General features: G+C 67.0%; 106 protein-coding genes and 2 pseudogenes (1 of these 108 only partly in view). 65 read left to right on the top strand and 43 right to left on the bottom strand.

Annotation, left to right across the window (positions count from 1 at the left end; all coding sequences use genetic code 11):
• Positions 1 to 387: 387 nt before the first annotated feature.
• The 8 genes and pseudogenes from NFL01S_RS15635 to NFL01S_RS15600 form a co-directional block, all read right to left on the bottom strand.
• Positions 388 to 1143 (bottom strand): metallophosphoesterase family protein, encoded by a 756-nt coding sequence (locus tag NFL01S_RS15635; RefSeq protein ID WP_062975768.1) that lies wholly within the window; start codon positions 1141 to 1143, stop codon positions 388 to 390.
• Between the two features lie 47 nt (positions 1144 to 1190).
• Complete coding sequence (locus tag NFL01S_RS37630) at positions 1191 to 1469, bottom strand: BON domain-containing protein (RefSeq protein WP_062975766.1); 279 nt, start codon at positions 1467 to 1469, stop codon at positions 1191 to 1193.
• Complete coding sequence (locus NFL01S_RS15625; protein ID WP_062975763.1) at positions 1470 to 2054, bottom strand: nucleotidyltransferase family protein; 585 nt, start codon at positions 2052 to 2054, stop codon at positions 1470 to 1472.
• A 130-nt stretch (positions 2055 to 2184) separates the two neighbouring features.
• Positions 2185 to 2400, bottom strand: a pseudogene (locus NFL01S_RS15620) (DUF6480 family protein); the annotation flags it as partial.
• A 181-nt stretch (positions 2401 to 2581) separates the two neighbouring features.
• Positions 2582 to 3043, bottom strand: coding sequence for a CDGSH iron-sulfur domain-containing protein (locus tag NFL01S_RS37625; protein WP_371851827.1), 462 nt, complete (start codon positions 3041 to 3043; stop codon positions 2582 to 2584).
• A complete protein-coding gene (locus tag NFL01S_RS15610) occupies positions 3024 to 3674 on the bottom strand; it encodes a HemK2/MTQ2 family protein methyltransferase (RefSeq protein ID WP_174555689.1) in 651 nt (216 codons plus the stop codon). The genes NFL01S_RS37625 and NFL01S_RS15610 overlap by 20 nt, the downstream gene beginning before the upstream one ends.
• Before the next feature lie 5 nt (positions 3675 to 3679).
• Positions 3680 to 4690: an iron-containing redox enzyme family protein gene (locus NFL01S_RS15605; RefSeq protein WP_062975967.1), complete on the bottom strand. Its 1011-nt coding sequence runs from the start codon at positions 4688 to 4690 to the stop codon at positions 3680 to 3682.
• A 50-nt stretch (positions 4691 to 4740) separates the two neighbouring features.
• Positions 4741 to 5349 (bottom strand): flavodoxin family protein, encoded by a 609-nt coding sequence (locus NFL01S_RS15600; protein WP_062975759.1) that lies wholly within the window; start codon positions 5347 to 5349, stop codon positions 4741 to 4743.
• A 292-nt stretch (positions 5350 to 5641) separates the two neighbouring features.
• Between NFL01S_RS15600 and NFL01S_RS15595 the strand changes: the two genes are divergently transcribed.
• The 3 genes from NFL01S_RS15595 (at position 5642) to NFL01S_RS15585 (ending at position 7823) form a co-directional block, all read left to right on the top strand.
• Entirely contained in the window at positions 5642 to 6049 is a 408-nt protein-coding gene (locus tag NFL01S_RS15595; protein ID WP_063915964.1) for an STAS domain-containing protein, read from the top strand.
• Positions 6050 to 6562: 513 nt separating this feature from the next.
• Positions 6563 to 7018, top strand: a complete 456-nt coding sequence (locus NFL01S_RS15590) for an ATP-binding protein (protein WP_245670710.1) — start codon at positions 6563 to 6565, stop codon at positions 7016 to 7018.
• Positions 7008 to 7823, top strand: a complete 816-nt coding sequence (locus NFL01S_RS15585) for a SigB/SigF/SigG family RNA polymerase sigma factor (RefSeq protein WP_062975756.1) — start codon at positions 7008 to 7010, stop codon at positions 7821 to 7823. Before NFL01S_RS15590 ends, NFL01S_RS15585 begins: the two co-directional genes overlap by 11 nt.
• Positions 7824 to 7881: 58 nt before the next feature.
• Here NFL01S_RS15585 and NFL01S_RS15580 read toward each other — a convergent pair whose 3' ends face one another.
• On the bottom strand, positions 7882 to 8412 hold the full coding sequence (locus NFL01S_RS15580) for a mycothiol transferase (RefSeq protein ID WP_062975754.1): 531 nt from the start codon (positions 8410 to 8412) through the stop codon (positions 7882 to 7884).
• A gap of 125 nt (positions 8413 to 8537) precedes the next feature.
• Positions 8538 to 9152 (bottom strand): TetR/AcrR family transcriptional regulator, encoded by a 615-nt coding sequence (locus tag NFL01S_RS15575; protein WP_210744793.1) that lies wholly within the window; start codon positions 9150 to 9152, stop codon positions 8538 to 8540.
• A 147-nt stretch (positions 9153 to 9299) separates the two neighbouring features.
• On the opposite strand from NFL01S_RS15575, the gene NFL01S_RS15570 reads away from it, so the two are divergent.
• Together NFL01S_RS15570 and NFL01S_RS15565 are read left to right on the top strand one after the other, a co-directional pair.
• Complete coding sequence (locus NFL01S_RS15570) at positions 9300 to 11525, top strand: MMPL family transporter (RefSeq protein ID WP_084492703.1); 2226 nt, start codon at positions 9300 to 9302, stop codon at positions 11523 to 11525.
• A 112-nt stretch (positions 11526 to 11637) separates the two neighbouring features.
• Complete coding sequence (locus NFL01S_RS15565) at positions 11638 to 12117, top strand: nuclear transport factor 2 family protein (RefSeq protein WP_062975961.1); 480 nt, start codon at positions 11638 to 11640, stop codon at positions 12115 to 12117.
• 3 nt (positions 12118 to 12120) lie between these two features.
• On the opposite strand, the gene NFL01S_RS15560 is transcribed toward NFL01S_RS15565, so the two are convergent.
• Positions 12121 to 13161 (bottom strand): NAD(P)-dependent alcohol dehydrogenase, encoded by a 1041-nt coding sequence (locus NFL01S_RS15560; protein WP_062975752.1) that lies wholly within the window; start codon positions 13159 to 13161, stop codon positions 12121 to 12123.
• A gap of 172 nt (positions 13162 to 13333) precedes the next feature.
• Here NFL01S_RS15560 and NFL01S_RS15555 point away from each other — a divergent pair, with 172 nt between their 5' ends.
• The 6 genes from NFL01S_RS15555 (at position 13334) to NFL01S_RS15530 (ending at position 18833) form a co-directional block, all read left to right on the top strand.
• Entirely contained in the window at positions 13334 to 14665 is a 1332-nt protein-coding gene (locus tag NFL01S_RS15555) for a flavin-containing monooxygenase (protein ID WP_062975750.1), read from the top strand.
• Positions 14665 to 15324 (top strand): TetR/AcrR family transcriptional regulator, encoded by a 660-nt coding sequence (locus NFL01S_RS15550; RefSeq protein WP_062975748.1) that lies wholly within the window; start codon positions 14665 to 14667, stop codon positions 15322 to 15324. The genes NFL01S_RS15555 and NFL01S_RS15550 overlap by 1 nt, the downstream gene beginning before the upstream one ends.
• Positions 15302 to 16297, top strand: a complete 996-nt coding sequence (locus NFL01S_RS15545) for an alpha/beta hydrolase (protein WP_062975746.1) — start codon at positions 15302 to 15304, stop codon at positions 16295 to 16297. Before NFL01S_RS15550 ends, NFL01S_RS15545 begins: the two co-directional genes overlap by 23 nt.
• A 346-nt stretch (positions 16298 to 16643) precedes the next feature.
• Positions 16644 to 16868: a hypothetical protein gene (locus tag NFL01S_RS15540; RefSeq protein WP_033246829.1), complete on the top strand. Its 225-nt coding sequence runs from the start codon at positions 16644 to 16646 to the stop codon at positions 16866 to 16868.
• Positions 16865 to 18163, top strand: a complete 1299-nt coding sequence (locus NFL01S_RS15535) for a hypothetical protein (protein ID WP_062975744.1) — start codon at positions 16865 to 16867, stop codon at positions 18161 to 18163. The genes NFL01S_RS15540 and NFL01S_RS15535 overlap by 4 nt, the downstream gene beginning before the upstream one ends.
• Before the next feature lie 169 nt (positions 18164 to 18332).
• Positions 18333 to 18833, top strand: a complete 501-nt coding sequence (locus NFL01S_RS15530; protein ID WP_062975959.1) for a L,D-transpeptidase — start codon at positions 18333 to 18335, stop codon at positions 18831 to 18833.
• A gap of 238 nt (positions 18834 to 19071) precedes the next feature.
• Here the strand turns inward: NFL01S_RS15530 and NFL01S_RS15525 are convergent, their stop codons facing one another.
• Together NFL01S_RS15525 and NFL01S_RS15520 are read right to left on the bottom strand one after the other, a co-directional pair.
• Entirely contained in the window at positions 19072 to 19323 is a 252-nt protein-coding gene (locus tag NFL01S_RS15525) for a hypothetical protein (protein ID WP_062975741.1), read from the bottom strand.
• 10 nt (positions 19324 to 19333) lie between these two features.
• Positions 19334 to 21064 (bottom strand): sodium:solute symporter family protein, encoded by a 1731-nt coding sequence (locus tag NFL01S_RS15520; RefSeq protein ID WP_062975739.1) that lies wholly within the window; start codon positions 21062 to 21064, stop codon positions 19334 to 19336.
• 245 nt (positions 21065 to 21309) lie between these two features.
• On the opposite strand from NFL01S_RS15520, the gene NFL01S_RS35460 reads away from it, so the two are divergent.
• Entirely contained in the window at positions 21310 to 23886 is a 2577-nt protein-coding gene (locus tag NFL01S_RS35460) for a hypothetical protein (protein ID WP_157116551.1), read from the top strand.
• Between the two features lie 200 nt (positions 23887 to 24086).
• Here the strand turns inward: NFL01S_RS35460 and NFL01S_RS15510 are convergent, their stop codons facing one another.
• Positions 24087 to 24968: an alpha/beta fold hydrolase gene (locus tag NFL01S_RS15510; protein ID WP_062975735.1), complete on the bottom strand. Its 882-nt coding sequence runs from the start codon at positions 24966 to 24968 to the stop codon at positions 24087 to 24089.
• Between the two features lie 741 nt (positions 24969 to 25709).
• Here NFL01S_RS15510 and NFL01S_RS15505 point away from each other — a divergent pair.
• Positions 25710 to 26465, top strand: a complete 756-nt coding sequence (locus tag NFL01S_RS15505) for an SDR family oxidoreductase (RefSeq protein ID WP_062975733.1) — start codon at positions 25710 to 25712, stop codon at positions 26463 to 26465.
• Positions 26466 to 26763: 298 nt separating this feature from the next.
• Here NFL01S_RS15505 and NFL01S_RS15500 read toward each other — a convergent pair whose 3' ends face one another.
• The 7 genes from NFL01S_RS15500 to NFL01S_RS15465 form a co-directional block, all read right to left on the bottom strand.
• The gene (locus tag NFL01S_RS15500) at positions 26764 to 27222 is read right to left on the bottom strand and encodes a MarR family winged helix-turn-helix transcriptional regulator (protein WP_062975731.1); all 459 of its coding nucleotides are present in this window, start codon (positions 27220 to 27222) and stop codon (positions 26764 to 26766) included.
• Positions 27223 to 27236: 14 nt separating this feature from the next.
• Positions 27237 to 27872, bottom strand: coding sequence for a type 1 glutamine amidotransferase family protein (locus tag NFL01S_RS15495; protein WP_062975729.1), 636 nt, complete (start codon positions 27870 to 27872; stop codon positions 27237 to 27239).
• A 40-nt stretch (positions 27873 to 27912) separates the two neighbouring features.
• Positions 27913 to 30447, bottom strand: a complete 2535-nt coding sequence (locus tag NFL01S_RS15490) for a CaiB/BaiF CoA-transferase family protein (protein ID WP_245670708.1) — start codon at positions 30445 to 30447, stop codon at positions 27913 to 27915.
• A gap of 459 nt (positions 30448 to 30906) precedes the next feature.
• Positions 30907 to 31932: an enoyl-CoA hydratase/isomerase family protein gene (locus tag NFL01S_RS15480; RefSeq protein WP_084492723.1), complete on the bottom strand. Its 1026-nt coding sequence runs from the start codon at positions 31930 to 31932 to the stop codon at positions 30907 to 30909.
• Positions 31933 to 31976: 44 nt separating this feature from the next.
• Positions 31977 to 33101 carry a M24 family metallopeptidase gene (locus tag NFL01S_RS15475; RefSeq protein WP_062975725.1) on the bottom strand — a complete coding sequence of 375 codons (1125 nt, stop codon included), beginning with the start codon at positions 33099 to 33101 and terminating at the stop codon, positions 31977 to 31979.
• On the bottom strand, positions 33091 to 34326 hold the full coding sequence (locus tag NFL01S_RS15470) for a M24 family metallopeptidase (RefSeq protein ID WP_062975723.1): 1236 nt from the start codon (positions 34324 to 34326) through the stop codon (positions 33091 to 33093). The genes NFL01S_RS15475 and NFL01S_RS15470 overlap by 11 nt, the downstream gene beginning before the upstream one ends.
• A gap of 30 nt (positions 34327 to 34356) precedes the next feature.
• Positions 34357 to 35526 carry an amidohydrolase family protein gene (locus NFL01S_RS15465; RefSeq protein WP_062975953.1) on the bottom strand — a complete coding sequence of 390 codons (1170 nt, stop codon included), beginning with the start codon at positions 35524 to 35526 and terminating at the stop codon, positions 34357 to 34359.
• Between the two features lie 432 nt (positions 35527 to 35958).
• On the opposite strand from NFL01S_RS15465, the gene NFL01S_RS15460 reads away from it, so the two are divergent.
• The 12 genes from NFL01S_RS15460 (at position 35959) to NFL01S_RS36510 (ending at position 47312) form a co-directional block, all read left to right on the top strand.
• The gene (locus NFL01S_RS15460; protein WP_062975721.1) at positions 35959 to 36561 is read left to right on the top strand and encodes a TetR/AcrR family transcriptional regulator; all 603 of its coding nucleotides are present in this window, start codon (positions 35959 to 35961) and stop codon (positions 36559 to 36561) included.
• Entirely contained in the window at positions 36561 to 37067 is a 507-nt protein-coding gene (locus NFL01S_RS15455; protein ID WP_062975951.1) for a hypothetical protein, read from the top strand. The genes NFL01S_RS15460 and NFL01S_RS15455 overlap by 1 nt, the downstream gene beginning before the upstream one ends.
• Before the next feature lie 765 nt (positions 37068 to 37832).
• The gene (locus NFL01S_RS15450) at positions 37833 to 38627 is read left to right on the top strand and encodes an MlaE family ABC transporter permease (protein WP_062975719.1); all 795 of its coding nucleotides are present in this window, start codon (positions 37833 to 37835) and stop codon (positions 38625 to 38627) included.
• 12 nt (positions 38628 to 38639) lie between these two features.
• Positions 38640 to 39497 (top strand): MlaE family ABC transporter permease, encoded by an 858-nt coding sequence (locus tag NFL01S_RS15445; RefSeq protein WP_062975717.1) that lies wholly within the window; start codon positions 38640 to 38642, stop codon positions 39495 to 39497.
• Positions 39498 to 39508: 11 nt separating this feature from the next.
• The gene (locus tag NFL01S_RS15440; protein WP_245670707.1) at positions 39509 to 40771 is read left to right on the top strand and encodes an MCE family protein; all 1263 of its coding nucleotides are present in this window, start codon (positions 39509 to 39511) and stop codon (positions 40769 to 40771) included.
• Positions 40768 to 41784, top strand: a complete 1017-nt coding sequence (locus NFL01S_RS15435; RefSeq protein ID WP_062975715.1) for an MCE family protein — start codon at positions 40768 to 40770, stop codon at positions 41782 to 41784. Before NFL01S_RS15440 ends, NFL01S_RS15435 begins: the two co-directional genes overlap by 4 nt.
• A gap of 1 nt (position 41785) precedes the next feature.
• Complete coding sequence (locus NFL01S_RS15430; protein WP_062975712.1) at positions 41786 to 42820, top strand: MCE family protein; 1035 nt, start codon at positions 41786 to 41788, stop codon at positions 42818 to 42820.
• Entirely contained in the window at positions 42817 to 44073 is a 1257-nt protein-coding gene (locus tag NFL01S_RS15425; RefSeq protein WP_062975710.1) for an MCE family protein, read from the top strand. The genes NFL01S_RS15430 and NFL01S_RS15425 overlap by 4 nt, the downstream gene beginning before the upstream one ends.
• Positions 44074 to 44077: 4 nt before the next feature.
• Positions 44078 to 45340 carry an MCE family protein gene (locus NFL01S_RS15420; protein WP_062975708.1) on the top strand — a complete coding sequence of 421 codons (1263 nt, stop codon included), beginning with the start codon at positions 44078 to 44080 and terminating at the stop codon, positions 45338 to 45340.
• Between the two features lie 2 nt (positions 45341 to 45342).
• Positions 45343 to 46791, top strand: coding sequence for an MCE family protein (locus NFL01S_RS15415; RefSeq protein WP_062975947.1), 1449 nt, complete (start codon positions 45343 to 45345; stop codon positions 46789 to 46791).
• A gap of 66 nt (positions 46792 to 46857) precedes the next feature.
• A complete protein-coding gene (locus tag NFL01S_RS36515) occupies positions 46858 to 47091 on the top strand; it encodes a hypothetical protein (RefSeq protein ID WP_210744792.1) in 234 nt (77 codons plus the stop codon).
• Positions 47092 to 47129: 38 nt separating this feature from the next.
• The gene (locus NFL01S_RS36510) at positions 47130 to 47312 is read left to right on the top strand and encodes a hypothetical protein (protein WP_210744791.1); all 183 of its coding nucleotides are present in this window, start codon (positions 47130 to 47132) and stop codon (positions 47310 to 47312) included.
• A gap of 57 nt (positions 47313 to 47369) precedes the next feature.
• On the opposite strand, the gene NFL01S_RS15405 is transcribed toward NFL01S_RS36510, so the two are convergent.
• A complete protein-coding gene (locus NFL01S_RS15405; RefSeq protein ID WP_062975706.1) occupies positions 47370 to 48545 on the bottom strand; it encodes an acyl-CoA dehydrogenase family protein in 1176 nt (391 codons plus the stop codon).
• A 180-nt stretch (positions 48546 to 48725) separates the two neighbouring features.
• Here NFL01S_RS15405 and NFL01S_RS15400 point away from each other — a divergent pair, with 180 nt between their 5' ends.
• The 6 genes from NFL01S_RS15400 to NFL01S_RS15375 all read left to right on the top strand — a co-directional run bounded on the left by NFL01S_RS15400 (position 48726) and on the right by NFL01S_RS15375 (position 53287).
• On the top strand, positions 48726 to 49385 hold the full coding sequence (locus NFL01S_RS15400) for a TetR/AcrR family transcriptional regulator (RefSeq protein ID WP_062975704.1): 660 nt from the start codon (positions 48726 to 48728) through the stop codon (positions 49383 to 49385).
• Between the two features lie 135 nt (positions 49386 to 49520).
• Positions 49521 to 51023, top strand: coding sequence for a class I adenylate-forming enzyme family protein (locus NFL01S_RS15395; protein ID WP_062975945.1), 1503 nt, complete (start codon positions 49521 to 49523; stop codon positions 51021 to 51023).
• Between the two features lie 26 nt (positions 51024 to 51049).
• Complete coding sequence (locus tag NFL01S_RS15390) at positions 51050 to 51352, top strand: hypothetical protein (RefSeq protein ID WP_062975702.1); 303 nt, start codon at positions 51050 to 51052, stop codon at positions 51350 to 51352.
• Between the two features lie 20 nt (positions 51353 to 51372).
• Positions 51373 to 52569: an Rv1363c family protein gene (locus NFL01S_RS35455; protein WP_062975700.1), complete on the top strand. Its 1197-nt coding sequence runs from the start codon at positions 51373 to 51375 to the stop codon at positions 52567 to 52569.
• Positions 52566 to 53075, top strand: a complete 510-nt coding sequence (locus NFL01S_RS15380; protein ID WP_062975698.1) for a hypothetical protein — start codon at positions 52566 to 52568, stop codon at positions 53073 to 53075. Before NFL01S_RS35455 ends, NFL01S_RS15380 begins: the two co-directional genes overlap by 4 nt.
• The gene (locus tag NFL01S_RS15375; RefSeq protein ID WP_062975696.1) at positions 53045 to 53287 is read left to right on the top strand and encodes a hypothetical protein; all 243 of its coding nucleotides are present in this window, start codon (positions 53045 to 53047) and stop codon (positions 53285 to 53287) included. The genes NFL01S_RS15380 and NFL01S_RS15375 overlap by 31 nt, the downstream gene beginning before the upstream one ends.
• Here NFL01S_RS15375 and NFL01S_RS15370 read toward each other — a convergent pair.
• From NFL01S_RS15370 to NFL01S_RS15360, 3 genes are all read right to left on the bottom strand, one after another.
• Positions 53247 to 53876, bottom strand: a complete 630-nt coding sequence (locus tag NFL01S_RS15370) for a DUF4291 domain-containing protein (RefSeq protein WP_062975943.1) — start codon at positions 53874 to 53876, stop codon at positions 53247 to 53249. The genes NFL01S_RS15375 and NFL01S_RS15370 overlap by 41 nt on opposite strands.
• Positions 53877 to 54054: 178 nt before the next feature.
• Entirely contained in the window at positions 54055 to 54306 is a 252-nt protein-coding gene (locus NFL01S_RS15365) for a ferredoxin (protein ID WP_062975695.1), read from the bottom strand.
• Positions 54303 to 55631: an NADH-ubiquinone oxidoreductase-F iron-sulfur binding region domain-containing protein gene (locus tag NFL01S_RS15360; protein WP_062975693.1), complete on the bottom strand. Its 1329-nt coding sequence runs from the start codon at positions 55629 to 55631 to the stop codon at positions 54303 to 54305. The genes NFL01S_RS15365 and NFL01S_RS15360 overlap by 4 nt, the downstream gene beginning before the upstream one ends.
• A gap of 572 nt (positions 55632 to 56203) precedes the next feature.
• Here NFL01S_RS15360 and NFL01S_RS15355 point away from each other — a divergent pair.
• Complete coding sequence (locus tag NFL01S_RS15355; protein WP_062975691.1) at positions 56204 to 56677, top strand: hypothetical protein; 474 nt, start codon at positions 56204 to 56206, stop codon at positions 56675 to 56677.
• 17 nt (positions 56678 to 56694) lie between these two features.
• Here the strand turns inward: NFL01S_RS15355 and NFL01S_RS15350 are convergent, their stop codons facing one another.
• The 6 genes from NFL01S_RS15350 to NFL01S_RS15325 form a co-directional block, all read right to left on the bottom strand.
• A complete protein-coding gene (locus NFL01S_RS15350; protein WP_062975689.1) occupies positions 56695 to 57564 on the bottom strand; it encodes an alpha/beta fold hydrolase in 870 nt (289 codons plus the stop codon).
• Positions 57565 to 57653: 89 nt separating this feature from the next.
• Positions 57654 to 57986: a Rieske (2Fe-2S) protein gene (locus NFL01S_RS15345; protein WP_245670705.1), complete on the bottom strand. Its 333-nt coding sequence runs from the start codon at positions 57984 to 57986 to the stop codon at positions 57654 to 57656.
• Positions 57987 to 58330: 344 nt separating this feature from the next.
• Positions 58331 to 59476, bottom strand: coding sequence for an amidohydrolase family protein (locus NFL01S_RS15340; RefSeq protein WP_062975687.1), 1146 nt, complete (start codon positions 59474 to 59476; stop codon positions 58331 to 58333).
• Between the two features lie 64 nt (positions 59477 to 59540).
• On the bottom strand, positions 59541 to 60632 hold the full coding sequence (locus tag NFL01S_RS15335) for an amidohydrolase family protein (RefSeq protein ID WP_062975685.1): 1092 nt from the start codon (positions 60630 to 60632) through the stop codon (positions 59541 to 59543).
• A 64-nt stretch (positions 60633 to 60696) separates the two neighbouring features.
• Positions 60697 to 62061 carry a cytochrome P450 gene (locus NFL01S_RS15330; protein WP_062975683.1) on the bottom strand — a complete coding sequence of 455 codons (1365 nt, stop codon included), beginning with the start codon at positions 62059 to 62061 and terminating at the stop codon, positions 60697 to 60699.
• Positions 62062 to 62230: 169 nt separating this feature from the next.
• Positions 62231 to 63091, bottom strand: coding sequence for a mycofactocin-coupled SDR family oxidoreductase (locus NFL01S_RS15325; RefSeq protein WP_062975681.1), 861 nt, complete (start codon positions 63089 to 63091; stop codon positions 62231 to 62233).
• A 496-nt stretch (positions 63092 to 63587) separates the two neighbouring features.
• On the opposite strand from NFL01S_RS15325, the gene NFL01S_RS15320 reads away from it, so the two are divergent.
• From NFL01S_RS15320 to NFL01S_RS15245, 16 genes are all read left to right on the top strand, one after another.
• Entirely contained in the window at positions 63588 to 65186 is a 1599-nt protein-coding gene (locus NFL01S_RS15320) for an AMP-binding protein (protein ID WP_062975679.1), read from the top strand.
• Positions 65187 to 65300: 114 nt separating this feature from the next.
• Positions 65301 to 66950, top strand: a complete 1650-nt coding sequence (locus NFL01S_RS15315) for an FAD-dependent oxidoreductase (RefSeq protein WP_371851826.1) — start codon at positions 65301 to 65303, stop codon at positions 66948 to 66950.
• Between the two features lie 79 nt (positions 66951 to 67029).
• Positions 67030 to 67908, top strand: a complete 879-nt coding sequence (locus tag NFL01S_RS15310; RefSeq protein WP_062975677.1) for an alpha/beta fold hydrolase — start codon at positions 67030 to 67032, stop codon at positions 67906 to 67908.
• Positions 67895 to 69565, top strand: a complete 1671-nt coding sequence (locus NFL01S_RS15305) for a bifunctional 3-(3-hydroxy-phenyl)propionate/3-hydroxycinnamic acid hydroxylase (protein ID WP_062975937.1) — start codon at positions 67895 to 67897, stop codon at positions 69563 to 69565. The genes NFL01S_RS15310 and NFL01S_RS15305 overlap by 14 nt, the downstream gene beginning before the upstream one ends.
• Entirely contained in the window at positions 69522 to 70469 is a 948-nt protein-coding gene (locus NFL01S_RS15300; RefSeq protein WP_062975675.1) for a 3-carboxyethylcatechol 2,3-dioxygenase, read from the top strand. The genes NFL01S_RS15305 and NFL01S_RS15300 overlap by 44 nt, the downstream gene beginning before the upstream one ends.
• A gap of 147 nt (positions 70470 to 70616) precedes the next feature.
• Complete coding sequence (locus NFL01S_RS15295) at positions 70617 to 72380, top strand: FAD-binding protein (RefSeq protein WP_245670714.1); 1764 nt, start codon at positions 70617 to 70619, stop codon at positions 72378 to 72380.
• A complete protein-coding gene (locus NFL01S_RS15290) occupies positions 72377 to 73678 on the top strand; it encodes an LLM class flavin-dependent oxidoreductase (RefSeq protein WP_062975673.1) in 1302 nt (433 codons plus the stop codon). The genes NFL01S_RS15295 and NFL01S_RS15290 overlap by 4 nt, the downstream gene beginning before the upstream one ends.
• Positions 73679 to 73714: 36 nt before the next feature.
• Positions 73715 to 74590: a coniferyl-alcohol dehydrogenase gene (locus NFL01S_RS15285; RefSeq protein WP_063915949.1), complete on the top strand. Its 876-nt coding sequence runs from the start codon at positions 73715 to 73717 to the stop codon at positions 74588 to 74590.
• A gap of 21 nt (positions 74591 to 74611) precedes the next feature.
• A complete protein-coding gene (locus NFL01S_RS15280) occupies positions 74612 to 75601 on the top strand; it encodes a cyclase family protein (protein ID WP_062975671.1) in 990 nt (329 codons plus the stop codon).
• Between the two features lie 79 nt (positions 75602 to 75680).
• On the top strand, positions 75681 to 76274 hold the full coding sequence (locus tag NFL01S_RS15275) for an NADPH-dependent FMN reductase (protein ID WP_245670703.1): 594 nt from the start codon (positions 75681 to 75683) through the stop codon (positions 76272 to 76274).
• 65 nt (positions 76275 to 76339) lie between these two features.
• Complete coding sequence (locus NFL01S_RS15270) at positions 76340 to 77203, top strand: alpha/beta fold hydrolase (protein ID WP_062975669.1); 864 nt, start codon at positions 76340 to 76342, stop codon at positions 77201 to 77203.
• Positions 77204 to 77254: 51 nt separating this feature from the next.
• Positions 77255 to 78094 (top strand): SDR family NAD(P)-dependent oxidoreductase, encoded by an 840-nt coding sequence (locus NFL01S_RS15265; protein ID WP_062975667.1) that lies wholly within the window; start codon positions 77255 to 77257, stop codon positions 78092 to 78094.
• A gap of 41 nt (positions 78095 to 78135) precedes the next feature.
• Entirely contained in the window at positions 78136 to 78333 is a 198-nt protein-coding gene (locus NFL01S_RS15260; RefSeq protein WP_033246788.1) for a ferredoxin, read from the top strand.
• A 2-nt stretch (positions 78334 to 78335) separates the two neighbouring features.
• On the top strand, positions 78336 to 79583 hold the full coding sequence (locus tag NFL01S_RS15255; protein ID WP_062975665.1) for a cytochrome P450: 1248 nt from the start codon (positions 78336 to 78338) through the stop codon (positions 79581 to 79583).
• 33 nt (positions 79584 to 79616) lie between these two features.
• On the top strand, positions 79617 to 80816 hold the full coding sequence (locus tag NFL01S_RS15250; protein WP_062975663.1) for a cytochrome P450: 1200 nt from the start codon (positions 79617 to 79619) through the stop codon (positions 80814 to 80816).
• Between the two features lie 191 nt (positions 80817 to 81007).
• The gene (locus NFL01S_RS15245; RefSeq protein WP_062975661.1) at positions 81008 to 81211 is read left to right on the top strand and encodes a zinc-ribbon domain-containing protein; all 204 of its coding nucleotides are present in this window, start codon (positions 81008 to 81010) and stop codon (positions 81209 to 81211) included.
• An 83-nt stretch (positions 81212 to 81294) separates the two neighbouring features.
• Here NFL01S_RS15245 and NFL01S_RS15240 read toward each other — a convergent pair whose 3' ends face one another.
• Entirely contained in the window at positions 81295 to 81873 is a 579-nt protein-coding gene (locus tag NFL01S_RS15240; RefSeq protein ID WP_062975933.1) for a TetR/AcrR family transcriptional regulator, read from the bottom strand.
• Between the two features lie 89 nt (positions 81874 to 81962).
• Here NFL01S_RS15240 and NFL01S_RS15235 point away from each other — a divergent pair, with 89 nt between their 5' ends.
• Positions 81963 to 82796, top strand: coding sequence for a class I SAM-dependent methyltransferase (locus NFL01S_RS15235; protein WP_062975659.1), 834 nt, complete (start codon positions 81963 to 81965; stop codon positions 82794 to 82796).
• Positions 82797 to 82822: 26 nt separating this feature from the next.
• Here the strand turns inward: NFL01S_RS15235 and NFL01S_RS37620 are convergent, their stop codons facing one another.
• From NFL01S_RS37620 to NFL01S_RS15225, 3 genes are all read right to left on the bottom strand, one after another.
• Complete coding sequence (locus NFL01S_RS37620) at positions 82823 to 82954, bottom strand: PhzF family phenazine biosynthesis protein (RefSeq protein ID WP_371851830.1); 132 nt, start codon at positions 82952 to 82954, stop codon at positions 82823 to 82825.
• A gap of 138 nt (positions 82955 to 83092) precedes the next feature.
• Positions 83093 to 84565 (bottom strand): MFS transporter, encoded by a 1473-nt coding sequence (locus NFL01S_RS15230; RefSeq protein ID WP_084492695.1) that lies wholly within the window; start codon positions 84563 to 84565, stop codon positions 83093 to 83095.
• Between the two features lie 44 nt (positions 84566 to 84609).
• A complete protein-coding gene (locus NFL01S_RS15225; protein WP_210744790.1) occupies positions 84610 to 86010 on the bottom strand; it encodes an amidohydrolase family protein in 1401 nt (466 codons plus the stop codon).
• Between NFL01S_RS15225 and NFL01S_RS37615 the strand changes: the two are divergent.
• Both NFL01S_RS37615 and NFL01S_RS15220 read left to right on the top strand, forming a co-directional pair.
• Positions 86009 to 86344 (top strand): annotated as a pseudogene (locus NFL01S_RS37615) (GntR family transcriptional regulator); the annotation flags it as partial. The gene NFL01S_RS15225 and the pseudogene NFL01S_RS37615 overlap by 2 nt on opposite strands.
• Before the next feature lie 66 nt (positions 86345 to 86410).
• Positions 86411 to 87061, top strand: a complete 651-nt coding sequence (locus NFL01S_RS15220; protein WP_245670702.1) for a TetR/AcrR family transcriptional regulator C-terminal domain-containing protein — start codon at positions 86411 to 86413, stop codon at positions 87059 to 87061.
• Positions 87062 to 87148: 87 nt separating this feature from the next.
• Here the strand turns inward: NFL01S_RS15220 and NFL01S_RS15215 are convergent, their stop codons facing one another.
• On the bottom strand, positions 87149 to 87979 hold the full coding sequence (locus tag NFL01S_RS15215) for an SDR family oxidoreductase (protein WP_062975652.1): 831 nt from the start codon (positions 87977 to 87979) through the stop codon (positions 87149 to 87151).
• 75 nt (positions 87980 to 88054) lie between these two features.
• Here NFL01S_RS15215 and NFL01S_RS15210 point away from each other — a divergent pair, with 75 nt between their 5' ends.
• The 8 genes from NFL01S_RS15210 (at position 88055) to NFL01S_RS15175 (ending at position 97465) form a co-directional block, all read left to right on the top strand.
• Positions 88055 to 89632, top strand: coding sequence for a methylmalonyl-CoA mutase family protein (locus tag NFL01S_RS15210; RefSeq protein WP_062975650.1), 1578 nt, complete (start codon positions 88055 to 88057; stop codon positions 89630 to 89632).
• Entirely contained in the window at positions 89632 to 90033 is a 402-nt protein-coding gene (locus NFL01S_RS15205; protein ID WP_062975648.1) for a cobalamin B12-binding domain-containing protein, read from the top strand. The genes NFL01S_RS15210 and NFL01S_RS15205 overlap by 1 nt, the downstream gene beginning before the upstream one ends.
• A gap of 90 nt (positions 90034 to 90123) precedes the next feature.
• On the top strand, positions 90124 to 91080 hold the full coding sequence (locus NFL01S_RS15200; protein ID WP_062975646.1) for a TIGR03564 family F420-dependent LLM class oxidoreductase: 957 nt from the start codon (positions 90124 to 90126) through the stop codon (positions 91078 to 91080).
• Between the two features lie 133 nt (positions 91081 to 91213).
• Complete coding sequence (locus NFL01S_RS15195) at positions 91214 to 92260, top strand: CaiB/BaiF CoA transferase family protein (RefSeq protein WP_062975644.1); 1047 nt, start codon at positions 91214 to 91216, stop codon at positions 92258 to 92260.
• Positions 92261 to 92501: 241 nt separating this feature from the next.
• Entirely contained in the window at positions 92502 to 94358 is a 1857-nt protein-coding gene (locus NFL01S_RS15190) for an SCO2524 family protein (protein ID WP_062975642.1), read from the top strand.
• 4 nt (positions 94359 to 94362) lie between these two features.
• Positions 94363 to 95310 carry an SCO2523 family variant P-loop protein gene (locus NFL01S_RS15185; RefSeq protein WP_062975640.1) on the top strand — a complete coding sequence of 316 codons (948 nt, stop codon included), beginning with the start codon at positions 94363 to 94365 and terminating at the stop codon, positions 95308 to 95310.
• A 65-nt stretch (positions 95311 to 95375) separates the two neighbouring features.
• A complete protein-coding gene (locus tag NFL01S_RS15180; RefSeq protein ID WP_063915962.1) occupies positions 95376 to 96371 on the top strand; it encodes an SCO2522 family protein in 996 nt (331 codons plus the stop codon).
• A 176-nt stretch (positions 96372 to 96547) separates the two neighbouring features.
• On the top strand, positions 96548 to 97465 hold the full coding sequence (locus tag NFL01S_RS15175; protein WP_157116549.1) for an SCO2521 family protein: 918 nt from the start codon (positions 96548 to 96550) through the stop codon (positions 97463 to 97465).
• A gap of 2 nt (positions 97466 to 97467) precedes the next feature.
• Here NFL01S_RS15175 and NFL01S_RS15170 read toward each other — a convergent pair whose 3' ends face one another.
• The 3 genes from NFL01S_RS15170 to NFL01S_RS15160 form a co-directional block, all read right to left on the bottom strand.
• The gene (locus tag NFL01S_RS15170) at positions 97468 to 98322 is read right to left on the bottom strand and encodes a hypothetical protein (RefSeq protein ID WP_062975636.1); all 855 of its coding nucleotides are present in this window, start codon (positions 98320 to 98322) and stop codon (positions 97468 to 97470) included.
• A 27-nt stretch (positions 98323 to 98349) separates the two neighbouring features.
• Complete coding sequence (locus NFL01S_RS15165; RefSeq protein WP_084492692.1) at positions 98350 to 98931, bottom strand: GNAT family N-acetyltransferase; 582 nt, start codon at positions 98929 to 98931, stop codon at positions 98350 to 98352.
• A gap of 271 nt (positions 98932 to 99202) precedes the next feature.
• Positions 99203 to 99919: a TetR/AcrR family transcriptional regulator gene (locus tag NFL01S_RS15160; RefSeq protein WP_062975632.1), complete on the bottom strand. Its 717-nt coding sequence runs from the start codon at positions 99917 to 99919 to the stop codon at positions 99203 to 99205.
• Between the two features lie 91 nt (positions 99920 to 100010).
• On the opposite strand from NFL01S_RS15160, the gene NFL01S_RS15155 reads away from it, so the two are divergent.
• Positions 100011 to 101516, top strand: coding sequence for an MFS transporter (locus NFL01S_RS15155; RefSeq protein ID WP_062975630.1), 1506 nt, complete (start codon positions 100011 to 100013; stop codon positions 101514 to 101516).
• A 272-nt stretch (positions 101517 to 101788) separates the two neighbouring features.
• On the opposite strand, the gene NFL01S_RS15150 is transcribed toward NFL01S_RS15155, so the two are convergent.
• Entirely contained in the window at positions 101789 to 103111 is a 1323-nt protein-coding gene (locus NFL01S_RS15150) for an MFS transporter (RefSeq protein WP_063915947.1), read from the bottom strand.
• 61 nt (positions 103112 to 103172) lie between these two features.
• Entirely contained in the window at positions 103173 to 104423 is a 1251-nt protein-coding gene (locus NFL01S_RS15145) for an FAD-dependent oxidoreductase (RefSeq protein WP_062975628.1), read from the bottom strand.
• 139 nt (positions 104424 to 104562) lie between these two features.
• Here NFL01S_RS15145 and NFL01S_RS15140 point away from each other — a divergent pair, with 139 nt between their 5' ends.
• Positions 104563 to 105468 (top strand): LysR family transcriptional regulator, encoded by a 906-nt coding sequence (locus tag NFL01S_RS15140; protein WP_062975626.1) that lies wholly within the window; start codon positions 104563 to 104565, stop codon positions 105466 to 105468.
• Positions 105469 to 105741: 273 nt separating this feature from the next.
• Here the strand turns inward: NFL01S_RS15140 and NFL01S_RS15135 are convergent, their stop codons facing one another.
• The gene (locus NFL01S_RS15135; RefSeq protein WP_062975624.1) at positions 105742 to 106476 is read right to left on the bottom strand and encodes a FadR/GntR family transcriptional regulator; all 735 of its coding nucleotides are present in this window, start codon (positions 106474 to 106476) and stop codon (positions 105742 to 105744) included.
• 317 nt (positions 106477 to 106793) lie between these two features.
• On the opposite strand from NFL01S_RS15135, the gene NFL01S_RS15130 reads away from it, so the two are divergent.
• The 4 genes from NFL01S_RS15130 to NFL01S_RS35450 all read left to right on the top strand — a co-directional run bounded on the left by NFL01S_RS15130 (position 106794) and on the right by NFL01S_RS35450 (position 112828).
• The gene (locus NFL01S_RS15130; protein ID WP_062975622.1) at positions 106794 to 108875 is read left to right on the top strand and encodes a hydantoinase/oxoprolinase family protein; all 2082 of its coding nucleotides are present in this window, start codon (positions 106794 to 106796) and stop codon (positions 108873 to 108875) included.
• Positions 108872 to 110689: a hydantoinase B/oxoprolinase family protein gene (locus NFL01S_RS15125; protein ID WP_062975620.1), complete on the top strand. Its 1818-nt coding sequence runs from the start codon at positions 108872 to 108874 to the stop codon at positions 110687 to 110689. Before NFL01S_RS15130 ends, NFL01S_RS15125 begins: the two co-directional genes overlap by 4 nt.
• Positions 110686 to 111972 carry an amidase gene (locus NFL01S_RS15120; protein ID WP_210744820.1) on the top strand — a complete coding sequence of 429 codons (1287 nt, stop codon included), beginning with the start codon at positions 110686 to 110688 and terminating at the stop codon, positions 111970 to 111972. The genes NFL01S_RS15125 and NFL01S_RS15120 overlap by 4 nt, the downstream gene beginning before the upstream one ends.
• Before the next feature lie 376 nt (positions 111973 to 112348).
• Positions 112349 to 112828, top strand: coding sequence for a nuclear transport factor 2 family protein (locus tag NFL01S_RS35450; protein ID WP_157116547.1), 480 nt, complete (start codon positions 112349 to 112351; stop codon positions 112826 to 112828).
• A 14-nt stretch (positions 112829 to 112842) separates the two neighbouring features.
• Here the strand turns inward: NFL01S_RS35450 and NFL01S_RS15100 are convergent, their stop codons facing one another.
• Positions 112843 to 113105: the 3' end of a type II toxin-antitoxin system HipA family toxin gene (locus NFL01S_RS15100; protein WP_062975612.1), read on the bottom strand. Its footprint extends 931 nt past the window's final position; the window shows 263 of its 1194 coding nt (coding positions 932-1194); its start codon lies beyond the right edge, outside the window; its stop codon occupies positions 112843 to 112845.

Below are 113105 nucleotides of genomic sequence, written 5' to 3'. Positions count from 1 at the left end.
CTGGACCCGAGTGGACTACGGCGACCTCACAGAGGTCGCCGTAGTCGCGCGGGGTGGTTTCCGAGGGCACCCGCCGCCTGCCGGTCGTGGGTCGTGAGTGGGCTCCGGTCCGCGTCCTCGCCCCGAGGCATCTACCGGTCGCGGCGCGGCGCGCGCCCGGGCGTGATTCGCGAGCTCTGGACATCAGCTGGCCGATCACGCCGCATCTGAGCCGATTCGGTGGAATCGCCCGGTGGTTCCTCGGGTCTTCTCGCCGCGCGCCGGTGTCCTAGCCCGAACGTGGCCCTTTCGCGGGTCCTGGCCGACGGCGCGCCGCTGTGTCCCTTCCTGCAGATCGGACGAGAGTGGATGCGACCGCCGCCTGCTCGGGCAACCGGGCGGACGCCGTCAACCGGATACGGCCGTCCGGTCGCGGGCTGCCGTGCTCTCCGCGCCGGACTGTAGTTCGTAGACGGCGAATGCTTTACCGATCACCGGCTGGGCGACATTGCGCACCCGGATACCACCCGGCGTGCTGCCACGCTCGGTTCCGGCGTGGGCGTGGCCGTGTACGGCCAGATCGGCGCCGTGGGTGTCGATGGGTTCCCCCAGGAGGTACGAGCCCAGGAACGGGTAGATCTCGCGCGGCTCCCCGTGCAGGGTGTCGCTGACGGGGGAGTAGTGCGTGAGCACCACCGTGATATCGGTATCGAGTTCGGCCAGCGCGGTATCCAGTGCCGTCGCCAGCTCGATGGTGTGGCCCGCGAATTCGCGCATCAGTCGTTCCCCGAACACACTCGCGCATTTGCCGGCGAAACCGCCACCGAAGCCTTTGGTGCCGGCGATACCGAGGCTTGTGCCGTCGATATCGAGTGTGGTGGCGGCGCCCTCGAGCACAGTGATTCCGCAGGACTCCAGGAGGCCGGTCATTTCGGCCGCGGCATCGCTGTGATGATCGTGGTTGCCCAGCACAGCCACGACCGGGATCCCGACGTCGGCGAATTCACGCGCCACGACTTCCCCCTCGGCCGGTGTCCCGTGCTTGGTCAGATCGCCGGCCAGCAGCAGCACATCGGCCAGCGCCGGTAGTTCGCGCAGTGCGGGCCGCAACAGTCCGCGTGAATCGGTTCCCAGATGGACGTCTCCGACGGCGGCGATCCGCATCGGCCCTCTCCCTTCTGTCCGGCGCCGGGCGCCTGGCTCGCTCGACATCAAGTGCCGAGTTCTTCGCTGCCGCCCGGCCGGGCTGCCGCGGTGACGTGCACATCGTTGTGAATCGGCAGGTCCGGAGCGATATCGTGCACCACGTTCTCGAGCATCAGCCGCCGCTGTGCGGTACTCACCTCGCCGTCGAGGACGACGACATCGCCGCGGATCCGGACCTGAACCCCCTGTTCGGCCGTGCGCGGATCCTCGGCCAGCGCCCGATGGAGCTCGGCGGCCAGATACTCCGGTGGCCGTTGGCGGGAGGAGTGCGGATTACCGGACATCTACTGCGCCTTTCCGGAAGTGTGCGGGGGTGCGGTCGTATCGGCGATACCGAGATCGTCGATCAATCCGAGGAATGCTTTCGCGTACGGCGAATGCTCGGTCTGGGCGCGCACCGCGGGCCAGTTCACCTGTTCACGCAGATCGCGCGAGATCCGCAGCAGCGGGCTGAGGTCGAGCCGGTGTGCGTCGAAGACGAGCAGCTTGTCGACCAGAAGATCGGTGGCGTCGACCACGGGCGCCACGGCGGGGCCCACCCGCATGACCTCGGCCCGGCCCAGGAGTGCCTCGTCGACTTCCCGGTTGTTGGGCCGGTGGATGATATCGATCAGGGTGTCTCCGTCGTAGGCTTTCGTCAGCCAATCCTCGGCCGCATCCGCCAGCCGCAGCCCGGCGCGTGCCAGTTCGCTGCGCGCCCGGGCGGTGTCCTCGGGTTTGACGAACAGATCGACATCGTGGTCGGAGGGCGGTCCGCCCCGCGCATATACGGCGCAACCACCCGCCACGGCGAACGGTATGCCCTCTTGTTTCAGGGCATTCACGGCCCGGGTCAAAGCGTGCAGCAACTGCTCCTCCGTCGGCACCATATCGGGCGGCTACCCGGGCAGCGCTGTGCTAATCAGCCGGCAATCGGCCGGTCACCGGCTGATTGCGCGGGCCCTGCCGCCGACGGCACCGGCCCACCGGCCCACCGGCCCGGCGGCAGCCCAGCGACGCGATCAGCACGAGTGCCACCACCGCGAACACCGCAACGAGAGCGATCACAGCGATCACCGCGGCGACCCCGGTCGGCGGGAAACGGTGGCTGGTCCGCGGTTCGGGCGCCGAAAGCCCCGAAGTCTGTGCGGTATCCGGCGGGGTGGAACCCGCGGGTACCCCGCCACCGGGTTCCAGGTCGGGAGTCGCGGCCGGATCTGGGTCCATCGAACTCATGAGCGCATCCCCACTTTCGGTTGTCGCCGGGCACGCCGGCGGGGTCGGGTCGCCGCCCGCCCGGTCCGCGGACAACCACCGGTGTGAGGGCCGGGTGAGGCGGCGGCGAGGATCGTTCGTCGCACCACGCGGGGCGCGTACCCGTTACCTCGCCGCCCAATCGGGTGACGGCGGGAAAGCATCAGCGGTCGCAGCGGCGATGCCGGCGGTGGCTCGTATCGCACAGTGGATACGCTCGCGACCGTTTGCACAGGCAGATCGCAACGAGAAAACGGTCCGCGCGGATCACCGCGCCGTCTGCGGTCACCAGTTCCACCGGGCCGTCGACCAGTGCGGGCCCGTCCTCGGTGAAAACGATCCGGGTCGGTTCGGCTGCTGTCGTGGGCGCCGTGCCGGCGTCGGTCTCCGCTCGTGCGGGATTCGCCTCGGGCCGGGCAGCCGTGCCTCGCGACCGTGGGCTGTCGGCTCTCGCAGGCGTATCGGCAGGCGCGCCGGCGTCGGTAGCCGTCGTGACCGGACCGATCCGGCACTCGGCCGGACGGGAAGAAAGCGCCCGGGCGTCGGCCGCCGCCGGGGGAGCGGGGCGGGCGTGGACCGCCGGCCCTGTGGGGCCGGCCGGTTTCTCATCGTGTTCGGTCGGCACGGATCACCACCAATTCCTCGTGCTGCTGCCCGGGCCGGATCAGGCCGTGGTCGCGGAGCCAGCCGCTGCGGCGAGCCAATACCGGGCCGAACGGGATCACCGTCCGCGCGACCACGGTTGCTTTCAGGCCGCCGCTGCGGAGCTGGCGCAGGCTGGTCGCAGTCCCTGAGAGAGCCGAATGGACCATCAACGCGGTGCCACCCGCGGTCAGTAGGCGCGGCATCATCGCGCACAGTGGGTCGAGCAGCGACCGACCGTGCCGACCGGCATCCCAGGCGCGAGCCGACCGGCCGGCAGGCCGCGGTTCCTCGCTGGGCACATACGGCGGGTTGGCGACGATGACATCGAATGTCCGGTCCGCGACCACCTCGGTGACATCCCCGCACAACAGCTCCAAGCGCACCCCGTGCAGTCGGCTGTTCAGCCAGGCCGAGGTCACCGCGGCGCGCGACAGGTCCACCGCGGTCACCGCCGCCGCTCCTGTCCGGGCGGCGTGGATCGCCAGCGCACCGGTCCCGGTGCAGGCGTCGAGAACCCTGGCGCCGGCCGGGAGCGCCGCTTCGGTCATCGCTTGGGCCAGCAGCCAGGTATCGGGTTGCGGCCGGTACACCCCTGGCGCACGAACCAGCATCGGGCTCACCCGGCCTCGGGGCGCAGCGAACTGTCCCCTACCCGCCAGCAGCCCAGCATGGCCTCGGTGCAGCGGGTTTCGAGCAGTTCGGTGGCCTGGATACCGAAGACCACCGATTCGGCGAGCTCGGGTTCGCGGGCGAGTAGATCGGCGAGTACATCGCGCCGGACGACCTGTTCGTGCACGGCGTCCGCGGTGACGTGTTCTGCGTAGAACCGCACGCAGTCCGCGTGCGCCGAGAACCGCTGCAGTGCCTCGACCATGACCCGGGAGGCCGGGGAGGAGCTGATCTCCACGGCCGCGAAATGGCCCACCAGGGCACCACGCAAGGACCGGTGCAGCCCGAACAGTGACATCATGTCGACCAGCGTCAGCATAGGAGCCGGTACGACGTCGAGATAGTGCAGATAACTGTCGGCCAGGCCGGCGCCGCGCAGGAGGTCGGCGTAGAGGCGGGCATGGATGCGGTCGCCGTGTCCGCCGCCGAATTCGTCGAACTCGACCGCCACCAGTGCGGCCTTGGCGCGGCCACGTAGCCGCGGGATCACCCAGGCGACCGGATCGGCTTCCTTGTGGTGGTAGATCGAGCGCTGGACGAAATACTCCCGCGCCTGTTCCCACGTACCCTCGTCGCGCAGCCAGGCCGGTGTGCCACCGGCTGCGGGCGCGGTGAGCAGCCGCTCCAATTCGGCAGCCACATCGTGGCCGCCGGGGACTTCGGCGCGTAGCGCGTCGGAGAACCGGCGTTCCAGGTCCCGTCGCAACCCCAGCAGGCCACTGTCCCACTCCCACTCCGGGTCGACCTCGCGGAATCCCTGATAGTGCAGTTCGTAGCAGGTGTGCAGGGCCAGTTGGAGATCGTCGCCGAAGGGATCGATGGCCGTCGGAGCCTGGGGTACGGGACTGCCGGGCTCGGCCGGCAGCAACGCCACCAGGTCGGCGGACAGCGGCCCTCGCGGCACGGGCAGGGGGATTCCCCGGGCGAGGCTCCCTGGGGCGGCGAGTGTTTCGACCATGGATTCACCTTTCGTGGCGACGATGTCGCCGTCCGTGCGCACCGCGGTGGTCAACCGGCGGGATACTGCGTGGTCTGCAACAGCCGGGCCAGATGGGCGGCGTTGCGCGCCGCCGTGGAATTCGTCGACGCGACGGCGTCGGGTGTGCGCTCGAGGTCCAGGTAATCCACTCCGCTCATCGCCTCACCGTTCCAGTAGGTCGCGCCCTGGGCGGGGACGGTGAAACCGATATCGTTGAGCCCCTGGAAGACGTCGGCGACGATCTTGTGTGCACCGTCTTCATTGCCCACAACGGCCGCGACCGCGACCTTGCCGAACATCGCGGGGCGCCCCGCCTCGTCGGTTTCGGAGAGTTCCGCGTCGAGCCGCTCCAATGCCCGCTGTGCCACCGAGGACATGTGCCCCAGCCAGGTGGGGGTGCAGAACAGCAGGATATCGGCGGCCGCGACCCGGGCGCGGATATCCGGCCACTGGTCGCCGTCGCCCTCGTCGGCACTCACCCCCGGCCGGATATCGTGGTCGACCACCCGGATCACCTCGCCGCTCACCTCGTGTGCGGTGAGTTCGTCGAGCAGTTGCCGGGCGATCCGGTCGCTACTGGATTCGGCCGGTGATTTCTTCAGTGTGCACACCAGCGCGACTGCGCTCAGAGAAGCCATCGTGGTATGAACCTCCGCTCCTGCCGTACTGCCAGAGCCGGGGCCGGCTCCCGTTGCCCCCGCAATAGCCGCCCCGGCGCGAGGTAAACGTCTCCCGTCACGACCGTGACCGCGCCCGGTGTACAGAGTCAACGACTCGTGCCAGAATGAGATCGCGGTTGAAACACACAGCCGAACCCGGTGCGGCATATGTCGGCAGTCGGGCTCCCTGGATGGGCGCTCCGCTCGTCCGGTCGCTGGTCCCGACCGGGTATGCCAACCGGAAATCCCCAACGCAATGGACGGGATTCGTATGTTGGTAACCACCGCCCTGCACCAGATCGAGCATCACCGGGGAAACGATCCGCGCACCGCAGCCGCCGGCCGCATGTGGTCGCGCCGCAGTACCGAATATCCCGACTGCCTGATCGCCCGGGTCGAGGGTGAACTCGACGCGGTCGGACTCGACGACTTCCGTGTGCTGCTGGGGCGCTGTCGGCACGACGGCTGCCGGGTGGTCGTGCTGGATCTGCGGGCCACGACGTTTCTGTGTATCCGTGCCGCATCGGCGCTGTCCGGCGCGAAGAGCGACGCCTGGCGCCACGGAGTCGAATTACGGCTGGTCAGCGGTCGTCACGATATCGAGCGGGCGCTCCAGATCACGGGCGCGCGCCACCAGTTCCGCTATTTCCCGACACTGCATGCGGCGCTGACAGGCTGACACCGGGATACCGACCACCGCCGGAGGGGCCGGCGGTGGTCGGTACATGTGGTGAGGTGCCCGCCCGGGAGCAGTGGGGGCAACACGAGCGGATCCGTAGGCGTGACCGCAGGGCCCGATCGGCGCTCGGAGGGATTCCCGCAGCGCGTGGGTGCCGTTCGTTGCTGGTTCGCCGGGCCACGGTGGGGGATGACAGGGAGGGGGTCGCGCCGATGACTACCTGCCCGCTGGCGCCGGATGCCGGGACCGAGCCGTATTCCCGCGCGCAGTTACTACTGCCCGAAGCGCGCACGTCATACCGGTGCTACGCACCCGATCGACCAGAGAGCGCCGATGCGCACGAGCGCATGGATCGGGGATCCGAGGCGGGCTCGCGGTTTCGGCACCCTGATGCGGGGTACCAGCGCATGTGACAATCAGGCCGAGACAGACAGCCGAGGCGTCGCCGCAGGGTCAATGCCACTGTGGCCCCGGCAGGCGCCGCCGGCCCTCGGGTGGGGCCGCAGGAACGAGGTGGTGGTGCGCATGGTGGACAGCGTCTCCGACTCTGTGGAAACGACTTCACGGGATACGACGACCGTCGGCGTGCGGGTACCGGCGGAGCACGAGCAGTTGGTGATGCTGCGCGCGCTGGCCGAGACGGTGGCGCTGATAGCCGATTTCGGTCTGGACGAAGTCACCGATATCCGGTTGGCCCTCGACGAGGTGGCCACGTCGTTGATTGCGGGCGCCGTTGCCGAGTCGACACTGAGCTGCGACTTCGATTATGACGAGCACCGGATGACTGTGCGCGTAACCTCGACTGCGACGACCGAATCGCTCCTCGATCAGGAAGGGTTCGGCTGGCATATAGTGCGGACCCTCACGCGTGGGGTCGGCGTCGTGCAGCATCCCTACGATGTGGCGAGGGGTGGATACCCGACCGATGTCGAATTCAGCTGGTACCGAGGGGGCGCCGATGGCGCATGAGGCACCGCGCATCGATCCGGGGCCCTCACGCCGCCATCGTGGCACCGACAGCTACGACGATATCGAGCCGTTGTTCGGCGAAATGGCCGCCGCGCCCGAGAATTCGGCGCAGCGGGCGGCGCTGCGCGCGGAAATACTCGACCGGTGTCTTCCGCTGGCCGAACATATCGCCCGGAAGTTCTCCGGTCGCGGCGAGGCCTATGACGATCTGCTGCAGGTGGCCCGGCTGGGCCTGCTGAACGCCGTCGAGCGGTTCGATGTCGCCCGGGGTTCGTCGTTCTTGTCGTTCGCCGTCCCGACGATCATGGGCGAGGTGCGCCGTCATTTCCGCGACAACACCTGGTCGGTGCGAGTGCCCCGGCGGGTCAAGGAGATCCAGCTGAGCCTGGGCCCCACGATCGAGATCCTGTCTCAGCGGCTGGGCCGGGTGCCGCGGGCCCGGGAGATCGCCGACGAACTCGAGATCGATCTGGTGGAGGTGACCCAGGCGTTGATCGCGGGTAATGCCTACCAGACCTCCTCGCTGGACGCACCTGCCGGGGAGGACGGCGAATCCGCCGCGCCGGCGTTGGTCGATTCCTTGGGGTGCGACGAAGCGTCGTATGGCTGGCTGGAGGATTATCTGGCGGTCGAACCGTTGCTGGGCGAGCTTTCCGATCGGGAACGCCAGGTGCTGCGGATGCGTTTCTTCGAATCCAAAACGCAGTCCCAGATCGCCGAGCGGCTCGGTGTCTCGCAGATGCATATCTCCCGGATACTGTCGCGGACCCTGGGGTGGTTGCGGGAGGAAGCCCTACGCGATTGACCCGCCGCCGATGTGCCGGCGGCGGGTCCATCGCGTACCGATGGTGGGTGCGGCGGTCTCAGTGCCGTACTTCCGCGGAATTCGTGGTGCGGGCATGTACACCGCGCAGGTAGGCGGCCTGCCCCGCGTGCTGCAGGTCGTCGGCGATCACGCTGATCAGCCGCACGCCCATGGTCACCGGCGGGTTCCAGGTTTCGTCCACGATTTCGTCGAGGCCGGTGTCGGCGAGGGTGCCGACGAATCGGAGGGTGTGGGCGTGGACGGCGTCGTAGTAGCCGGTGAGCAGCTCCGCCGGGGCCTGGATCCTGGAGACATCGGCGGGGGTGTCCCCGTATCCAGTGGCCGCGCGGTCGATGGGTAGGTCGAAACGTTCGAACCAGCCGCGCCCGGTCCAGAACGATTCGCCGCCGGTCAGTTCTGCCAGGTGTTCGTCCTGGACCCGGGTGAGATGCCAGATCAGCCAGGCGATCGAATTGGCTTCCGGATCGGGGCGGTAGTTCAGGGCCTCGTCGTCGAGCCCGTCGACCGCCTCGTGCACGACCTCGCGGATCCGTTCGAAGGCATCAGTGAGCATATCGGCGCTGTTCATGGGTTCTCCGTCGCTCGGTACGGGAGCGGCGCTCCGCTGCGACGGGCCGCTCCCACGGTCGGCTCTGCTTTCGTTTCCGAAAGCAATACCACCGCCCGCCGCGGGCAAACCGGGGCGACGCCGTATCAGTCGGATTCCAGTTCGGCGAGATAGCCGCGCAGGGCGCGTTTGGTCTCGGCGACCAGGGCGACCCGGTCCTGCCCGCTCGCGGCCACGATGGCTCCCGTCATCGCCCGTACGATCTGTACCGCGACGAGCCCGCTGCGGGCTCGGTCGGCGGCGGAGAGCTGCGGTGCCCGGATTGCGATCACGGAATCCACCCGGCCGAGCAGCGCCTCTTGTAACGGCCGGGTGCCCTCGGCGAGCCCGGCGGGCATATCGGTGTCGGCGAACAGCGCCTTCGCGCCGGGATGGGCCACGTTGAAGGCCACGAGGGGGTCGATCACGGCGTCGACCAGTTCGTCCAGGCCGATATCGGCGAGGTCGCTTCGTTCGAACGCCGACGCGTGCGCGGCGCGGAAGGACTCCACCAGACGTACCGACAGGGCCTCGGCGATCGCCTCCTTGTTCGGGAAGAACTGGTACAGCGAGCCGGGGGAGATGCCCGCGCGCGCCGCGATGGCATTGGTGGACACCGCTCGGTAACCCAGTTCGCCGAAGAGTTCCAACGCGGCGTCGAGGATCTGCGCCATACGCTGTTTGCCCCGTTCCTGGCGGCGAACGGATCGGGTGTCGGCCACGGTTCCTCCATCGGCTGCGAACAAAGTCCACGGATGTTCCAGCATTGCGTCCCGGGAAGACCGTTGACAAATGCGAGTCACCGCTCGTATTCTGAATTTACGAGCGGTCGCTCGTAAATTCATGCTAGCGGAGATCGCGGAGTTCTCATGTCCCCATTGAGTTGGTTGGGCGCGCTGCTCGCTGCTCGACCCAGGCCGGTGCTGGTGGCCGGAATCCTGCTCACCCTCCTTTCGGGGGTGATCGGGGCCGGTGCGATGGGGGAGATGATCCTCAACCGCTGGGAGGCACCGGGTACCGAATCGGTGCGCGCCCACGAGGTACTGCAGCGCGACTTCCACACCGGCAACGCAAATTTCATCCTGCTCGTCACCGCGGCCGGCGGGTCGGTCGATTCGGCCGAGGTCGCGGCCGCCGGCGCCGCCCTGACCACGGAACTCCGTGCCGACCGGGCCGTTACCGACGCCTGGTCGTACTGGTCGGCGCACGGTGATCCCACGCTGCGCAGCGCCGACAGCCGGCACGCGGTGGTGCTCGCTCATGTCTCCGGCGACGCGACGACGGCGCGGGCGCAGATCATCGACCGGCTGCTGCCCGAGTTCACCCGTGCCGATGCCACGGTGCAGGTTCGAGTCGCGGGCGCGGAGGCGGTATCCGGCCAGATCAGCGCCCAGGCCACGCAGGATTTCCTGCGCGCCGAGCTGATCATCATCCCGCTGATGCTGCTGTTGTTACTCATGCTGTACCGGCGGCTGCGGTTGGCGCTGTACACGCTGACGGTCGGTCTGTTCGCAGTCTTCGCCACGCTGGCGGCGCTGCGGGTGGTCGCCTCCTTCACCGAGGTATCGACGTTCGCCGCCAACATCACCCTGGTGATGGGGATCGGCCTGGGAGTCGACTACAGTCTTTTCGTCATCTCCCGGTTCCAAGAGGAACTGCGGTCCGGCGCGGCGGTACCGCTCGCGGTCCGCACCGCCGTGGCGACCGCGGGCCGGACGGTGATCTTCAGCGGTATCACCGTGGCCGCGGCGCTGTCGGTGCTGCTGGTCTTCCCCTATTCGTTCCTGCGCTCTTTCGCCTACGCCGGGGTGCTCGTCGTGGCGACGGCGGTGGCCGGGGCGCTGGTCCTGCTCCCCGCGGCGCTGGCCGTCACCGGCCATGCGGCGCTGCCGCGCCGCGCCGGGCCGGTGACCCATACCGAACAGGGTTTCTGGTACCGGTTCGGTGATGTGGTGATGCGGAATCCGGTGCGTTCCGCGACCGCCGCGATCCTGTTGCTGGCCGTACTCGCCGCGCCGGCCGCCGGGTTGCGGATCGGCCTCCCCGACGACCGCGTCCTGCCACCGAGCGCCTCCACCCGGCAGACCTACGACGACCTGCGGGCCACCTTCGACGTCGAGGCCAACGATGCCGTGCATTTCGTGGCGCCCGGCGGACGGGCGGTACCGCCGGAGGCCGTCGGACGGTACGCGGCGGCGCTGTCCCGGGTGGGCGGCGTGGCTCGGGTGAACTCGACCGCGGGGGTGTTCGTCGGCGGTGTGCTCGCCGGACCGGCGCCGGATCCCGGCCGGCTGGTCAGCGATACCGGTACCCGGCTGGAGGTCATCCCGACCCGGCGGATACTGGCCGGCACCGAGGTTCCCGCCTTCGTCGGTGAACTGCGGGCGGTCCCGCGGCCCTTCGACGAGGTCTTGGTGGGCGGCTATCCGGCCGAGCTCACCGATTTCCGGGCCGTGCTCACCGAGCGGATTCCGGCGGTCGCCGCACTGATCGCGGTGGTGACCTTTGCGGTGCTGCTGGCCATGTCGGGCAGTGTGGTGCTCGCCGCGAAGGCGATCGTGCTGAACCTGCTCAGCCTGGCGGTGATGTTCGGTGTCCTGGTCTTCGTTTTCCAGAACGGTGCTTTCGCCGGGGTATTGGGATTCACGCCGATCGGCACGCTCGACCCGGCCTTCCCGATTCTGCTGTTCTGTGTCGCCTACGGATTGTCCATGGATTACGAGGTCTTTCTGCTGTCCCGGATCATCGAGCGCTACCGGGCCACCGGGGACAATCGCCGGGCGGTATTGGAAGGGTTGCAGCGCGGGGCGCCGCTCGTCACCGCGGCCGCGCTGGTGCTGGCTGTCTCCTTCTCGCTCTACGCCACCGGTCAGGTGATGTATCTGCAGATGCTCGGCGTGGGGATCGCGATCGCAATCGTGGTGGATGCGACCGTCCTCCGGGCGGTACTGGTGCCCGCATTCATGCGTCTGGCGGGGGCGGCGAACTGGTGGACCCCACGCGGTTTGCGGCGCTGGGCGGTCCTGCCGAACGGGCGGGAAACCCCGGCCGGCGGCCCGGGAAGTGCCGATGATCGCCCATCGGTGGCGGGCTGAGAGGGGATCCGATTCCGAGCATACGGGTGGCGCCGAATGCCCGGTCGGCGCCATCGCCGAAAAAGTGGAACGTGTTCTTGTTGTGGGCGATCGTTCGTGCCAAGGTGACCTCATGGATCTGCAGGCACTCGAACAAATCCGCACCCTCAAGTATCGGTACTTCCGGACTCTGGACCTGAAACAGTGGGACGATTTCGCCGCCACCCTGGACCCGGAGATCAAGGCCCGCTACGGCACGCATGTGATGGGCTCCGAACTCGTCTTCGACACCCGCGAGGCGGTGGTCGAGTTCATGCGCAAGAACACCGGGCCGAGCATCGTGACCACCCATGTCGCCAACCATCCGGAGATCGTCGTCGACGGTGATACCGCGACCGGGAGCTGGCTGTTCGAGGATACGGTGATCGCCACCGAGTTCAATGTCCTGATTCGGGGCTCCGGCTACTACACCGACCGATATCGCAAAGGCGAGGACGGTATCTGGCGGATCGCCGCGACGTCCTATGTCCGGATCTACGAATCGTCGCAATCGCTGGCCGACACACCCAGCCACACTCTGATCAGCAATATGTGGGCATCGGCCGAAAAGTAGGTCTCACGGTACGAGGACCGCGCGTCCGCGGATACGCCCCTGTTCCAGCAGTGCGTAGGCGTGGGCGCCGTCCTCCAGCGGGAACTGCTGTGTGCGGACCTCGATACTGCCTGCCCGGGCGAGTGCGACGCTGTCGATGAGATCGCGTTTGGTGCCGCCGTAGGATTTGCGGACGGTCGCGCCCCACGGCAGTCCGGGCCCGCCCGCGGGACCGGCGGTGATGCCGGGATCCCCGTCGCCCAGGCCGATCATCCGGTATGCGCCGTTCGGGGCGACGCTGCGCACCGAGAGCTGTGCGGTGGCGTCCACTCCGACGAAATCGAATACCGCCTCGGCGCCGCGTCCGCCGGTCAATTCCATGATCCGGTCGGCGGTATCGTCGCCGGCCGCGAGCACCTCATGCGCCCCACATTCGCCGGCCAGATCTCGTTTGCCGGGGTCGGTGTCCACTGCGACGATCCGGGTCGCGGTGAGGGCGCGCAGGATCTGGATGCCGACATGGCCCAGGCCGCCGGCTCCGATCACGACCGCGGTCGACCCGGGATACAGCTGATCGCGGGCGCCGCGGATGGCATGATAGCTGGTGAGGGCGGCATCGGCCAGCGGCGCGGCGGCCACGAAATCCATATCGCCGATGGGCACGAACGAACCTGCGGGGACGGCCACGTATTCGGCCATACCGCCGTCGGGGCCCAGACCGGGGCAGGGCGGCATGGCGACCCGGCCGGCCGTGCGGCATACGTTCTCGTTTCCGCTCGCGCATTCCGGACAGTTCCCGCACGACCAGCACAGATACACGATCCCGCGTTCCCCGGGCGTCCGCCCCTCGACCCGGTCGCCCAGCGCGGCGATCGTGCCCGCTATTTCGTGGCCGAGGATCAGGGGTTCGTCGCGGACCTTGAACGGCAGGTGCAGAACGTGCAGGTCGGAATGGCAGATTCCCGAGGCGCCGACCCGTATCAGCAGTTCACCCGGGCCGGGTTCGGGTGTCGGCACATCGCGTATCTCGAGTCGGCCGGGTTCGGTGAGTTGCAGTGCGCGCATGGGGTTTCCTTCGACTCCGGCCGTTATGACGTGACTCACAAAGTAAGCCCGGCAACCGTGGCTGACAAGGGTCGATTTTTCTTGACACGCGTCAAATGTGACCCTACGGTTCGGGTGACCGGCGTCACTGTCGGCTGGTCTCCGTCAGGGAGCGAAAAACGCAGGAGGGCCTATGCCGAACCCCACCGTCGCGGTCATCGGCGCCGGAATCAGCGGTTTGACCACCGGAAAGATGCTCGGCGATTACGGGATCGCCTATACCTGCTTCGAATCCTCGGACCGGATCGGCGGTAACTGGGCCTTCGGGAATCCGAACGGGCATTCCAGCGCGTACCGGTCGCTGCATATCGATACCTCGAAGTATCAGCTGTCGTTCCGGGACTATCCGATGCCGGATTCCTATCCCGATTTCCCGCACCACAGCCTGATCAAGGAGTACCTCGAGGGTTACGCGGCGGCCTTCGATCTGAAGCGGTCCATCGAATTCGGTAACGGTGTCCGGCACGCCCGCCCCGTCGGCGAGGGCTGGGAAATCACGACCGAGCGCGGCGAGAACCGGAAGTTCGACCTGCTGGTGGTCGCCAACGGCCATCACTGGGATCCCCGGTTCCCCGGCTTCCCGGGCGAATTCACCGGGCAGGCCATCCACTCCCACGCCTATATCGATCCGCGAACCCCGCTGGACCTCTACGGTAAGCGCATCCTGATCGTCGGCATCGGTAACAGCGCCGCCGATATCGCCGTCGAACTGTCCTCCCGGGCGATGGACAACGATGTCTGGCTGTCCACCCGGTCGAGCGCGTGGGTGGTACCGAAGTATTTCGCCGGTACCCCGGCGGACCGCTATTTCCGCACCGTTCCCTATGTTCCGCTGTCCTGGCAGCGCAAACTCGTGCAGACGTTCACGCCATATATATCGGGTGACCCCGTGAAATACGGACTGCCCGCACCGAACCACAAGTTCTTCGAGGCCCACCCCACCCAATCCGTGGAGTTGCCGCTGCGGCTGGGCTCCGGCGATGTGGTGGCCAAACCCGATGTGCGCCGGCTCGACGGTGACACCGTGCATTTCGCCGACGGGACGCACAAGGATTTCGACGTCATCATCTACTGCACCGGCTACAACATCACCTTCCCGTTCTTCGAGCCCGAATTCATCAGCGCACCGGACAACCGGATCGACCTGTACAAACGCATACTCAAACCCGGCGTGGACCGTCTCGCGTTCGTCGGTTTCGCGCAGCCGTTCCCCACCCTGTTCCCGTTCGTGGAATGCCAGGCCCGGCTGGTGGCCGCCTACGCGGCCGGGCACTACCGGCCGCCGCCGGAGGAGACGATGGTGCGGGTCATCGAGGAGGACCGGCAGCGCTTCACCGGGCATATCGTGGACCGCCCCCGGCATACCCAGCAGCTGGACTACTTCGTCTACGAACGTGATCTGCGGACCGCCGAGATGCCCGCCGGCCTGCGCCGGGCCCGCGCGCACGCCGGGCCGGCCCGCTGATGGTCCGCTCGCGTACCGACCGGCGCGGCCCCCCGCGCGGTGAACAACGCCGGGAGGCACTGCTGGTGGCGCTGGACGAACTGTTGCGCGATAACGGGGGTCGGCTCGAGGCCGTCGATATCGCCGAGATCTCCCGGCGTGCCGGGCTGACCCGCTCGGCCTTCTATTTCTATTTCGAGAACAAGGCCGCCGCCGTGGGTGCCGCCCTGGAAGATATCTACCAGGAAGTATTCGCGGTCAACGATATCCTCGTCGGCCCCGGGGAACCGGCGGATCGTATCGAACGCACGATCCGCGGGCTGGTGGATTTCTGGGACCGCCACCGGCATCTCTACAGCGCCGTCCTCGACGCACGCAGCGCCTCCGCGGCGGTACGTGAGCTCTGGGAATCCGAGCGTCAGGCCTTCATTCCCTCGATCGCAGCCATGATCGACGACGAACGCCGGGCGGGTCGTGCCCCCTCCGGTGGAGATGCGGCCACGCTCGCCGATGTTCTGCTCCTGCTCAACGAGCGCCTGCTCGAGCGCCTCACCCTGGGGGCCGAGCTCGACCGGGAACGCTATATCGAATCGGTGGTCACGGTCTGGCTGCGCTCGATCTACGCACCCGCCGAACCCACCACCTCGAGGAATCGTCATGACTGTGCACCACACCTCTGAGCCCGCTGCCGCGACCGGCCCCGCCGAACTGACCTTCCGCTCGGGCGCCGATATATGCCACGCTTGGCACTTCGCCGCCGGTTCGGCCGAACTCGCGGGCCCGGCCGGGCGACCGGTCGCGGTGATGGCGCACGGTTTCGGCGGGACGAAGGATTCCGGCCTCGAACCGTTCGCCCGCGCGTACGCCGCCGCCGGGATCGACGTCCTCGCCTTCGACTTCCGGTACTTCGGGGCCAGCGGCGGCGACCCCCGGCAGCGGGTCCGGATGGCCGATCAGCTCGCCGACTATCGGTCGGCGGTTGCCGCGGCCGCCGAACTCCCGGGGGTCGATGCGAGCCGGATCGTGCTGTGGGGTGTTTCGCTGTCCGGTGGCCATGTCTTCGCCGCGGCCGCGGCCGCCCGGGCCACTCCGGAGAAATCGGCCACCGCGCGGGCGGCGCTCGCCGCGGTCGTCTCGCTCACCCCGCTGGTCGACGGCCGCGCCGCGGCCGCGCTGGCCATCCGATCCGGCGGCGTCGCGGCAACACTGCGGGGTGCCGGCGCTGCCGTGCGCCGGCAGCTGGACGCGGTGACCGGCGGACCGGGCCTCATCCCACTTGTCGGCCGGCCCGGGGAGCCCGCGGCGCTGGCGCTGGAGGGCTGGTACGAGTCCTACCGCGCCCTGGCCGGACCCACCTGGCGTAACGAGATCGACGCGAGTGTGCTGCCGCAGCTCGCCGGCTACCGACCGGCCCGGGCAGCCGCCGGTTTGCAGCTACCGGTTCTGGTTCAAATCGCCGATTTCGACCGCGGCGCGCCCCCGTACGCCGCCGCGAAGGCCGCCTTCGCCGCCCGGGCAGAGGTCCGGCACTATCCCTGCGACCATTTCGGGGTCTGGCCGGGCAACCCGTTCTTCGAGCCCGCCGTCGATCATCAGCTGATGTTCCTGCGTCGGCACCTGGCGTCCGGCGTTCCGGATCCCGCTTCGACATAGGGGGCCGAGAGGTGTCCCGTCCGCTCCGCCCGCAGCCAGGGTGTTGCGCCGCGGGCAGATCGGCGGCCGGGCCGCAACTGATGTGCGACAGCTGCGGCGGTGGGGAGCGCGTACACACCTCCCACCGGGAACGGACACAGACGGCGGCGGCCCCAGGACTGCAACGGAACCTGCGGTAGCGTCACGCGTACCCGACGTGATGTGAGACACGACAAATTGCAGGCAGATAACGCCAGATGTGAATGGCCTTACGGTCATGAGGATTCGGCATATCGTCGTGCGGGTAATACACGGGACCGGCGGTGGATTCGCGGCTGCCGGCCCGCGAGTGAGATACAGGAGCAGAATGAGTGCCAAAACCGAACTCGTCCGCGAACTGAACGGACCTACCGCAGCCTCGGAAATGCTCTCCGACCAGGAGATCGAGGATCTGCTCGGACTGTTCCGCAGCGCCCAGCAACAGGAGAAGGAACTGCTCATCGAGGCGGTCAACGGTATGATCCGCTTCTTCCCGCCGCCGTTCAAAACGATCACGCGCCGGATCATGTTCGGGGATCTACTCGAGAAATGAGCGATCTGGTCACCCGCGCGCAGATGATCCTGCTGGCGCGCACACTCCATGTTCCCGTCGAACGCATCGCCTATCTCGAACGGCTCGGCGCCGAACACCTGCACGAACTCGAACAGCGGATTTCCGGGCGGATCTTCGAATACCACGGCGAAATGTTCAAACGGATCGGCCGCCTGATCCCGATCATCCCGCTGCAGGTATCGCTGCCCCTGGTTCAGCGCATCGTGCCACCCATGATGACCGGCCGCGCCGCGGGTGCCGTCGGTGTCGAGTACCCCGATGCCGCGGCCGATACGCTCACGATGCTCAAAACCGAGTACGCGGCGGACTGCACACCGTATGTGGATCCCAAGGCGCTCGGCGAACTGGGCGACATCATGGCGGCCGAGCCGTTGGTCGCGATCGTGAACGAGGTCCTGCGCCGTAAGGACCACATCACCGCCGGGCCGTTCCTCGAATACGCCTCCCCGAAGATGGTCGAAGCCGTCGAACGCGGAACCCTCGACGACGAGGGCATCATCTTCTCCGCCGCCTACGCCTACTCCGCGCCCGCCGTCAGCAACATACTGCGCCAGTTGCTGGATGGCGGATCGCAGCGTATTCCCCGGATGATGGAGAACGTCCTGGCAGGCTCGCCGGAACTGCAGGAGGCCGCGGTCTCGGTGATGTCGCGCGCCGAAGCGGATGTGGTCTACCGGATCGGGGATATCCTGTTGTCCCTGGCCACTCCGGAGGCTCTGGGCAAGCTCGCGGCGCACACCATCCAGCGGGGCGCGGCGCCCGAACTGATGACCTTCGTGTCCAAATTCAGTCAGCCCGGGCTGCAGCGGATGGCGATGAACCCGATTTTCGCCAATACTGCCGCGCTCATCGCCATCGTCGAATCGCTGATCGTCGCGTTCAGACCCGGCCCGTGGAAAGGGCTGCTGTTGCTGGCCGAACGAAGCCACCCCGATGTGCAACGGTATGTCGCCGGGCTGGTTGCCCGGATGCCGGTGGAACAGATCTCCGAACTGCCCTCGGTGGCCAACGCCGACGATCTGTGGCCCACACTGTTACGTTTGCTGGCCGTTGCCGAGGAGCCCGCGCAGCGGCGGATCGGTGTGGTGTGGGCCCAGTTGCCGGCTGAGCGGCGTGCCGGCTTGCACCGGCGGATAGCGGAGCTCGAGTTGGAAGGCCGACTGGCCGGGATCGTCGAAGAGGTCCCCAACGTCTCGGTGGAGGAGGTGTTCTACCAGCGCCGGCGGCGCATCCGGCGACGTGGTGCGCCCTCCGACAGTTGGAGTGTGGTCTGACCGGTGGGCCGTATCCGCCATGGATTTGCGCCCGGATCGGCGCGTCTACGGCGAATGCGGCCCATGAATCATCGAACTTCAGTACCGTCGAATAGTTCTCTTGATCTTAGCTCTGGATTTGCTGGCCCCGCCGAATCGGCGGCGGATCGAGAAAAGAGGTCGGTACGAGATGAGCAATCGCTATTTCCCCCAGCGGATACGCCGGATGGCCGCACTCACCGGGGTCGCGGCGGCGGTACTGGTGCCGGCGGCACCCGCCGTCGCCGAGCCGCTGTGGCCCAACGGGCCCAACGTCCCCGGGGTGCCGGCGATCATCCCGGTCGAGGCTCCGTGCTCACCCGCGGCGCGCGCCTGTCTGCGGCTGTCGACGAACGAGGTCTGGCTGATGGACAACGGCAAGGTGGTCTACGGGCCGACGCCGATGTCGCACGGGATGGACGGTTACGAGACCCCGCCCGGTGTTTTCGACGTGGACTTCAAACGCCCCTACCACTGGAGCACCATGCATCACGCCCCGATGCACTACGCGGTGTTCTTCAACGGCGATATCGCCTTCCACATCGGGCCGACGGAAGCCGAGTCGCACGGCTGTATCCGATTGACCGAGCCGGGCGCGGTCGCCGTCTACCACTATCTGAACCCGGGCGATGTGGTCGAAGTAGTCCCCTGATGCCGGCGCCGGCGCCGGCCGGGACGGCAAGTCTGCGACCCGGTCACCGATGTGCTTGCACGATTTCGTACGCTTGGCCGATGTGGATCATCGTGGCTGTATCAGTCGTCAGTTGCCTGCTCATCGCCGTCGGCTTCGCGCTCGGCCTGCCGGACTGACACCGATTCGGCCGGCCCGGAACGCTACCGGTTCGCCTCGGGCGGACCGGTAGCTGTCGTTGCGGCGTCGAATACCGTGGTCAGTCCCGGCCGGTCGGCTCTTCGCTCCCGGCGTCGGGTGCGGGTCGGTCGACGGCCACCGGGCGCAGCCGGGCCCAGGCCAAGAAGGCCAGGGCCACGACGAGCATGCCCAGGCCCGCCCACAGGTTCACATTGATACCGCCGGTTTTGGCTTCTTCGGCGGCGGTATCGTGGACCAGACCGGTAATCACCAGGACGATGCCGTAGAGGCCGAGCAGGCCGCCGACGATGGTGCGGATATCGAAGAGCACGGTCGTAGTCCTATCCGGTCGCGATATTGAGGATGATCACGAGCACCAGCGCGATACCCGCCAGCAGCACCGGCCGCTGATACCAGGGCAGCGTGGCGGCCTCCGGGTCGGTGCGCATTTCGCGCGGTGTCTGCGAGTACACCAGCCCGACGAGTTCGGCGGCGGGTTTCGGCGCGGTCACCATGGTGACGGCCACGCTGACCACGATATCCACCACGAAGGCGGCACCCGCCGCGACGAAGCTGACGCCCTGGCCCGACAACGAGAACACGCCCGTCTCGTTCAGGACGAAGATCGTGACCGCTATCGCGGTACCGGCCACCAGACCCGTCCAGCCGGCGGCCGGGGTCATCCGTTTCCAGAACATACCGAGGATGAAGGTCGCGAACAGCGGCGCGTTGAAGAAGCTGAACAGGGTCTGCAGGTAGTCCATGATGTTGCTGAACCCGCCCGCGATGAACGCGGTGAAGATCGCCGCGACGGTGGCGCCCACGGTTGCCAGCCGGCCGACCGTCAGATAGTACTTATCGGACCGGTCCTTGACGACGTACTGCTGCCACAGGTCGATACTGAACACCGTGTTGAAGGCAGATACATTGGCTGCCATCCCGGCCATGAACGCCGCCAGCAGCCCGGCCAGCCCCACACCCAGCAGGCCGTTGGGTAGCACTTCCTTCATCAAGTACAGCAGCGCCTGGTTGTAGGTGACGTCGCTGTCGATATCCGGGTTCGCGGTGACGGCCTGTTTGTACTCGGCCATCTGCGGTACCAGCACGGCGCTGATCATGCCGGGAATGATCACGATCAGCGGGATCAGGATCTTCGGGTAGGCGCCGATGATCGGGGTACGGCGGGCGGCGGCGATGGAATGTGTTGCCAGCGCGCGCTGCACCTCGACGAAGTTGGTGGTCCAGTAGCCGAAGGAGAGCACGAAGCCCAGGCCGAAGACGATGCCGAGGATGGACAGGAAATCGTTGGCGAAACCGGACAGGGCGTTACCGGGCCAGGAATCCAGCTGTTCGGGACCGCCGGGGGACGTGGCCACCTTGTCCTGCAACCCGGACCAGCCGCCCACCCGGTGCAGGCCGATCAGGGTGAGCGGCAGCAGCGCGGCCACGATGACGAAGAACTGCAGTACCTCGTTGTAGATCGCCGCCGACAGTCCCCCGAGGGTGATGTAGGACAGCACGATCACCGCCGCCGCGATCACGGCGACCCACAGCGGCCACCCCAGCAGCACATTGAGGATGGTGCCGAGCAGGTACAAGTTGACCCCGGCGATGAGCACCTGGGCGATCGCGAAACTGAGCGCGTTCACCAGATGCGCGCCGGTGCCGAAGCGACGGCGCATGAACTCCGGAACACTGCGCACCTTCGAGCCGTAGTAGAACGGCATCATCACCACGCCCAGGAAGAGCATGGCCGGCACCGCGCCGATCCAGAAGTAGTGGAAGGCAGGGAAACCGTATTCGGCGCCGTTGGCCGACATCCCCATGATTTCGACGGCACCCAGATTGGCCGAGATGAATGCCAGGCCCGTCACCCAGGCGGGCAGCGACCGCCCGGACAGGAAGAAGTCCATACTCGACGAGACGCGTTTTCGGGCCAGTAGGCCGATACCGAGGACGAAAACGAAATAGAGCGCGACTATCGCGTAGTCGATGGCTTGGGCGTCGAGTCGCAGCACCTCACCTTCCGCGAAAGTGGAGACGACTTCCTGGGAAACTTCGAACTGCGGCATACGACGTTCTCCTCGAAGCGGCCACGGGCAACCGCGTGCGGTTCACCGCATCGGCACCACCGATGGCCGGCCGCACTACCAGATCGGCTCTGGTGCATAAAACGTACCGCGCGTGCCGGTGGCCCGGGCTGTGTTGATCAAAGCCGGGCGTGTCCGTCGGGGGACGTACTCCGCCGGCCCGCTTCGGCCTCCGCTGATATGCACGAATGCGTACGCGTGCGTGCGGGCGCAGCCACTCGTGTGCCGTGCCGCGGATTGCTACCATTGACGACGGCGCAGCCAAACATGTTGTGCGCCAGGGGATTAGACCGTCCCCTGGCGCCGGTGTGGTGTGCGTGGGTTTCGTGGTCACCGAAGTAGGGGTTGCCGTGATTGTACGCGTGCAGAGTGCCGAATTGTCCAGCGTGCAGCGCTTCGTGCTCCGGCTGATCGGTGACTGGGGCGCGGGTTCCGAGCGTATCGGCGGTATCGCCCTGCTCGGTTGTCCGTTGCCGCGGCCACGTCGCCGCTCGACTACAACGGCGGACCTCCTGATCTGGACGCCGTACGGGTGCACTCTGGTGCTACTGGCGGATTTCGGATCGGTCCAGCACGGCGCACTCGACACACCATCGGCCGGTCGATGGTGTGTCGGTGAGCGCGCCGCGGATCTGCGCACAGGATCCGGGGCCGTCAATCCGCTGCAACGGGCCCGGCGGCAGCGAGCCGAACTGGCAGCGATATTCGGCCGGGCCGGTGTGCCCGATCGGATCGATGTGCTCGTGGTCCTCATCCCGAAAACCGGATCGCGCATCAGCTGGACCAGGCCGCCGCAGGAGCCGGGCGAAGAAACGATCATGGTCCGGATCGGGCAGTCGACGGGATTCACCGAGTATTTTCAGCGCCCGCCCGACCGGCCGGAGTGCGTGCGTGCCACCGATATCGCCCAAGCGTTTTCGGCGCTCGGAGTGCCGCTGTCCGTGCCGGATCCAGAGGAGATGGCGGCCGAAGGATTCGTGATCACGGCGGCCGGCACCCTGATCGGTACGCCCACGCCCACGCCGACGGATTCGGCAGGCCGGCTGCGGAAAACAGGACTTGCGCTGTTCGGAGGAACACGCCGTCGAGCGGCCCAGCCGCATACCGCGTTTCCTGGGCCGGTCGGCGGCGGAGCCTATGAGCAGGCGGAACGCGCCGACGCCGTGCTGAACCCCGTTGCCTCCGGGCTCCCTGAAGAACGTGCAGTTCACGGCACCGCCGTGAGTTATCCGGCCGATCGGGAACCGGCATCCGGTGGTACAGATGCGCTGCCGGACGCATCTGACGACCGTGTCCATATGGCTCCTGCTCCGCGGCACGACCATTCGGATGCCTCCATGAGCCGGTTCGGTGCGCGCGGGGCGACCGAGTTCGACGGGTCGGATACGGACGCGGATGTCGTGGGGAGCAATTCGGCGGGGCGGTCGGCGGCTCCCGGCCGGCCGGGAGCGCAGGAGAATACGGAGATTCCCGGCGAGTCCGGTTCGGGGCGTCCGAGTGCACCGGTGTCCGAGGTGTTCTCACCGCAGGACTGTTCGGCGAAAGACCCGGCGGATGGGGTTGTGGCGGGCCGCCGGACGGGAAAGGCAGTGCGGCAATCGGATGCGCGGCGCGGTGCGGCGGCGAGGGCATCGCGGTCACTGCCGGAGGCGAAGCCCTTGTCGTATTCTCCTTTGCGGTCGGCGGAGCGGGTTTCGGATCGGACGTCCCGATCCGCGGCAGCCGATACCCGGTCCGGGCGGACGACAAGCGCGGTGTGGATGCGCGGCCTGCGCGGCAGGCTACTCCGGACCGCCGTAGGAGGAGCGGAAGATGCTCCGCGCCCGAGCGTTTCCAGCACGTCGCTGAATGGGGAAGCTTCGGCGGAAAAACTTCGAACCGGCGGGGAAGAACGTCCTGTGGGCGTGACGATCGGCGGTCCGGCGCAACAGCCGGCGCCCGGAACTCCCGGACACGGAGCGCGCGGATTCACCCAGGTCGCGGTAGGTGTCCGGCGTCGGCTCACCGGTATTCGGCAGGCTCCGGTCAGTAGGCGAGAGCGCCGAACGGTGGCGTGTTCGGCAGGCAGTCCGTGGCTGCCGGGCCATCCGCAACCGGGTCACGGCCTGCGGGCATCGGGGCGGCCGGGGTCGGGACAGCCCGTGCCGGGGGCCGTAGCCGGGAACACGGGGGAGAACGCCGGCGGTGGCCGCGGTGCGCGGTACGCCGCGGCGGTCGGGGCGGCAGCGGCGGTTTTGGCAGTGGTGGCAGGCACCGTGTTCGCGGCGTCCGGGTTCGCCCGGTTCGAGGTGGCGGAATACGGGGCGGTGTGCCATGGCGGGGGCGGTACGACGGTCGCCGCGCCGTATACGGCCAGCGGATCGAGTCCTGTGCATCTGGCCGGCGGGCTTTCCGAGATCACTGCGTTCGGCCCATCCGCGGTGTGGCATCCCGTCGACGCACGGTCGGTGCAGCTGGTGGCCTGTGTATCGGAGGGCAGGCTCGGAGACCTGGTACGGACCTGCCAGTACTCGCCCGCGCCCGGCCATCCGGTCGGGCGGACGCTGAACCTGTTCGCGATGGCATACCGGCTCGATGTGTACGAGGCCAGGACCGGGAACCGGCTGGCGGCGCTCGACCTCACCGGTGAACAGTTCGCATCCGATCCGGCTTCGACGGAACCGGACCGATGCCGGGCGGCCGCCGGAGCGCCGGAGGAGGGGCTTCCAGGGCGACGGCACAGCCGATTGTCGCATCAGCAGATCCAGCGTGCACTCGCCCCGTTCGTGACTCCGGCGGCTCCCCATATCCAGGCGGCTCGCTGACCGGTCGATGGCCGGACATCGAGCAACCCGGCAGCGGATGCCGTCCCGGCAGGCTACCGGCCATGGTTGCATACAGTCGAACTGTCCGGGGCGTTGCCTCGAGGTATGGGCGAACGGGTCGCGGGGTTGTCGACGAGCAGTACCGGCGGCCGGTGCCGCCATCGACACCGACTCCGGCCGCCGACCGGTGGGCGCTCGGTTCAGGAGGTTCCGGGGCGATCCAGAATCTCGCGCAGGACGGCGGCGAATGCCTCGGGCTCGCCGGTCATCCCGAATTCGCCCCCGGTGAAACCCGCGTGCCCACCCGGGAAGACGACGGCCTCGCGGTCTAGGGCAGCGGCGAAGGCGATAGCGGCGCGGGCACACAGTTCGCCGGCCGAGGCGCGGCCCGTACCGAGCACAATGCGGGTGGGTGCTGCGGCGAGTGCTGCGGGATCGTGTTCGTGGCCGCAGCAGGACAGCAGATGCGGGCCCACCATCGGGTCGTCGCGGGAGCCGTCGTCGGCGACGGGGAGACCGAACTGGGCGGGATCGGGGGCGGGCCGGTCGGTGTAGTCGGCGGGGAGCGCGCCGCGGTGCGAGATGAGGGTGATGAATTTCGCCATGGCGGGGCCGAGCCCGGCCCGTTGATAGGTGGCGGTGATATCGGTGGCGACGGCGAGTATCCGGTCGCGGTCGGGCAGGAACTGGACCGTCGGCGGTTCGTGGGCGACCAGTGTGCGCACCAGTTCGCCGTGCCGGGCCACCAGGGTGAGCGCGTTGACCGCGCCGCCGCTACTGCCGAGGATGTCCACCGGTCCGGTCGCCAGCGCTTCGATGATGCGCCGGATATCGTCCGCGTGTTCCTCGGGGGTACCGGAGGTGGTGCCGTCGTCGCGGATGCTGCGGCCGATACCGCGCGGGTCGTAGGTCACGACGGGCCGGTCGGTGAAGTATTCCGCCAGGGTGCCGAAACCGGTCGCGTCCATGGGAGAGCCCACCATCAGTAGCGGCGTGAGTTCACGTCCGTGCAGGTCACCGCGGATATCGTAGGTGAGGGTCGCGCCGGAGGCGGCCAGCGTGCGGGTTTCCATATCGGTCATAGCAGTCCTTCGGAGGGGCGGGGGCTTATATGAAGACGGTGCGAACCCGGAGAATTGAGCGCTGGGTTTCGCGTCGCCGGCGACCGCATGCCGTTCCGTGCCGGGGCGGCCGTCCGGCTTCCGGCCGGGGCCGTCCGCCCACACCGGCCGGGGCGTCACCGCCGACCGCGTCGGCACCAGCAGCCGGAGCGTCACCGGCGCCTGCCGGGCGGGCCGGTGGGTGCCGGGCGGCAACTACCGCGCACGACCGATCGGTATTGCCGGTCGGCACGGTCGGCTCCGGCCGGTGCACGGCCGTCGAAGCCACGCCGGGCCCCGAGGCGGTGCGCACTCCGGCCGCGTAGACAGGGTGTCCTGCCGCCCCCGAGTGCTACTCGGCGTCAGCCGCGAGGCGATCGTCGACGGAGCGCCGCAGCCGGGCGGGCCGTGTTCCCCGGCCGCACAGCTGATTCCCGGGCGCGAGGCGGCCACGCAGCGCACGGCGACCGGCCGCTCGATACTTGTCCGCTTTCACCGGCCGCTCGGCCGGACGGGGCATGCGAGTCCCGCCGCCGCACAGGCCGTCACGTACCTGGCCGCAATCGCCGACGGCCGGGCTTGCCGGGGCATGATGCCTACCGCTGTGTCCACGCCGATATGCGCGGTTCCGGGCGAGCCGGGCGACCGTAGCGAACTACGCTCGGACCTGCCGACCACCGCCGCGCCGTCACCGGTACGGCCGACCTCAGGAGATGCACCACCATGGCTACAGGTTCGATTCTCATCACCGGCGCCAGTTCCGGTCTGGGCGCCGAGATGGCGCGCCAGTTCGCCGCGCTCGGCTACGACCTGGCCCTGTGTGCCCGCCGGACCGACCGGCTCGACGAACTCGCCGCCGAGATCGCGGGTGTTCATCCAGCGGTCCGGGTCCGGACGGCGGCCCTGGACGTCACCGATTTCGATGCCGTGCCGCGGGTCTTCGACGAGTTCGCTGCCGAGTTCGGCCGCCTGGACCGGGTGATCGTCAATGCCGGCCTCGGAAAAGGCGTGCCCTTCGGGAAGGGCGGTGACCGGCCCAACCGGCAGACCGCGATCACCAACTTCCTCGGCGCCATGGCACAGATGGAAGCCGCCATGAAGATTTTCCGGGCGCAGAGCGGCGGTCATCTCGTGGTGATCTCCTCGATTTCCGCGCTACGCGGGATGCCCAAGACGATGACCAGTTACGCGGCGAGTAAAGCCGGAGTGGCGGCGATGGCCGAAGGTATTGCCGCGGAAGGTGTTCCGGGGGTGGACGTCTCCATCATCTTCCCGGGCTATATCGCTTCGGAGATGAACGAGAAGGCAGCCCATCCGCCGAAACTCCTGGTCGATACCCGGACCGGTGTGCGTTCCATGGTGTCGGCGATCGAAAAGCGCCGGTTCAAGGCCTACACCCCGGCGTGGCCATGGGTTCCGTTCGGTTACGCGATGAAGGTGCTGCCCCTGCCGATCGTGCGCCGGATTGCCGGTATCTGAACGAGGACCGGCCGCCGGCGGCAGGCCGTGCGCCCTGACCGGGCTGTGCCGTTCGGTCCGCGGCCCTACAGCATCGAACCGCTGAAGGGCCCAGGATGGCCGGCACCCGGCCGTGCAGCGGGCGAATAGTTCGCGAATGCGCGGTGCGGTGTCGCGCGGTGCGCAGACACCGGGCTGCACTCCGCTACCGCAAGTTCGCCGTCGTCGACTCGGTATATCGATACCGTGGCGGCCCTGGGCGTCTGGGTCGCCACCGACGCAGCCACCGGGTCCGGGGGCCCGGTGCCGCCGGAGCGGGCTAATCCGATTCGCCGGCGCCTTCGATACCGTCGACGGCGGCCGACAGTTCGGCGAGGGCCTGGACGATCTCGGTCAGCCGTTCCGCACCCACCTGTTTCGCGAGGCGAGCGGCGAACTCGCTGTGACGCGGGCCGAGACGGTCTATAGCCGCCTGTCCCTCAGCGGTAACGGCCACGAGTTTCGCGCGCCGATGTGCCGGATTGGGCCGGTATTCGGCGAGGCCGCGGGTCACGAGCAGGTCCGCGATGCGCTGTACGCTCTGGCGGGTCACGCCCATGGTGCGAGCGATACCGGCCACCGGTAGCGGTTCGTGCAGGACGGCGCCGAGAACCTGCCACCAGGCGGCGGTGAGTCCGGCGGGCTCGGCCAGCTTCTCGGCGAGGGCGAGGAACTGACCGTTGAGCCGGAACGAGGTGATGGCGGCGGTGCTGAACAACTGCTGTGCGGAGTTCTCCATCGCGGGCGCCGGCGTCAGCTCGCGGCCTGCCGGGCCTCGTATTCCGCCAGAACCGCGTAGCCGGCCGGATCGCCCTGGCCGAACAGCCGGTACCAGCCGTCGAGTACGGCGGGTTCGTAGATGTCCAGGGCGGCGAGTACTTCGCGGGCGAATTCGAACGGTGCGGTCGAGTTGGCGGTGATCACGCCGCGGCCGGTGACGGCCGGTGCATCGGTGTAGTGGCCGCCGCCGGAATAGCCGCTGGCGGAGAGATATTCGGCGATATTGCTGGTGTGTGCGCGGTCGTCGAGCAGTCCGGCCGCGGCGAGTCCGAACGTGGCGCCGCAGATCGCCGCGACCGGTACTCCGGCGGCGGTGAACTGGCGGGCTTTGTCCGCGAAGGCGTCCAGTTCGCCGCTGTCCCAGCCGTCGGCGCCGGGCAGGATGAGCATGGCGCTGTCGGTGGGAGACAGATCGGCCAGGGTGAGGTCGGGCAGGATCCGCATTCCGCCCATGGTGGTGACCGGTTCGGTGCCGGCACCGACCGTGCGGATGCGGTACCGGCCGGGTTCGCGGTGCCAGTTGCCGTTGTTGATATGTGCGGTGGCCGCGCCGACCTCCCAGTCCGCGAGGGTGTCGTAGACGGCCAGGTGCACGGTTTCCGTAAGCATGACAACATTCTGTCAATATGACAGCATGTTGTCAATTGGATCAGAAGCCCGGTGACCCGCCGATCACTTTGTCCTTTTCCAGGGTTGCGATCTCCTGTGCCGAGTAGCCGAGTTCGCGCAGCACCATGTCGTTGTCCTGCCCCAGCAACGGAGCATGCGCGCGGTGATAGCGTGCAGGGCCGGCGGAGAAGCGGGCCGGGACCGTGCTGTGGCGTGCGGTCGGATTGACCGGATGGGGGACCGGTTCGAAAAAGTTGCGGTGGCCGAGCTGGGGAATCTCGATCTGCCGATGCGGTTGCCGGACCTCGGCGACCGGAACACCCGCCGCCCAGAGCACGTCGACGATCTCGCCGGCCGGGCGGTCCGCGCACCAGGCGGACAGATGCTCGTCGATTTCGTCGTGATGAGCGCGGCGGCCCGCGGCCGTACGAAGCGGGGGTGCCGACGCCCACGCCGGCTCACCCAGTGCCGCGGTGAGTGCTGCCCACTGTTCGTCGGTTGCGACGGCCAGGGCGACCCAGTTGTCGGACCGGCCGAATTCGTCGACTCCGGCCGCACGGTACAGATTCTGCGGTGCCGCGTGCGGCCCCCGGTTGCCTTCGCGTTCCAGAAGTGTGCCGTAGGCGGAGTATTCGATGACCTGTTCGGCGGTGATGTTCAAGGCCGCGTCCACCATGGCCGCCTCCACGAGCACGCCCCGGCCCGTATGCCTGCGATGTTCCAGGGCGAGCAACACACCGACCAGCGCATGTACGCCCGCATTCGGGTCGCCGAGGCTGTAGGGCTCGACGGGGTTCTGATCGGGATAACCGGTACGCCAGGTCAGCCCGGAGGCATCCTCGATCACGTAGGCGAAGGCCGGATTGTCCCGCCACGGTCCGTCGAGCCCGAACCCCGGCATGCGGACCATGATCGCGTCGGGGCGCAGACTGCGCACGGTGTCGTAGTCGAGGCCGATCTGCTCGATCACCCGCGGGGTGTAGTTCTCCACGATCACATCGCAGGATGCGACGAGGCGGCGCAGGATCTCGCGACCCGCATCGGTGCGGAAATCGACGGTGATTCCGCGCTTGTTCGTATTGAGCCCGGAGAAGATCCCGGATTTCTCCCACCACCGGTCCTCGTCCACCGGGACACCGGCGATGAGCCGGGTGCCGTCGGGACGCTGGGCCGATTCCACATGGATCACCTCCGCGCCCTGCAACGCAAGGTAGTGGGTGCAGGACGGACCGGCCCAGAAGGTGGTCATATCGAGCACTCGCAGTCCCTCGAACGGAAGCGGATTCCCGGCGCCGGTGGGCGCCCGGTGGGAAGCGGAGTCCGCACCGCGCCGGCGAGTACGAAGCGGGTCCGCGGTGCCGGTGAGCGACCGGTGGACGGCGGAGTTCGTACCGTGTTCGCGGGCAGTACCCGCTGTATTTCGATAGTGGCCGGTGTGCTCGCCGAGGGCGGGCGCCGGTTCGGGGGCGCGCAGCAGGGTGGGGGTTGTCCGGAACGGGGGTCCCGGTTGGACGAAACCGGACCGGGGGTTCACGGTGAAGAACTCCCGGGCCCGATGCTGGTCGATCTCGGTGACGTCGGCGCCGCCGGCCACGGGACTGTTGGGGATCCGGAATGCCGTGGCCAGTTCCCGTATCTCGGCCACCGTATGTTCGGCGAACCAGGCGTCGATCTCGCCGGCCTTCTCATTGGTGCGTTCGGTGATAGCGGGGGTGGGGTCCTCGTCGATCCATTCCGGATGACCCACCATGACGCACAGATCGAACCACTGTTGCGCGGTGCCGCAACCCACTGCGATGAGTCCGTCGGCGGCGGTGGCGACGCCGGGCCGGCTCAGCCGTCGCTGAGTGCGGAACGGCCGGTTCACGGTCTCGTAGAACGACACCGGATAGTACGACAGGCCCAGGATCTGGGTTTCCAGCATCGACAGATCGACCAGTTCACCGGTTCCGGTGCGCAGGGCGCGGTGCCGGGCGGTCAGGGTCGCGGCCGCCGCATGGGCGCCGGCGAACCATTCGCCCACCTCACCGCCGACGTGGATCGGCGCCCGCTCCGGTGCGCCCCGGCCGAGTCCGACGATGCCGCCCGACCAGGCCTGCAGGGTGAATTCGGTGGCCGGTCGTCCGGCCCACGGGCCGTCGAGGCCGAACGGGGTGATCGTAGTGACCACGAGATGCGGGTGGCGCTCGCGTAAGGCCGCCGGTGCGAAGCGCGGATCATCGGCGGGGTCACCGCCGGGCGACCAGACGACCGCGTCGGCGTCGGCGAGCAGTGCGTCCAGCAGATCGCGGTCGTCCGGCCGGGACCGATCGATGATGACACTGTGCCCGGCGCCGGTGAGGAACTGGAACAGCGCGCCGTCGATACCGGGTTCCGGTGTTGCCTCCGAGGATGTCCGGCGGCGAAGGGCGATACCCTGCGGTGGCTCCGCGAAGACGATCCGGGCGCCGGCGTCGGCGAGCAGTTTCGTGCAGTAGAGGCCGGCGACACCACCGGCCAGCGTGACGACGGCGTATCCGGTGAGCACCCCGTTTCCGCCGCGACCGCGGTGTGCTGCCGCTTCCTGCTCCGCCACGGTGCCACGCTCGGCAGGGGGGCGCGAGCTGCTCGCCGGTGACTCGGCGGTGGGCTCCTGGTACATGGGGACTCGCTTCCCACTGGGCGGTAGGGCGGCAGCCCTCCGCAGGGTTTTCGTTCACACCGCCGCTGGGCGTCGGGTACGCGATACGCACTCCGGCGACCGGCGCCGGATCGCTACCGGTGCGCGGGTTCGTCGAGTCATCGCCTCGTCACCCCTGGCCGGTGAAAACCGGCCGATCACCGTAAGCGGCCTTGTCGTCGACCGGGCCCGGCGAGTGCGATACCGGAGTGCTCGTCCGGCACAGCGGGATCGGCCGCCCAGCGGCGAAGTGTGCCGTGATCCCGCCCGGGCGACGCGGTATCCCGGTGTGCCGGGTCTCGGCCGGAGGTATCGGCGGTGGCGAGGCTCGCGCTCGCCCGGCGATGTCCCGGTGCGATCGGATTCCCTCGCCCACTATTCGGCTTTCCGCCGGCCCGACCTGCTGAGCCGGAACTCCGGCGGGAAGCGGCTGTCGTTGTCCTTGACCGAGTTGTTCAACCCGTCGTCGAAGGCGTTGTCCAGCATCAGATCGTTGTCGTCGGCGTGGATATGGCCGCCCATCGATTCGAAGAAACCGCTGAGCAGGCTGCCCATGTATTCGCCCTGCTGCTGTTTCATGATCTCGAAGAACACCTTCTGCATGAACACCGTGTCGGTGGGCCGGTTACGGGCACAGGCCAGGGCGTACTTCGCGGTTTCGGCCTCGAGTTCCGCGCGTGGGACCACGCTGTTGAGGAAGTTGCATTCGGCCATTTCCGCCGCGGAGAACGGGCGGCCGGTGAACACCATCTCCTGGAATTTGCGCAACCCCATGGTCTGCGCCCAGGTCCACATCCGCGGACCCCACCCGTAGTACCGGAACGAGGGGTGTCCGAAGAGCGCGTCGTCGGCGGAGATCACCAGATCGGCGTCGGCAGCCTGGTAGAAATGCCAGCCGTAACAGTAGCCCTTCACCTCGACGATGCTGATCTTCTTGAACTCCTGCAGACTCCGGCAGCCGGCCTGGGCGTTGGCGTACCACTGGCTGATACTGGCGCCGTGCCGGAACGATTCCTTCGGCGGATACCGCACCTCGTCGGGGCCGATCTTGTATTCGCTGAGCCGTGGCCCCTGGTCGGCGTCGTTCTGGACGGCCATGAATTCGCCGAGATCGGCGCCCGACCCGAAATCGTCACCGGCGCCGCGGATCACCAGTACTTTCACCTCGTCGTCGATACCGGCCCGGTGGATGAGGTCGCCGTAGCGCAGGCGCGCGGCCATGGTGGGGGCGTTGAGTTGATCGGGGCGGTCGAAGGTGATGGTCGCGATCCGGGTCGCGGGATCCTTCGAGTACCGGATGATCTCCTCGGCACTGGGCTGGTCCGGCTTCTGCTCGCTTTCCGTCGCCCCCGGGTTCTCCGCCGCACTGCCGGTGCTGTTTCCGATCCCGTCGTCGGGCATGTCCGAGGCTCCTCTGCTTCCGGCGGCGGCCGGTTTCCGGGTGGTCATTGCCGGCCCCAATACGGACTCGAAGTCAGCACCTGCGGTCCGTCACCACCGATGAGCACGGCGTCGCGGCCGAATACCGCGCCCACGCCCTCGGCCCAGACATAGCCGGTGACGGCCAGGACCATCCCGGGCTCGAGCCGCTCCGCGTCGGCGGTTGCGCGCAGGGCGGGTGCCACGACCGGTGGATCGAATCCCATACCGAGCCCGCGGGCCACCGGCACGGCGGGCAGGGGTTCACCCGCGTCGGAGTAGGCATCCAGCAGCCCGGAGGCGGGTGCGCCGGGTCGGCAGGCCTGTAACAACCTGTCCCATAGGGAGTTCCAGCGTCCGTACAGTTTCCGAACCCCCGGGGTGGCCGGTCCGACCGGCCAGGTCCGCCCGACCTCGCCGATATATCCGTCGGCGAGCACACCTGAGGAGAAGGCGACCAGATCGCCTTCCTGGACGTGCCGGTCCGCACTTGCGCGCCGCCACGGATGGTCGCGCGCGGTCACCCACGCCGCATCCTGAGTTGCGGGTGTGCTCACCCCACCGGCCGCGCAGGCTTCGAGCAGTACGCCCGCGAGCCCCTGCTCGGTGACCCCCGGCGCGAGCTGTGCGAGAGCTGCGGAAAGGCCTTGTTCGGCGACCCGCAACCCGGCGCGCATCGTCGCTACCTCGGCCCCGATCTTGACCCGTCGCGCCGCCCGGAACGCGAGTTCGCCGTCGACGATCTCGGCATTCGGGAACGCCATGGGCAGCAACTGGGCGAAGGCCGGTGACAAGGCGTCGGTGCCGACCCGCCGTGCCGTGGCCGCGCCGTCGATATCGCGGAGGACCGCGATGAGATTGCGCGGATCCCACATCGTTTCGTACAGGTTCTCGCGGGGGATGTCCTCGGGTATTCCCTCGTCCCAGGTGCTGTGCAGGTGGACCGCACCGGTCTGCCGCATCAGCAGGGCCACCGGGCCGAACGGCCGGGTCCCGGCGACCCACAGCTGGGGTGCCCCGGACAGATAGCGGGCATTGGCCTGCCGCCCGGCGATCAGCACATCGAGGTCGTGGGCGTGCATCTGTGCCAGCACACGCTCGCGGCGCCCAGCCCGCAGCGCGCGATCGTCCGGCAGGATTTCAGTCGCCATAGGGGGCATAGGTGTAGTCGGTGAGAGGCATCCAGCCTCCGTCGGTTACCACCACGATCTCCTCACTGCGATAGCCGCCGGTGCCGTCTTCCCACACCACGGGTTCCAGGACCAGCACCATGCCGGGGCGGAGCACGAAATTGTCGTCGAATTCGGTGCCGAGATCGGTGCCGATCATCGGCGTCTCGGCGGCGCTCACGCCGATTCCGTGCGAGATATAGAAATGTGGCAGCCACGGGCGTTGCCCACCGGCTGCCTCGGTTGCCGCGCGGGCGAGCTGCCCGGCGGTGGCTCCTGGGCGGATCTGCGCGAGCACCGCTTCCAGGATGTGCCGCCACTGCCGGTACTGAGCCTGCTGCCGCGGTGCCGGGTCCTGGCCGACGATCCAGGTGCGCCCGAAATCGGAGCAGTAGCCGTTGTAGGTGATGCTGACATCGGTCCAGAGCACATCGCCGGCCTTCAGCTCGCGTTCGGTGGTGAGCAGGGGCAGGGCGAGATCCCCGTGGGTCGTCCACACTCCGTCGGCTTTGCTGTCCGGCATGACCTGCCAGATGGCGTCGAGCATGGTCGCGGTGGCGCCGAGTTCGAATGCGCGCCGCACGAAGCCCGCGGACAAATCGATCTGGCGGACCCCCGGCGCCAGCGAGGCCTGGACATCGACGATGGCTTCCTCGGTGATCCGGCAGGCCTTGCGGATACAGGACAGTTCGTCGGGTGTTTTGATCAGTTTGGCGGGGCCGATCACCGTGGCGGCGTCCACCGGCACCGTGCCGGGGAAGAGCCGGTCGCGGGCACGCAGCATCGCGCCGGTGAACTCGTCCACCGCAACGGTGGCGCCCGGCCGCACGAGTTCGGCCAGTTTACGGCCGAAATCTGCTACGCCCTCGTCGAATTCGAGGTACACGGGCGGATGCAGATGATCGGCCGGCAATTCGGATTCCGCGGCCGCGCCCGCCCGGAACGGCAGGAAAAGATGCGGCCATTCGTCGTCGGCCGTCACCACCGCCACCGGTCGTTCGACATGTGCCAGACCCGCATCGCCGAGCGGCCAGTTCGCTCCGCTCGCATACACGACATTGTTGTTCAGCAGCAGGATCGCCGCGTCGACGCCGCGTTCGGCCATGGCCGAACGCAGGCGGGCCCCGGTCTCCCGGCGCATCCGCGCACGGTCCGGGAGGTCGGGTATCTCGATCGCCGCGGTCGTCGCGGCGGGAAATGCAGTCATCGAATACGGTCCTTCTCGGCGTCGCGGGGCCTAGACGCCCAGGAATTCCTTGATATTTCCGCTCACGATGCGCGCGGCCGCCCCGGGACCGACAGCCTCGACGACCGAGGCCAGGGATTTCTCCGAGTAGCCGAAGGTGCTCTCGTTGTGCGGGTAGTCCGACGACCACATCACCCGGTCCGCGCCGATCTGATCGATGATGGCCAGGCCCAGCGGGTCGACCATGAACGAGGCCCGCATATGGTTGTCCCAGTAGTAGCGGACCTCATGATCCAGGGGCCGGTTGTACATGTGCCGGTAGGACGCATGCATATGTTCGGCGTCCTGCAGTGCCGAGGCGACCCAGTTGATACCGCCCTCGAACCAGCCGATCTGCAGACCGGGATGCCGGTCGATGATCCCGCTGAAAATGTACTTGGAGAACAGTTCCCGGAACGGGGCAACATTGTGCATCATCCCGACCACCACGCTGTTCACCTCGCACGGCGCGGACAGCGGAGATTCGCCGATATGGTGCGATACGGGTATCCCGGATTCCTCGATGGCGTCCCAGACGCCGATCATCGAGGTGCTGCCGTAATCGATGACGGCGCCGTCGTCGTCCTTGCCCGCCGCGAGCGGCAGCAGGAAAGTCTTGAGCCTCAATGCTTTCAGTTCGGCAAGGGTCCGGCGGGCGCCTTCGGCGTCCCACCAGTTGATCAGCCCGACCCCGTACAGTGCACCACCGGAGCGTTCCTGCACTTCGGCGATGTACTCGTTGTAGATGCGGAAACAGCGTTCGCGGATCGCCTTGTCCGGGTAGAACAGCAGCGCGAGCAGGGAATTGGGGAACGCGAGCTCCTTGTCGATCCCGTCGGCGCGCAGATCCGCGCTCCGGGCCTCGAGGTTGGTACTGCCGGAGCCGTCGAGGGGGTCGTACTGCATCAGGACCCGGCTGAAATCGCCGGGCAGGAACGATTTTCCCTTCCGGCCGATCTGATAGGCCCCCTCCTCGTACCACACCCGTGGCGCCTTGTCCCGCAGCTCTTCGGGGAAGCGTTCGTAGAAGATGTCGTCGGCGAGTGAGATGTGGTTGTCGGCGGAGAAGACCTCGGTGCCGGCGGGTAGTCCGAGGCTGCCCTCGGCCCGGCCGCGGCGGTCCTTGGGTGGGCCGAACCCTTGGGGTGGGTAGAGCGGGGCGCTGCTGGGCGAAGTCGGCATCGTGACCCTCCAATGGATCGTTTGATTCGCGAATTTGCCGTCGGCGGTCGTACCCCGGGCCCCGGCCGTCGACGCGGCGGTCATGCCGAACCGCTATGTCACAACATCCGCCGCGCAGGCGGAGCGGGCGGCCGGAAGCCGGGTGGCTGACCCGCCAAGCTGAAAACGACATTATCACAATTGGAGAGTGCCGTTCTGAGTGTTCGGTTCGATCGGCTCGTTCCAGCCCGGATGAAACGGGGAGAATGATATTCTCACCAGGGTTTCTGGAGTGTTGTCGACGGGACCTTCGAGGGGTTGATTCGCGTATAGCGCCGCCCCTGGGCCGCAGGTGGAGGCCGGTTGCGGAAGCAACTTCTTTGTAACCCTTGTCACAGGACGGAAACCAACCTACTGTGTGTTCACTAGGTTTGCCAGATCGGGGTCCGGACCATGACAGCTCCTCGTCCCTATGCCTCACTCCTCGCCAAGGGGGAGGACCGCAGGCAGCGAATACTCGGCGTAGCGCAGCGTCTCCTCACTCGCAACGGCTGGCGCAGCACGACGCTGGCGCAGATCGCCGGTGAGGCCGGAGTGACCTCCGCGGGGTTGCTGCATCACTTCTCCTCCAAAGAGCAGTTGCTGCACGCTGTCCTGGACGCCCGCGACGCCGAAGACCTGGAGGACGCCGATATCAGCGGTGATCTCGTCGTGGAGATCCGCAAGGTCGTCACCAGGATGGAACGTTCTCCGGAGCTGGTCGGCACCTTCGTCGTCCTCCTCGTCGAGAACCTCATGCCCGAGGCGCCACTGCACGATCGGATGCTCGATCGGTGGCGCACGGCCGTCGAACTCGTCACCCAGGCGATTCGGCGGGGCCAGGACAGCGGCCGGTACCGGCGCGATATCGATCCGCGGATGCGCGCGGTCGAGATCGTCGCCTTTCTGAACGGAATGGAGATCTCGTGGCTGCTCGATCGTTCGATCCCGCTGGCCGAAGTTTTCAACGGTTACACCGAGTCGCTGGCCCGCGACTTGGCGGCGAAGGAGATGTGATGAGGTACCGGCTCGATGTGGTGGCGGCAACCGTGGCCGACGCGGTCCAGTTCGCCGGCGGATGGTTGTTCGACCGTTCGGTGGCCGGGTGGGAGGTGACGGTTCTGCTCGCGCAGCCGTCCGATATCCGCCCGTTGAAAATCCTCGGCGCCGAGGTCCGGGAGCTCGACTCCGTACTGGCAACCGAGGTCCCGGGGCGGCTGCCCCAGGCGCTGGCCGTGAACGCCGATGTATGTAGTAGAGACGGCCGGGCGCGTAAAGGTGTCTTGCGGGCGCTGGAGGATCGCGCGATCGAGGTCGTCGTGTGGGGTGACGGCTGGCCGGCCGGGCAGGACCACGGTGTCGACCCGGTACTGCACCGTCTGAGTTATGCGGCCCGCGCGTTCAAGGCGCAGGCTCTGGTGGCGGCGGGGCTCTCCGCGGCCGCGGTGACGCCCAGTGAGATATTCCGCAGTGGCGCCACGGAATATGCGCCGGTCTGCGCGGATCTCGTTCCGGCGGTCTGACGCGCGCGGGGTAGGCGCGGAGGGGATGGGTATCGGCGGGGCGGGGTCGCTCCGGTGTCCATGAGATGAACGACGGCCGGCCGGGTCGGTAGGTGATGGGCTGACCCGGACACTGGTCGCAGGGGGATGCGGCCGAGGCGGGTTTCGGGGTCTCCGCCGTTGGCGGACACCGATTTTTACGGTGTTGCCGAGGGGTTTTCCGCGGTTTATCCGGGTGTATTCCGAGGGAGCCTGTATGCAATTGGGCGAATTCAATGGATCGGTGTACTCCGGGCGCCGGTGTGGGCAAATTTTGAAACGTTGATCTTCACGATTCTTCGGGGTGATTCCGCGGCATTTCCCACCTCGAGCCCGGTTTTTCGGGGTTATCATGCCTGCTTGCAGGCTTGTCGGCCGATGGTCGCCGTTGGGGGGTGGGGGCTTTGCTCGGGGTTTCCGGAAACTTGCCCACAAGTATTGTGTTCTCATCTATCGGATGTCATCCTATTCGAAATTGAGAATTACATTTCCGCACCGAGAGATGTGACAGCAGCACCGACTGGGACAGCGCAGCCCGCGGAGCGAAAACTACGGCCGCAGGCCGCAATCGGACTCCGTAGCCGCAGACCCGGCGCTGCCCGTCATGCCGCGGTTCGTTCGTGAACCGCCCCGACTCGATGGAAACGCGCGCGGCGTATTCCACCGAGCGTCGATCGTTCGACAGGAGTACTTCGATGACGAATTCCTCGGCATGTCGGCAACTGCATCCGATGTCGTGAGGCCGGTATGACCATCCGAACGCCCTACCTGGTCCGGCTCAGAGACCGTGTCGAGGGCCCACTGCAGACAGTGGGTGGCCTGTTCGCCATGACCGCCGACGCGGTGCGCTTCGCCTGCCGCCGCCCGTTCCAGACCCGGGAATTCCTCGAACAGTCCTGGTTCATCGTGCGGGTCTCGCTGGTTCCCACTCTCCTGGTGGCGATTCCGTTCACCGTGCTGGTGAGTTTCACCCTGAACATCCTGCTGCGCGAACTGGGCGCCGCGGACCTGTCCGGCGCCGGCGCCGCCTTCGGCGCGGTGACCCAGGTCGGCCCGATGGTCACGGTGCTGATCGTGGCGGGATCCGGTGCCACCGCCATGTGCGCCGATCTGGGATCGCGAACCATCCGTGAGGAGATCGCGGCCATGGAGGTGCTCGGCATCGACCCGGTGCAGCGGCTGGTCACGCCGCGCATGCTGGCCTCCGGCTTGGTGGCGCTGCTGTTGAACAATCTGGTCTGCATCATCGGGGTACTCGGCGGCTATGTGTTCTCGGTGTACGTGCAGGACGTGAACCCGGGCGCGTTCGTCGCCGGCATCACCCTGCTCACCGGCATCAACGAGGTGGTCATCTCGTCGGTGAAGGCCCTGCTCTTCGGCCTGGTCGCCGGGATCGTCGCCTGCTACCGCGGGCTGATCGTCACCGGCGGCGCGAAAGCGGTGGGGAACGCGGTCAACGAGACCGTGGTCTATGCGTTCATGTCGCTGTTCGTCATCAATGTGATGGTCACGGCGATCGGCATCCAGTTGACGACCGGATGAGGGAGGGATTCGATGACAGCCTCCGAGGTGCTCACCACACGTTATCCGGCGCTGGTCCGCCGGCTGCGAAAACCGGTGGACGTACTCGGCCGGGTCGGCGATCACGCGATCTTCTACGTGAAGGCGCTCGCGTTCGCGCCGAGGGCGGCCTGGCGCTACAAACGCGAGACGGTCCGGCTGATCGCGGAGATCAGCATGGGTGCCGGCACGCTGGCGGCGTTCGGTGGCACGGTGGTGATCGTCAGCTTCCTGACCCTGGCCACCGGCGGCACCCTCGCCGTCCAGGGATACAGCTCGCTGGGCGATATCGGTATCGAGGCGCTCACCGGCTTCCTGTCCGCCTTCATCAATGTCCGGATCTCCGCACCGGTCGTCGCGGGTATCGGCCTGGCGGCCACGTTCGGCGCCGGTGTCACCGCGCAATTGGGCGCCATGCGGATCAACGAAGAGATCGACGCGCTGGAATCCATAGCGATCGAGCCGATCGCGTACCTGGTCGGTACCCGCATCATGGCCGGGATGATCGCGATCACCCCGCTCTACGCCATCGCGGTGATCGCCTCGTTCCTCGCCAGCCGGTTCACCACGGTGGTGATCCTGGGCCAGTCCTCGGGGCTCTACGACCACTATTTCGCGACTTTCCTCAACCCGATCGACCTGCTCTGGTCCTTCCTGCAGGCGATTCTCATGGCCATCACAATCCTGTTGATCCACACATACTTCGGCTTCTTCGCCGCCGGCGGGCCGTCGGGTGTGGGTACCGCGGTGGGTAATGCCGTGCGGACCTCGCTGATCGCGGTCGTCTCGGTGACACTGCTGGTCTCGCTGGCCGTGTACGGGTCCAACGGAAACTTCGAGCTGTCGGGGTAGGGATGGCGCTGGTGGGAAACGAAACACAACCGTGGGCGGCCGGGCCCCCGTCGCCGGATGCCCCGGCGCCGCGGAGAGCGGCCGGCCGCCGGCGCTGGGCCGGGCGGCTGAAACCGCTGGCTCGTCCGGCCGCGGGATTCGCGGCGATCGCGGCAGGTATGGCGATCGTGGTACTCGCGGTGACCCTGTTCCGGGGTGGCTTCGCCGATACCGTCGCGGTCACCGTGCATGCGCCCCGCGCCGGCCTGGTGATGTATCCCGACGCCGAGGTGAAACTGCGCGGCGTGACCGTCGGCGCTGTGGATTCCATCGTCGAACGGGCCGACGGTACCGCGGAGATCGAACTGGCCATCGACCGCGGCAATCTCACCCGGATACCCGGCGATGTCACCGTGGATATCGCCGGCACCACGGTATTCGGGGCGAAGTACATCCAGTTGGTCCCACCCGAACAGCCGGCTGCCGGGCACCTCGAGGCGGGGCAGGTGTTCGACGCCGAGAACGTGACGGTCGAGATCAATACCGTGTTCGAACAGCTCACCCGGGTACTGGGTGAGATCCAGCCGGAGAAGCTCAACGAAACTCTGGGCGCGCTGGCCACCGCGATGCGCGGCCGCGGTGACCGGGTGGGCCAGATGATGGTGGACCTGGAGGCTTTCCTGGCGACAGTGGAACCCGGGCTGCCCGCTCTGCGCGCGGATCTGGCGATGGCGCCGGAGGTCACCAGCACCTACGCGGACGCGGCGCCGGCGCTGCTGGAAACCGCCGGCAACGCGACCCAGCTGAGCCGGACCGTAGTGGAGGAGCAGCAACAACTCGATGTACTGCTCATGAGCCTGATCGGGCTCGCCGATACCGGCAACCGGGTACTGGGGGAAAGCGGCCCCGGTCTGGTGAGTGCCATGGATGTTCTGGCACCGACCACCGAGTTGACCAACCGCTATCACCACGCGCTGACGTGCGCCATGGACGGATTGGCTTATCTGGCACAGGTGGAACCGGTGAAGGTGCCCGGGATCGGGTTGTCGGCGAACTTCCTCTGGGGTGTCGAACCGTACCGCTACCCGGAGCATCTGCCGAAGGTCGCGGCGTCGGGCGGTCCGCAATGTTCGATGCTGCCCGTGGCCTACGAGGACTTCCCGCCGTATGTGGTCACCGATATCGGCGCCAATCCCCATGCGGGACCGTTGCGGTCCGGGCTGACGCTGAATACCGGGTCGCTCGCCGAGGCACTGTTCGGGCCCGCCGCCGCGGGGAAGGAGACACCCCGATGAACAACCGCAATACGCCGCTGCTGAAATTCGGTGTCTTCGCCGCGATCATGGTGGTGCTCTCGGCCTGTCTGATCATCGTTTTCGGCGAATACCGCAGCGGATCCACCACCGAGTACTCGGCGGTTTTCGCGGATTCTTCCGGGTTGAGCACCGGGGATACGGTGCGGGTCGCGGGGGTCGTGGTGGGTTCGGTGCGCGGGGTCTCCCTGCGCGACGATCACCGGGTGCGGGTGGAATTCGATGCCGACCGTTCGCTTTCGCTCACCAGCGGCACCGAGGTCGCGGTGCGGTACCTGAACCTGGTCGGCGACCGCTATCTGGAAATCACCGACCGTCCCGGGAACGAACTGCCTGCCGGCGGGGAGCTGCCGATCGAGAACACCACCGGTGCCTTGGATCTGGATCTGCTGCTCGGCGGCCTGAAACCGGTCATCCAGGGACTGAACGCCCGTGACGTCAACGCCCTGACCTGGTCACTGCTCGAGATCGTGCAGGGCAAAGAGGGCACCGTCAACTCCATCCTCGGCCGCACCGCCTCCTTCTCCGCGGCCCTGGCCGACAACAACGAGATCGTCGAGCAGTTGATCGACAATCTGAACACCGTGATGACCACCCTCGCCGACGAGGGCGGGCAGTTCTCGGGCCTGGTGGACCGGCTCGAACAACTCATCACCCAGCTCAGCAACGAACGCGATCCCATCGCGTCCGCCATCGATTCGCTCGAGGCCGGCACTGCCACCGTCGCCGATCTGCTGAACCAGGGGCGTGCGCCGCTGGCAGGCACGATCGACCAGGTCAACCAGCTCGCCGCGAATATCGACGGCGATAAGCAGACCCTCGATACGGCCCTGCAGAAAGCACCGGAGAACTTCCGGAAACTGGTGCGCACCGGGGCCTACGGCAACTTCATCCAGTACTACCTGTGCGATTTGACGCTGCGGGTCAACGACCTGTCCGGGCAGGTCGTGGAGATACCGGCCGCCGTACAGACCGACGGAAGGTGCGCTCCCTGAGATGTTTCGATACCGCGGAAAACACCTACTGCGGCACGGTCTGGTCGGGATCGTGCTCATCGTCTGCATCATCTCGCTGGGCCTGCAATCACAGCAGGTGATCGCCTGGGGGACAACGGTCCGCTACCAGGCGGTGTTCGAGGAAGCCGGCGGATTGGAATCCGGCGACGAAGTGCATGTCTCGGGTGTCAAGGTCGGCACCGTCACCGAGGTGGAGCTCGACCGCGGACAGGCGCGGGTGGTATTCACCGCCGGCGATTCGGTCGTACTCGGCGCAGGAACCACCGCGCAGATCAAAACTGGATCGTTGCTGGGCAAACGGATCATGACGCTGGTCTCGCACGGTGACGGACGGCTGCGCCCGCTGGACACCATCCCGGTCGAGCGCACCTCTTCGCCGTACTCGCTCACCGACGCCCTCGGCGATCTGACCAGCACCACGGCGGCCATGGACACCGATTCCCTCAACAGCTCGCTGGATATGCTGTCCACCACATTGGATTCGATCGCCCCGCACCTCGGCCCGGCCTTCGACGGACTCTCGGAACTGTCGAAATCGATCAACAGCCGCAATACCGCGCTCGGTGATCTGCTCACTGCCTCGCAGGAGGTCACCGGAATCCTGGCCGATCGCAGCGAACAGTTGAACACCATGTTGCTCAATGCGAACACCCTGGTCGGGGTGCTCGACGAGCGCCGTCAGGCGATCGCCACCCTGCTGGCCAATACGGCGGCCGTCGCCGATCAGCTCACCCAGCTGGTCGCCGACAACGAAGCCGAACTGGGGCCCGCTCTGGACCGGTTGAACTCGGTGGCCGAAGTGCTGCAACGTAATCGGGACAATATCGCCAAGGCGATTCCGGGGCTGGCGAAAACCTCGCTCACCCAGGGCGAGGCGGTCTCCGGCGGCCCGTTCTACAACGCCTACGTCGCCAACCTCATTCCGGCTCAATGGATCCGGCCGTTCGTCGACGCGGCGTTCGGCGGCTCGGTCCCGCAACCACAACCCGCACCGCAACCGGGAGCGCCACGATGAAGCGGACACTGATCATCCGGCTGGCCGCGGGCGCCCTGGCGGTGGTAGTGCTGGCTGCCGCGTTCGTCGTCGTGAACCGCACGCTGTTCGCGCCGTCCATCGTGCGCGCGATCTTCACCACCGCCACCGCGATCTACCCCGGTGACGATGTCCGGGTTTCGGGGGTGAAGGTGGGGACCATCGCTGCCATCGAACCTCGCGGCGCCACCGTGGAAATGACGATGCATATCGAGCGCGACGTGGATATTCCGGCCGACGCCGGCGCGGTGATCGTCTCCCAGAGCCTCGTGGACTCTCGCTACGTTCAGCTCACCCCCGCCTATCGCGGCGACGGTCCGACCATGGCCGACGATACGGTGATTCCGCTGGAACGTACCGCCATCCCGGTCGAATGGGATCAGATCAAAACCCAGCTCACCCGGCTGGCCACCGAACTCGGGCCCGACGGCGACCGGACCTCCGGGCCGGCCGGCCGGTTCATCGACAGCGCCGCCGACGCGCTCGCCGGTAACGGTGACAAACTGCGGCAGGTGCTGTCCCAGCTGTCCGGAGTCGGGCGAATTCTGGCCGACGGCAGCGGTGATATCGCATCGACCATCGAGAATCTGCAAACCTTCGTCACCGCACTACGCGACAGCAACGTGCAGATCGTGCAGTTCCAGAACCGGCTGGCGACCCTGACCAGTGTGTTGTCCGACAGTCGCTCCGACCTCGATGCGGCGCTCGCCAATCTGTCCATCGCGGTGGGCGAGGTGCAACGGTTCGTCTCGGAGAACCGGGACAAGGCCGCCGAGCAGGTCGGACGGTTGGCCGATATCACCCAGAACCTGGTGAACAACCGCGGTGAACTCGAAGAACTACTGCATGTCTTCCCGACGAGCCTGGCCAACTTCTACAACATCTACAACCCTGATACCGGCACCGAGGCAGGGGTTTTCGTGCTGAACAACTTCTCCAATCCGATCGAATTCGTCTGCGGCGGTATCGCCAGCGTGGAGAACATCGGCGCCGAGGAAGCGGCACGTAAATGCCGCGATTACCTCGGGCCGGTCCTCGGGCTGTTGAACTTCAACTATCTGCCGGTGCCGGTGAATCCCGCCCTCGGCCCCTCAGCGGATCCGAAGAACATCATCTACAGCGAACCGCATCTGGTGCCGCCGGCGCCCGCCGCCCCGGCCGCGCCGCCACCACCGCCCCCGCCCGGCCCGCCAGTGCCCTCGCCGGCCGACATCCTCTTCCCCGGCGGGCGGTGATCACATGGCGAAATCGGGACGCAGGAGAAGTGTGCGCAACGCGGTGCTCGGTGGCGTATGCGTGGCGCTGACGGCCACCGGATGCCACTGGGACGGCGTCAATTCGCTACCGCTACCGGGCGCCACCGGCCGCGGTCCGGACGCGACCGTGCTGTATGTGGAGATGGCCGATGTCGGCACGCTGACCCCGAATTCGCCGGTACTGATCGACGATGTGGTGGTGGGCAGTATCGGCGATATCACGGTGGAGAACTGGCACGCCCTGGTGGAGGTGTCGATCGAGCCCGGTCAGGTGATACCGGCGAACGCGCAGGCGCGAGTCGGCCAGACCAGTCTGCTCGGTTCGATGCATCTGGCGCTGAACCCGCCACCCGGACAGCCCCCACAGGGGCAGTTGGCGCCCGGATCGCGGATCGAACTCGACGGCACCGGCACCTACCCGTCGACGGAGCAGACGCTCGCCTCGCTGTCGGTGGTGGTCAACGGTGGCGGGCTGGGGCAGATCGGCGATATCGTCGGCAGCCTCAGCGCCGCTTTCGAAGGCCGGGAGACGAATATCCGGGCCCTGCTGGACCGGCTCGACGTCTTCCTGGGTACTCTCGACAACCAGCGCGCCGATATCGTCGCCACCATCGACGGCTTGAACCGCCTGGGCGGCACCTTCGCCGCCCAGCGTGATGTTCTCACCGAAGCGCTGCACAAGATTCCGCCTGCCCTGGATGTCCTCATCGCCGAACGACCCGATCTGGTCACCGCACTGGACCGGCTGCGCACCTTCAGCGATACCGCCAACGGGGTCCTGACCGCGGCGCACGACGATCTGCTCACCAACCTGCGCAACCTCGAACCCACCTTGAAGGCGCTCGCCGATGTCGGGCCGGATATCAACTCGGCGATCCAGTTCGCGACAGTGTTCCCGTACGGGCAGTACCTGGTCGACAACGGGGTCCGGGGCGATTTCATCAACCTGTTCGCCACCGTCGACCTCACCATTCCGCGGTTGCGCCGGGAACTGCTACTGGGCACGCCGTGGGGCGATCCGACCGCGGTCATCCAGGCCGCCGTCGGCGATCCGGGCTACGCCGAACAGACCAAGAACCCCCTCGGTTTCGGTATCGTCCCGCCGCCGGTCGCCGCGCCGGCCCCGGCACCACCGCCCCCGGCTCCCGCGCCGCCGCCCGCCCCGGCACCGCCACCGGTGCCCGGCCTGCCGTTCCCGCTACCGGAGATCCAGCTACCCCGGATTCCCGGGATTGGAGGCGGCTGATGCTGCTGTCCCGTTTCGTCAAAGGCCAGCTGATCATCTTCAGTATTCTTTCGGTGATCGGGCTCGTGGTGATGTCGGTGATGTACATGCGCCTGCCGACCCTCGCCGGTATCGGCACCATCGGGGTCACCGTGGAACTCCCGGAAGCCGGCGGCCTGTACCGGTTCGGCAATGTGACCTACCGGGGAATCCAGGTCGGCAAAGTGACCGGGATCGAGCTCGACGGCGACGGTGTCCGCGCCACACTGGCGATCGACGGTTCTTACCGGATCCCCACCGACCTGACCGCCGAGGTGCGCAGTGTCTCGGCCGTCGGCGAACAGTACGTGGACCTGCTGCCGCGCACCGATTCCCCGCCCTACCTCTACGACGGCGCCACCATCGAACGCCGCGATACCGCGGTACCGCAGCCGGTGGGCCCGATGCTGGACAAACTCAGCGCCCTGGTGGACACGATCCCCAAGGACGATCTGTGGCGACTGCTCGACGAGATGTTCGCCGGTGTCAACGGCGCGGGCTACGACCTCGATTCGCTGCTCACCTCCGCCGAGAAGCTGACCGCCGAGATGAACGGTGTCGGCGATGCCACCAGAACCCTGGTGCAGGACGCCCAGCCGCTGCTCGACTCACAGGTACAGACCGCCGACGCGATCCGCATCTGGACCCGCGCCACCGCGGACGTCACCGGACAGCTGGTGGCAGGCGACCCACAGATCCGCACCGTGCTGCATTCCGGCCCGGTTTTCGCCGACGAGGTGTCGGCGCTGCTGGATTCGGTGGATCTGACACTGCCGGTTCTGCTGTCCAACCTGACCTCGGTCGGGCAACTCGGCGTCACCTACAACGCCGGCCTGGAACAGCTGCTGGTCCTGCTTCCGCCCGTGGTTTCGCTGGTCCAGGCTGTCCAGCCGACCAAGAATGCCTCCGGTCTGGGGATCGGTGACTTCCGGGTGAGCGGCGTCTCCGACCCACCCGCCTGTACGGTCGGCTTCCTACCGCCCTCGGAATGGCGGTCTCCGCAGGATGTCACCACAATCGACACCCCGGACAACCTGTACTGCAAACTGCCGCAAAACCATCCGGTCGGGGTGCGCGGTGCCCGCAACATTCCCTGCGCCAACGACCCCGCCAAACGCGCCCCGACCGCCGCCATCTGCAACAGCGATCAGGGGTACGTGCCCGTGGCACCGGAACAGCCCGTGGTCGGCCCGTATCCTCGCGACCCCGAACTGGAAGGTCAAGGCATCCCGCCCGATTCGCGTTTCGACCCACCGCCCGGTAACGCCCCGGCTGCCGCGACGAACCCGGCCTCCGCTGCCGCGCCCGCGGTCGCCTACGCCCAATACGATCCGGACACCGGCGAATACCTGGCCCCGGACGGGCAGCTGTACCGCCAGACCGACCTGGTGGCCGACACTCACGGCAGCTGGGAGGAAATGCTGCCGCATTGAGCCGCTGGGAAGGACGCGACGACAGCCGCAACCACACTCACCACTTACCCCGCCGCTACCCGACGCATGGCCGGTGCGGACCCAACGCTCCTGCGAATCGGAGAAGCAGCGCAGCTCGACCACAGTGGTCAGCGGGAAGCCGCGCGGCTGATGTTCGCCGAGATCTGGGATGAGATCGGTGGCGAGGACGGTGGCCCGCTGTACCGCTGCACGCTCGCGCATCCGATGGCCGATGCACCGGAGGACATCGGTCAGGAGCTGATATGGGACCAGCGTGCGCTTGCGGCCGCCGATACGTGACCGATGTGCAACTGGCACAAGCCCGGGTGCCTGTTTCCGTGGCAGGTCTGTATCCCTCGCTGCAGCTGAACCTGAGTGACTGCTACCGCAGGCTCGGCGACCTCGGCCGGGCCCGCGCACATTTGGCGCAGGCGCAGGACAGCATCGGCGCGCTCGGCAACGACGAGTACCGACAGCTGATCCGAGACGGCCTGGAGCGGCTGACCGAGCAGCTGCGCTGATCCGGCAGCGCAGCTGGACAACAGGATGCGGGGCACCCGTGCGGGCCGTGCCGGTGCTCAGCCGCGTGGCAGGCCGAGGATGCGCTGGGCGATGATATTGCGCTGGATCTCGGAGGTGCCGCCCGCGATGGTTCCGGAGAAGCTGCGCAGATACCGTTCGAACCAGCTCGGTGCGTGGTCCTCCAGATTGAACAGGCTGTGCCGGGAGGTGACCGCGGGATGTTCGAGCCCGCCGGCACCGGCGGCGTCGAGGGCGGCTTCCAGACCGCGCTGCACGCTTTCGGATCCGAGCAGTTTCAGCACCGACAGCGCCGCCACATCCGCTTCGCCGCGGGATTCTCTGGCCAGGGCCGTCGAACCGAGCAGTTCGAGGGCCTGCAGATCCATGACCGCGCCGGCGAAACGGTCGATATCGAGTTCGGTGCGGGGCCGGAAATCCTGCACCAGTATGCGCAGGCGTTGCGCGAAACTCATCCACAGCAGGGTGCGTTCGTGGCCGAGGGAGCCGGTGGCCACGGTCCAGCCCCGGTTCAGTTCACCGACCAGGTTCTCCGCCGGTATCCGGGCGTCTTCGAAGAAGACCTCGTTGAAGTCCAGATCGTCGCCGGCGCAGGCCGAGGCGAACGGGCGGCGGCGGACGCCGGGCGTATCGGTGGGGATCAGCAGGACCGAGATACCTTTGTGTTTGGGGGCGTCCGGGTCGGTGCGGACGAAGGTGAGGATCACATCGGAGTCGTGGGCGCCCGAGGTCCAGACCTTCTGGCCGTTGACGACGAAATGATCCCCGTCGCGGACCGCGCGAGTACGCAGACCGGCCAGGTCCGAGCCGGCGCCGGGTTCGCTCATGCCGAGGGCGGCGGGCATTTCCCCGCGCAGGATCGGCACGGCCCAGCGCTGCTGCTGTTCCCGGGTGCCGAAGGTGATGAGGGAGGCGGCGATGATGCCCTGTCCCTGCGGGTTACAGCTTTCGTAGATCTTGCGCCGGCCGAGTTCCTCCCGGTGCACGTACTGCTGCAGGACCGTGGCATTGCGGCCGCCGAATTCGGGTGGATATCCGGGGACCAGCCAGCCGTGATCGAACTGGGTGCTCTGCCAGGCGCGTGACCATGCGGGCACGTGTGAGCTCGACTGCGGGCGCTCGGTGGCGACCGCCTCGGGCGGCAGATGCTCGTCGAGGAACGCGATGAACTCGGCGCGGAACTCTTCCACGTCCTCGTCGAAAGTCAGCTGCACTGTGTACCTCCTTTGGCCGAATATGAGAATATCATTCTCGCAACCGGATATTCTAGTTTCCGCGGCCGGTGGCCGGACCGGGCAACGGGTCCACTCCGGTGGTTCCCGCCGCGGTACGAGTGAGCGGCCGGCGTGAACCGCGCGGGCCGATCGACGGATACGGCAATCGGAGGTACGGCCATGCGGAGTACCGGTAGCGGGCTGACCCTGCAGCAGCGGATCGATGCGCGTTCGGTGCGCACTACCAAACTGTTCGGCAGCGCGCAGGTGCAGCGCTTCCTGGACGCGGCGCGCGCGCTGATCACCCAGCGGGGCAGCACCGATTTCACGATGCACGAGGTGGTCGACGAGGCGGGGCAATCGCTGCGCAGCTTCTATCTGCTCTTCGAGGGTAAACACGAATTGCTGCTGGCTCTCTACGAGGAGGCCATCGCCAAAGTGGCCGAACAGATCCGTGAGGCCACAGGTAACGATGCCGATCCGCTGGACAAGCTCCGAACGGCGGTGGAACTGCTGTTCGAGTTCTGCCGTCCCGACCCGGGCGCGCATCGGCCGCTGTTCACCGAATTCGCGCCCCGGTTGCTGATGTCGGATCCGATCGAGATCCAGGTCGCGCATGCGTCGCTTTTCGAATTGCTCGCCGATCTGGTGGGTGCCGCCGATATCGCCGGCTACCTACGTTCGGGGACGCGTCCGCGGCGGCTCGCGGCCATGACGTTGCAGACGGTGATGTTCGTGGCGCAGGGGGCCCGGTCCGATGACGGTGCCCACCCGATCACCGCGACGGAAGTGTGGAACCTGTGCGCGTTCGGCGTGCTGAGCACGGAGGTGCGCCGGTGAGTGTCGTACAGACCGGGCGGTTGGTCGATTCGGGTTCGCGGGCCAGCGGATATGATATTCTCGGTTTCCGAGAATATCGGTATCACTACCGGCCGGGTGCTGTCTCGCGGCGTCCGGCATGCAGGAAGTAGTCGTATGAGTATTTCGCTACTGCTGGATATGGCGGCGTCGAACAATCCCGATCGGGCGGCCGTCGTATCGGGCGAATCGCGGTGGACCGGCGCCGAACTGGACGCCCTGGCCCACGGGGGGGCGGGCGCGATCGCCGGCTCGGGGGCCCGCAGTGTCGCGTACGTGGGTACCGGCGGAGCGCTCCTGCCGCTGCTGATCTTCGCCTCGGCCCGGGCCGGCGTGCCGTTCACGCCACTGAACTACCGGCTCAGCAGCGATAAACTCGCCGAACTGATCCACCGGCTCGACGCGCCCCTGGTGATCCACGACGACGCCTACACCGACGCTGTGACCGGCACCGCGGAACTGCTGTGGGATTCGGCGCGTTTCCTGGCGGCCGCCCGCGCCGCCGAACCGGCCGGAGTCGAACCCGACCCCGATTCGGCCGCGGTCGTCCTGTTCACCTCCGGGACCACCTCGCAGCCCAAAGCGGTCGAACTCTCGCACAACAACCTCGTCAGCTATATCACCGGCACAGTCGAATTCGCCTCCGCCGCGGACGACGACGTATCGCTGATCTGCGTTCCCCCCTACCACGTCGCCGGGGTGGGGGCCGCACTCTCGAACCTCTACGCCGGCCGCAAAATGGTCTATCTGCGCAGTTTCGACGCGCGCGAATGGATCCGGCTCGTCGACACCGAACGCGTCACCACCGCGACCGTGGTCCCGACTATGCTGGACCGGATCGTCACCGCGTTGAAAGCCACCGGAGCCGGGCTGCCGACCCTGCGCACCCTGGCCTACGGTGGCTCCAAAGTCGCGCTGCCGCTGGTGCGGACCGCGCTGGAGCTGCTGCCGGACGTCGGCTTCGTCAATGCCTACGGGCTCACCGAAACCAGTTCGACCATCGCGGTACTCGGCCCGGACGACCACCGGGCAGCGCTCGCCTCCGGCGACGACAAGGTCGCGCGAAGGCTCGGTTCCGTCGGGCAGCCGGTCCCGGGGGTCGAGGTGCAGATCCGCGACGAAAGCGGGGCGGTTCTGCCCGCCGAGGTCCCCGGGGAACTGTTCGTCCGCGGGCCGCAGGTATCCGGACGGTACACCGGAATCGGTTCGGTACTCGACGCCGAAGGCTGGTTCCCGACCAGGGACCTCGCCGTCCTCGACGCCGACGGCTACCTGTTCATCCACGGCCGCAGCGACGACACGATCATCCGCGGCGGTGAGAACATCGCACCCGCCGAGATCGAGGACGTGCTGGTGGAACATCCGGCAGTACACGATTGTGCGGTGGTGGGCGTCGAGGACGCCGAATGGGGGCAGATCATCGTCGCGGTCGTGGTCCCCGCCGAACCGGGCCGGACCCCGGACCCCGAAGAGTTACGCGGCCATGTCCGCTCCGGACTACGTGGTTCCCGCACCCCCGACCGCGTCGTGTTCCGGCCCGAACTACCCGCAACCCCGACCGGGAAGATCCTGCGGCGCGAACTCGTCGCCGAACTCACCCGCGAAACCGCCGGCGCGTAACCGCCGCACGCGAAAGGAAGAAGATCATGGCCAAAACCGGGACCCGGCTGCGGAGTCAGGTGTGTACTACCGAGGTGATCATCGTCCGGGCCGCCGACAGCCTCGACGATCTGCGGGCCGGCGGCGTACCCATGGTGCCGATCGACGGCCCAGCTCCTTCGGGCGGCGGTCCGCAGGAAGGTTTCGCCGACGGCAACCTGATCGGTAAACGCTACGTCGACGACCAGGGGGCGGAGGTCCTGGTCACCAAGGCGGGGGCCGGCACCCTCAGCGTGGGGGCCACACCGCTGACCATCAAGGAAGCAAAGCCGCTGCCCGCAAGCGACTGAAAATGATCGAGGTGGGATAGATGCCCGAAACCGCCACCGACCCGCTGATCCTGGCGGCCGAACAAGCCGATGCCGAGGCAGCGGCGGCGGAAGCCGAGGCGCTGGCCGCGCAGGCGTCCGCGACCGCGGCCCGGGCTCGCGCCCGCGCCGCGAAACTGCGACGCGAGGCAGGGGAGCACCGCCGCGTTGCGGCCGATGCGGAGTCCGCCGCGGCCGGTAGCGCCGCGGTACCGGCGGATTCGGGGGCATCGGTCCCAGCACCCCCCGCGAGCACCCCGAACACGGATGCGGTCGGCGAGAGCGGTGCGGTCGCGGACGACTCCGCGCGGGGTGGTACCGCCGCCACATCGGGGACCGAAGCGGCGTCATCCGGGGCGAAGACCGCTTTGCTGCCGGGAAGTCCCGATTCGGAGGCCACAGCCACCCAAGTGGAGGCCGCGTCGAGTGCTACCCCGGAGCGCGATACCGCGGCGAGTTCGGGGCCGCACGCCGATACGCCGGAAGGGGCCGGCTCCGACAGCGATACCGCGACGGGATCCGAGGCAAGCGGTGAATCGTCGACAAGAGCTGATTCCGGCAGCGGTACCTCGGCGGGCTCCCGTCCGATCGGAGGAGTATCGAAAGGCTCCGATACCGCCGCTGTTACGAAGAACCGCACTGCCGAGGGCGTGGGTAAGGTCGCCGAACGGTTCGCGGCCGCCGGGCGACGGATGAAACCGGGTACGGTGCGGCGGCCGAGGGGCCGGATGGTTGCCCGGGCACTGGTGGCGGTGATCGTGCTCCTCTCCCTGGCGACCGGCGGTTATTCGATATGGAACCATCAGCAGATCGCCGCCGCCCAGGCGCGCGAGGACGAGTTCCTCAATGCCGCCCGGGAAGGCGTCATCGCCCTCACCACACTGGATTCCGGCCGCGCCACCGATGATGTGAAACGAGTCCTCGACCATTCCACCGGCGCGTTCCGCACCGATTTCCAGACCCGGTCCGAAGATTTCACCAAGGTCGTGGAACAGTCCAAGGTCGCGACCCAGGGCGAGATCACCGCGGCTGCGGTCGAATCCATGACCGACGAATCGGCGGTCGTGCTGGTCTCGGCGGTCTCCCGGGTCACCAACTCGGCAGGCGCGCAGCAGGAACCCCGGGTATGGCGGCTCAGCGTCACCGTCACCCGCGAGGGGGCGGAGTCGAAGATGTCGAAAGTGGAGTTCGTGCCGTGAGAATCCCGAGTTTCCTCCGTACGGTCCGCCGGTCCCCGGAACCGGTCCTGCTCACCGTGCTGGCCGTAGCGGCGGTGGCACTCGCCGCCGCGCTGCTGACCTTTCAGTACCGGCCCGATTCGCGCGGTGACGCGGCGAAGAACGAGGTGCTCTCCGCTGCGACCGAGGGCACCGTCGCCCTGTTGTCGTATTCCCCCGAATCACTGGATCAGGATTTCGCGTCCGCCAAATCCCGGATGACCGGCGATTTCCTCACGTACTACACGCAGTTCACCGAAAAGGTCATCGCGCCCGCCGCGAAGGAGAAATCGGTGAAAACCTCCGCGAGCGTCGTGCGCTCGGCGGTCGCCGAAATACATCCAGATTCGGCGGTCGCGCTGCTGTTCATCAACCAGACCACCACCAGCGCCGAGAAACCCGATCCGGCGCTGGCCGCCAGTAGCGTCCGGGTGACGCTGTCGAAGGTAGAGGACTCATGGCTGATCTCGTCGTTCGATCCCGTCTGAACACCGCCGACCCGGGCGGCGCGGCCCGGCTGAGGTCCGAGGCGCCGGTACTCGTCACGGTCTACCCGGTACTCGACTATTTCTCGGTCTGCCCGCGGTGCGGTTATGCCGCCGAAGCCTCGACCACCGTACGCACCTTTGCCGACGGCACGGCCGACCGCGAAACGCATATCAGCTGCGGAATGCCCTGCGGCTGGCAGGAAACGCGCTGACACCCAGATGTTCCAGTAGTCCGTCCGCGGCTGGATACGGGCGCTCCTGGGGCAGTAGCCGGGCAGCCGAGTCGAAGTCGCCCTCGTCGACCAGCGCGTGAATCTCGCGCGCCAGCGGAGTCATATCGCTGATGGCGACGGTCCACTCGTCCGCGTAGTGGCGTACGGCTTCACCGCTGAGCCCGAGTTGCAGCGAGCGATACGGAAGGGGCCGCAGGCTCAGATCGCGCTCGGGATCCCACTGGACGCGGGCGGGAGAGCGCTTCAGCTGTCGCCGCCAGGTGCTGTGGTCGGGATAGAGCCCGGGCTGGTAGCTCGACAGGCACGCATTCCGCAACGCCCATTCGAAGCCGCTGCGTGAGATCTCCACGGCGAGAACGGTCTCCTGATCCGGTTTCGTGCCCCAGCCACTGCGATACATCATCCACAGAAACGACGGTTTGATCCACGTCATCCGGTCTCGCTTCCATGCCGCCGGGAAGCGGCCCTCGCGGAGGGCAGGCCTGCCGATGACCGCCGAGTATGCCTGGTAGACCGTGACGGTGGTTGCCGTATGGAGCGCGCGGATCCTGTGTTGTGGTTCTTCCATGCCGTAGAGCGTGCCTCCGAACGACTCGGCCGGCGAGCGAATTTTCAGAGGTCGGACGCGCGATCGCACAGCGGCCGGCGGCCGCATGCGGATTCCGGTGGCCGGCGAGGTGCCGGAACCGGCATGGGCCCGTGCGGCAGGTCTGTGCCGTGGCATACCGGGATGCCGCGCCGGGTCGCTATTTCTGTGCAGAACCAGGTGCAGTAGCCGCGGATCCGGTATCCGGGCGGCCCGGTTCCGGCAGCGTGGTGATCGCGTGTACCGGGCAGTCGAGCAGGGCGCGGGTCACCGCGGGCTCGTCGGTGGGGGCGATGACCGGATTGCCGGCGAGGGAGGCATACCCCCAGTCGTCGAGGGGGAAGTGTTCGGGGGCATGTTTGGCGCAGATACCGAAACCGTCGCAGAGCGTGCGATCCAGTTTGATCTTCACAGCAGCGCCTCCGTTTCCACTCGGTAGGGGGCTCGGTCGGTGGCGGGGGTACTTGCGCAGTCCGGGCAGCTGTTGCCGAGATGTGCGGCGACCTCCTGCGGGAAGCGGTCCAGCAGGCTTGCCGCGGTGTGACACGCGGCGTCGAGGGTCCCGCAGGCGCCGCGACCGCGCAGCACCGTCGACCAGCGGCGCAGGCGATCGAGGTCGTCCGCGGCCGCGCGTCCCTCCGCTAGTGCGGTGGTGGCAGCGGCCATGGCGGCGGTGCCGTTGAAGCAGGATCCGCACTGTCCGGCGTTCTCGCGGTCGAAGTAGTTCAGGACCGCGGCCGCAACGGCGACCGGACATTCCTCGGTGAGGACGGCGAGGGCACCGCAGCCGAGGCCGGAACCGGCACGGCGCAGGGTTTCGTGGTCGAGGGTGAGGCCGGTGAATGTGGAGTCGAGCAACCCGGTGAAATATCCACCGACCAGCGCCCCGCGTACCGAATCGGCCGGGATGCCGTGCAGGGCGAGCAGATCGGTGACCGGCAGGCCGTAGGGAAGTTCGTACAGGACCGGTGCCCGGTGCGCGGCGGTGACGGTGGACAGGAAAGTGCCGGGAGACAACGCGGTGCCCGCGGCGCGGTACGCGTCGGCGCCCCAGCGGTCCAGGAAGGGCAGGTTGGCGAGGGTTTCGACGTTGCTGACCAGCGTGGGCAACCCCGCCACACCGGCTTCGTACGGTCGTGGCGGTTTGTCGGTGGGTACGGCGCGACCCCCGTTGATCGCCTGCACCGCGGCGGTTTCCTCACCGGCGACGTAGCCGGGATCGACTCGGACGACAGCGAGTTCCGGACCACCGGGCACCGTGCCGCCGAGTTCGTCGAGTGCCGCGGTCACCGACCTTTCGGATTCCTGATCCGATACGTAGACGTATCCGCGGCGGGCGCTCACCAGCGCGGCGGCCAGTCGTAGTCCGTCCAGCACCAGATGCGGCCGGTTGCGCAGCAGCCAGCGGTCCTTGAAGGAGGCAGGTTCGCCCTCCTCGCCGTTGGCGACGACAACGGTTTCGGTCCACCCGGCGGGCACGCCGGACCGGGCCGGGCTCCCGGCGCGGACACTGTCCACCTTCACCGCGAACGGGAACCCGGCGCCGCCGCGCCCCCGCAAACCGCTGCGTTCGACGGCATCGGCGAGTGCGGAGACCGCGCCGATCGGCCGGTAACCACCGCTGTCGCGGTATTCGTAGGCGGACTCGACCCCGCCGCCGAGCCGCAGCAGCCGCGGCTCGCTACCGGGGTACGGAACCACCGCCAGGCCCCCGGCCGACGAGAAGGTGTGCTGCATTGTGCCTCCTGAGTGGGCGCGGCACCCGGGCCGCTCGGATGGTGTCTACCTCTGCCTCAGCGCCGAACATGCTCGTCACCGGTCGCTCCACCGACATGACCGAGCGGTGTGGTTCCCGGCGTACCTGCGCATTCACGGAACTTGTGCGTGCCGGCCGGTGAACGGTCTGCTCACCGGCCGGCCCGGTCGAGACGTCACTGTGCGCGGGTTCCCGCTGTAGGCCACCGGCCGGCTGCCGGCCTGTGTGGCGCGGCGAATCTCCGTATCGGCTCGGTCCCGCGGGCCGATGCGGGCCGATCCGCCCGCCTCGCCGGTCGAGGAGGCGCTCGTTCCGCGCCGGCCGCGTCGATGCGTGCCGCTGGTCCGGTCCGCCCGCCGGTCGGTGCGGACGGGAAGCGCGTCGTGTCGTCGACACCCACGGCAGTGGCGGCGGGGGTATCCGGACATACGTTGTGGCTCTGCGCGGGCGGATGGCCCGCCGCGACCACCGGCCGGTGCACCGTCACATTCCCTGCGGCGGTGCCCGTTCCGGGGGTGGGCCGGACCCGTACACGCCGGTTAGGCTCGTCGGCATGCGAACTGCGGTATTGCGGGTGAACGTCGATCCGGCCGGGGAACTCACGGGCGAATCGCTGGCTCGCGGTATGGCCGGACTGGCCGCCGCGCTCACCGAAACCGGGGGCGAAGTCCTGGAGAAGGATCTCGGTGCTGTCCCGCGGTCGCGGCGCGAGGTGCAGGTACTGCTCGATACCGCGGACGCGGCGGCGGATACTGCGCGGGTGGTCGAGATCTGTGCCCGGGTGTTCGGTACCGAACCGGTTGCGGGTGTCGTCACCTATGTCAGTCGCGGAACCGATGCCGACGCGTACGGGGTGCTGGCCGGGTTCGGGCTCACCGGGGAGATCACCCGGGTGCCGGGCACCGACGGTTACGACATCCTGCAGGTGCGTTTGCGTGAAACCGATCTCGAGCGGGTCCCGGAGAGCCGGGTCCACACCGCGCTGGAGGCCTCGACCAACTGCGAGGTCCGGATCAGTACGGTGTGACGCAACGGAACACCAGATCATCGGTCACCCAGGAATTTCAGGATCTCCGGGGCGGCCAGCACCCAGGTGTCGAACATGTTGTACTGCTTCGCCCGGCCCCGTGCGCGGTCCTCCAGAGCGCGTTCCCAGGCATCCTCGGGCCACGGCGGGTCGATCAGCGTCGAAGCTTCGATCAGGCAGTGCACCTCGAGCGAGGTGCGTTTCGGATGGTCCAGGTCGTTCGCGCCGCCGCGGATGATGAGCGTAGGCACCCGGATCCGTTCGAACATCTCGTCGTCCACTCCGGGAATCGTCTGACCCGGTTTCGGCACGTAGGCGTTGAGCCAGCGCAGCGAGAGTTTCACGAACTCGTCGGAGTCCAAGGCGCGTAACCGCTGTTCGTTGTCCGGATTCGCCGCGATGAGCTCCTGCCATTCCTTCATCCGCGGCAGGCCCTCGGTACCCAGCGCTCGCACCGTCTGCAGGCTGGGCAGGACGTAGTAGGCGCCGAGGTTGAAGGTGCCGTAGACCCCACCGACGATATTCCACAGCACGAGATCGGTGACCAGCTCCGGGTACAGCATCGTGGTGAGCATCGAATCCCGCGCCCCACCCGACCCGCCGGCCAGGATCACCGGGCCCGTCCCCAGCACGGTCAGCAGTCCGTGCAGGGTTTCGGCGCGCATATGCGATTCGGTCTGCCCGTAGAATTGCACATCGGAGGCACCGCAGTTGGGCCGATCCCACAGCAGTACTCGATAACCGCCGGCGACCAAGGCCTCGGCCAGCGGACGCAGTCCCGGTATCTCCTTGCTGTAGCGGCCACCGGGGGTGAGCACGATGAGATCGCCGCTACCCCCCAGGATTTCGTAGACCACCTTGCCGCCGTTCACCGTTACCGCGGGCATAGCACACTCCTGCCATGGGTCGGGGAGCCGCCGGGGCGGAAACTCCCGCGGCCCGCCGTACGAGCGGCGGGCCGGGATCTGTGTCCGGGTCAGGCGGTGACCAGTACGTCCCCGCCGACCACCCGAACCGGGTAGGTACGGATACTCCATTCGGGTTTCACCGCGGTGGTACCGGTGGCGAGTTCGAACCCCCATTGATGCCAGGGGCAATAGATGAACTCGTTGTCTCGCACCATCACCGAATCACCGGGCACCGATTCGTCGACCACGGTGCGGCCGCGCGCCCGGCCCGCGCACAGCGGACCGCCCTCGTGCGGGCAGTAATTGGCAATCGCGTAGAAGATGCCGTTGACGTTGTACACACCCACCCCGTGCCGCCCGATGGGCACCACTTTCGACGACCCGGGCGGAATCTCGTCCACCGTGGCGACGATATGCTCCCGCCCCTGCGCCAGCCGCGGTGCCGAAACGGAGCTGCCGGCCCGGGAGCCGGGGCTATCGCCTGATACCGGGGCCGAGACACCGGACTCGGCTGCCAGGGCGGGCCCGGTGGATGGCGCCGGCTCCGCCTCGTGCGTCGATACCGGTCGGGTGCCGGAATCGGCCCCTGCATCGGTGTGGGAACCCGGTCCGGCCGCGCCGGCGCTGCCGGGGACCGCTGCTACCGCGCTGGTTCTGTGGTGCGGCGCAGCCGCACCGGACCCGGAGGACGTCGCCGCGGAATCCGAGTCCGGTGGCCGAACCGGTGGGTCGTTACCGTCCGCCATCAGTGCACCCGTACCTGTCCGGGCAGCGCCGGTACGGTTTCCGGCAGGTGATAGGTCTCGATACCGTTGCGGAACATCACCTTGTCGCGCGCCGCGGGCGGGAGATGTTTCACCAGCCAGCGCGGATCGTCGAAGGTCCAGTGCGGGTAGTCCGAGGAGTACAGCAGGATCTTGTCCGCCTCCATCCATTCGAACGCCCGGGTGAGTTCGGTTTTGTCCTCCGGGTAGTCCAGCGGCTGGGTGGTGAACTTGATGTGTTCCTTCACGTACTCCGACGGCTTCCGCATGATCGACATGAACGAGCCGCGGGCCGCGTAGATGGCATCCATCCGCCACATCAGCGGCAGGATCCAGGTGAAGGCGTGTTCCACGAAGACGATGCGCAGCGCGGGGAACCGGTCGAAGACCCCGTCGAAGATCAGGCTCATCACCTGGTTCGCCGCGAGCAGCGAGTAGGTGACCATGAAATCGTGGTTGTAGCTGGGAAAACCGACCGGCGGCATGGGCATGGTCTCGTAGGCGCCCCGGCTGAGATGGCAGCTCACCGGCAGTTCGTGTTTCACCGCGGCGGCCCAGATCGGGTCGTATCGGGCGTCGCCCCAGGAGGGCCGCGGTTCGGCCTTGATCAGGATCTGCGCCATGTACGGATGCCCGGCCCAGTGCTCGATCTCGGCGACCGCGGAGGGGGGATCGTCTATCGCCACACAGATCGACCCGCGCCAGCGCCGATGCCAGTTGTTGTGCGCATCCAGCCACTGCGCATCGAGCCAGCCGTTGACTCCGGTCGCCATGGCGGCGGTGGCCTCGGGCAGGCGGGTCGCCTTTACACTCGGCTCGAGGATGACGATATCGGAGCCGGCGTCCATGATGAGCTGCCGGAAAGCCATATCCGGGTCGCTACCGGGGAATTCGCCGTCTGCTGGGAACGTATCGACCCGCATCGCCTTCGAATGCGCATAGTCGGGCGCGTCGTAGATGATGGTGTCGCCTACACGGTGACTGAGAAAGAACGATGTGCGCCAGGGCTCCGGTATATGTTCCACCAGGTCGCCCCGGCGGGGGACGGGGTGGACATCGGAGTCGACGACGCGTACCGGAACCAGTTCCGTGGAAGGAACCCGGGCCCGGTCCTGTGCCATTGTCATAGCGCCTCCTGGAGCACCATTGCGGAGAGGTCCGGCCGTAGGCACCGTGATCGTGGAAGGGGCATCAGCCGACCGCCGTCACGGCGTCTACATCGATGCTGTACAGCCGCGCGGCATTTCGCCAGTACAGTTTCTCGCGCTGTTCGGTGGTCAGTGCGGTCGGCAGGACGTCGGTATCGCCGGAATGCCAGTGCGGATAACTGGATCCGAACATCAGCATTTCGTCCTTGCCGGTGAAGTCGAGCCATTCCGCGGCGAAGGGCGCATCACCGGGGCCGTCGATCGTGGCGTGCACGAAATACACATGTCCGGGCAGGTAGTCGCTGGGCATCCGGGGTGCCCACGGGGTCTGTTCCAGGTGGGGCCGGCCGAAGGTGTCCATCCGCCAGGTGAATGGGGTGAGCAGATCGGCGCCGCCGTCGCCCCAGACGAATTTCAGGTCGGGGTAGCGCTCGAAAACGCCCTCGGCGATCATATTCATCAGGTGATAGATGTAGTTCAGCCCCATGAACCCGTAGTACTGCTCATAGGTGCGCGGATGGCCGGACGGTGTCGGTGGCAGGCCGATACTCTCACCGGTCTCGATATGGGTGGCGACCGGCAGGTTCGCCGCCGCGGCGGCCTCCCACAGCGGCCAGAACTGCGGTTTCCCGTACACTTCGCGTGATTGCAGTGGGATACCGAGCTGGACGATGCGGGGGTGATCACCCAGCCGGTCGATTTCGCGCAGTGCGCCGCTGATGTCCTCGGGATTGACGCGCAGCGTGCCGCGGAAGCGCTCGTGACAGGTACCGCTGTCGAGCCAGCGCGACACCATCATGTCGTTGTGGGCGGACAATACCGCCGTGGTGAGATGCCGGTCGGGCAGGATGCCGCGGGTCATTGGATGCAGAACGGCCACATCGACACCGCGTTCACCGAACAACTGCTGCCCCACGAACTCCGGGTCCGAACCCGGGTATCCCTTGTGTGGCCCGCGGGTGCCCGCGGCGTATTCGCCACCCGGCGCGCCGTACCAGTCCATCTCCGGGTCGGGGATGCCGCGGCTCTTGAACGGCTCGCGCAGGTGGCCGCGCATATCGTCGTCGGAGCGGAAGAAAATATGCACGCTGGTATCGATTACCGGGGTGCGGGTGCCGTCGGGCAGGTCCTTCATCGCGGTCCTCGTCGGAGAGTCGAGAGTGCCGGCCGGACCCCGCGGTACCGGCCGCCACTCGCGGTCAGTACTGGAAGTCGATCACCGCGGCATCGGGCCGTTCGGTGACCGGTGCGGCCAGCCCCTGTTCATCACAGATCCGTTGCAACTGCTCCAGGGTTTCGTCGAGGCCTGGGCCCAGCCGTTTCCCCGGGGTGAAGGTGGCCGGCAGATGGCGCATCCCCTGGATGACGCCGATGGTGTCGTAGTGCACCGTGCCCTCGGGGTCGCATCTGTAGTCCGGCATCCGGTCGAGCACGGCCAGCAGCATGGACTTGAACACCGTGCGGGCCACGTTGGAGCCGATGCACCGGTGCACACCCAGGCCGAAGCTGAAGTGCCGGTTCCCCTTCCTGTCCAGGACGATATCGTCGGCGTCGGGGAAGATGCTCTGGTCACGATTGGCCATCGCCCAGGACAACCACAGCCGTTCACCCTCTTTGAATTCGGTGCCCTGATAGGTGCAGTCGTCGGCGATGGTGCGGCCGTCACCCGGGGCGGGCGTGAAGTAGCGCAGGAATTCCTCGGTGGCGGAGTCCAGCAGCTCCTCGCGATCTCGGCTGAGTTCCTCGCGCTGGTCCGGATTCTCCGACAGCCACTCGAGGGAATGGGCGGTGAGCGCGGTGGTGGTGTCGAAGCCGCCACCGATGAGCAGGCCCATCATCCCGAGCAGTTCCATATCGGGTGCGGGCTCACCGTCGATGCGCAGTTCGACGAGCGCCTTGATGAGGCCGGGTTTCGGGTTGCTCTTGGCCTCGTGGAGGCTGGTGAGGATATCGAGACCCATGGTCCGGTGCATTTCGGCGACCCGGGGGGCGTCGGGGGAGTCTTCGGGTGTGTACACCGAGGCGTGCACCGGATCGCTGTACACCGACCACTTCTTCAGGGGAATGCCCAGCATCGCCAGCGTCAGCACGGCGGGGACGATATTGGCGAGATCGTCCACGAAATCGATACGGCCGGTCTCGATCTTCTCATCGAGGCTGGCCCGGACGATTTCGTCGATGAACGGCTGCCAGCGTTTCACCGCGGCGGGTGACAGGTACGGATTGAGGATCGAGCGGTAGGTGCGGTGTTCGGGCTCGTCCATTTCCAGCATGCCACCGCGGACCAGCGCGGCCCGTTGTGCCTTCGGAATCGAGATGCCCTGGTAGCCGCGGCGTTCGTTGTGCACATCGTGGTCGACCGACACCTCTGGGCAGCGGGCGAGTTCGAAGACCGCGTTACCGCCCGCGGCGACCCAGTGCCCGTTGTAGGTGTCCGACCAAGCCACCGGGCATTTCTCGTGCATCTCATGGGTGATCTCGGAAAACTTCTCCCGGTATTCGGGAGTGTGCCGATCGAAGTGGTACCGGTTCTTTTTGCGCTGGTCGTTATCCGTAGAAGTCACGGTCTGTTGTCCCTCTGCTGGTCACTGGTCGGCGAACCTTCGCCGGGGGCCCGGAACTCTGCGCCGCTCCGGGAGTCGTCGGATGGCCGATTCGCCACCGGGCCGGCGGCGTGCGCGTCGATCGCCTGCGGAATGCGCACGCCGCCTGAACCGGGGTGGCCGGGTGCGCTCACATCTTGTGGTCGTACCACTTGAGGTAGCCGCCGCCGTCGACGCGCATCTGCATACCGGTGACGAAGCGGGCTTCGTCGGAGACGAGATACAGGATGGCGTTGGAGATATCGACCGGCTCGATCCAGGGGGTCTTCATGGCCTGCTGGACATGGAAGGCGGGTTCGGCATCGGCGCGGGTCGGGTTCTCCAGATCCGGGCGGAACGAGCGGTACATGGGCTCGCTCTGCAGCATGTCGGTATTGCAGTTGGTCGGGTGTACGGCGTTGGCCCGGATACCGCGGGGGGCCAGGTGCCGGGCGATATCGAAGATGTAATACGACAGTGCGCGCTTGGAGTGCACGTAGGCCATGCCGCCGAGATCCGCGCCGGGGTTGTCCATCTTGCCGGTGTCGATCATCGCGGCGGTGGAACCGGTGGCGATGATGGACGCTCCCTCACCGAGGTGGGGGAGCGCGGCCTGGATGGCGTTGATGGTGCCGACGAGGTTCGTATTGATGACATCGATCCACGCCTGGATATCGGGCTGCCCCTTCATACCGGCGACACCGGCCTGGGCGATCACGATATCGAGCTTGCCGAGTTCGGCGACGCCGGCATCCAGCGCCGCCTTCAGTGCGACGGCGTCGCGGACATCGGTCTGGGTCGCGACGATCCGGCGGCCGGTCTTCTCGACCAGGCGCACGGTTTCCTCGAGGTCTTCGGGTGTGGCCAGCGGGTAACCGATGGTCGACATGTTCTGGCACAGGTCGACGGCGATGATGTCGGCGCCTTCCTCCGCCAGTCGTACGGCGTGGCTGCGGCCCTGACCGCGCGCGGCGCCCGTGATGAATGCGACCTTGCCCTCAACACGTCCCACAGCATTCCCTTTCGATCTGTTTTCGAGACACCTACCCGGGTGTGCCGGGCCGCCGGAGGCGGCGGCACAGGGCAGGGTGCGCGGCGAATGCCACGCGTCGATCCGGCCGCGGCCCCGATGCGGTGTCGACCCAGCACCGCCGGGTACCGGTTGCGGACATACGGCTGTTCTCGTATGCGAAAAGAACTGCGTTTTCGCATACGAGAACGGTACTCTACCCGTGGGGTCGGCGGCAAGGTTTTGCGAGAAGCCTGGTTGGCTGCGCCGATTCGGGTCGGCGAGCGGATTTGGGTGCCTTACCTCGTGCGATGGCCTCAGTGTCCGGGCGCCGGTTGGCGAATTCGGCATTTTCATTGAAAGAGAATTGAATTTCCAACAGCCGCCGGTGCCGACCGCGGCGCGCGTGCCCGGTCCGGCCCAGGTGGTGGCCGATGACTCCGGCGGCGCGAAAGGGGTGAACGGTCATGACGTTCCGAGGCGTACGAGGTGAGCACCGATGACCCGCGTCATTGCGGACGACCTGCGGCAGCGTTACGAATCGGCCGGCTGGTGGACCCGCGACACCATGGGGGATCTGCTGAGCCGCTCGCTCGCGGCCGTGCCCGCCACCGCGTTCCGGGTGTATTCCGATATCCGGCCCTGGCAGGGCACCTTCGCCGACGTGGAGCGGGTGGCACGGCGTCTGGCCGCGGGGCTGCGTGAGCGCGGTGTCGGGCCCGGCGATGTGATCGCCTTCCAGCTACCGAACTGGATGGAGGCGGCCGCGACTTTCTGGGCCGCATCCTTCCTCGGTGCGGCGGTGGTGCCGGTCGTGCATTTCTACGGCCCCGCCGAACTGGGGCATATCCTGCGGGTTTCCCGGCCGAAGGTGTTCATCACGATGGCGGAGTTCGGCCGGTGCCGCTTCGACCCCGAGGTGTGTGCGGAGGTTCCCGTTGTCGGTGTCGTCGGTAAGGGTGATGCGGACGACCGGCCGGGCGGATCCGGGGCGGGTGCGGGTGGTGTGGACTTCGCGGCTCTGCTCGCCGCGGAACCCATGCCGGGTGTCCTGCCCGCGGACCCGGCGGAACCGGCGCTGATCGCGTTCACCTCCGGTACCACCAGTGCCCCCAAAGGCGTGGTGCACAGCCATCAGACTCTGGGTTGCGAAACGCTCCAGCTCGCCGAGCGCAACCGCGACGATCGCGGTGAACAGCTCACCGCGACCCCGGTCGGTCATTTCATCGGGATGGTGGGCGCGTTGCTGCTGCCGGTACTGCACGGCCGGCCGGTCCATATGCTCGATGTCTGGGATCCCGGCCGGGCGCTGGCCCTGATGAAGGACCGGGGGCTGGTCGTGGGCGGCGGGCCGCCGTATTTCGTGACCAGTATGGTCGAGCACCCCGATTACACACCGGAGCATCTCGCCCATATGAAGTATGTCGGGCTGGGTGGTTCGGCGGTGCCGGCCGCGGTGACCCGCATGCTCACCGAGCTGGGTGTGGTCGCGTTCCGGGCCTACGGCAGTACCGAGCATCCGTCGATCACCGCTTCGGCGCTGGACGCGCCACCGCGGGAGCGGCTCGACACCGACGGCCGGGTGATGCCCGGAGTGGAGATCCGGATCGCGCCGGACGGGGAGATCCTCAGCCGGGGCCCGGATCTGTGCCTGGGATACACCGATCCGGAGCTCACCGCGCGGGTCTTCGATGACGAGGGCTGGTATCACACCGGCGATATCGGAGTGCTGGATTCGTCCGGGTGCCTGACCGTCACCGATCGCAAGGCCGATGTGATCATCCGTGGCGGCGAGAACGTCGGTGCGCGCGAGGTCGAGGATGTGCTGGACGCCATGCCGCAGGTGGCCGAGTCCGTGGTGATCGCCCTGCCCGACAGCCGGTTCGGTGAGGTGGTGGGGGCCGTACTGCGCCTCGAGCCGGGCTGTGTGCTGCCTTCGCGGGACGAGGTTCGCGCATTCTTCGAGCGGGCGGGGGTGGCGCGGCAGAAGTTGCCGGCGCGGTTGTTCGAGGCCACGGACTTCCCGCGGACGCCCAGCGGCAAGATCCAGAAACATTTGGTCCGGAAGGGTATTGCGGCATCCATCCTGCGAGAATAAGATTCTCAAAAAGGGAGATTAGCGTTTTACGCGAGTCGGTCCGGCTCGTGCCCCGCACGACAGCCCGCCGGACCGGCGCCCCCGACTCCGCCTGCTCGCCGAAAGGACAGCGCAGTGCCATCGCACCAGTCGCCGGTTGCCGGATCCGATCCAACGATCTGGGACGAACAGACCGATATCGTCGTCCTGGGCACCGGTGCCGCCGGCCTCACCGCGGCGCTCACCGCCGCGACCGAAGGTGCCGCGGTGGCATTGTTCGAGAAGGCGCATACGGTCGGCGGAACCAGCGCGGTCTCCGGCGGATTGGCCTGGATTCCCGCGCATGCACGAGCGGAACGCGAGCTCACGGTCGCCGACGCATTGGCCTATCTCGGTGCGCAGGCACTGGATTCGATGGACGACGAACTGGTCGAGGTGTTCGTCCGCACCGGCGCGCGGATGCTCGATTACGTCGAACAGCACAGCGGTGTGAAATTCGAAGTGGCCGAGGGGTTTCCCGACTACAAACCGGAGCTGCCGGGCGGGCGGCCCACCGGTGGCCGCTCCATCGGCCCGGCCGCCTACGACCTGGCCCGGCTCGGGGAATGGCGCGAGCGCCTCACCACTTTCCCGCTGGACTGGAGCAATGTCGGATTCGACGCCGAAACCCGGGCCCGGCTGCGCGCGGTTCTGGGGGATGCGTCCGCCGATGTCTGTGTCGCCGGTCAGGCGCTGGTGGCGGGGCTGCTCGAGGGCGTGCTGGCGGCAGGGGTCACGCCACGTACGGATGCGCGCGGGGTGGAACTGATCGCAGAGAACGGGGTGATCGCCGGGGTGCGGGTCACCGTCGGCGGGCGAGATATCGCGGTCCGTGCGCGGCGCGGTGTCGTCTTGGCGACCGGTGGTTTCGAATGGGATTCCGGACTGGTCAAAGCGTTTCTGCGGGGGCCGATGACCGGGCCGGTATCGCCGCCGAACAACACCGGCGACGGACTGCGGATGGCCATGGCGCACGGCGCCGACCTCGGCAATATGGGTGAGGCCTGGTGGGTTCCGGTGGTGCAGCTGCCGGGCGACACGATCGACGGGCACCAGCGCAGCCGCAGCGTCCGGCTGGAACGCACGCGCCCGCGCAGCATCATCGTGAACCGGGCCGGGAAACGGTTCGTCAACGAAGCCGCCGAATACAACTCGATGGCCGGCGCCTTCCACTACCTCGATCCACGCGGCGGCTATGTCAACAATCCCGGCTGGATGGTGTTCGACGCCGAACACCTGCGCCGGTACGGCTTCCTGGGCGTCGCCCCCGGCGGCACGGCCCCGGACTGGTTCTGCGAATCGGCCGATCTCGCCGAACTCGGCGCCCGGACCGGTATCGACGCGGAGGGCCTGCGTCGCACGGTGGCCGACTGGAACCGGGCGGTGGCCGCCGGATCCGATCCCGACTTCGGCCGCGGCGCCAGCGAATACGACGGCTATTGGGGCGATCCGGACGCCGACACCGTCGCGGGGCGCACGCTGGGTCCCGTCGATACCGGCCCGTACTACGCCGTTCCCGTGACGGTCGGTGCCATGGGCACCAAAGGCGGGCCACGGACCGATCGCGACGCCCGGGTCCGGCATATCGGCGGTGCGGTGATTCCGGGGTTGTACGCGGCCGGCAATGCGATGGCCGGGGTGACCGGCCGCGCCTACGGCGGCGCCGGCGGAACCATCGGCCCGGGCATGGTTTTCGGTTTCCGGGCCGGTTACCACGCGGCCACCGGGGAGTCGGCGAAGTGCTGAAGCCGTCCTCGCTGCCGGGCGACGCGGCGCGAGGTGCGAGCCGGCAGGCGTGGGCGAACGGATAGAGCGGAAGGTAGCAGTGTCGGAATACGAGAGCGTGTGGTGCGATCTGCAGGGGGTCGCGTTCAGCCAGGGGTACCTGGATGTGGCGGGAGTGCGGACGCGCTACCTGCACGCCGGTGACCGGAACAAACCGGCCCTGGTCCTCCTGCACGGCTCCGGCGGGCATGCCGAGGCCTATATTCGGAATCTGGCGGCGCATGCCGGGCATTTCTCGACTTGGTCGATCGATATGCTCGGCCACGGTTACACCGATAAACCCGGGCATCCGCTCGAGGTCGACCATTATGTGCGGCATCTGATCGCATTCCTCGACACCATCGGTGCCCCTCGCGCGCATATCAGCGGCGAATCCCTGGGCGGCTGGGTGGCGGCCCGCGCGGCCTGCGACCACCCCGGCCGGGTGGATCGGCTGGTCCTCAACACCGCGGGCGGTTCCCGGGCCGATCCCGAAGTCATGGCGCGGATCGTGACCCTGTCCATGGCCGCGGCCGCGGATCCGACCTGGGAGACGGTGCAGGCCCGGATCAAATGGCTGATGGCGGACAAAACCAAGGATTACGACGATATCGTCGCGAGCCGGCAGCGGATCTACCGGCAACCCGGATTCGTCGACGCCATGCGCGACATCATGGCGCTCCAGGATCCGCAGATCCGTGCCCGCAACCTGCTGGGTCCGCGGGAGTACGGCGCGATCTCCGCACCGACGCTGGTGGTGTGGACCAGCGACGACCCCACCGCCGATGTCACCGAGGGGAAACGGATCGCTTCGATGATCCCCGGCGCCCGGTTCGAAGTGCTGCCGGACTGCGGGCATTGGCCGCAGTACGAGTCGCCGGCGGCGTTCAACGCCCTTCATCTCGAATTCCTGCTGGGTGGTCGATATGGAAACCGGTAACGGCAGCACCCCCGCTCGCTATGACGTTCTCGTCGTCGGCGCGGGCCCGGTCGGGCTGACCATATGTAACATGCTGGGCCGCTACGGTGTGCGGACACTGCTGGTGGAGGAGCGGCCCGCCCTCATCGACTACCCGCGCGGTGTCGGTATCGACGACGAATCATTGCGCACCCTGCAATCCACCGGCCTGGTCGAGCAGATCCTGCCGCATACCAACCCGAACCAGATCATGCGGTTCGTCGACGGTGACCGGCGGCTGCTGGCCGAGATCGCACCCACCGACCAGCAGTTCGGGTGGCCCAAACGCAGCGGTTTCATCCAGCCGCTGGTCGATGCCGAACTACTGCGTGGCCTGGACCGGTACGACTGCGTCGATATCCGCTGGGCCACCGCGATGACCGACTGCCACGACACCGGCGACGACGTCCGGGTGCGGCTGGACACCGCCGACGGCCCGGAAACCGTTCATGCCCGCTATGTGGTGGGCAGTGACGGCGGGCGCAGCGCCACCCGGCACACAATGGGGGTGAGTTTCGAGGGCACCACGTCCTCCACCCGCTGGCTCGTGGTCGATATCGACGGTGATCCGCTCGGACATCCGAACGTCGAAGTCGGCGCGGATCCCGTGCGGCCGAATGTGTCCATCTCGCTGGCACACGGGGTCCGGCGCTTCGAATTCCTGCTGCATCCCGGCGAAACCGATGAAGAGGCCGAAACCCCGGAATTCCTGGCCCGGCTGCTCGAACCGTTCGTTCCGCACCCGGAGCGGCTGGATGTGATCCGGCGGCGTGTCTACACCCATCATTCCCGCATCGCCGGTGAATTCCGGAAGGGCCGGTTGCTACTGGCCGGGGACGCCGCGCACCTGATGCCGGTCTGGCAGGGGCAGGGCTACAACAGCGGAATCCGGGATGCGGCAAACCTGGGCTGGAAGCTCGCGGCCGTGGCGTCGGGGCTGGCCGGGGATGCCCTGCTGGACAGTTACGACCAGGAGCGGCGCAAACACGCGCGCGCGATGATCGACCTGTCGACCATGGTCGGGCGGGTCATCTCCCCGACGAACCACCGGGTCGCCGCAGTGCGGGATGTGGCGGTGCGCGTGCTGGCGGCAGTACCGCCGTGGAAGCGTTACGTCCTGGGGATGCGGTTCAAACCTATGCCGCGTTACGACCGCGGCGCGGTGGTGCACGGCTGGTCCCGGTCGCCGAATTCGGCGGTCGGCACCCTGTTCGTCCAGCCGCGGGTGGTCACCCGGACCAGGCCCGATGTGTTGCTGGACGAAACGCTCGGCCCGTGGTTCGCCGTGCTGTGCTGGAACAATCAGCCGCGGAAAGTGCTGGGGGATACCGAATTCGCGTGCTGGAAAGCGCTGGGAGCGCGGTTCGTGGAGGCCCGGCCCGCGACTCAACTGCACTGGACCGGCCACGATGACCCCGATGTGCTGGTGGTCGGCGATCACACCGGCGCCCTGAAGAAATGGTTCGACGGGCAGCTCGATTCGGTGCTGTTCCTGCGGCCGGACCGGTTCGTGGCCGGCGCCTGTATCGCCCAGCATGCCCCCGAACTCGCTGCGGCACTGCGGGACACGCTCACGCTGACTCCGGGAGGTACCGATGCCGCTGGCCGTATGCTGCGTCTCGCACAGTCCGCTCCTTGAACTCCCGGGGCCGGGCCGGGAACTGCTCAGCGAGATCGGCGGGGCCCTCGATCGGGCCCGGGAATTCGTCCGGGACTTCGATCCCGAAATGGTTGTGCTGTTCGCCCCGGACCATTACAACGGGTTCTTCTACAAACTGATGCCCCCGTTCTGCCTGGGCACCGCGGCGGCCGGCGTCGGGGACTACGGCACCCACTCCGGTCCGCTCGACGTTCCCGAAAAACAGGCGCTGGCGCTGGCCGAGGCGCTGCTCGAGGCCGGAATCGATATCGCCACCTCGGCGGAGATGTCGGTCGATCACGGCACCGTGCAACCGTTGCACCAGCTGTTCGGAGACGCCACCGCCCGGCCGGTGATCCCGATCTTCCTGAACTCCGTCGCGACCCCGCTCGGTCCGCTGCGCCGGGTGCGGGCCCTCGGGACCGCGGTCGGGCAGCATCTCGTGACCCTCGGTAAACGGGTACTGGTACTCGGTTCCGGGGGACTGTCGCACGACCCACCGGTTCCGCAGCGTGCCACCGCGCCGCCGCCGGTGCTGGAGCGGATCGTGCACGGCCGGCCGATGACCCCCGAACAGCGACAGGCCCGCCAGCGCGCGGTGATGGCGGCCGCAGCGGAATTCGCGGCCGGGGAGGGGCCGTTGCAACCGCTCAATCCGGACTGGGATCAGGAGTTTCTCGACCTGGTCGACACCGGGCGCCTGGCGGTGGTCGACAGCTGGTCCAACAGCGAGATCACAACTACCGCGGGCAATTCCGCGCATGAGGTCCGGACCTGGGTGGCCGCCTTCTCCGCCCTCGCGGCGCAGGGTCCGTATCGGACCACTGTCCGCTACTACCGGCCCTCGCCCGAACTGATCGCCGGATTCGCCGTCCGCACCGCGCGGGCGGCCGACCCCGGATAGCCCGCCGCCGGCACCCGCATCGACCACCCGAAGAAAGGTAGGGACATCGTGACCACGGAGGAACCGGAGATCGCCGGCGCCGAGGATTCCGGCGCCGGCTACGACGAGACCGTCGATGTGCTGGTGGTCGGGTCCGGCGGCGGCGGGATGTCGGCGGCCTTGAAGGCCGACGCCGAGGGCCTCGAGGTTCTGATCGTCGAAAAGGGCGCGAAATACGGTGGCTCCACCGCGCTTTCCGGCGGCGGTATCTGGGTGCCGAACGCCCCCGCCCAGCGCCGGGCCGATGTCGAATTGGATCCGGACAAAGTCGTCGAATACCTGAAGACGATCACCGGGGGCCTGGTCACCGAACAGCGCCTGCGGATGTATGTCGAGAAGGCGCCGGAAATGATGGCCTTTCTCGAAGAGCGCAGCGACTGGATGCAATTCGTCTGGAAACCCGGGTATGCCGACTACTACCCGGAGCTCGGGGGCGGCTCCGGGCAGGGCAGCACCATCAACGTCCCGCCGATAGACACCCGGGTGCTGGGACCGGAGGAGAACGAACTGCTCGAGCCCCTAGCCCTGGCGCCCAAGGGTATCTGGCTGGGTCCCATGGACCTGCGGCTGTTCTATCAGGTGCGGCAGAATTGGCGCGGTAAAGCGGTGCTGCTGAAACTGATCTGGCGGATGGTGCGCGCCCGGGTGTTCGGCGATCGGATCGTCACCATCGGGCAGTCGCTGGTCGCACGGCTGCGGCTCGCGCTGAAAGAGCGCGATATCCGGCTCCGGCTCGACACGCCCATGCAATCGCTGCTCACCGACCCCGACGGCCGGGTGACGGGCGCGGTGGTCGAACACGACGGTGCGCAGATCCGGATCCGCGCCCGCCGCGGGGTGATCCTGGCGACCGGCGGTTTCGAACGCGATATGGACCGGCGGCGCGCCGAACTGCCGGAGATCGACACCGACTGGAGTTTCGGAAATCCGCTGAACGTCGGCGACGGTATCCGCGCCGGGGAAAAGGTCGGTGCCGCAACCGATCTGATGGACGAATCCTGGTGGTTCCCGGCCGTGCAATGGCCGGACGGCCGGATGCAGTTCATGCTCAACGAACGGATGATGCCCGCCCAGTTCATCGTCAACGGTGCGGGCGAGCGGTTCATCAACGAGGCCGCGCCCTATATGGACTTCGGCCACGCCATGATCGAAGGCCAGCGGACGGGCACCACCCATATCCCGTGCTGGCTGATCACCGATCAGCGGTCCTGGCACCGGTATGTGATCTGCGGCCATCTGCCGATCCCCAAGGTGCCCTTCGCGCCGGTCCCGACCGGTGGCAAGGTCCCGCGGGCCTGGCTGGAATCGGGGGTGGTGGTCGAAGCGGGCTCCTGGGACGAGCTCGCCCGCAAGATCGATGTGCCCGCCGACGCGCTGAAAGCCACCGCGGAGCGGTTCGGCGAGCTGGCCCGCAAGGGTCACGACGACGATTTCGGGCGCGGCGACAGCGTCTACGACAACTACTACGGCGACCCCACTCTGCCGAACCCGAACCTGTATCCGATCGGCACACCGCCCTACTACGCCTTCCGGATCGTGCTCGGCGATCTGGGTACCTCGGGCGGGCTGCGCACCGACGAATACGCCCGCGTGCTGCGTGCCGACGACACGGTGATCGACGGCCTGTACGCGACCGGGAACGCCTCGGCGGCGGTCATGGGCCGCAGTTACGCAGGTGCGGGGGCCACCATCGGACCCGCCATGACTTTCGGATATATCGCCGCGCAGCACTGCGCGCGGCGGGAGGCATCCGGAAACCGCATCGCCGGGGAAACAGGCCCGGGACCGTCCGGTAACGGCACAGCCCCGGGCGAGGCGGGCACGGCGGGGGCCGAGACAACAACGAACGAATCCACCGGAGGTAACCGATGAAAATATCCCTCTTCTACGAATTCGCGCTGCCGCGGCCGTGGACCGACGACGACGAATTCCAGATGTTCCAGGACGGACTGGCCGAAGTAGAAGCGGCGGATAAAGCCGGCTTCTCCACGGTCTGGCTCACCGAACACCACTTCCTCGAGGAGTACTGCCACGCCACCGCGCCCGAGATGTTCCTCGCCGCGGCCAGCCAGCGCACGAAGAACATCCGGCTCGGCTTCGGTGTCATGCATCTGCCACCGGGCATCAACCATCCCGCCCGCGCCGCGGAACGCGTGGCGACCCTGGATCACCTGTCCGGCGGCCGGGTGGAATTCGGTACCGGTGAATCCTCGTCGGTGGCCGAGCTCGGCGGGTTCAATATCGACCCGGCGGATAAACGCGCTCAGTGGGAAGAAGCCCTCGAGGTGACCGTCCGCGCGATGACCGAGACCCCGTTCAGCGGGTTCAAGGGCGAACACATCTCCATGCCGCCCCGCAATGTCATCCCGAAACCGCGGCAGACCCCGCACCCGCCGCTGTGGGTGGCCTGCACTCGGCCGTCGTCGGTGCAGATGGCCGCCCAGAAGGGCATCGGCGCACTGAGTTTCGCCTACACCGGCCCGGAAGCGCTCGGTGAACGCGTGCGCGGCTACTACGAAGAATTCGAGAACGCCGCCGCGCCCTCGGTACCGCAGATGAACCCGAATATCCTGGCCATCGGTGGTGATCTGTCGATGATGGTCGCCAAGACCGACGAAGAAGCGGTCGAACGCCTCGGCCTGGGCGGTGGGTTCTTCTCGTTCGGCATCATGCACTACTACATGACCGGTATGCACACCCCCGGCCGCACCGGCGTATGGGACAGCTATCTGGACGCGGTGAAAGAAGATGAAACCCTCGCCTACGGTCCCGGCCGCGGTGCCATCGGCGGCCCGGAGACGGTCCGCGAATTCCTGCGCGGCTACGAGCAGAGCGGGGTCGACGAGATCATCCTGCTGCTGAATCCGCGCAGCCATGAGGGAACCATGGAATCCATCGAGATCATGGGCAAAGAGATCCTGCCGGAGTTCATCGAACGCGATGAGGTGGCCCGGGCGGAGAAAGCCAAACGGCTCGAGCCCGTCCTGGAGAAGGCCGAAGCACGGCGGCGGCCCTGGGCGGTGCCGGAATTCGACGAGAACTATTCGATCGGCGGCCTGCCCACCGGCCGCGGCGGAAAATTCACCGCCAGCGAGATCCCCGAGGCCATGGCCGAGATCAACGAAGGCCGGGTGAAGGCCGCGCAGGCACTGAAGGACCAGCAGGGCTGAGCGGCAGCAGCGGGAGAGGAGAGCGTGGTGCCCGAAATGGACTCGATCGGCCGGCGGTGGCGTTACGACGGGAAACGGGTGGTGGTGACCGGCTGCGCCTCCGGTATCGGGGCCTGCCTGGTGACGCAGTTGCGGGATCTGGGCGCCGAGATCGTCGGACTCGACCGGTTGCGCCCGGGTGCCGAACTCGACGAGTTCCACGAGATGGACCAGGCGGATCCGTTGTCCATCGACCGGGCCGCGCGCAAGATCGGGACCGAGGTCGACGTCCTGTTCAATATCGCCGGCGTCTCCTCGGGTATCGGCGACCCGCTGCGCGTCGCCACCATCAATTTCCTGGGGATGCGGCATGTCACCGAAGCGCTCGTCCCGCATATGGAACCGGGTTCGGCGGTGGTCAGCGTCTCCTCGCTGGCCGCTTCCGGATACCTGGAGAACCGCTGGGCGGTCAACGGGTTACTGGAAACCACCTCGATGGCGGAGGGCATCGCCTGGTGTACCGCGAATCCCGCGGCCATCGCGGACGGCGGCTACCGGCTGTCCAAGGAGGCGATCATCCTCTACACCGTGCGCCGATCGGTGGAGCTCGCGCGTCGCGGTATCCGGATGAACTGCACCGGTCCCGGTGTCACCGAGACCCCCATCCTGGACCAGCTGCGCTCGGCATACGGCCAGGACTATCTCGACAAGATCCCCAAACCGCTGGGCCGGTCCGCCGACCCCGTCGAACAAGCGTCCGCACTGCTGTTCCTGGGCAGCCCGGCTGCCGGATACATCACCGGCCAAGTGCTGTGGGTCGACGGCGGCAACCTCGCCGCGCGGCTGGCCGGCGAACTGGCCGGTCCGCCCCCGGACAGCACACGGGCGGGGTCCTCCGAATCCGCCGGGGCGGTGCCGGGCGAGCGGAAATAGGCAGCTGGAAGGAAAACCGACGTGGCAACTCTGACCGATTTCTACAAACTCGGTGACACCGTGCGTAACTGGGGCCGCTGGGGCGCCGACGACGAACTCGGCACACTGAACTTCATCACCCCGCAGAAGGTCGCCGCCGCGGCCGGACTGGTCCGGCACGGGAAAGTGTTCCCGCTGGGTATCGACTTCGGTTCCAACGGCCCGCAGGGCGCCTTCAAATTCCGAGCCAATCCCACCCATGTGATGACCGTCGACGGCGGGGACGCCGAAACGCTGACCGAATACGGTCCGAAATGGCTGCAGAATTCGGTGGCGGGCGAACTGGCCGGATTCTTCGCCGACAATCCGTTCCGGTTCAACGACGATATGCTCATCATGCCGTTGCAGGCGGCCACCCAGTGGGACGCCTTCTCCCATGTCTACTACGGGGACAAGCTCTACAACGGATTCCCGGCCGATTCGGTCACCAGTATGGGCGCCTTTCACTGCGGTATCGAAAAGGTCGACAGCAAGGGGATCACCAGCCGCGGCGTCCTACTGGACCTGGTGAAATACCGTGGCGCGGAGACCTTCCTCGAGGTGGGGGAGCCGATCACCGGCGACGAACTCGACGAATGTGCGAAACGCCAGGGCGTGACCATCGGATCCGGCGATATCGTGCTGGTCCGCACCGGCTGGTGGAACCGTTTCCTCGAAGCCGGTGACGGTTCCGAACCCTATTCGGGCCTCGACTGGACCTGCGCCAAATGGCTGCACGACCACGAGATCGCGGCCGTGGCCGCCGATAATCTCATGGTCGAGAATCCGATCTCGGGGGTCGAGGGCACGTTCCTGCCGATGCATATGCTGTGCCTTCGCGATATGGGCCTGATGCTCGGCGAATACTGGGATTTCACCGCCCTGGCCGCCGATTGCGCCGCCGACGGCGTCTACGAATTCCAGCTCGTCGCCCCGCCGCTGCGCGTGGTCGGCGCGGTCGGTTCACCGATCAACCCGATCGCCATCAAGTAGGTGCGGTGATGCGCTGGAAACCGGACCGCACAGTGAATGGAAACAGTCAGGGGCGCCGACAATGACCGCGGGAAGCACAATGATGGATCGGAACGCACCGGAGACGGGTCGGCAGCCGTTCGTCGTCGGACTCGGCGGTACGTTACGCGCCGGCTCGTCGACCGAGCGGGCGCTGCGGCACTGCCTGGACGCCGTCGAGCAGCGCGGTGGCCGCACAGCGTTGTTCAGCGGTGAACAGATCAACCTGCCGATGTACAACCCGCACGAGCCGGCGCGTACCCCGCAGGCCCAGGCGCTGGTGGAGGCGTTGCGCGCCGCCGACGCGGTGATCGTCGGCTCGCCCGGCTACCACGGTGCCATCTCCGGCCTGGTGAAGAACGCCCTCGACTATGTCGAGGATATGCGTACCGATCCCACGGTCTACCTGGACAACAAACCCTGGGGCTGTATCACTTGCGCCTACGGCTGGCAGGCCGCCGTCGGGACACTGGGCCAGCTGCGCGGCATCGGGCATGCGCTGCGGGCCTGGCCCACACCTATCGGAGTCGCGATCAATTCGGCCGACAAGATCTGGGACGACACCGGCGCCCTGATCGACACCGGTGTGCAGAATCAGCTCGAGCTGCTCGCCGTACAGGTCCTCACCAGCGCCAAACCGATAGGCACGGTATGAGCGAGTCAGGCCCGGAGTCGGCAGCGCAGCGTCACCACGCAGTGAGAGGACTGGGGACTGGGGCGGTGGCTTCCGGATATGAGCATCGTTCGATCGCGGTCGACGGTCTGCGTACCCATTTCCTCGAAGCGGGCGCGGGCGAGCCGGTTGTGTTGCTGCACGGGGGCGAGTTCGGTGCGAGCGCCGAGCTGGGCTGGGAACGCGTCATTCCTGCGCTCGCGCAGCGATACCGCGTGCTGGCCCCCGATATGCTCGGATACGGCGATTCCGCGAAGGTCGTCGATTTCACCGACGGCCGTGGAATGCGGATCCGGCATATCGCCCGGTTCTTGGCCGTGCTCGGGATCGAATCCGCTTTTTTCGTAGGTAATTCGATGGGTGCGGTGAATCTGCTCGCCGATACCACCGCCACGAATCCGCTGTTGCCGGTGCGTGCCATGGTGACCATTTGCGGTGGCGGGCAGATCCAGGCGAACGAGCATATGCGCGCCCTCTACGATTTCGACGCCACACTGCCCGCTATGCGCGCGATCGTCACCGCCCTGTTCGCTTCGCCCGCGTACCCGGCCGACGAGGACTATGTGCGGCGCCGATTCGATTCCGCGACCGTGCCCGGCGCCTGGGAGGCCATCGCGGCCGCCCGATTCCGGCGCCCCGGCGCGCCGACACCGCCCGCGCCGGGCGACCGGCCGTTCGAACGGATCCGGATACCGACCCTTGTGCTCGAAGGCGGCGCCGACAAACTTCTGCCCCGCGGCTGGGCTGCCGAGGTCGCCGCACGGATCCCGGCGGCCGAATCCGCGGTGATCGCCGATGCCGGTCATTGCCCGCAGATCGAACGCCCGGACGCGGTGAACCCGTTGCTCCTGGATTTCCTGGACCGGCAGGTGCGCGCCGCAGCGCCGGCGCAGTACGCACACAGCGGATGAGCCGGCGCACGGACAGGAGCAGGGATGTGGTGACGAAAGGATATGCAGCGCATGGGTAACGAATTGGCGGGCAAGGTCGCGGTGGTCACCGGGGGCGCGTCCGGGCTGGGCAGTGCCATGGTCGAACGGTTCGTTGCCGAAGGCGCCCGCGTGGTCGTCGGTGATATCGACGCCGGGAAGGGCCGCGCACTGGCGGACCGCTGCGGTGACACCGTGCTGTTGCGCGTCACCGATGCCGGCGATCCCGGCGAGGTGGCCCAGCTCGTCGACCTCGCCGTTCGAGAATTCGGCGGCCTGCACATCATGTGCAACAACGCCGGGATCTCCGGGAAGATGCACAAAAGCATCCTGGACGACGATTTCGCCGACTTCCAGCACGTGATGTCGGTGAACGTGCTCGGCGTAATGGCCGGTACCCGGCTGGCGGCCCGGCATATGGCGGACAACGGCGGCGGATCGATCATCAATCTGTCGTCGGTGGGCGGCGTGCAGGCCGGCGGCGGTGTGATGACCTACCGCGCTTCCAAAGCTGCGGTCATCCATTTCACGAAGTCCGCGGCGATCGAACTCGCCCAGTACGACGTGCGGGTGAACTGTATCGCCCCGGGAAATATCCCCACCGATCTGCTGGCGAAGGCCTCCAGCACCATGTCGCCGGAAAAAGCCGAACGAATGACCCGCGCCATGCGCGACATGATGAACCGCGACCGCCCGCTGCCGCGCGAAGGCACCCCCGAGGATGTCGCCGAGGCCGCGGTCTACTTCGCCGCCGAACGGTCGCGCTATCTGACCGGCACCGTACTGGCCGTGGACGGCGGCACCACTGCCGGCAAACCCCTGATGCGACGCAGTACCGAGGCGGCCAACGGTTCCGCCGCCGCGAAATCCTGAGCGGCCCCAGTCCCGACCCCTTCACCCAGAAAGAGAACGTCATGAAAGTGACTGTCGAACAAGGGAAATGCATTGCCGCCGGGCACTGCGTGATGGCGGCCGACGCGGTATTCGATCAGCGCGAGGAAGACGGCATCGTCGTCCTGCTGGACGAGAACCCCCCGGACGATCTCGCCGACGAGGTGCGCGAAGCCGCCGCCGTCTGCCCCGCCATGGCCATTCACGTCCACGAGGAGTGACAATGAGGAATACGTCCGGGTCCGAGACCCACGCCGCATCCGATACCGCAGCGATCCTGGAGTACCCGATGGAACGGGCCGCCGGTTGCCCGTTCGCACCGCCGCCGGAGGTACTCGGGCTGGTGACCGAACGCCCGCTGTCCCGCGTCCGGATCTGGGACGGCAGCACCCCGTGGCTGGTCACCGGTTACGCCGAACTCAAAGCGCTGATGTCGGACCCGAGGATCAGCACCGATGATCATCAGCCCGGTTTCCCGCACTGGAACGAGGGCATGCTCGAGCTGGTGAATCACCGGGCTCGCTCGGTATTCAATACCGACGGCGAAGAGCACAGCCGATTCCGCCGGATGATGACCAAACCGTTCACGGTGAAACGGGTCGACGCACTGCGCCCGGCGATCCAGAAGATCACCGACGACCATATCGACGCCGTACTGGCCGGTCCGCAGCCCGCGGATCTCGTCGAAGCGCTCGCCCTGCCGGTACCTTCGCTGGTGATCAGCGAAATGCTGGGCGTGCCCTACGAGGACCACGAGTTCTTCCAGCAACACGCGACGACCGGGGTATCCCGTTTTGCCACCGCCGAGGAATCGGCGAAGGGGCGAGTGGGCCTGGCCCGCTATCTGATCGACCTGATCAAAGCCAAAATGCAGAATCCGGCCGAGGATATGGTCACCGAACTCGCCGAACGGGTCACCGCCGGCGAGATCTCCATGAAAGAAGCCGCCCAGATCGGCACCGGTGTGCTCATCGCCGGTCACGAGACCAGCGCGAATATGATTTCGCTGGGTACGCTCGCGCTGCTGGAGAACCCGGACCAGCTCGCTCTGCTGCGCGATACCGACGATCCCAAGGTCGTCGCGAACGCGGTCGAGGAACTGCTGCGCTATCTGAGCATCATCCAGAACGGGCAGCGCCGGGTCGCTCTCGACGATATCGATATCGGCGGGCACACCATCAAGGCCGGTGAGGGCGTGATCATCGACCTCGCGCCCGCGAACTGGGACCCGAAACAGTTCCCGAACCCGGACACCCTCGATCTGACCCGCCCTGCCCGCCTGCACGTAGGTTTCGGTTTCGGCCCGCACCAGTGCGTGGGCCAGCAGCTTGCCCGCGTGGAATTGCAGATCGTTTTCAAGACCTTGCTGGAGCGGATCCCGTCCATGCGGCTCGCGATTCCGCTCGACGAGGTCGAATTCAAACACGACAAACTGGCCTACGGTCTGTACCGCCTGCCGGTGACGTGGTGATCCCGGACAACTGCGCCGAAAGGAGACTCAGCTGTGACGACCACCGCGCCCACTGATGTCTACTACGACCCCTACGATGTCGAACTCAACGCCGACCCGTATCCCATGTTCAAGCGGATCCGCGAGGAAAAACCGCTGTACTACAACGAAACCCACGATTTCTATGCGTTGAGCCGGTTCGCCGACGTAAATGCCGCGCTGATCGACAAGGACACCTTCAGCTCGGCCCGCGGCGCGATCATCGAACTGATCAAGGCGAATATCGAAATACCGCCGGGCGTCCTCATTTTCGAGGATCCGCCGATCCACACCATGCACCGCAAACTGCTGTCGCGGATGTTCACCCCGCGCAAGATCTCCGCACTCGAGGCGAAGATCCGTGAATTCTGCTGCCAGAGTCTGGATCCGCTGATCGGCACCGGCAAAATCGACTTCATCGCCGATCTGGGCGCCCAGATGCCCATGCGCACCATCGGTATGCTGCTCGGCATTCCGGAAGAGGATCAGGAAGCGGTCCGCGATTTCGCCAACGAGCAGATGCGCACCGAAGAAGGTAAACCGATGAAGGCCTCCACGGAGGGCATGGTCAGCGGGGAACTCTTCGAAAAGTATGTCGACTGGCGCACCGAGCACCCCTCCGACGACATCATTTCCGAACTGCTGAACGTCGAATTCGAAGACGAAACCGGCACCCTGCGCCACCTCACCCGCGACGAAATCCTCACCTACGTCAACGTCGTCTCCGGCGCCGGGAACGAAACCACCACCCGGCTGATCGGGTGGGCCGGAAAAGTCCTCGCCGAACACCCCGACCAGCGCCGCGAACTGGTCCGGAACCCGTCCCTGATCCCCGCCGCCGTCGAAGAACTACTCCGCTTCGAACCCCCGGCACCGCATGTCGCCCGCTACGTCACCCGCGATATCGAATACCACGGGCACACGGTCCCCGAAGGCAGTGCCATGATGTTGCTCATCGGTGCCGCCAACCGCGACCACCGCCACTTCACCCCCGACGGCGATGTTTTCGATATCCACCGCGAAAGCAAACCTCATCTGGCCTTCAGCGTCGGCACTCATTTCTGCATGGGCTCGGCGCTGGCCAGGTTGGAAGGGCGGGTCGCCCTGGAAGAAATCCTGAAACGCTTTCCCGAATGGGAGGTCGACCTGTCGCGGGCGAAACTCTCCCCGACTTCGACGGTGCGCGGCTGGGAAAGTATGCCGGCATCTTTCTGATCGGAAACCGAAGGTCGAGGCGAGGCGAGGCGGTGCGCATGCGCTGGAGCCGGACGGCCGGTCAACGCCGTCCTCGGCCCACCGCGGGCTCCTCGCTTGGGTGGTAGCTGGTGGCGGTGTGCGCATGTCAGGTCGGCGGCCACTGCGCCTCACGGCCAGTAGGTCTGTGGTTTGCCCTTTACGCTGGGCTGATGTTCTTCATCTTCGGTTTCGGGACCAAGCGGCAGAACCTCGGTTTCGGGCAAACCCGGACCTGTCCCCGTTGCCACAACACGACTCAGTGGCAGCGGGTACGGGAGTTCAAGCAGTTCACGTTGTTCTTCATCCCGGTCGCCCGCTGGAAGCGCCGTCAGTTGGAGGTCTGTGGTATCTGCGGTGCTGCGATCGAAGCCTGACCGCACCAATCGGCCGCGCTCGCCGTTGTGCTGCTCGGAGCACGGGAATCACTATCGCCGCTGTGCCGGTGACTCTCGCCAGCTCAGAGTGTCGCGACCTGTTGCTCCAGTACGGCGCGAATGGTGCCAGGCTCGACCGAGCCGTGTGGGGTGACGGCGTCCAGCGAGAGGCCGGAGATGAGTGCGGCCAGGTGTACGGCGTGGTGTTCGGGGGTGAGGGCGCCGGTGGCGGCCAGGGCGTCGACGAGGACCTGGCGTAGGTCTGCCGCCATCTGGCGGACGACCGGTTCGAATGCGGGGTTGGTGCGGGCGGCGGCGATGATCTCCATGAGGATGACCGCTTCGCGGTGCCGTTCGTCGTCGAGGGGGACCAATTCTTCGAGTATTCGAAGCAGGTGACGTTTCGCTGTGGCCCGGTCGCCGGCCGGCTCGGCGGAGTGGCGGGAGAGGCGCCGGCCCATCCGGTCGCCGACTTCGGTGGCCACGGCGACGACCAGGGCTTCGTGGTCGGTGAAATAGTGGCGCACCGAGCCGATGTTCAGCTGGGCTTCGGCGGCGACCTTTCGGAAGGTCGCGGCGGAAGGACCGCCGGTGACGATGAGGTTCAGGGCGGCGTCGACGATATGGCTTCGTCGCGCATCGGCATCTACCCGGATAGGCACGGACACAGTCTAGAAAACCGGTGTCGGGTTACATCACGGGTGTGATACAAAATCGTCGCACCGCATCCGAGCATCGAGGAGAACCCACCATGGATGAAGTCGAGGCTCTCGCCGCCAACCGCGCGAACTGGGACGAACGGGCAGATGTGCACCGTCGGTCCGAAATGTATGACGTCGACGCCTTCCTGGCCGCCCCCGAGGACATCTCGTCGGTGGTGCGCAACGACCTTTCGGTGCTGGCCCCGCACCTGCCGGAAACCGGTGTCCGGGGCCGGTCGTTACTGCATCTGCAGTGCCATATCGGCACCGACACGCTGTCCTGGGCCCGCCTCGGCGCGGTCGAGGTGCACGGGCTCGACCTCTCGCCCAATTCGCTGCACCATGCCGACCGGATTGCCCGGGCCGACGGTCGCGAACTCACTTGGGTCGAGGGCGATGCACGGTATGCGTCCGCGCTGATCGCCCGCCAGTTCGATCTGGTCGTCACCAGCGCCGGCACTATCGTCTGGCTGCCCGACCTCGCCGGCTGGGCGCGCTCCATCCACGACCTCCTCGCTCCCGGCGCGGTATTCATGATCCGCGACGACCACCCGATTCTCGGCGCGATGGACTTCGAGCCGTGGCAGATCACCGACGACTATCTCGGCGGAACCGGCCCCCGGACCTACACCGATTCGGGTAGTTACACCGACAACTCGGCCGGGCAGATCACCCAGACCACGGTCCACGAATGGCGCCATGATCTGGGTGAGATCATCGGTTCACTGCTGAGTGCCGGCCTGCGGATCGAAGCGGTGCACGAGCTGCCGTACATGGATTGGCGTGCCTTCCCCGATCTCGTTCCATGCCCGCAGGGCTGGACTCTGCCCTCCGCGGCGCCCCGGATCCCGCTGAACTTCGCCGTGGTGGCCCGGCGGGTGTGACAGCGGCCCGGGCGGCTCGCTCTTTTTCAGCCGATGCGAGCAGGGAAGGCCGCGTCGAGGTCGGTGGCCGGCCAGTCGAGCGCGGTGAGCGCGAGGGCAGCGGCGAGGGTGGTATGGCCACAGAACGACACCTCGGATTTCGGGCTGAAGTAACGGATGGTGTATGCCCGGCCCTCCGGGCCGCCGAGGTGCTCCGGCCATTGGCATCCACAGCGACTCCCGCGGGATTGCCACCCTCGTGGCTGTTCGCAAAGGCGGTGTACCGGAGCACTTCGGGTCGTTGCGTATCCATCGCCTTACTCACGTGCTTCGCTGATCTGCTGATCGGTCACTGTGCGGAGAGAAATGCCAATGCCGACTGCTGCGATCGCCAGGACAGCGGCGCCGACGCGGGCAGCGACGATGAACCCATCGGTGTACGCGGCGAACGCCTGCTGGAGGAGTTGTGCCGAAACCGAGTCCGGCAAGCTCCGTGCGACGGCAACAGCCGCTCCGATGGATTCGCCTGTGTTCGCTGCCAATGTGGGGTATGCGCCCATTGTGGCGCCGTAGATCGTTCCGGTGACAGTGCCGAGAATCGCGATACCGAGTGCGCCTCCGAATTCGCTGCTCGTCTCCGCGAGCGCGGACGCGGCACCTGCCTTCTCCGGCGGCGCCGTGGTCAGCACGAGGGTGGTAGCCAGGGTAGCGGTCAGACCGACTCCGAGCGTAAGCGCGCTGTAGCCGGCGACCAATGTACCGATGTGTGAGCTCGGGGTGACGAAGCTTATGCCGACAAACCCGGCGGCCGCGATCAGGAGCCCGAGGGCGACGAGAATCCCTGGAGCGATGGTTCGCGCAAGCATGGAAGCGCAAGCCGCACCGAGGAAACTTCCGGCGACTGTAGGCAGCATCCACAATGCGGCCGTCAGCGGCGTATAGCCGAGAACGGTCTGCGTATAGCTCGCCGTCAGCAAACCCGTTCCGGCAGCAGCGAAGACGACGACACCGTTCGACAGGAGCGAACCGGCGAACGCGGGCCGGCGAAGCAGGCGTAGATCGATCATGGGGCTGTCGGTAGTCAGCTGACGTGCTACGAAGAGTGCGAGGAAGGCCGCACCGACCGCGATCGGTGCAAGGGCAATCCAGTCGGCGCCGTCCTCGGCCATCTTCTTGATGCCATAAACGATCGGCAGGATCCAAGCCGGCGTCAGCGCGGCGCCGAGGAGATCGAACCTGCCCGGCTCCGGGTCACGAGACTCGCGAATCAGCAGTGGTGCGACGATCAACAGCAACACCATGACCGGGACGTTGACGAGGAAGACCGAACCCCACCAGAAATGCTCCAGCAGGAGACCACCGATGATCGGGCCGATCGAAACACCGCCGATGAACGCACTGGTCCAGACCCCGACGGCGATGCGTCGTTGAGTCTCGTCGAGGAATATTCCGCGGATGAGCGACAAGGTGGACGGAGCGAGCGTCGCACCACCCAGCCCCAGAAGAGCGCGCGCGGCAATGAGCATCTCCGCGCTGGAGGCAAACGCGGCCAAGGCCGAGGCAGCGCCGAACGCCGACGCGCCGATGATCAGCAGTCTCCGTCGCCCGATCCGGTCGCCGAGGCCACCCATGGTGATCAACAGACCGGCCATCATGAAGCCGTAGATGTCCATGATCCAAAGGAGCTGGGCGGCTGTGGGGTTCAGATCTGCGCTGATCGATGGCGATGCCATGAACAGTACGGAAAGGTCCATCGACGCAAGCAGGGCCGGGAGCACCAGCACTGCCATTCCGGCCCAGTCACGTGGGGATGCGCTGGGGCGGGTCGGGCTGTTCACCGGCTGCCGCTCGCAATCTGTTTCACGGTCGTCAACAGGCGCTTACGCTCGTCGGGTCCGAGGTGATGTCCGTTGACGACAACGGCGTGGATTCGCTGGGTATTTCGGATATCGGCCAATGGATCGGCATCCAAGATCACCAGGTCGGCCACACGGCCCTCCTGGACCGTGCCGGCCCAATTCTCGCGACCCAGGAACCTGGCAGGTTCCAGGGTCGCGCATTGGAGGGCCCGCAGCGGAGTCAAGCCGGAGGCGACGAGCTGCTCGAGTTCGAAGTGCAGGCTGAAACCGGGATACAAGCCGGGGCCGACCGAGTCCGTACCGGCGAGCAACCGGACCCCCGCCTCGGCCATGGCGCCTACGGTCGCGCGGCGCCAATCGAGCAGATCGCTGTAATACGCGGTTTCCTCGGTCGACCGGCCGCCGCCGCAGTAGATATGCGTTCTGAGGAAGTCCCAGGACTCCGGCGTGTGGGGGACCATATAGTCCATCCGTTCGTCATCGAGCCGGAACGACTCGGGCCGGTCGATGACCGCGTGCACCGCAAGTGTCGGCGTGCACGCGACATCGGCAGCTACGAGCCGCTCGAACACTGAACCCGCCGCAGCGCGGTCATACGAGGCGACCCCGTCCGACTCGATCTTGCCGACCTGCCGCAACCAGCTGCCGAGGTGGAACTCCGCAGACGTCTCGATGCCGGCCATCGCCGCTTCGAGCCGCTCGACGTCCGACGATGTCGCAGCCCAGACACCGAACATATGCTCGAACGAGCGTTGACCCGATTCGATCTGGTCCACAAACGGCACATTGTCCGATCGATGGCCGGCTACGGTGATATCCCGGCGGTGTGCCTCGGCAAGGATTGCCCAGTACGCGTCGGGCGCGAGCCGGGAGTAGACCTTGATGAAATCCGCGCCGGAGTCGATCGCCTCGGATACGGCTCGTCGTGCCTGTCCGGGGGAGCTGATCGTCACGATCGGTGTATCGGGGACGTCGGACCACAGGCCTGGGTCGCCGTCGAGGAGGGGGCTTGCGATGGTCATCCGTGGCCCGAGTATTTCGCCGGACTCGATTTTCTGGCGGATTCGGTGGAGCACCGGCCTGCCCCACATCTCCCGTACGGTCGTTACGCCATTGGCGATGTACAACCCGGCGAAGTGCCTCGGGTCGTCGGTCTCCGATTCGCTGTGCACGTGCATATCGGTGAGGCCCGGGATGAGGTACTTGCCCCGTAGGTCGTGGATGTGAGCTGCGGCAGGAATCGGAACCTGCGCCGCCGGCCCCACCGTCGTGATCATTCGGTCGATCACGATCACGGTCTGGTCGGGCCGTGGCATTGCGCCAGTAGCGTCGATCACCGTAGCGCCGACGTATGCAACGATCTCGGAGTGCGTCATGAGTACACCGTATATACGCACTAGTCACGCGAAAGTCTATGCAGTGCACTTGTTGTTACTGTTTGAGTTATCGCATCATTCAGGAAGGTCGATGTCTGGTCCGTCGGCGCGATGCACTAGTACACTTGCCGGTGTGTCCGAATCGAATGACCTCCCATCGCAGCGAATTGCGGCAGCGTTGCGGCAGAAAATCGCCAACGGACAGCTCGCGCCCGGTGATCGGATTCCGTCCACCCGCCAGCTCGTACGCGAGTGGGGAGTGGCCATGGCAACGGCGACTCGCGCCTTGGCGATCCTTCGGGACGAGGGCTTGGTGACCACCCGGACCGGTTCCGGGACCGTGGTCCGTAGTGGCCACGGGGCAGGTCGCCCGGGTCTTACTCGGAATCGAGTCCTTGGCGTGGCTGTTCACGTGGCCGATCGCGAAGGTCTGGAGGCGGTGTCGATTCGCAAACTCGCCGGTGTGTTGAAAGTGTCGCCCATGTCCCTGTACCGGCACGTCGCGGGGCGCGACGAGCTGGAGACCCTGATGGTCCGGGCCATTTTCAAGTCCAGTCCGCTACCCGACCCCATGCCTGGCGGATGGCGCGAGCGACTCGAAACTGTCTATCGACGGCAATGGCGGCTGTATCGGGCCCATCCTTGGCTCGCGGAGTTGACGTTGGTGACCCGTCCACCGCTGGCCCCGGAGGCCATGCTCCACACCGAATGGACCCTCGAAGCCCTCGCTGAACTACAGCTCGACGCGCCGACACGAGTTCGCACCGCATTGGCCCTGGCAGCGCTGGTACACGGCCTCGCGCTGGGGGCACTGCACGAAGTCCGCGCCGAACAACAGAGCCGCCTGCGCAACGACGAGTGGTGGGCGACAATCGACGCCGAAGCATCCGAAATGCTCCATGGCGCCAACTTCCGCCGACTGGCCGAACTGGACACGCTGTCCGCTGAAACATTCGGCCTCACCGGGTTGGACGAAACTTTCGAACTCGCCCTCGGGCACTATCTGGACGGGCTCGAGGCCCGGCAACAGTACCGCCGGCCGCGTCCCTGACTTTTCGGCGGAGGTTTCCGAAACCCGCGGCGGGCACATGCTGGTAGGAAACCGGACTGCCCGCCACGGTGCTCTGGGTCGACTGTTTCAGTCGAGGAACATATCGGGGATCGGGTTGGCGCCGCCGCCGTATTCCGACAGGTCGGTCCGGCCCGACTCGAGGAGCGCCGTGGCGTCGATATAGGTGTTCCCCGTGTTGAATTTGGCTTCGCGGGACAGGATTTCGGTGGCCGCATCGCCCATGATCTGCGGACTGCGTGAGGATTCCAGCAGGTTCGTGCCGTCGGGCAGGTTCGCGACCGCGGAGGTCGCGATATAGGTCTGCGGCCACAGGCAGTTCGCGGCGATTCCGGCGTCGGCGTATTCCGCGGCCCAGCCGAGCGTCAGCAGCGTCATCCCGTATTTCGAGAGCGTGTAGGAGGGATGGGCGCCGAGCCAGCGCGGGCTGGTGTTCAGCGGCGGCGCGATGGTGAGGATATGCGGGTTCGGGGCCTGGCGCAGATGAGGTAGGCAGGCCCGGGTCAGCAGGAAGGTCCCGCGCAGGTTGATCTGCTGCATCAGGTCGAATTTCTTGGCCGAGAGTTTTTCGGTGGGGTCGGTGGCAATGGCGCTGGCGTTGTTCACGCAGTAGTCGATGCAGCCGAAGCGTTCGAGTGCGGTCTCCACGACCCGCGCCACATCGGCTTCCTCCCGCACATCACCCACGACGGCGGCCGCCTTCCCGCCGGCTGCCTCGATATCTGCCACCGCGGTGTGCACGGTGCCCGGTAGCCGCGGATGGGGCTGCGCGGTTTTGGCCAGGAGCACCACATTCGCGCCGCGGCGTGCCGCGGACAGGGCGATGGCCAGCCCGATACCGCGGCTGGCGCCGGAGACCACCAGGGTCCGGTCGGTGAGGTTCTGCTGCTCGGTCGACATGTCACTCCTGGATGATTACGCGTTCCCGCGAACCGGTATTGGCATTCTCATTTTATGCAAGTATCGTATTCAACGATGAACGATGCAGTCCATACCTCCTCGGGTATCCCGCTCGAACCGGTCTACGGGCCGGCCGACCGGCATACCGAACCGCCCGCGCCCGGCGCGTTTCCGTTCACCCGGGGCAACTACGCCACCGGTTACCGGGGACGGCTGTGGACCTTCCGGCAGTATTCGGGATTCGGCACCGCCGAAGAGTCCAACCGGCGCTATCGCTATCTACTCGACCAGGGCGGCACCGGCTTGTCGGTCGCGCTGGACCTGCCCACCCAATGCGGCTACGACTCCGACGACCCCGAAGTGGGGGAGGAGGTCGGGCGAGTGGGTGTCGCGGTGGATACGCTCGCCGATGCCGAAATCCTGTTCGACGGTATCCCGCTGGACAAGATCAGTACCAGTTTCACCATCAACGGCACGGCCGCGATCCTGCTCGCCTTCTATGTGGCGGCGGCGGAGAAGAAGGGCGTGCCCCGGGAGAAGCTCACCGGCACCATCCAGAACGATATTCTCAAGGAATACGCCTCCCGCGGTACCTGGATCTGGCCACCGCAACCGTCGCTGCGGTTGATCGCCGACACCATCGAGTTCTGCGCCGCGGAGGTCCCGCGGTTCAACGCGATCTCGGTGGCGGGCGCGCATTTCCGGGACGCGGGCGCCACGGCGGTCCAGGAGATGGCCTTCACTCTCGCCGACGGCGTCACCTACTGCGATACCGTCGTCGAACGTGGCCGGATGAGTATCGAGAAGTTCGCCCCGCAGATCTCGTTCTTCTTCTACACGCACGGCGACTTCTTCGAAGAGGTCGCGAAATACCGGGCCGGCCGCCGTCGCTGGGCGACCATCGTCCGCGAACGCTACGGCGCGACAACGGACAAGGCGTCGATGTTCCGGTTCGGCTGTGTGGCCGGCGGCGCCTCGCTCTACGCCCCGCAGGCACAGAACAACCTCGTCCGCATCGCATACGAAGCTATGGCCGCAGTGCTCGGTGGCGTGCAATCGATGTTCACCGCGGCCTGGGACGAACCGTTCGCGCTGCCCAGCGAGGAATCGGCGACCATGGCGCTGCGCACCCAGCAGATCCTGGCCTACGAAACCGGTGTCACGCGGGTGGCCGATCCGCTGGGCGGTTCGTATTTCGTCGAGGCACTCACGGACAAGACCGAGGAAGCGATCAAGGAGATCATGACCGACCTGGACAACCGGGGCGGAATGGTCCGCGCGATCGAAGACGGATATTTGCAGGGTCTGATCGCCGACGAAGCGTACAAGTTGCACCAGGAGATCGAATCCGGGGTGAAACCCGTGGTGGGCGTGAACACATTCGTCTCCGACGAACCGGCGCCGGAGATCTCTACCTACGAACTGGACGCCGAGGGCCGGGAAACCCAGTTGAAACGGCTGGCCAAGGTGAAGGCCGAACGGGATTCCGCCGCCGTACGCGACACTCTGGCCGCGCTGTCGCGGGCCGCGGAAGGAGACGACAACCTGATGCATCGTCTGATCGACTGTGCCAACGCCTATTGCACGGTGGGCGAGATGACCGCCGCCCTCAAAACGGTATGGGGCGAGTTCCAGCAGCCGGTGGTGTTCTGATGACCGCGCGTGTACTGGTCGCGAAACCCGGGCTGGACGGCCATGACCGGGGTGCGAAAATCGTCGCCCGGACCCTGCGTGACGCCGGATTCGAGGTGGTCTACACCGGGATCCGGCAGCGTATCGAGGACATCGTCTCGATCGCGGTGCAGGAAGACGTCGCCGTGGTGGGTTTGAGCATCCTGTCCGGCGCCCATGTGGCCCTGACGAAACGGGTGGTCGACGCCCTGCGTGCCGCCGACGCCGGAGATATCGCGGTCGTCGTCGGCGGCACCATTCCGCAGGGAGATATCCAGAAGTTGCAGGAGGCGGGTGCCGCCGCCGTTTTCCCGACCGGCACCCCACTCGAGGTCCTGGTCACCGAAATGCGGGAACTCACCGGAACGACCGCCCCGTCCTGATCTCCTGGACGCGCGGCGTCCGGGTCCGGAGCCGCCGCCGTGACGGTGGGCGGCGGCTCCCCTTAATTCGTGTGTGAGAGTGGAGGAACCGTGCGTATCGGTGTGATGATCGGTCCCGAGCGTGGCGATACCGCGCGTAAGGCCGCCCGGATGGTCGACGACGTCAAATGGGCCGAATCGGCCGGTATGGACACCGCGTGGATACCGCAGATCCCCACGGATTTCGACGCGCTGGTGACGATCGCGCTGCTCGGTGCCGCAACCGAGCGGATCGAACTCGGCACCGCGGTGGTGCCGTTACAGGCGCAGCATCCGATTGCCCTCGCCCGGCAGGCGTTGTCCGCGCATGCCGTGGCCGGTGGCCGGCTCGCGCTGGGGGTGGGGCCTTCGCATCACTGGATCGTGCAGGACATGCTCGGTCTGCCCTACGAGAAACCGGCCGCGTACTCGCGTGACTATCTCGAGGTGCTGAATCCGGCGTTGAACGGTCCGGGAACGGTGGAGGTCTCGAACGGTAGCTTCACTGTGCGCAACCAGCTCGATCTCGGGCCAGTGGCCCCGCTGCCGGTGATGATCGCGGCGCTCGGCCCGGTGATGCTGCGGATCGCGGGCGAGCACACCGACGGAACAATTCTGTGGATGGCCGATGAACGTGCCATCGCCGAGCATGTGGTTCCCCGGATCACCAAAGCCGCCGCCGATGCCGGTCGCGCAGCGCCGCGAATCGTCGCCGGGCTGCCCATCTGCCTGTGCGCTTCCGGTGAGATCGATACCGCCCGCGAACGTGCCAACCGAATCCTCGGCGAAGCCGAGGTCTCCCCGAACTATCAGCGACTCCTGGAAAAGGGTGAAGCCAAGGACATCGGCGATATCTGCATCGCCGGCGACGAGGAAGCCATCGCGGATGGGCTGCGCCGCTACGCGGAAGCCGGTGCGACCGACCTGTCCGTCCGGCTGCTGCCCATCGGCGACAACCGCGACGAACTGATCGCCTCGAAACGGCGCACCCGCGAGATGATCGCGGAGATCGCCCGGGACCTCCGATGATGCGCTCCTTACGCCTGTGCCGCCGCCGCCCGGGACCGTATGCATCCGCGCCGGAGGAGTTTTCGGTGATGCGCTACCTCTCCCGGCGCTGCGGCCCGAGTGGGCGGCATGCCCCTGCCCTGAAGGAGCTCCGATGACCGCGGCCCCCTTGGCCGGGATCCGGGTGCTCGAGGTGGGCACCATGCTGGCCGGCCCTTACGCCACCATGATGCTGGCCGATCTGGGCGCCGAAGTGACCAAGCTCGAACCCCCCGGCGGGGATATCTCCCGCAAGGTCGGTGACTCCTATTTCGCCAGCCTCAACCGCGGCAAACGCAGTATCTGCCTGGATCTGGCATCGGAATCCGGCCAACGGCAGTTGGGCGCGCTGGCCGCTGAATCGCATGCGCTGCTGGTGAACCTGAAACCCTCGGCGATCCGCAGACTCGGCCTCACTTACGATGCCGTGCGCCACCACAACGACCGCATTGTCTGCGTCGCACTCACCGGCTTCGGCCTGGACAACGGTGACGACCCCGCTTTCGACTACGTGGTCCAGGCCGCCACCGGTGTAGCCGCCCTCACCGGCGACCCCGCGGGTCCGCCCACACTGCCCGGCTATTCGTCGGCCGACAACTCCACCGGCCTCACCGCCGCCCTCGGCCTGCTCGCCCAGATCGTCTCCGGCAGAGGCGGGCAGATCGACGTATCCCTGCGTGATGTGATGCTCTCCCAGCTGAACTACCACGCCGCCGCCTACCTCGACAACGGAATCGAACCCCAGCGGCGACTCCATGGCGCGCACTCGTATTACGTTCCGGCGCAGTTGTTTCCCACCTCGGCCGGATACCTGGCCCTGTTCATCACCCACGACAGCTTCTGGCGCTCGTTCTCGAAGGAGGCCGGTATCACCGGCTACGACACCATGGCCGAGCGGACCGCCAACCGCGACGATGTCCTCGAGCTGGTGACCTCCGCCCTGCTCACCGACACCGCCCTCGCCTGGGAGGCCCGCCTGCGTCCGCTCGGTGTTCCCGCCGCCGCGGTGCGGACCCTGCCCGAGGCCCTCGACGACACCCCGGAGATGGTGGTCCGGGCGGGCGGGCACCGACTGGTCGCCTCGCCGATCCGGGTGGACGGCTGGACTCCGGACTATCGCCGGCCGCCACGGCTCGGCGAACACGGCGGTAGCGGGGAGTAGTCCGGCCGATCCGACCCATCGGGCGCGGGGGCGCGGCGCGGCGATCCGCTATCCGCGCCCACTGTGTCCGCCGTGCGGACACTCTCGGGAAGTCCGGCCTGAGAAACCCCGACTCTGCGCTGGTGCCAAGGAATACGATGGAAATCGGCGTGCTATCTTTTGCCCGCAATCGCCGGCCGGGTCGGTATCACGCGACTGGGAGCCCGGTGGACCGCTACGAGGGGTGTGAGGACGCCGGCGGATGAGAATTCAACCGAGAGAACAGATTCTGGGAATCTGGAAGGCGATGATCGACGCTTGCTGGGACGGCGAGCAGTGGCACTGGGGCGGTATTCGCTCCGTCAACTCGATCAGCGACTCCGAGCAGCTGCTCTGTCTGCTGTACCCCGCAACCGAAATCGACGTGTTCGCCCTGCACGACCCGGACCGCATCGAGAAGGATGTCCAGGCCGTTTTCGAACCCATCGGCGGCACAACACGCATCGGTGCCTTCGTGGTATCGCTGCTGGCTTCCTATATCGAGAACAATTCCGCCGCCGACGGCCAGCCGATCTTCGCCGGGGGCAGCTATCTGCGCTCGAGCGAGGACCGGCCACCGACCGATGTGCAGCAGCGGCTCGATATCGTCGACTCCTATTCGATGTCGCTGACCCTGTGTATGGCCGGCCTACGGTTCCTGCGCGATTACCGTGCCCGGGTCCGGCCCGGCGCTTCCACCGCGCAGGCCGAAGAGTTGTCGGCCCGTCTCAGTGACAGGCTTACCGCCGCGATGACCGGCCTCGTCCGTAGCTTCGTCGTCAACACCTTCCGCCCGGCCTCGCCCGAGGGACAGACCATCCTGCGTATGCTGAACCAGTCCGGAACCACCGAGCGAACAGTGCTCGCCGGTATCCGGACCGGCCTCGCCCGGGTCCGGGCCCGCCTGCGCAGCGATATCGCGCTCGGCCAGGACAAAGCGGTCGAGGAACTCGAAGACGATTCTCTGCTCTTCGAATGCGGCTGGACGTGGGGAATTGCGAACGACGCCTCGCCCGTCGATTTCGTATCCGCGCCGATCGCGGACGCTCCCGGGGTGGCCCAGTCGCGGCCCTACCTGTATTTCACCGTGGTCGCGCTCGACGGCATCAACGACCTGGTCTCCCCGCGGGCCGGTGAACTGGGCCTGCTCGACGAAACCCAGCACCGGCTGGCGCAGGCGTTGCGGACGCGCTGGGAGCTGACCCAGCGCTACTGGTCGAATGTGGCCCGGTTCGGTGAAGGGCGCTGGCCGCTCGAGGATATTCCGTGGGAGACCTCCGACGGCGAGCAGTCCGACTACTACAGTCTCATCGTTTCCGCCGTGTTGATCCAGGACCTCATCGCCCGGGCCGCCTCCGACGACGACTTGACCAGGGCCGTCGCAATTTTCGACGAGCTGGCGGGCCGGGGCCGGATCATCCGGCGACCGATGCGCGGCGATCCGGCGGTGCAACTGCATCAGCCCGGTGTCCTGCTCGCCCTGCGGGGTACCGAGGAAGTGGACAGCGGTCCGCAGCTGCAATGGCAGGTATCGGACTTCGCGGCGGTATTGCTCAAGAGGATGATGCAGGCGGCCCGCCTGTCGAACAACGTCGCTGCGCGTGACAAACTGATGGAGCTGTCGAAGGCGACCATGGACCATCTCAGCGCGCGCATGCTGCGTGCAGGTGCGGTCGGGCTGTGGGACGACCCCGGTGGGGCGTTCGCCGATCATCCGGGCAGCGAGGATCAGCGCGTCGAAACGCGGCCCTCGTGGTACATGACCGAGCGCATGATCGAGTGTTTCGTCGTCGCGGACCGCACCTACCGCGAGCCGCCACCGAACTGGCCCGATCTGCAGTCGATGGCCCGGATCATGCTCAACACCGCCGAACACCGTTTCGACCAGGAGATGCTCGGGGTCAGGATCGACGACTACTCCGACAACCGGGAGGCGCTGTACGGCGTCGAACGCCATATCGACGAGGCCCGGCGGCTGATCCGGGAGGACGCGGCGACCGCCTTCGTCCACACGCTCGACGCACTGCGCGAACTGGACGAGCTCGCCGCGGGACGCCGCGACGCCACGAGGAACATGTGATCCCATGATCGTCTTCGCGACATCCGACAAGGGGGGCACCGGGCGCTCGGTGACGAGCTGCAATCTCGGTTACCGGTTGTCTTCCCGGGGCAAGAGGGTCGCCTATCTCGACTTCGATTTCGGTTCACCCACCGCCGGGGCCCTGTTCGAACTCGGCGGCTACGAGCGCGGGATCGCGCCCGACGTCGATCGCGACGGCGTGGGCCAGGGCGTCGGCTTGCACGCGTACCTGCTGGGAACAGGAGGCGCGCCTGCCCGCATCAACGTTCGCGACCGCACCGATCGGGAGGATGTCCGTCGCCGGCGCGGCCGCGGCGGGCAGCTGGTTCTGTTCCCCGGAGATCAGGGCGGGGGCGAGTTCGACCGGCGCTGGGATCCGGAGGTGGTCGAACGATGCGTGCGCCTGCTGCATACGGCGGACAAGGAATTCGATCTGACGATCGTCGATCTCAGTGCGGGGCGATCCATCGCCCTCGACATCGTGGTGCACGCCACCGCGCAGGGGGTGCTGGCCGCGCGGACGGTGCGCTGGCTGGTATTCCATCGCTGGACACGCCAGCACATCTATGCCGCGAGCGGCCTCGTCTACGGTCCGCACGGGATACTCGAATGCGGCGAACGTGCCGGGCACGATCGCGATGAACTGCTGAGCAATATCCGCTTCGTGCGGACCGCCGTGCCCCAGGTCGACCGGATCCGCGGGGGAGCGGCCCCGCAGGCCGCCTGGTTGCACCGGCAGGATCGAATCCTGAACGAACTCGCCGGTGAGTTGCAGATCGGTGCGAGTTCCCTGCTGGGTACGATTCCGGTCGAGCCGATGCTGCAGTGGCGAGAGCAATTGATCCTCGACGTCGACGTGCAGAAGCAGATCGCGAACCGCTCGACCGTCGAGGCTTTCGACCACCTCGGTGATCGGTTGCTCGATCCGCGCACATGGGTTCCACTGAACTAGGCAGCCGTCCAGATCATTCGACCGCGACATCGTTCGCAGAACAGGCATCCGACCACGTGGAGAATGTGGCAGAGTACAGCGAGGCCAGCGAGCTCGGACGAGTGAGCGCTGTGCCGTTGTCGCATATATCGGTCGAGGTAGGCCACTTCCTGATGCAGGATCTGGTCAACGGGGTGGATCGCATTCAACGGCAGTTCCGGCGTATCGTGCCACTGCTCGACGCGTTCACCCGGTCTGCGCAGGCCGAGTTCGGTGGGCGGGCACGGATCAGCACCTGTTTTCTCGTCGACGACTATTTCCGGCCCGATACCGACCCGGGCGTAATTCTCGACAAGCTGCTGGGCACGGCCGCCGAATGTGGGCTGAGGATCGACTACTTGGCCCGGGAAGCGGGATGTGCCGATGTTCCCGAAGTCGTTCGCGACGGGATCGTGCGCACCCCCTCGATAGCGCTGGCCGAAATGGTGCGGCACCGGATCGTCGCCGAGCCCGATCAGGGCGCAAACGGCCGCCGCCCCCCGACCGCGGAGTCCGGGTGGTTGTGCAACGGCAAACGGGCTACCGATCAGGAACCCGGGGCGGCTCTGCATCCGGTGCAGGAGTATCGGCCCCCCGAGGAATTCGGCCGCCGCGGGCATTCGATATTCCTCGATGTCGAGATGTGGGACCACCCGAACCCGGATGCGGACGTCCCCAAATGGTCGTGTCCGTACCTGGCGGCGATCTGGCAACTGCTGCGGTTGGGCATGCTGCGCTATGAGGGCCGGCCCCCCGTGGAACCGCAGGTGTGGAACCGGCAACGGTGGCCGGACCGTTGGGAGGATCTCCCTTCGGTCATGCAGCTCAACGCGAACGCCAAACCGTTCGCTGCATACCGTTCGCTGTCCATTCTGCCGATGCGCTACGTCGGTATCGAACACGCGGTCCGGGTCATTCTCGATCACATCCAGCTCGACCACGAGGTGGTCGAGCAGGTGGTCGCACGGGGCAGGGCCGAGGACATCACGGTGTCCCGGCGGGTCGCGGAGCGGCTCGAGCATCATCTGCTGGCCGGATCCTGATGTCCGGATCCGTTGCCGCAGAGCCACCGGGTGGCTCTGCCCGCCGTTCTGCCCGCGCGCAGGGCCGAGGCCGGGCCGTCCGGGTGCTCGCCCGCGCCGCGGCCGGCCAACCACGCACACCGTCGCCGCCGGCTCCGCCGCACGCGCCGCCCGGCGTCCTGGCAATGTTCGGTGAGGTGAGCACTTCCCTGCTGCCCACGGCCACCGCCCTACAGCACGGGGAGGTCAGAGAGCTCCTCGAACTCAGCCCCGACCATCGCGTGCGATGGCGGGAACGGCCGGTATCGCTGGGGATTTCGCCGCCGATCGCCGAGGGAGTGGATTGCGGTCTCGCTGTTGCGCGGCATCCGGCCGTGCGCGCGATCGGCACCATCGCCTTGCGCGCGACCGTGGTCGGGGGACGGATCGTGCAGAGTTCGGCCCGGTGTTCGGCGACCCGCTCGGCATCGGACAAGCGGCAGGGATGGTTCCACTACTTGAGCCGGGTGGGCGTTCTCGAGGTGATGACCAGGGTCACCCATGAGACACCCGCACGCCTGGCGGAGGGTTTTCTCGGCGACCGTCCGAGCTCGCCGGCATTGGATCTGACCTCACCGACCGACCGGCTCCTCGGCCGAATCGGGCTGCGCAGGCTGGACAACGAAGCCCCGCTGCGGGCGGGTACGCTCCGGTTGCGCTGGGCGGCCCGGGTGGGCGATCTCACGCGGCCACAGGTGGCGTTCCGAGTACACGACGATATGACGAGGACGGCGCTGATCGTTGTGCCCACGGAGTCGGAACTCGATGCTGTGCAACGCTTCTGTGAGGATCTCGCTGCCCACGATTGGCTGCTGACCGTTGCCTCCGACGCTGTCGAGCGCGCCGACCTGGCAGGTCCGGGCACGAACGAATCCGTGGATATTCTCGCTCCGGTGCTGGAACATCTCGCGCACCTATGGGCTCCCGGCGCCCATACACCGGCGGGCCTGCGGGACCTGTGGGCTCAACTGGCCGAGGAACCCGACCTCGCCGCGCAATGGCTTCGGACGGTCGGGCATATGCGCAACCGGCTGCTGGTCTCGACATGGAGGGCCATGCACGAGAACACCCTGTGACCTCAGAACCGGAACCAGCGGCGCACCAGCAGAGCGAACAGTACCGACAGGAAGATGATCCCGGTCCAGGATTCGACCAGCAAGAGAACCTGAGCGGGGGCGTTGAGGCCGTCGACGCCCACCGGATTGAGATAATTGGTGAAACATATCCTGGCCGCATCGGCCAGCGAGGCCCCTTTCAGTTCCGTGCCCTCCAATATCCAGTACACAACGGTGAACACGACCAGTTGTACCGCGATCCAGGCGAGCAGCTGAAAAGGTTTGAACCCGTACCCGCACAACATATCCGAGAGGTAGCCCGGGATGCGCCGCCAGCGCGGCATGGTCGCCTGCCGCTTGGCCCGGGCGCGTGCCAGACGGCAGCGGTCCTGGGCCGTGACATCTTCGGCGACATCGAAACAGTAGGTGGCGCGTTTGTAGGCGAGTGCGGCGTGCGCGGGTAAGCCGCTCTTCTTCAATACGCCGCCGAGCACTTCGTACAGTTCGGCGAGATACATGTTCTGTGTCCCGCTGAGCCGGCGCGGTCCACGGAACTCCACCTCCAGTGCGAGCAGTTTCCGAATGCTCGCGGCCGGACCGTGCAGGATATCGGGGTCTTCCGGGTTCGGCCGGTGCACCTGCTCGAAGACGAGGGCGTCACCGCGCAGGGGGACATTGGATTTCTCGTACTCGACGACGACCTGTTCGACCCGCTGATGGAAGTTGGCGAGCAGATTCCGTTCGGTGAGTGGTTTGCCGTTGTCCTGGACGGTTCCCAGCTCCTCCAGACGCAGCGCGTAGTGAGCGGATTGACGACCGATCAGATCGATCATGGACCGGACCGCGGGTGGGGTCTGGTCGGCAGAGTTGTCCGGCATAGGGGTCCCCTCGAACGAGTAGCTGAGTCAGAACTGCTGGCCGCGTGGCCGTTTGACCCATTGGGGGCCGTCGGCAGCGGAATGGTCCCAGCGTCGCGGGGCCGGCTCGAACCGGAGTTCGAGCACATCGCGTGGCTCGTCGGTCCCGAAATAGTTCTCGTCGCGCTCGATCTGCCGGAACCCCGTCTTTTCGTACAGTTTGACCGCGGCGGTGTTCTCCTGACGCACCGTGAGGCGGACGCGGTATACCTGCGCGTCACGACAGCGATCGAATACGTGTTCCAGCAACCGGGTTGCGATGCCGTTGCGGCGGGCCTGTTCGGTAACAGCCATACTCAGCACCCAGGCGCAGCCCTGCCCGTCGACTCCGACCACCGCGTACCCGAGAATTACGCCTCTCTCCTCGGCGACGACCCAGTGTGATCTGTGCAGTTCGAACAGCTGACGCAGGATGAAGAACGGATAGGCCAAGTCGGTGAACTGGACCTTTTCCATTCCCGACAGGATCGGCAGGTCATCCAGTCGCGCAGACCGGAGTCTGGCCTCACCTGTTGTGGTGAGTGGAACTCCGCCGATGAACTGTGGCCGGTCTGCTGGTCGACGCGTCATATCTGTTGCCTCACCCCCGAGTTCGGCTATCGGTGCCGAACGTCGTCGTTATATAGAGTGTGCATCGGTGATCGAGGTCCGTCCACAAAAGTGAGCAGTTGGCCGATTGCCGCAGAATAGCTTGTGCGACAGCAAAATACGTCCTATCTGCATCTTTGCTGTTATCCCGGCGCGTCGGTCCCGGGCAGTATTCGTGCAGAATCCGAGTAGCTATCGAGCAGCCGCCGCGGGCGCGAATCGAGGGAGGCTGCCGACTCGAAGGCTTCGGCCGTCACCGTCGCTGGATCGGCTGCCCCGTTGTGCTAGTCGAGGAGGCTGCCGGGGCGGCTCGACCGGCGCGGAGGGCGAAACCGTCGCACAGAGCGGTCAGGCCGAGGTGCAGCAGGTCCAGCTGGGCGAATTGGTCGCCGGTGCCGTGCAGTTCCGACAGTGCGGCCGGGGTCGGGTGAACCGGGTAGCCGGCCAATAGTGTCCGCAGTCCGTTCTCGTCCGCGCTGTCGCCACCCTTGCGGGTCAGCAGGGACGAACTGATGTGGGGGAGGGTGGCGCCGGAGATGTAGTTCCAGACCGCGAACGACATCTCGGTGGCCTCGTGGGTCGTGACCCCGAGTTCGCGGAACCCCTCGACGAGCCAGGCCAGGCATGCGAGGCTGCTGGGCCCGAAACCGTAGCGGGGGGTGGCGAAGGCCAGTAACACCCACGGATGACGCTGGTACAGGTCCCAGTCGATCTCGCCGGCGATCCGGACCCGGTCTCGCCAGGTCCAGTTCTTGCCCTCGACAGCCGGGTAGGGGTAGCGGCCCGCCACTTCGTCGGCCATGGCGGCGATCAGCACATCCTTGTTCGCGATATGCCGGTACAGCGACATCGCGCCCACTCCCATCCGATCGGCGATACGCCGCATGGACAGCGCGTCGAGCCCGTCGGTGTCGGCGAGCGAGATGGCGGTATCGATGATGGCGGCCCTGGTGAGTTTCGGTTCGGTCATCGGACACCTGGGTTCGGCAGCGGGTCTGGCATGCGTACACTGTACCCCGGCTCATGCGTACGCCGTACGCGTCAGGGAAAGGGAATGGTTGATGACGAATGTGGAGGCAGTGCACGCCGCGCCGGAGGCGGGCGGCTCGCGGCGCGCCTGGCTCGGTCTGGCCGTCCTGGTGCTGCCGGTCCTGCTGGTGTCGATGGATATGTCGGTGCTGTTCCTGACCCTGCCGACACTCACCGTCGACCTGGACCCGTCGGCCGCACAGCAGCTGTGGATCCTCGATATCTACGGATTCCTCATCGCCGGGCTGCTCATCACCATGGGCAACCTGGGCGACCGGATCGGCCGGCGGCGCATCCTGCTGGCGGGTGCGATGATGTTCGGGATCGCGTCGGTAGTCGCGGCGTTCGCACCGAGCGCCGAGGTTCTGATCGCGGCGCGGGCCCTGATGGGCATCGGCGGGGCCACCCTGCTGCCGTCCAGTCTGTCGCTGATCACCACCCTGTTCCCGGACGCCCGGCAACGCGCGACCGCGATCGGCGTGTGGACGGCGTTCTTCGCGGGTGGTTCGGCGGTCGGCCCGATCATCGGCGGGGTGCTGTTGCACCACTTCTGGTGGGGCTCGGTATTTCTGATCAACGTTCCGGTGCTGCTGGTGCTGCTGTTCTTCGGACGGATTCTGCTGCCCGAACACCGGGCCACCGCATTGGGCCCACTGGACCTGCCCAGCGTGGCATTGTCGATCGGCGGCATCCTGCCGGTGGTGTACGCGGTGAAGCACGCCGCCGAATTCGGTCCCGACTCGGTGGCGCTGGTGTCGGCAGTGGTCGGCGGCGCACTGCTGACCCTCTTCGTATGCCGGCAGCGGCGGATCAGCGAACCGCTGCTGGATCTGCGACTGTTCGGTAACGGGCCGTTCGCGGTCGCGATCGGCTCCAGCCTGGCCGGAATGATGTCGCTGGCGGGGCTGAGCTACCTGGCCAGCGTCTATCTGCAATCGGTCACCGGCCGTGACCCCCTGGCCGCCGCGCTGCTCGGTATCCCGATGGCGGTGACGGTGTTCGTGTTCTCGATGACGGGATCGCGGGTCGCGCAATGGCTGGGCGGGCGGGCCGCATTCGCGGGGGCGCTCGCGGCGGCCGCGATCGGCAATCTGATGCTGTTCGGTATCGGCGTGGACGGCGGAGTCGGCTGGTATGTGGCCGGGTCGGCGATCGCCGGTGTCGGCTACGGGATCGTGTTCACGCTGGTATCGGAAGTGGCCGTCTCGTCGGTGCCACCGGAGCGGGCCGGTTCCGCGGTGGGTATCTCGGAAACCAGTTTCGAACTCGGCAACGCCCTCGGACTGGCATTGCTGGGATCGCTGGCGGCGGTGATCTTCCGGTCCGGCGGTGATTTCGCCGCGACCATCGGCGAGACCATCCATGTCGCCGAGGACGACCCGGCCCTGGTGCACGCGGCACGGGAATCGTTCGTCAGCGGTATGCACGTGGCGACGACGGCCGGGGCGGCCGTCCTGCTGGTGATGGCGGTGGTCGTGCTGGTCAGCCTCCCGCGCCGGACCCGTGCGGCCGAGCGGCGACACGTCGAGCACGGATAGGCGGCAGGTACGGGGCATCCCGTACCTGCCGTGCCGACGCCGGCCACCCGGCGGCCTCGACGCAGGAACCGGCGATCGGGTCGCCGGAGGTCGATAGTGTCGTCCCCGGTGAACGCCGAACTGTACGACACCCGATCCGCGGCATCGACGGCTCGCGCGTCTCGGCGGCGGTGATATCGCGGTGCGGTCGCGGCCGGTTCATATCGCCCCGCAGACCCTGCGGATCGGCCTCGCTGCCGGACCGAACCGGCAGCGAGGCCGATCCTTATCGGCTACACGGTGACCGTGTGATCGGCGGGATCCGGGCGGTCGGTGTGCCCGGAGGTTCCGCTCGCGCGGGGTCTGTCGGATCGGATGAAATAACAGGTGGCCGCACCGGCGAACGGGCCGATCGCCAGCACGATGAACGCCGCGTAGAACGAACCGGTGGCGTGGAAGACGAAACCGACCACCGCGGGTACCACGACACTGCCGAGCTGCCAGATCGCGTTGACTCCACCCGCCGCAGAGCCGACCAGGTCGCGTCCGGCCAGGGCCGGGGTCAGCGCGGCGGTGAGCGGTGAGTAGGCGTAGGCGCCCAGCCCCAGCAGGGGTGCGCACCAGAGGAACTGGGTCAGGCTCGACAGCGATCCGAAGGTGAGCAGCGTTGCGCCGAAGACGACCAGGATTACGATGATCGGCAGTTTCTGGCCCAGGCGGAGTTGGTCGGTGACCCATCCGACCATCGGTTTCGCGACCACGGCCACCCCGGCGAAGATCACCAGTACCGTCCCGGCGTCGACGGGATCGATACCGTTGGCCTTGACCATGAGGGTATTCGACCAGGTCACGAAACCGTAGGTGCCCCACAGTCCGCCGAATCCCGTGACGGCGAGCAGGAGCAGGTCGCGGTTGCGCAGCAGTGGCCGCAGGTTCGGTAGCGCACTGGTGCGGGACTTCTGCGGCCTCTCCTGCTCGGTGACTCCTCGCGGCCGATCGCGGAGCAGCACGAAACACAGGACGCTGATGATGACGGTGACGATACCGAACACGTGATACGACTCGCGCCAACCCGAGGCTTCGATCAACCGGGGGACCACGGCGTTGGCGATGACGGTGCCGAGCGAGGTCGCGGTCATGAAAACACCCATCGCGAACCCGCGCTGCGCGGGCGAGAACCAGGTCGCGATGAGTTTGAGCCCGCCCGCGTAGTCGGCGCCCGCGAACAATCCCACGATGCCCTGCACGATCAACCCCGCGGTGATCGATTCGATGGTGCCGAAAACGATCATGAACGATCCCGCGACCAGTCCGGTGAGCGACAGGATCATCCGCCCACCCAGCCAGTCGGTGAGGAAGCCACCGAAGGCGTTGGAGGCGACGTAACCGATGTAGTAGCAGGTCGCGAAGATGCCGATCGCGGCGATCGGCACGGCGAGAGAATCGCTGACCGACGCCGAGGCCGGCCCCCAGGTCGACCGGTCGACCGAGGTCATGGTGAAGGCCGCCCAGCACATGGTGAGCACGACCCACCGGTAGGCGGAGGAGTGCCGGACGCTCATCCGCGGGCCGGCGTGATCACGCTGTGCTGCCGTCTCCGGGCCTGACTTGCTCATGCGGTGTACTCCGATCCGCGGGACGACGGCTGTGCATACTGGGGTGTCGCGTACGGCCGGCTCATACGATCGCCCCCTGCGCGATCAGGGCGCGGCGGATACCGGGCAGATCGTGGCACCGGCCCTCGCTGTACTGCGCCGCGGCGATACCCGCGGCGTGTCCGGTGGCGAAGGCGGTGCCCATCACCCGTACCGAGGCGAACGCCTCGTCGTCCGAGCTGGTCAACCGGCCGACACCCCACACATTGCCGGTGTCGGCGCACCGGATGGCATCGTAGGGGACGTCGTACCAGCGCCCGCCATCGATCTCCTCGTAGTGGGTCACCCCGGGACCGGCGTGATCCTCGATCGGCCAGCCGCAGCGTCCGATGGATTCGCCGGGACGTTTGCGGGCCCCCCGCACATCGCCGGCAGTGATCATGGTTTTGCCGACCAATCGCCGGCTCTCCCGGATGCCGATCTGCGGGCCGGACGTGACCAGGTAGGCCTGCTGCCATCCGGCCATGCCCTTGCGCATGGCATCGAGATAGCGCCAGGACTGCGCGCGGGCACTGGCTTCCGCGGTGCTGATCTGCTGCGCGTCGAGGGTGTCGAAGTGTTCGTCGACCAGGAGCGCCATCACCTCACCGGTGACCGGCAGCCGGACGGCGATCCCGTGGTCGCGGGGCAGGTCGGCACCCGTTTCCTCGTTGTAGGCGGCCACCGCGGTGCGCATACCGCCGGTCGAGAGGTCGGCCTCCTCGGCGACGCCGCCGAAGCGGCAGGCGAGCGTGTTCGTCTGCCGGTCGGCAAGGTCCACTGTGCGTACCGCCGCCCCGGCGAGCGCCAGTAGCGCACCGTCGCCGCTGGCGTCGATGAAGGCGTCGGCCGTGAGACGTTCGCTGCCGCCCCGGTGGGCGATCTCGACCTCGGTGATCGCACCGTCGCGCCGCGTCGCGCCGATCAGGGTGGAATGCAGCCGGGTCTGCACCCCCGCATCGGTGACGATCTCGTCGCAGACGATCTTCGTGGTCTCGGCGTCCAGCAGCACGATCCGGTTACCGGTCCAGTCCATGACCTTCTCCGCGTACACCCCGCGAGCACGCAACCGGTCCAAGACCTCTCCGCCCACCCCGGCGACAACGGTCTCGTGGGTCTGGTCGAAGAAACCGCAGAAGGTGAGCACCGAACTGTTCGTCGCCGCACCGCCCAGGAACGGGTACCGCTCGATCAACCGCACCCGCGCCCCGCTGCGTGCGGCACCGACCGCCGCCGCGATTCCGCCGGCGCCACCTCCGACAACTACGACATCGACATGCTCTGTGAGCGTCACCGTTGGGCTCCTATCCCTTCCCGGCGGCCGGCCGGGGAACAGCTGTGGACTGAGTCACACCTTGAGGGATACCTTTGCCTCGCGTCCAATGCCCATTTCGGCGACCGGGCATACCTGGTAGGTATGGCAAGCTGGGCCGGTGGAATTACGGCACCTCAGATACTTCGTGGCGGTCGTCGAAGAACGCTCGATTTCCCGCGCGGCGCAGCGCCTCGTGATGTCGCAGCCGGCACTCACCCGGCAGATCAAAGAACTCGAACGCGAATGCGGAATCGACCTGCTCGAACGCATCCCGCGCGGAGTGGAGCCGACCCCTGCCGGCACCGCCCTCTACCAGCACGCGGCCCAGCTACTGGGGTTGGCCGCCACCGCCCGTGACGTGGCGCGCTCCGCCTCGGCCGCCCGCGAACTGATCTCCATCGGCCTGCCGCCGGGCCTCCCGGCCGACTGGCTCACCGGGCTCATCCACGCCTTCCGCGACGAAACCCCTGATATCCGTATCGATTTCACCGATGCGAACAGCAGTGTCCAACTGCGCTCGGTGCAGGAAGGCCGCCTCGATATCGGAATCGTCCACCAGCATCCGCCGTCGAACCTGCACTCGGCCACGCTGTTCGAGAAGCCGTTCGGTCTCGCGGTCCGTCCGAACCACCCACTCGCCGAACGGGTCACCTGCCCGCTGGTCGAGCTCGACGATCTTCGCGTCCTCGCCCACGCCCGCGAACAGATTCCCGCCGAACACGACCGGCTGATCTCGGTCGCCTACGAGGCCGGTATCGCACCGATCTGGCAGTTCGCGTCCTTCGTCGAAAATGCCCTGGCCTGCGCGGACGCCACCGGCTCACACGCGGTGCTGCTCAGCGAGGCCAGCGCACACCGGTTGCTACCGGGCTGGCCGTGGGTCGAATTGGTGGAGCCGGCGTTCCCGATGCGGACCTGGCTGGTACGCCCGGAGCGCACCCGCGCCGCGATCGAGGCGAGCGGGGAATTGATCGTCCGATACGCCCGGCGGGTGAAACGACAGGTGCCGGCCGCGGAAGCTTGAATCGGTTCGGCAGTCCGCCGTCGTCGGACGGTCCTGGCAGGCGCATCCCGGGGTTATCGATCCGGACGCTCTCCCGTGGCCGGAGTTTCGGCGCGTTCCACGAGCCGGCCTGCCGGGTGACGGCTTCGCCGATCAGGAACCGGGCCGTATCGTGTGCGCCCCCGGCTCGGCGGTCTCGAGAGTCATGAGCACAGCCCGGGTTTCCGCATACGTGCGGGCGTGCGGGGGAGATTCTGCGTTGAAGAGCAGATGGTGAAGGCTTGGCGCCCGCGGTTATTCGGTGCGCAGCCGGTCCATCTGCCGGTAGGAATCACCCAGGTGGTCGAGATGTCTGCGCATGAGATCGATGGCGGCCATCGAATCGCCCGCGGTCACAACCTCCAGGATCGCGCGATGATCGTGGTCGACACACTGCCAGAAGCCGCCGGGTGCATCGTCGCGCCCGAACCTGGTGGACAACACCCGGAACACCGGCGCGGTGATCAGCTCCAGCAGTGGGTTGCCGGTCGCCCGCAGCAGGACGAGATGGAACTGCTGGTTCTTGGCGAAGGTCGCCGGACCCTGTACGCCGTCGGGATCGAATATCGCCTCGCGGAGTTCGGCGAGCTGTTCCTCGGTGCGCCGGAACGCGGCGATACCCGCCGCGGGCACCTCCATGAGATTGCGGACCTCCATGAGCTGGTCCACGGTGACGGCTTCGGCGGCGGCCATCAGTGCGACGCCGGTTTCGAGGCTCGCGCTGATGTGGCCGACGCTCGGGGCGGCCACGAAGCTACCGCCGGTGACGCCGCGGGTGGTGGTGATCAGGTTCTGGCTCGACAGCGACCGCAGTGCTTCGCGAATCGTGCTGCGCCCGACGCCGAACTCGGCGGTGAGTTCGGCGTCGCTGGGCAGGCGGGCGCCCTGCGGGAGTTCTCCCGAGAGGATGCGATTGCGGAGCTGCTCGGCCAGTGCCGCGTACGCGGGTGTGGATCTGACGGACGGCGCATGTGTCGTCGATTCGCTCACCGGAATCGGCCCTTCTGTTTCGATCGGCTGTCGACGCGCCCGAGCCTAGCGTTCGCGTCCGGTCCTACCGTGTGGCCGCTATCGACCGTATTGCAGAAAACATCCGCTAATTAAGCCATCGATTGCCTGCAGTTGGTGGCAGTTCTCGGAGGTTACCCCGAATTTACCTCGAAAACATCTGAGGTATTGCATTCTCTGGCTCGCTGAAGCACGATGGCTCCCAACACCTCGCGCGGTGGTCCCCGCCTTCGCGGACGGCACCCACAGTCGGCCGTCCCCATCCGCTCCCTCGTGGGCGCCGGAAGAATGGAATCTTGATGAAAAGAATCGGAGTCGACGTCGGCGGCACGTTCACCGACCTCGTGCTGTGGGACGACGACGGCACGGTGGTGGTCCACAAGACTCCGTCGACCAACCACGACCCGTCGATCGGCACCATGGACGGTATCGGGGTGCTCGCCGAACGCGCCGGAATCGACCCCGCCGACATAGCGATGTTCTTCCACGGCACCACGGTCGCGACCAATATCGTGCTCGAACACAACGGCTGCGATGTCGGCATGATCACCACCGAGGGTTTCCGCGATCTGCTGCATATCGCCCGGAAGAAACGTCCGCTCAACTACTCCAACTACCAGGACCTGCCGTGGCAGAAGTGGCAGCTGGTACCGCGCCGCAACCGCCGGGTCGTGGCCGAACGTATCGACGCGGCGGGCAACGTGCTCGTCCCGCTGGACGAGGATGCCGTGCGCGCACAGGTCCGGCTGCTGCGCGAACGGGGAGTCGACGCCATCGCCGTCGCCTTCCTGCACTCCTACCGCAACCCGGCGCACGAGATCCGGGTCAAGGAGATCATCGGCGAGGAATACCCGCAGGTGTTCGTTTCGCTGTCCAGCGAAGTCGCTCCGCAATACCGCGAGTACGAACGGTTCTCCACGGCGGCGCTGAACGCCTTCATCGGTCCCAAGACCTCCGGTTATATCGAGAACCTCGCGGCGAAGGCCGCCGCGGAGCAGGTCGGCGACGATGTTCATCTGATGACCTCCGCCGGCGGCCTGATCACCTCCCGCAGCGCGAGCGAAACCCCGGTCTCCCTGCTGACCAGTGGCGTCGTGGCCGGTCTGCTCGGCGGCTGCGCCATCGGCAAGGCCTCCGGCTTCCCGAGCGTGATCACGCTGGACGTGGGTGGCACTTCCGCCGATATCGGCGTGGCACCCGACGGCGCCCTGCGGATGAAACATCTGCTCGATACCCGGATCGGCGACTACCACGCGATGGTGCCGATGGCCGAGGTGGACACCATCGGCGCCGGTGGCGGCTCCATCGCGGTGGTCGACGAGGGCGGCATGTTCCGGGTCGGGCCGCGCAGCGCCGGCGCCGTACCGGGCCCGGCCTGCTACGCCCGCGGCGGCACCGAACCGACCTCCACCGATGCGATGGTGACGATGGGCTGGCTGCGTGCGAACAGTTTCCTGTCCGGGACGATGGAGGTCCGGCCGGAGCTGGCCCGTACCGCAATCCAGACCCACGTCGCCGAGAAACTGGGCACTTCACTGGATGCTGCCGCGATGGGTATCTTCAAAATCCTCGCCCATTCGATGACCGAGGCGATCAGCCTGCACTCGGTGCGCAAAGGCTACGACCCCCGTGAGTTCTCGCTGATCGCCGAGGGCGGTGCCGGCCCGCTGTTCGCCTGGCAGATCGCCGATCAGCTCGGTATCCCGCGAGTTATCGTGCCCGGCCATCCCGGCATCACCTCCGCGGTCGGGCTGCTCACCACCGATATCAGGTACGAGGTGCCCACCACGGTGTGGACCTCCTCCGCCGATCCCGATATGGCCCTGCTCACCGAGCAGATGGCGCGGTTGTCGCATGAGGCGGTGGGCCGGCTCGAAGCCGACGGCGTCGCTGCCGAGAACATCACGCTCGAACGCAGCGCCGACTGCCGCTACGTCGGTCAGGGCTACGAGCTGCGGGTGCCCGCGCCGGACGGCGATATCGACGATGTCTGGGTGAAAACCGTCGCCGACGAGTTCCACCGCGCCCACGGCCGGACCTACTCCCAGCGCTTCGACGACAAACCGGTGCAACTGGTCAACGTCCGCGTCACCGGTGTCGGCGCGGTACCGCATGTGCGGATCGCCGAGATCGAGAAGGGCACCGCCGACGCCGCAGCCGCGATCAAGACCACCACACCGGCACTGTTCTGGCAGAACGATACGGCCGAACCCGAATGGGTCGACACCCCGGTCTACGACCGGGCGCTGCTGCTGGCAGGGAACACGTTCGACGGTCCCGCGATCGTCGAGCAGTTCGACTCCACCACCATCATCGGCATGGGCCAGCGCGCCACGGTCGACGCCGTCGGCCACATCATCATCGAGAGGAAGCCCGCATGAGCAAGGCGCTGATGCCCACGACCGGAGTATCCCTCGCCGGCGAATCCACCCGAACCTGGAACGATGTCGAGGTCGACCCGATCACCCTGCGGGTCATCGGCGGCGCCCTGCAGTCGATGGCCAAGGAGATGGCCCAGGTCCTCTACCGGATGGCGTATTCCAGCCTGATCCGCGAATCCGAGGATCTGGGTGCGGGAATCTTCGATATCAACGGCCGAGAACTGTGTGAATCGGATTCGACGCCGATGCACTGCGGCTCGATCCCGGCTTATATCCGCGGTGTCAACCGCCGGTTGGCGGGCACCTACCGGCCCGGCGACGTCATCCTGCACAACCATCCGTACCACGGTGCCGCGCATTCGCCCGATTACGGCGTGATCATCCCGATCTTCTGGGAGGGCGAGCATATCGGTTTTGCCGGCTGCACCGGGCACGTCTCCGATGTCGGCGGCAACTTCCCCGGCCTGTGCATGGATGTCGTGGACGTCTGGGCCGAAGGCAAGCTCATGGACTCGATGAAGATCTACGAGGCCGGGGTGCGCAACGACTACCTGATCCAGCACATCCTCGACAACGTCCGCACACCCGAACAGAACCGCGGCGACCTCGAGGCACTCATCGCATGCTCGCGGATCGGGGAGAAACGTTTCCTCGAACTGCTCGGGAAGTACGGCCTCGATACCGTGATGAGCGCCGCCGAACGGTGGATGGACTATTCGGAGAACATGCTGCGCAGCCGGATCCGGGAGATCCCGGACGGCAGCTACGAGGCACCCATCGGCTATCTCGACGACGACGGCAAAAACCGCGGGGTGCCACTGAAAGTGGCGGTGCGGGTGCAGGTCGAGGGCGAGGACATCCTCATCGATCTCACCGGATCCAACGATCAGGTGCCCACAGCGTTCAACGTGCCGTTCGAGGGATCGGTGCTGCCGGTGGCGGTCTCGGCGATCCGCACCATCCTGCTCGACGAGGACGTCGTCGAGGATTTCGTCCCGCAGAACGACGGCTGCTTCCGTCCGGTGAAGGCCTACGCCCCCGAGGGCACCCTCTTCAACCCGGATTTCCCGGCCTCCTGTTTCGCGCGATTCTCCCAGGTGAACCGGGTTCTCGACTCGATCAACCTGGCATTGGCGCCGGTGCTTCCCGAGCACGCGGTCGCGGGTTCGTCGGCGGCGCTGTGCGCGATCGCCTACTCCGGTCTGGCCGCCGACGGCGAATCCTATTGGGTCTACATCGAAATCAACGAGGGCTCCTACGGCGGCCGCAACGGCAAGGACGGTATGGACGCCGTCGACGCGTTGATGGCCAACACCCGCAACAACCCCATCGAAGAACTCGAACTCAACCACGCCATGCGGGCACTTCGGTACGAGCTGCGCGACGAACCGCCGGCACCCGGCCGATGGCGCGGCGGTATCGGCAGCGTGCGGAAATGGCTGATGGAAACCGACACCTTCCTCGGCTCCGAGGCCGACAACCGCTCCGATCCGCCCGCGGGCGCGCTCGGCGGCCGTGACGGGGTCGCCGGTTCGTTCACCCGCAATGCCGGCACCGATCGGGAGGAGCTGCTGTTCTCCAAGGTCACGCAGGAAACCATCCGGGCCGGTGAGACGCTCGAGATCAAACTGCCCTCCGGCGGCGGATTCGGCGATCCGTTCGCCCGCGACCCGTTCCAGGTGCTCAGCGATGTCTGGGACGAATACCTCACCGCGGAGGACGCCCGCCGCGATTACGGGGTCGTCGTGAACACCGCCGACTGGACCTTTGACGAGACGGCGACCGCCGCACTGCGCGCCGGGAGCAGGTCCTGAATGAGACCGGGGGCCGGGCCGCGGACAACCGCGGCCCGGCCCCGCCGGTCGGTGCGCAGACGTTCGGCAGCGTTATCACCTGGATCGACCCGCCTGCTCGCGGCGCGGGTGACGGTCCGCTGCGTGGGCTGCGGATCGGGGTCAAGGACAATATCGACGTCGCGGGCGTCCCCAGCACCTGCGCGTCGGCTTTTTTCGCCGACCGGGTGGCCACCGAACACGCGGAGGTCGTGCGTAGGCTGCTCGACGCGGGCGCCCAGGTGACCGCGAAACTGAATATGGCCGAGTTCGCGGTCGGCGTGACCTCCCAGAACTCCGCGGCCGGTCCGACCCGCAACCCATGGGACCCGCGCCGGGTTCCCGGCGGCTCGAGCGGCGGCTCCGGTGCGGCGGTTGCCGCCGGCCTGGTGGATGCCGCGCTCGGCACCGATACCGGCGGTTCGATCCGATTACCCGCCTCGGCCTGCGGGGTCACCGGTCTGCGCCCGACCGTAGGGGAGGTGTCCGGCGCCGGTGTCTATCCGGTCAGCGAGTTGTTCGACACCGTCGGCCCTATGGCCCGCTCGGTCAGCGATATCGCCCGGATATTCGCGGTGCTCCGGGGCGAAACCCCGCCGGATGTGCCGGCTGCGCAGCGGATCGGTGTGCCCGCACTCTTCATCACCGAGGATGTCGACCCGGCCGTCGCCGCCGCGGTGCGCACCGCCGCGGGAGTGTTCGAAACTCTCGGTTACGAGGTGGTCCCGATCGATATTCCGGGTGCCCGGTCCGCTCAGGATGTCGTCTACACCCTGATCTACTCCGATCTCGCCGAACGGCATCGCGCTCGCCTCCGGCGCTCGCCCGAACTGTTCCAGGCCGCGACACTCGAGCGTATTTCGCTGGGGGTGGGGATCCCGGACTCCGAACGCGCCGCGGCGCTGCGTCGGCGTGACGAGTTCCGGCAGGGGCTCAGCGCGGTGTTCGACCGGGTCGACGCCGTGCTCACCCCGGCGATGCCCATCGATGTGCCGCCGCTCGGGGGTGCGGCCGATGTGATCGTCCAGTCGCGCCGGATGGGGCAGTTCAGTTATCCGTGGTCGCTACACGAGGGCCCGACACTCGCGTTCCCGGCCGGCTTCCATCCCGTCTCGGGTATGCCGATCGGTGCGCAACTCACCGCGGCAGCGCACCACGAGCCGGCCCTGTTCGATATCGGTGCGCGGTACCAGGAGGTGACCGAGTGGCATTCGGCTCGCCCGCATCCCTGCGGTGGGAGCGGACCGGCCTCACCTGGTACGTGATCTCAACAGTCCGCCGGGCGGTTCGGGACAGTGAACGTCACCGGAAAAGACGCCGGGCCGCGAGTGAATACACCACGTTCGGTCGGCACCGGGCCGTCGGCGAGGGCGAGGTCCGGCATAGCGTCGAGTAGTGCATCGACAGCGACCTCGATCTCCGTTTTTGCCAGCAGCGCGCCGACACAGAAATGACGCCCGAGCGCGAACGACACATGGTCGGCGGCTGCCGAGAATGCCGTAGCGGTCGGCAGATCGTCACGGACGATACCCGCTCGAGCTGCCGAGGATTGCCCGTGAGAACAGTTCCTGGAGTGCAACTCTCGCGCCCTTTCCAGGCCGACAGCTACGAAAGTGGTCTGATCCGAGCAGCCTCCTGTGCTTGCCGGAGGACCTCGCCGACCGCGACCTTCAGCCGGTTCGATGCGGTGGCCGCGCTACGCCGAAGCCTCCCGGGGCCGGCCAGCGTCGAAACCAGTGTCAATTTCGTGGCGCCCGCACCCTGTACGCCGGAGAGACCGACGTCCGGCACCCCTTCGCGCCACTCGGCGAAACACCGTTGCATTCCCGTGCCCGGCTACGCAGCCATTTCGCCGAGGAGCCGACCCGGACAACAGGAGTCGAACGGTTCGAACCGGTGGGGCAGGTTCACGAAACCGCCGATCCGGAGGTGGGCATCTACGAATTCAGCTACGCCGGTTCCGCGCACGGCCGCCCCTTTTCGATCCCGTGCCTCTTCGTGGTGCGGGTACGCGATGGACTCATCGTCGAATCCCGCGACTACACCGACCATGTCGCCTTTGCCCGCGCCTTCGGCCGACTCGGCAACTTGGCCACTGCGCTGGTAGCGGACCCCCGATGAGCACTTGCGATCGGCTATAGCCGCAGGAGTTCGCTGCGCCGGAACCGTAATTCGCGTTCCACGCGCCGGCGGGGAGAACCGGAAAACGGGAGCCCATGGAAATCGACAGTTTCCGCCGCGCGGAGCGCTACCGCGCGGGCCGAGGCGGCACCGCGATCCGGCAATCCGATCTCGGCCGCGAATGCCGCCCAGTCGCGGGCCTTCAGGTTTCGGGTTCGCCCGGCGACAGGCAGGGCCATCGAGTCATCGTCATAGATGAGTGTGCAGGGAATATCGT

Origin of the sequence: Nocardia flavorosea NBRC 108225, from assembly GCF_001613385.1 — a bacterium.
GTDB classification, from domain to species: Bacteria; Actinomycetota; Actinomycetes; order Mycobacteriales; family Mycobacteriaceae; genus Nocardia; species Nocardia flavorosea.
This window is presented reverse-complemented; position numbering and strand designations above follow the sequence as displayed.

What these genes read in the sequence shown, in the direction of transcription:
- NFL01S_RS15445 (WP_062975717.1), top strand. Translation starts at nt 38,640, where the DNA reads ATGACAGCCTCCGAGGTGCTCACCACACGTTATCCGGCGCTGGTCCGC.
- NFL01S_RS15450 (WP_062975719.1), top strand. Translation starts at nt 37,833, where the DNA reads ATGACCATCCGAACGCCCTACCTGGTCCGGCTCAGAGACCGTGTCGAG.
- NFL01S_RS15130 (WP_062975622.1), top strand. Translation starts at nt 106,794, where the DNA reads ATGAAAAGAATCGGAGTCGACGTCGGCGGCACGTTCACCGACCTCGTG.
- NFL01S_RS15570 (WP_084492703.1), top strand. Translation starts at nt 9,300, where the DNA reads ATGTCCCCATTGAGTTGGTTGGGCGCGCTGCTCGCTGCTCGACCCAGG.
- NFL01S_RS15470 (WP_062975723.1), bottom strand. Translation starts at nt 34,326, where the DNA reads ATGACTGCATTTCCCGCCGCGACGACCGCGGCGATCGAGATACCCGAC.
- NFL01S_RS15375 (WP_062975696.1), top strand. Translation starts at nt 53,045, where the DNA reads ATGGCTGATCTCGTCGTTCGATCCCGTCTGAACACCGCCGACCCGGGC.
- NFL01S_RS15595 (WP_063915964.1), top strand. Translation starts at nt 5,642, where the DNA reads ATGTTGGTAACCACCGCCCTGCACCAGATCGAGCATCACCGGGGAAAC.
- NFL01S_RS15535 (WP_062975744.1), top strand. Translation starts at nt 16,865, where the DNA reads ATGAGCGATCTGGTCACCCGCGCGCAGATGATCCTGCTGGCGCGCACA.
- NFL01S_RS15260 (WP_033246788.1), top strand. Translation starts at nt 78,136, where the DNA reads ATGAAAGTGACTGTCGAACAAGGGAAATGCATTGCCGCCGGGCACTGC.
- NFL01S_RS15155 (WP_062975630.1), top strand. Translation starts at nt 100,011, where the DNA reads ATGACGAATGTGGAGGCAGTGCACGCCGCGCCGGAGGCGGGCGGCTCG.
- NFL01S_RS36515 (WP_210744792.1), top strand. Translation starts at nt 46,858, where the DNA reads ATGGCCGGTGCGGACCCAACGCTCCTGCGAATCGGAGAAGCAGCGCAG.
- NFL01S_RS15205 (WP_062975648.1), top strand. Translation starts at nt 89,632, where the DNA reads ATGACCGCGCGTGTACTGGTCGCGAAACCCGGGCTGGACGGCCATGAC.
- NFL01S_RS15520 (WP_062975739.1), bottom strand. Translation starts at nt 21,064, where the DNA reads ATGCCGCAGTTCGAAGTTTCCCAGGAAGTCGTCTCCACTTTCGCGGAA.
- NFL01S_RS15585 (WP_062975756.1), top strand. Translation starts at nt 7,008, where the DNA reads ATGGCGCATGAGGCACCGCGCATCGATCCGGGGCCCTCACGCCGCCAT.
- NFL01S_RS15265 (WP_062975667.1), top strand. Translation starts at nt 77,255, where the DNA reads ATGGGTAACGAATTGGCGGGCAAGGTCGCGGTGGTCACCGGGGGCGCG.
- NFL01S_RS15610 (WP_174555689.1), bottom strand. Translation starts at nt 3,674, where the DNA reads ATGCTGGTTCGTGCGCCAGGGGTGTACCGGCCGCAACCCGATACCTGG.
- NFL01S_RS35455 (WP_062975700.1), top strand. Translation starts at nt 51,373, where the DNA reads ATGCCCGAAACCGCCACCGACCCGCTGATCCTGGCGGCCGAACAAGCC.
- NFL01S_RS15285 (WP_063915949.1), top strand. Translation starts at nt 73,715, where the DNA reads ATGGACTCGATCGGCCGGCGGTGGCGTTACGACGGGAAACGGGTGGTG.
- NFL01S_RS15465 (WP_062975953.1), bottom strand. Translation starts at nt 35,526, where the DNA reads ATGCCGACTTCGCCCAGCAGCGCCCCGCTCTACCCACCCCAAGGGTTC.
- NFL01S_RS15305 (WP_062975937.1), top strand. Translation starts at nt 67,895, where the DNA reads ATGGAAACCGGTAACGGCAGCACCCCCGCTCGCTATGACGTTCTCGTC.
- NFL01S_RS15420 (WP_062975708.1), top strand. Translation starts at nt 44,078, where the DNA reads ATGGCGAAATCGGGACGCAGGAGAAGTGTGCGCAACGCGGTGCTCGGT.
- NFL01S_RS15230 (WP_084492695.1), bottom strand. Translation starts at nt 84,565, where the DNA reads ATGGCAGTGCTGGTGCTCCCGGCCCTGCTTGCGTCGATGGACCTTTCC.
- NFL01S_RS15335 (WP_062975685.1), bottom strand. Translation starts at nt 60,632, where the DNA reads ATGAAGGACCTGCCCGACGGCACCCGCACCCCGGTAATCGATACCAGC.
- NFL01S_RS15360 (WP_062975693.1), bottom strand. Translation starts at nt 55,631, where the DNA reads ATGCAGCACACCTTCTCGTCGGCCGGGGGCCTGGCGGTGGTTCCGTAC.
- NFL01S_RS15475 (WP_062975725.1), bottom strand. Translation starts at nt 33,101, where the DNA reads ATGGCGACTGAAATCCTGCCGGACGATCGCGCGCTGCGGGCTGGGCGC.
- NFL01S_RS15195 (WP_062975644.1), top strand. Translation starts at nt 91,214, where the DNA reads ATGACCGCGGCCCCCTTGGCCGGGATCCGGGTGCTCGAGGTGGGCACC.
- NFL01S_RS15540 (WP_033246829.1), top strand. Translation starts at nt 16,644, where the DNA reads ATGAGTGCCAAAACCGAACTCGTCCGCGAACTGAACGGACCTACCGCA.
- NFL01S_RS15370 (WP_062975943.1), bottom strand. Translation starts at nt 53,876, where the DNA reads ATGGAAGAACCACAACACAGGATCCGCGCGCTCCATACGGCAACCACC.
- NFL01S_RS15635 (WP_062975768.1), bottom strand. Translation starts at nt 1,143, where the DNA reads ATGCGGATCGCCGCCGTCGGAGACGTCCATCTGGGAACCGATTCACGC.
- NFL01S_RS15500 (WP_062975731.1), bottom strand. Translation starts at nt 27,222, where the DNA reads ATGGAGAACTCCGCACAGCAGTTGTTCAGCACCGCCGCCATCACCTCG.
- NFL01S_RS15605 (WP_062975967.1), bottom strand. Translation starts at nt 4,690, where the DNA reads ATGGTCGAAACACTCGCCGCCCCAGGGAGCCTCGCCCGGGGAATCCCC.
- NFL01S_RS15170 (WP_062975636.1), bottom strand. Translation starts at nt 98,322, where the DNA reads ATGCCGGACAACTCTGCCGACCAGACCCCACCCGCGGTCCGGTCCATG.
- NFL01S_RS15355 (WP_062975691.1), top strand. Translation starts at nt 56,204, where the DNA reads ATGCGAACTGCGGTATTGCGGGTGAACGTCGATCCGGCCGGGGAACTC.
- NFL01S_RS15530 (WP_062975959.1), top strand. Translation starts at nt 18,333, where the DNA reads ATGAGCAATCGCTATTTCCCCCAGCGGATACGCCGGATGGCCGCACTC.
- NFL01S_RS15460 (WP_062975721.1), top strand. Translation starts at nt 35,959, where the DNA reads ATGACAGCTCCTCGTCCCTATGCCTCACTCCTCGCCAAGGGGGAGGAC.
- NFL01S_RS15545 (WP_062975746.1), top strand. Translation starts at nt 15,302, where the DNA reads ATGACTGTGCACCACACCTCTGAGCCCGCTGCCGCGACCGGCCCCGCC.
- NFL01S_RS15245 (WP_062975661.1), top strand. Translation starts at nt 81,008, where the DNA reads ATGTTCTTCATCTTCGGTTTCGGGACCAAGCGGCAGAACCTCGGTTTC.
- NFL01S_RS15510 (WP_062975735.1), bottom strand. Translation starts at nt 24,968, where the DNA reads ATGACCGATATGGAAACCCGCACGCTGGCCGCCTCCGGCGCGACCCTC.
- NFL01S_RS15255 (WP_062975665.1), top strand. Translation starts at nt 78,336, where the DNA reads ATGAGGAATACGTCCGGGTCCGAGACCCACGCCGCATCCGATACCGCA.
- NFL01S_RS15625 (WP_062975763.1), bottom strand. Translation starts at nt 2,054, where the DNA reads ATGGTGCCGACGGAGGAGCAGTTGCTGCACGCTTTGACCCGGGCCGTG.
- NFL01S_RS15600 (WP_062975759.1), bottom strand. Translation starts at nt 5,349, where the DNA reads ATGGCTTCTCTGAGCGCAGTCGCGCTGGTGTGCACACTGAAGAAATCA.
- NFL01S_RS15560 (WP_062975752.1), bottom strand. Translation starts at nt 13,161, where the DNA reads ATGCGCGCACTGCAACTCACCGAACCCGGCCGACTCGAGATACGCGAT.
- NFL01S_RS15395 (WP_062975945.1), top strand. Translation starts at nt 49,521, where the DNA reads ATGAGTATTTCGCTACTGCTGGATATGGCGGCGTCGAACAATCCCGAT.
- NFL01S_RS15455 (WP_062975951.1), top strand. Translation starts at nt 36,561, where the DNA reads ATGAGGTACCGGCTCGATGTGGTGGCGGCAACCGTGGCCGACGCGGTC.
- NFL01S_RS15350 (WP_062975689.1), bottom strand. Translation starts at nt 57,564, where the DNA reads ATGCCCGCGGTAACGGTGAACGGCGGCAAGGTGGTCTACGAAATCCTG.
- NFL01S_RS15165 (WP_084492692.1), bottom strand. Translation starts at nt 98,931, where the DNA reads ATGACGCGTCGACCAGCAGACCGGCCACAGTTCATCGGCGGAGTTCCA.
- NFL01S_RS15215 (WP_062975652.1), bottom strand. Translation starts at nt 87,979, where the DNA reads ATGTCGACCGAGCAGCAGAACCTCACCGACCGGACCCTGGTGGTCTCC.
- NFL01S_RS15275 (WP_245670703.1), top strand. Translation starts at nt 75,681, where the DNA reads ATGATGGATCGGAACGCACCGGAGACGGGTCGGCAGCCGTTCGTCGTC.
- NFL01S_RS15480 (WP_084492723.1), bottom strand. Translation starts at nt 31,932, where the DNA reads ATGCCCGACGACGGGATCGGAAACAGCACCGGCAGTGCGGCGGAGAAC.
- NFL01S_RS15495 (WP_062975729.1), bottom strand. Translation starts at nt 27,872, where the DNA reads ATGCTTACGGAAACCGTGCACCTGGCCGTCTACGACACCCTCGCGGAC.
- NFL01S_RS15340 (WP_062975687.1), bottom strand. Translation starts at nt 59,476, where the DNA reads ATGACAATGGCACAGGACCGGGCCCGGGTTCCTTCCACGGAACTGGTT.
- NFL01S_RS15550 (WP_062975748.1), top strand. Translation starts at nt 14,665, where the DNA reads ATGGTCCGCTCGCGTACCGACCGGCGCGGCCCCCCGCGCGGTGAACAA.
- NFL01S_RS15390 (WP_062975702.1), top strand. Translation starts at nt 51,050, where the DNA reads ATGGCCAAAACCGGGACCCGGCTGCGGAGTCAGGTGTGTACTACCGAG.
- NFL01S_RS15150 (WP_063915947.1), bottom strand. Translation starts at nt 103,111, where the DNA reads ATGAGCAAGTCAGGCCCGGAGACGGCAGCACAGCGTGATCACGCCGGC.
- NFL01S_RS15555 (WP_062975750.1), top strand. Translation starts at nt 13,334, where the DNA reads ATGCCGAACCCCACCGTCGCGGTCATCGGCGCCGGAATCAGCGGTTTG.
- NFL01S_RS15565 (WP_062975961.1), top strand. Translation starts at nt 11,638, where the DNA reads ATGGATCTGCAGGCACTCGAACAAATCCGCACCCTCAAGTATCGGTAC.
- NFL01S_RS15430 (WP_062975712.1), top strand. Translation starts at nt 41,786, where the DNA reads ATGTTTCGATACCGCGGAAAACACCTACTGCGGCACGGTCTGGTCGGG.
- NFL01S_RS15300 (WP_062975675.1), top strand. Translation starts at nt 69,522, where the DNA reads ATGCCGCTGGCCGTATGCTGCGTCTCGCACAGTCCGCTCCTTGAACTC.
- NFL01S_RS15210 (WP_062975650.1), top strand. Translation starts at nt 88,055, where the DNA reads ATGAACGATGCAGTCCATACCTCCTCGGGTATCCCGCTCGAACCGGTC.
- NFL01S_RS15580 (WP_062975754.1), bottom strand. Translation starts at nt 8,412, where the DNA reads ATGAACAGCGCCGATATGCTCACTGATGCCTTCGAACGGATCCGCGAG.
- NFL01S_RS15320 (WP_062975679.1), top strand. Translation starts at nt 63,588, where the DNA reads ATGACCCGCGTCATTGCGGACGACCTGCGGCAGCGTTACGAATCGGCC.
- NFL01S_RS15290 (WP_062975673.1), top strand. Translation starts at nt 72,377, where the DNA reads ATGAAAATATCCCTCTTCTACGAATTCGCGCTGCCGCGGCCGTGGACC.
- NFL01S_RS15235 (WP_062975659.1), top strand. Translation starts at nt 81,963, where the DNA reads ATGGATGAAGTCGAGGCTCTCGCCGCCAACCGCGCGAACTGGGACGAA.
- NFL01S_RS15435 (WP_062975715.1), top strand. Translation starts at nt 40,768, where the DNA reads ATGAACAACCGCAATACGCCGCTGCTGAAATTCGGTGTCTTCGCCGCG.
- NFL01S_RS15190 (WP_062975642.1), top strand. Translation starts at nt 92,502, where the DNA reads ATGAGAATTCAACCGAGAGAACAGATTCTGGGAATCTGGAAGGCGATG.
- NFL01S_RS15295 (WP_245670714.1), top strand. Translation starts at nt 70,617, where the DNA reads ATGTCGGCGGCCTTGAAGGCCGACGCCGAGGGCCTCGAGGTTCTGATC.
- NFL01S_RS37630 (WP_062975766.1), bottom strand. Translation starts at nt 1,469, where the DNA reads ATGTCCGGTAATCCGCACTCCTCCCGCCAACGGCCACCGGAGTATCTG.
- NFL01S_RS15225 (WP_210744790.1), bottom strand. Translation starts at nt 86,010, where the DNA reads ATGACGCACTCCGAGATCGTTGCATACGTCGGCGCTACGGTGATCGAC.
- NFL01S_RS15185 (WP_062975640.1), top strand. Translation starts at nt 94,363, where the DNA reads ATGATCGTCTTCGCGACATCCGACAAGGGGGGCACCGGGCGCTCGGTG.
- NFL01S_RS15425 (WP_062975710.1), top strand. Translation starts at nt 42,817, where the DNA reads ATGAAGCGGACACTGATCATCCGGCTGGCCGCGGGCGCCCTGGCGGTG.
- NFL01S_RS15505 (WP_062975733.1), top strand. Translation starts at nt 25,710, where the DNA reads ATGGCTACAGGTTCGATTCTCATCACCGGCGCCAGTTCCGGTCTGGGC.
- NFL01S_RS15160 (WP_062975632.1), bottom strand. Translation starts at nt 99,919, where the DNA reads ATGACCGAACCGAAACTCACCAGGGCCGCCATCATCGATACCGCCATC.
- NFL01S_RS15125 (WP_062975620.1), top strand. Translation starts at nt 108,872, where the DNA reads ATGAGCAAGGCGCTGATGCCCACGACCGGAGTATCCCTCGCCGGCGAA.
- NFL01S_RS15400 (WP_062975704.1), top strand. Translation starts at nt 48,726, where the DNA reads ATGCGGAGTACCGGTAGCGGGCTGACCCTGCAGCAGCGGATCGATGCG.